Raw genomic sequence first — 113,957 nt, forward strand, 5'->3', positions numbered from 1 at the left:
GTCGAGTTCGTGGACGCCTCCCACCAGCGCGGGATGCGCGTCATCATCGACTTCGTCATGAACCACACCAGCGACCAGCACCCGTGGTTCCAGGAGTCCAGAAAGGACCCCGAGGGGCCCTACGGCGACTACTACGTCTGGGCCGACGACGACAAGCAGTACCCGGAAGCCCGGATCATCTTCGTCGACACCGAGGCCTCCAACTGGACCTTCGACCCGGTCCGCAAGCAGTACTTCTGGCACCGCTTCTTCTCCCACCAGCCGGACCTCAACTACGAGAACCCGGCCGTGCAGGAGGAGATGATCTCCGCGCTGCGGTTCTGGCTGGATCTGGGCATCGACGGCTTCCGCCTCGACGCCGTGCCCTACCTGTACCAACAGGAGGGCACCAACTGCGAAAACCTTCCGGCAACCCACGAGTTCCTCAAGCGGGTCCGCAAGGAGATCGACGCCCACTACCCGGACACGGTGGTCCTGGCCGAGGCGAACCAGTGGCCCGAGGACGTCGTCGACTACTTCGGCGACTACGACGACGGCGGCGACGAATGCCACATGGCCTTCCACTTCCCGGTCATGCCCCGCATCTTCATGGCGGTGCGCAGGGAATCGCGCTACCCGGTCTCCGAGATCCTCGCGAAGACCCCGGCCATCCCCAAGAACTGCCAGTGGGGCATCTTCCTGCGCAACCACGACGAGCTGACCCTGGAGATGGTCACCGACGAAGAGCGCGACTACATGTGGGCGGAGTACGCGAAGGACCCCCGCATGCGCGCCAACATCGGCATCCGCCGCCGGCTCGCGCCCCTCCTGGACAACGACCGCAACCAGATCGAGCTGTTCACGGCTCTCCTGCTGTCCCTCCCGGGCTCGCCGATCCTCTACTACGGCGACGAGATCGGCATGGGCGACAACATCTGGCTCGGCGACCGCGACGCGGTCCGCACGCCGATGCAGTGGACACCCGACCGCAACGCAGGGTTTTCCTCCTGCGACCCCGGCAGACTCTTCCTGCCGACCATCATGGACCCCGTCCACGGTTACCAGGTCACCAACGTCGAGGCGTCGATGTCGTCGCCCTCATCGCTGCTGCACTGGACCCGCCGGATGATCGAGATCCGCAAGCAGAACCACGCCTTCGGCCTCGGCACCTACACGGAACTGCCGTCGTCGAACCCGGCGGTGATCGCCTTCCTGCGGGAGCACGAGGACGATCTGGTGCTGTGCGTGAACAACTTCTCGCGGTTCGCGCAGCCGACGGAACTCGACCTGCGGGCCTTCAGCGGACGGCATCCGGTGGAGCTGTTCGGCGGGGTGCGATTCCCGGCCATCGGCGAGCTGCCGTACTTGCTGACCCTCGGCGGGCACGGCTTCTACTGGTTCCGGCTCCGCAAGGACGCCGCATAGAACCCCAGGGTGGGGCGGTTTCCACTGTCCCACCCGGGGCACGCATCAGTAACACCCCGACCCCCCGGGGAAAGGACATGAGGCTCATGTCGGACACGGTCACCCGCTTCGACGCGACAAGTACCGGCCTCCTCGCGTCACTGGACCCACTGCTGCGGGAATGGCTGCCCAGGCAGCGCTGGTTCGCGGGCAAGGGGCGTCCCGTCACCGGGTTCACGCTGGTCGCGGCCACCGAGCTGCTGCCGGCCGGCTCCCGGCTCGGCCTCTACCACCTGCTGGTCGTCGCCGAGCAGCCGCAGTCCTCAGGGGACTGCTACCAGCTCCTCATAGGCGTGCGCGAGGCGCTGCCACCACGGCTGGCGCCCGCGCTGATCGGACACGCGGAGGAGGGCGCGCTCGCCGGACGGACGGTGTACGACGCCCTGTACGACACCCGGCCCGCCGAGGTGCTCCTGGAGGCGCTGCGCACCCAGGCACGCATCGGCGGGCTTCGCTTCGAGCGGGACCCGGGCCAGGAGATCGACGAGGACCTGGTGCCCCGCCTGATGACCGCCGAGCAGTCGAATTCGTCGGTCGTATACGGCGATACGTTCATCCTGAAGCTGCTGCGCCGGATCGTGCCCGGCGTCAACCCCGACCTGGAGCTCCCGCTCGCGCTCGCCCGCGAGGGCTCCCCCCGGGTGCCCGCGCCGACGGCGTGGCTGCGCTCCGAGCTGGACGGGAAGTCGTACGTGCTGGGCGTGCTCCAGCCCTTCGTGCGGGGTGCGACGGACGGCTGGGAGCTGGCCCTGCGGGAGCTGGCCAAGGGCGAGGACTTCACCGGCGAGGCGCGGGCGCTGGGGCGGGCCACCGCCGAGGTGCACACCGCGCTCGCCCGCGCGCTGCCGACCGTCACGCTGGGCCACGCCCAGCTGCGGCCGCTGGTCGACGGCATGGTCGAGCGGCTGGACGCGGCGGCACAGGCGGTGCCCGCGCTGCGGCCGTACGTGCTCGGACTGCACTCCGCGTTCGAGGCGCTGGCGGACCTGGCGGCCGACGGCCACACCTGGACCGCGCAGCGCATCCACGGCGACCTCCACCTGGGACAGTGTCTGCGCTCGGCCGACGGGGAGTGGTCGCTGATCGACTTCGAGGGCGAGCCTTCGAAGCCGCTCGCCGAGCGCCGGCTGCCGCAGCCGGTGGCGCGGGACGTCGCGGGCATGCTCCGCTCCTTCGACTACGCGGCCCACTCGGCGGGCCCGCCCGCCCCCGACTGGGCCGCCGCCTGCCGGGCCGCGTACTGCTCCGGGTACGCGGAGGCCGCGGGCCGCGACCCGCGCACCGATCCCGTACTGCTGCGCGCGTACGAGACCGACAAGGCCATATACGAGGTCGTGTACGAGGCCCGGCACCGCCCCGACTGGCTCCCCGTACCCATGGCGGCGATCGAGCGTTACGCCACGTCCGACCTGATCTGAGTTCCCAGCTTTCGCCTAGGAGGCGCCGCCCGTGACCCCCCGCCCCTCGTCCAGCGGTTCGCACGCGAAGAAGACGGCCGACGCGCAGGCCCCGAAGAAGCCTGCGAAGAAGGCCACGGAACAAGCCGCTGAGAAGTCCGCCGAGAAGACTGTCCCGGCGGAGAAGGCGGCGGCCAAGAAGGGCACGACAAAGAAGGCTGCCTCCAAGAAAGCCGCGGCCAAGAAAGAGGTGAGCAAGAAGGCCCCGTCGAAGAAGGCCAAGTCGAAGACGATCTCGGTGAAGGCGATCTCGGCGGAGGAGACGCCCGCACAGAAGCTCACCGAGTCGATCCCCGCCCCACCGCCGGAGGCACCGGCACCCGTCACGCCCGTCTCCCCGGTCATGCCCTCCGCCGACCGCGACCGTCTCGTCGCCGGCACCCATCACGACCCGCACGGCGTGCTCGGCGCGCACCCGGTGCCGGGCGGCGTCGCGTTCCGGGCGTTCAGGCCGTACGCGCAGGCCGTCACCGTCGTCGCCGGGGATCTGCGCGTCGAGCTGGAGGACGACGGGGGAGGGTTCTTCTCGGGTCTGGCACCACTGTCCGAGGTACCGGAATACCGCCTGCTCGTGGCGTACGAGGGGTCGGTGCAGGAGGTCGAGGACGCGTACCGTCTGCTGCCCACGCTGGGCGAGCTGGACCTGCATCTGATCGGGGAGGGCCGGCACGAGGAGCTGTGGCACGTGCTCGGCGCGCACCCGATGACGCACCAGGGCGTGACCGGCACCCGCTTCTCGGTGTGGGCACCGAACGCGCGCGGCGCGTGCGTGGCCGGCACCTTCAACTTCTGGGACGGCAGCGGGTATCCGATGCGCTCCCTCGGCTCCTCCGGGGTGTGGGAGCTGTTCGTGCCGGGCATCGGCGAGGGCGAGCTGTACAAGTTCGAGCTGACCCGGCAGGACGGTTCGAAGACCCAGCGCGCCGACCCGCTGGCCCGTCGCACAGAGGTCCCGCCGAACACCTCGTCCGTGGTGACCGCCTCGCACTACGAGTGGCACGACGAGGAGTGGCTGGCCCGCCGGGCCGACACCCCCGTGCACGAGGCGCCGTTCTCGGTCTACGAGATCCATCTCCCGTCCTGGCGACCGGGGTTGACATACCGTCAGCTAGCCGAGCAGCTCCCCGCGTACGTCAAGGACCTCGGTTTCACGCACGTCGAACTGATGCCGATCGCCGAGCACCCCTTCGGCGGCTCCTGGGGCTACCAGGTCACCGGCTTCTACGCGCCGACGGCCCGCCTGGGCACGCCCGACGACTTCCGGTTCCTGGTGGACGCGCTGCACCAGGCAGGGATCGGCGTACTGATGGACTGGGTGCCGGCCCACTTCCCGCGCGACGACTGGGCGTTGGCGGAGTTCGACGGGCGGCCCCTGTACGAGCACGAGAACCCGCTGCGGTCGGCGCATCCCGACTGGGGCACGCTGGAGTTCGACTACGGCCGGCGCGAGGTGCGCAACTTCCTGGTGGCGAACGCCGTGTACTGGTGCCAGGAGTTCCACATCGACGGACTGCGGGTCGACGCGGTCGCCTCCATGCTCTACCTCGACTACTCGCGCGAGCCCGGCCAGTGGCTGCCGAACGAGTTCGGCGGCCGGGAGAACCTGGACGCGGTGGCCTTCCTCCAGGAGATGAACGCGACCGTGTACCGGCGGGTGCCGGGCGTGGTGACCATCGCCGAGGAGTCCACGGCGTGGGACGGCGTCACGCGGGCCACCCATCACGTCGGTCCGGGCGGCTTCGGCGGTCTGGGCTTCGGGCTGAAGTGGAACATGGGCTGGATGCACGACTCGCTGGACTACATGAGCCACGATCCCGTGCACCGCAAGTTCCACCACAACGAGATGACGTTCTCGATGGTGTACGCCTACAGCGAGAACTACGTCCTGCCCATCTCGCACGACGAAGTCGTGCACGGCAAGGGCTCGTTGGTCTCCAAGATGCCCGGCGACTGGTGGCAGCAGCGCGCCAACCTCCGCGCCTACCTCGCCTTCATGTGGGCCCACCCCGGCAAACAACTCCTCTTCATGGGCCAGGAGTTCGCCCAGGGCGCCGAATGGTCCGAGGCCCACGGCCCCGACTGGTGGCTCCTGGACCCGGGTTATGGCGCCGAGCCCGACCACCGGGGCGTCCGCGACCTCGTCCGGGACATCAACATCGTCTACCGCCACACTCCGGCCCTGTGGCAGCAGGACATCAAACCGGCCGGCTTCCAGTGGATCGTCGGTGACGCGGCCGAGGACAACGTCTTCGCGTTCCTGCGCTACGACGCCGAAGGGGGCCCGCTCCTCGCGGTCTCCAACCTCGCCCCCGTGGTCCGCCACGACTACCGCCTCGGCGTCCCCGACTCCATCCCCGCCTGGGCCGAGACCCTCAACACCGACCTCGGCAAGTACGGCGGCAGCGACGTCACCAACCCGGACGACATCAAGCCGGAACCGCAGGCCTGGCACGGCCGTCCGGCCAGCATCCGGCTGACGCTGCCGCCGTTGGCGACGGTCTGGCTGCGGCCCGCCTGAGACGGGTGGGGCGTTCTATAGTTGCCCGGGTCAACGTCGGTGCGCCCACGGGGGGTTGTCGCGCGTGCGATCCAACAGGTCAGTGGTGGCCGCGCTGTGCGCGCTCGCCGTACTGCTGCTCGCCGGGTGCGGGACCGAGGTGGCCGGCCGGGGCTCGGCGACGGCGACCGCAACCGCGACGGGACCGATCCCGTGGACGCTCGCCCAACCCGCCCGGGTCACCGCGGCCCGGCTCGCCGGTGACCACCGCACGCTGAGCGTCGACGCGGACGTACCGCACGGTAGGAACCCGTGCGTACGGGACTTCAAGGCGAAGGTCACCGGCTCCGACGCCCGGACCGTGTGGGTGCAGCTCACCTTCGACTCACCGTCGGGCGACCGGCGCTCCGGATGCACCGAGGAGACCAGGGCCACCGCACAGGTCCGGCTGCCGCAGGCACTCGGCGACCGGCATCTGTCCGTCGACAACGACACGGTGTTCACCATCGAGGGCGCCAAGTTGCCCGCCCTGCGCCTGTGCGGCGAGTTGGGCTGCGACCCGCCGGCCACCGGGTGCTCCCCCGGCTCCTACGACCAGGCTCTGCTGGCCGTCGGCGCGCCCGCGCACACCTACCGCGATTCCGAGCACTGCGACGGCAAGTGGCTGGTGCTGGACTTCTCCTGGCCCACCGGACCAGCGTGCGGCGACGACACGAAGAACTCCGCCTGTACGTCCCGGCTCGGTGACCGCTTCTTCTTCCGGGCGACCGAGGCCGGCTGGAAGACGATCGCCCGGAGCTCGGCGGGCGGCTGCACGGACGTGCTGAAGGTCGAGCCCGCCTTCCCGACCGCCCTGTGCGCGTCGCTCGCCCCGCTCGACCCCGCCCTGCACCCCAGCTATCCGCCGGCCTCCGCCTCCCCCACGGCCACCGCTACGACCCGCTGACGGCGTCGGCCAGCGCCTTCGGCAGCCGCCCGGTGTGCAGCACCCCGAGCCGCTGGGTGGCCCGGGTCAGCGCCACGTACAGGTCGCTCGTCCCGTACCGCCCCGGCTCCACCACCAGCACCGAGTCGAACTCCAGGCCCTTGGCCTGCCGCGGATCGAGGAGTACGACGGTCTGCGTCAGGTCGGGTTCGGCGCCCGCCGTCACTCCGTCGAGCCGCGCGGCCAGCCTGCGGTGCAGGTTGCGCGGGGCGATGACGGCGAGCCGGCCCTCGGTGGGCGTCAGCTCCCCGACCGCCTTTGCGACGGCGCCCGGCAGGTCGTCGGTGGCGCGCACCCAGGGCCGTACGCCCGTGGACCGCACCGAACTCGGCGGTTCGAAGCCGGGGTGCTCGGCGCGGACCACGGCCGCCGCGAGGTCCATGATCTCGGCGGGGGTGCGGTAGTTGACGCCGAGGCGGGTGTGCGTCCAGCGGTCGGCGACGTACGGGTCGAGGATCTTCTCCCAGGAGCCGACGCCAGCCGCCTCCGCGGTCTGCGCGGGGTCGCCGACCAGGGTCATCGAGCGGGTCGGGCTGCGCCGCATGAGCAACCGCCAGGCCATCGGGGAGAGTTCCTGGGCCTCGTCGACGATGATGTGCCCGAACGCCCAGGTGCGGTCGGCCGCCGCGCGCTCGGCGGCGCTGCGGTGGTCGTCCTCCTCCTGCCGCTCGGCGAACCGCTCCGCGTCGATGATGTCGTGCGCCGACAGGACCTCGGAGTCCTCCTCGTCCTTGTCGTCGAACTCGTAGGTGCGCGAGGCGTAGGAGACGTCCAGCACGCCCTGCGCGTAGGCGACCTGCGTCTCCCGCTCGCGGTCGGCCCGCGCCCGCGCCAACCGCTCGTCCACGCCGAGGAGTTCGGCCGCCTCGTCGAGCAGCGGCACGTCCGCGACCGTCCACTCCCGGGTCGCCGGGCGGCGGATGGCGGCGGCGTCCTCGTCGGGGAGGTAGCCCACGGGGTCGGCGAGGAAGTCCGCGACCAGCCGCTGCGGGGTCAGCCGCGGCCACAACTGGTCGATGGCGGCCCACACTTCGGGGTTCTCGGCGAGATCGTCGCGGATCTGGGTGATGTCGCTCGGGTCGAGCAGGTTGCCGCCGTCGAACGGGTCCGTGCCGATGCGTTCGGCGACCATGTCGGTGAGCGTGTTGAGGATGTGCCCCTCGAAGTGCTCACGGGCCACGTTGTGCGGCAGCCGGGCGGCCCGGGTGCGCTCGCGGGCGACGCTCACCAGGCCGTCGTCGAGCATCAGGATCTCGCGGTCGTGCTCGATCGCGATCACCGGATCGGGCAGCGACTGCCAGTCGCGTACGGCATCGGCGAGCACGTCCGCCATGTCGGCGCGGCCCTTGACCGCGGCCGCCTCACGCGTGTCGGCGGCCTTCGCCCTGACGCCGGGGAAGAGTTCGCCGACGGTCGCGAGCAGCACGCCCGTCTCGCCGAGCGAGGGCAGCACCTCGGCGATGTAGCCGAGGAAGGCGGGGTTGGGTCCGACGATCAGGACGGCGCGCTTGGCGAGCAGTTCGCGGTGCTCGTAGAGCAGATACGCGGCCCGGTGCAGGGCGACCGCGGTCTTGCCGGTGCCGGGGCCGCCCTCGACGACCAGGACCCCGCGATGGGGCGCGCGGATGATCTCGTCCTGCTCGGCCTGGATGGTCTGCACGATGTCGTTCATGCGGCCGGTGCGCGCGGAGTTCAGCGCGGCGAGCAGCACGGCGTCGCCGGTCGGGTCCTCGTGGCCGGTGCGCTCCTGGTCGCCCAGGTCGAGGATCTCGTCGTGCAGCGCGGTCACCGCGCGCTCGCTGGTGGTGATGTGCCGGCGCCTGCGCAGGCCCATCGGGGTGTGGCCGGTGGCCAGGTAGAAGGGGCGGGCGACGGCGGCCCGCCAGTCGATCAGGATCGGCGTGCGCTCGGCGTCGTCGGTGCGCAGCCCGATCCGGCCGATGTGGTGGTTGCCGCCCGCGGTGAGGTCGATGCGGCCGAAGCAGAGCGAGCCGTCCACCGCGTTCAGCGCGGCGAGCAGCCCGGACCGCTCGGCGACCAGGATGTCCCGCTCCAGCCGGGCCTGCATCGGCGTGTTGCCCTGCCCGAGCGCGTCCGTGACACCGCTCTCGGTGTCCCCGCGCAGGGCGTCGACCCGCGCGTACAGTCCGTCGATGAATTCCTGCTCACCGCGAATTTCATCGCTGTTTGACAATTCCACTCCCGAGCAGATATAGTATGCTCACTAAGCCTCTTCGCGTCTTCACGCCCTGAAGTCGCGAACCATTGAATATACGCAAAGAAATCCCCCGAGCGCAATTGCTCGGGGGATTTCTTTCGTACCGGGGCTCAGATCACGTCGGCCAGTTCCTCAAGCAGCCGCCGCTTGGGCCGGGCCCCGACCATCGCCTTCACCGGCTCACCGCCCCGGAAGACCATGAAGGTCGGCATCGACAGCACCCGGTAGGCGTTGGTGGTCTCCGGGTTGGTGTCCACGTCCAGTTGGACCACCTTCAGGTGCTCGCCCTCCTCCGCGGCCAGCGCGCTGAGCACCGGCCCCATCTGCCGGCACGGCGGACACCAGTCGGCCGTGAACTCCACCAGCACCGGCAGCTCGGCCCCGATCACCTCCGCCGCGAAATCCGCGTCCGTCACTTCCGTCACGCCTGCCGCCTTGATCACAGGTCCTGCCCTCCGAGTTCGCACAACGGTGAGTCGCCCTCGGCGGAGGCCAGCCGCACCCCGATCGTCGCCCGCACGGCCTGCAACTCCCCGATCAGGGAGTCCAGTTCGGCCAGCTTGCGCCGGTAGACCGCGAGCGAGGCGGGACAGGTGTCGCCCTCCGGATGCCCGGCCCGCAGGCACTCCACGAACGGCCGCGTCTCCTCCAGGTCGAACCCGAAGTCCTGGAGCGTCCTGATCTGCCCAAGCAGCTTCAGGTCGCTCTCGTCGTACGTCCGGTAGCCGTTCCCGGAGCGCCGCGCGGGCAGCAGCCCGCGCGACTCGTAGTACCTGAGCGTCCGCGTCGTGGTCCCGGCCCGTGCGGCCAGCTCGCCGATTCGCATGTCCATGAACGTAATCCTTGACGTCGGCGTCAGGGCAAGGGCTCGATCCCCGGACCCTCGTCGTCCTTGGTGTCCGGGGGCCACTCGTCCTCGCTCCCGTCCCGCGCCCCGAGCAGGCGGCGGGTCAACCGGTCGCGGTCGGAGAGGAGTTCGTCGAGGGCCGCGCGGACGTCGGCCGCTTCGGTGGTGTCCGACTCGCGCTCGGCGGCGATCAGTACGGAGCGCCGGACCAGTTCCTTGGTGAAGGAGGCCGTCGTGCCCTCCGTGCGGGTCACGACCTCCTCGGTGATGTCCGTGCCGAGGCCCAGGCCGCTGCCGTAGAGGGCGAGCAGGGCGGCGCGGCCCGACTCGTCCGGCAGTGGGACCTCGACCGCGAGGTCGACGCGGCCGGGGCGCTGGACGAGGGCCGGCTCCAACAGGTCGGCGCGGTTGGTGGTGAGCAGGAACGCCACGTCGGCGTCGTCGCCGAGACCGTCCATCTCGTTCAGCACCTGGAAGAGCAGGGGCTGTTCGCCGGCGCCGTGGTCGCGGGCCTCCGCGATCAGGTCGCAGTCCTCCAGGACGACCAGCGCGGGCTGGAGCATGCGGGCCAGGGCGCACGCGGGGCCGATGGCGTCGATGCTCTCGCCGGACAGGATCACCACGGTGAACTCGGGGAGGTGGGAGAGGAGATAGCGGATCGTGTGGGTCTTGCCGGTGCCGGGCGGGCCGTACAAGAGCAGTCCGCGGCGCAGGTGCTGGCCGGCGGCGCGCAGCTGCTCGCGGCGCCGGGCCACGCCGACGACCTGGCGCTCCACGCGCTCCAGGAGTCCCTCGGGGAGCACGATGTCCTCGCGGGTCAGTCCGGGGCGCCGGTGGAAGCTGAACGGGCCGAGGCCGTGCCGGAACTGGGAGCCCTCGAAGGAGAGCACCTGGCCCCGGAAGATGTTGAGTTCGTGCACGAGGGCGTCGATCTCGGCGAGCAGCCGGTCCGCGAACTCCTTGTCCTGGGCGAGGACTTCGATCTCGACCTTGTTGCGCCCGTACTCGTCGGCCGGGCCGCGCAGCAGCACCGCGAAGCGGTTGTCGCCCTCCACGCCGAGGTAGAACCCGCAGGAGACGCAGGCGAGTTCCTCGTCGGGCGCGATCGGCAGGTGCGCGTAGTCCACGGCGCCGATGGTGAACCGGTCGTAGCGGTCGGCGGCTTCGAGGATGTCGCCGAGGGTGAGGTCGCCGTGGTGCTGCGCGCCGCGCATCCCGACCAGCTCGTAGGAACGGCCGTCCGGGGTGAACCAGTTCTCCAGCGCGAGATGCACGTTGGGCAGGTCGTACGGCGGGTACGCGGCCTTGACCACGGGCCGGTCGGCGGGCGCGCCGCCGAGGTGTTCGCGCAGCCGCCTGGTCAGGTTGCGGGCCGCGTCCTGTTCCTTGTCCTTGGGCCGCGCGACCGCGGCGAGGAACTCGTAGAAGAGTTCGTTGATCCGCTCCAGTGACAGCGGCGAGGGGTCCCGTCCCGCGCCGTACCTGCGCTCGTACTCCTCCGAGCTGACGAGCTCTACTCCGCCCGTTTCCCCCATGCTGGCCTCCGCCTTGGTCCGACCGGTCGTGTCAGGCCTCCCAGCGTGCGGCCGTACGCGGGGGCGGGTCAAAGCATTTGCGGCGATTGTCCCCGATCGGCCCCCGCCGTTCTCGGGCCGGCATCCCGGCTGTGTTCAGACCAGCACTCCGGCGGACGTCTCCACCTCCAGCAGGGACGCGCTCTCCCGCTCCTCGTCGAAGGCCTTGCGTCCGCCGCGCAGCCCGAACAGCCGCTTGGCGAGGGCGATGTAGAGCACGGCGAGGATGTTGAGGACCAGGGTGGCGATCTTCAACCAGCTGATGTGCTCGGTGAGTTCGTAGATCTCCAGCGGGAGGAAGGCGGCGGTGGCGACCACCGTCAGATACTCCGCCCAGCGCTTGGCGTACCAGAGCCCGACGGCCTCGACGAGCTCGATCAGCGCGTACACCACCAGCAGGGCGGCGACCAGGACGAGCGTGGAGTGCTTGTAGCCGAACGTCTTCTGGATGGTGCCGACGACGGGTGAGTGGTCGAGGTCGTAGTGGAAGTGCTTGAAGACGGGGCGCAGGACGTCGAGGTACTCGTCGAAGAGCCTGCGCACCGCGTCCTGGCTGTTGCTGAACTTCCACACCGCCGCCGCGACCAGCACGATGAACACCCCGCGCACGGCCCGCTCGATCGCCAGGAAGCGCAGGATGAACAGGTCGCGCAGCACCTTGCCGCGCGGCACCAGCGGCGCCTCGTCGGCCGGTCCCGAACCGTGCGGCTCGCCGAGCGCGAAGTCGCCGCAGCGCAGACAGCGCCAGACGTCCCCGAGGGCGGTCTGCGCGTGCAGGCGCACCCGCAGCCCGGGGTCGTCCGGCGCGTAGGTGACGTGCCCCTTGCGCGCACACGTCCGCCGGTCCCAGTCGATCTTCATCCCCCGTGCCTCCAAAGAGAAGTGGCCTGCCGCGCCGGTAGTGGACCGGCGCGGCAGGCTAGTGGACGAGGGTAAGAGGTCGGTGAGGATCCGCCCGGCCGAAGTAGTTACACACCCTTGTGCAAATAACGTGGGCGAGGGCACACTGGCGTCCATGACCACGGGTAGCAGCAGCCGCGCCGAAGCCAACCGGCGTCGCATCCTGGACGTCGCGCTCGCCGAGCTGCTGCGCGATCCCGACGCGTCCATGGACCAGATCGCGCGCGCCGCGGGCGTCGTACGACGGACGGTGTACGGGCATTTCCCGAACCGTGAGGCACTGATCGCGACCCTCGTCGACGGCGCCGTGGTGGCGGTGGCCGAGGCACGCGTCGCGGGACTGAAGGCGACCGAGGGACCGGTGGAGGCGCTGGCCGGCGGCACGCTCGCGGTGTGGGAGGTCGCCGACCGCTACCGCATCCTGGTCGCGCTGGCCCAGCGCAGTGTCACCGTGCAGGGCATCCGGGCCCGGCTGGCACCCGTGCGCGAGGGCTTCACCGAGGTGATCCAAGCGGGCCTGGACTCGGGCGAGTTCACCTCGCCCCTGCCGGCCGCCGCACTGGCGTGCGTGCACGAGCAGATGCTGTTCGCCGTGGTGGACGCGGTCAACGACGGGCTGCTGACAGCGCGGGAGGCGGGTCGCGCCGCCGCGGTCACCGTGCTGACCGCGGCGGGCGTACCCGCCTCCGACGCCACCGAACTCGTGGCGAAGCTGAGCGTCGCAGGAAGTGGGCCGGGCGGCTGAGCGACGGGGGGAACACCCAGCCACCCGGCGTCCTGCGGGCCGTTCCTCAGGCCTTGGCGAGTTCCTTCTCGCCACCCTGCTCCGGGAGTTCGACCGGGGCGTCGTCCCCCTCGTCCAGCAGGGTCGTCTCGTCGAAGGGCAGCTCGCCGGCGAGCACCTGACGGACGCGCTCGTTGTCGATCTCCTTGGTCCAGGTGCCGATCAGGACGGTGGCGACCGCGTTGCCCGCGAAGTTGGTCAGGGCGCGGGCCTCGCTCATGAAGCGGTCGATGCCGACGATCAGACCGACGCCGTCCACCAGGGCGGGCTTGTGCGACTGCAGACCACCGGCCAGCGTGGCCAGACCGGCGCCGCTGACGCCCGCCGCGCCCTTGGAGGCGAGCAGCAGGAAGAGCAGCAGCGGGATCTGCTCGCCGATGGACATCGGGGTGCCCAGGGCGTCGGCGATGTAGAGGGACGCCATGGTCATGTAGATCATGGTGCCGTCGAGGTTGAAGGAGTAGCCGGTCGGGACGGTGATACCGACGACGGGCTTGCTGACGCCCAGGTGCTCCATCTTCGCGATGAGCCGCGGCAGCGCGGACTCGGAGGAGGAGGTCGACAGGATGAGCAGGAACTCCCGGGCCAGGTACTTGAACAGCACGAGGATGTTCAGCCCCGCGATGAGCCGCAGCATCAGGCCGAGCACGATGAAGACGAACAGCACACAGGTCACGTAGAAGCCGAGCATCAGGACCGCGAGGCTCTTGAGCGCGTCGACACCGGCGGAGCCGACGACCGCGGCGATCGCGCCGAAGGCGCCGATCGGGGCGGCCCACATGACCATGGCGAGGATGCGGAAGACGAGCCGCTGGATGTGCTCGACACCGCGCAGGATCGGCTGGCCGGTCGAACCCATCGCCTGGAGCGCGAAGCCGGCGAGGAGGGCGATCAGCAGGGTCTGCAGGACCTGGCCCTCGGTGAAGGCGGAGACGAAGGTCAGCGGGATGATCGACAGGACGAAGTCGACGGGCGGCAGCGCGTCGGCCGACACCTGGTCGTGTCCGGACGCCTTGATCGCGTCGGTGATGTGCAGTCCGTCGCCCGGGTGCAGGATGTTGCCGACGACCAGGCCGATGCCCAGGGCGACCAGCGACATCACCAGGAAGTAGCCGAGCGCGATACCGCCGACGGCGCCGACCTTGGCGGCCTTCCGTACGGATCCGATGCCGAGCACGATCGTGCAGAAGATGATCGGCGAGATCATCATCTTGATCAGGTTGACGAAGCCCGTACCGAGCGGCTTGAGCTCGATCCCGGCGTCGGGCCAGATCAGACCCACGGCGATGCCGAGCGCCACCGCGATGATGACGGCGATGTACAGGTAGTGGGTGCGGTCCCGCTTCGCGGCGGGCGCGGCAGGTGCCGTAGGCGTCGTCGTCACGGCTGCCTCCTTGACGTCTTCGTCGGTAGGACCGGCGTGCGGCTCACGTCCGGGTCGGGCGAAGTGGGGGGTGGGGTGGAGCGGGGGAGAATGGGGGGACGAACGGCTGGAAACGGACGCCGGAACCGGCCATATTGCTTCCGTATTGCGGTGACTATCTCCCGCCCTGTGAGCCCGGTCACCCTTCCGTTCATTTAGTTCACACTTAGCGTGCGAGGCACACTGACGTCATGCGCATCCCCGTCCCGAGCCCCCGCAGCCTGGCCGGCCAGCTGTTCGCCATGCAGGCCGTGCTGATAGCGGTGCTCGTGGCCGGTTACGCGGTGTTCACGTACGTCAACGACGAGCGGCAGGCCGAGGACGCCGCCGGGCGGCAGGCGACGGCGGTGGCCCGCTCGGTCGCGGACTCGCCCTCGGTGCACGAGGCGATCGGCACCGCCCGCCCCAGCGTCGAGCTCCAGCCCTACGCGATGAAGGTGATGGCGGACACCGAGGTCGACTTCGTCACGATCATGGATCCGCGGGGGATCCGCTGGACCCACCCGAGCCCCGACCAGATCGGCCGGCCCTTCCTCGGTCACATCGACCGCGCGCTCAAGGGCGAGACCATCACCGAGACCTACACCGGCACCCTCGGCGCCTCGGTCCGCGCGGTCACACCCATCGAGAACGACGACCACGTGATCATCGGCCTGGTCAGCGCCGGCATCAAGGTCGAGGCGATCAGCGAACGGGTCCGGGCCCAGCTGGCCACCATGCTCGGCGTCGCGGCCGGCGCCCTCGCGCTCGGCGGCCTCGGCACCTACGTCATCAACGCCCGGCTGCGCCGCCACACCCACGGCATGAACGCGGCCGAGCTCAGCCACATGCACGACTATCACGAGGCGGCACTGCATGCCGTACGCGAGGGGCTGTTGATGCTCGACGGGCAGTACCGTGTGGCGCTGATCAACGACGGTGGACGGGAGTTGCTGGGTGTGGCCGGTGACGTGGTGGGCCGATCGGTGGCCGAGCTGGGCCTGCCCGCACAGCTGACCGGCGCGCTGCTGGCGTCGGAGCCGCGGGTGGACGAGGTGCATCTGGCGGCGGACCGGGTGCTGGTGGTCAACACCTCGCCGGTGTCGGGCGGTGAGCGCCGCGGCACGGTCGTCACACTCCGGGACGTGACCGAACTCCAGTCCGTGATGGGCGAGTTGGACTCGGAGCGCGGCTTCACGCAGGCGCTGCGCTCGCAGGCCCACGAGGCGGCGAACCGGCTGCACACGGTCGTCTCGCTCATCGAACTGGGCCGCGCCGAGGAGGCCGTCGACTTCGCCACCGCCGAACTGGAGCTGGCCCAGGCGCTGACCGACCAGGTGGTGGCCGCGGTGGGCGAACCGGTACTGGCCGCTCTGCTGCTCGGCAAGACGGCGCAGGCGAACGAGCGGGGTGTGGAGCTGGTGGTGTCGGAGGACAGCCGTCTCGACGACGGCCTGCTGCCGCCCTCGCTCCCGCCCCGGGACCTGGTCACGATCCTCGGCAACCTAATCGACAACGCGGTGGACGCGGCCCAGGGCAGCGTCCGGGCCCGGGTGACGGTGACGGCGTACACCGCGCCCGCGGACGGCTCCGCCGGACCGGCCGAGCTGGTGCTCAAGGTCTCCGACACGGGCACCGGGGTGGACCCGGCCCACGCCGAGATGGTCTTCCAGCGCGGCTTCTCCACGAAACCGTCGGGCCCGGGCGGCCGAGGCCTCGGACTGGCCCTGGCCCGGCAGGCGGTGCAGCGACACGGCGGAGTACTGACGGTGACCGAGGCAGACGGCGGCGGAGCGGAGTTCGACGTACGGATGCCGTTGCGGACGGCGATGCGGGCGGGGGGCTCGGACGCGGCACCTCAGGAGCCGGCGCCTCGCGAGCGAGCATCCCGCGAGCCTGCGCCTGGGGAGACCACGCTCCGGAAAGCCGCTGCCCCGGAGACCGGGGCGCGGGAGACCGCGAGCCGGGAGACCGTGACGCGGGAGACCGCACGCCCGGAGACCGCGGCGCAGAAGACCGCACGCCCGGAGACCGCGACGCAGAAGACCGCACGCACGCAGGCCAGGGCGCAGGAGACCGCAAGCACGGAGACCACGGCGCGGGACACCGCGAGCCCGGAGACCACGGCGTCGGAGACCGTGGCACGGGAGACCTCGACCCCGGAGACCGTGGCCCCGAAGGCCGAGGCGCCGGAGACCGTGGGCCGGAAAGCCCCAGCCCAGGAGATCACGGGACCGACCACGCCTCGGAAACACACAGACCCGGAAACTGCGGCCTCCGAGGCCACAGCGTGGAAACCCGCAGCCACGAAGACCACAGACCCTCACCCCGCTGCCCCGCAGACCGGGCCCGAGGAGACCGCACCTCAGGAAGCCCCCGTCCGAGGAGCCCCCGTCCGAGGAGCCGCCGACCGGGCGATCGTGACCCCGGCGACCGCGCCCCGAGAAGGTACGCCCTCGGCATCCCCGTCGGTGCGGGCCTCGCGTGGGCCGGGAGGCGTGGCATGACGGGCGCCGCCGCCGACCCGATCCGCGTGCTGGTCGTCGAGGACGACCCGGTGGCCGCGGACGCGCATGTCATGTACGTCGGGCGGGTGCCGGGCTTCGCGGCGGTCGGCAAGGCGCACACCGGCGCGGAGGCGCGGCGCCTGCTGGACCGTACGCCGGTGGATCTGCTCCTGCTCGACCTGCACCTGCCCGATGTGCACGGGCTCCAGTTCGCGCGGTCGCTGCGGGCCGCCGGCCATCACGCGGACGTGATAGCGGTGACCTCGGCACGGGACCTGACCGTGGTGCGGGAGGGGGTCTCGCTGGGGGTCGTGCAGTACGTGCTGAAACCGTTCACCTTCGCGACCCTGCGGGACCGGCTCGTGCGGTACGCGGAGTTCCGGGGGGCCGCGGGCGAGGCGAGCGGACAGGACGAGGTGGACCGGGCGCTGGCGACCCTGCGGGCGCCCTCACCGGCCGCGCTGCCGAAGGGGCTGAGCGGGCCGACCCTGGAGCGGGTGACCGGGGCGCTGCGGGAGGCCGAGGAGGGGCTCACCGCGGCGGGCGTCGCCGTGGCGGTGGGGATCTCGCGGATCACCGCCAGACGGTACCTGGAGCACCTGGTGGAGGCCGGGCGGGCAGGCCGCAGTCCGTTGTATGGCCAGGTGGGAAGGCCCGAGCTGGTTTATCGGTGGGTTCGTACGCGTTAGAACCCTCGTCGACCAAGACGTGACCCGCACGGTCATTGACCTGACTAGACCATTCCTCTTACGTTCGCGGGCAACCAACTCGGCCGACAACGTAGTCATGCCCGTAGGAGGTCGTCCCGTGCGCCCCACCGCCGTCCGCCCCCAGCTCACCGTTCTTCTCACGCTCGCCGTCGCCGCCACCGGCCTCACCGCCTGTGGCAGCGGGTCCGGGAGCGACCCGGACACCGTGAAGATCTCCTTCAAACAGTCCACCGACAACTCGATCCATGTGATGGACGACTTCCTCGGGGACATCAAGAAGCAGTTCGAGAAGGAGAACCCCGGCAAGAAGGTCGAACTCGTCCCGATCAAGGCCCCGGACTCGGAGTACTACACCAAGCTCCAGCAGATGCTCCGCTCCCCCAAGACCGCCCCCGACCTGGTCTACGAGGACACCTTCCTCATCAACTCGGACATCACCAGCGGATACCTGAAGCCGCTCGACAGCTACCTCGCCAAGTGGCCGGACTGGAACCAGTTCATCGACACCGCGAAGGCCGCCGCGCAGGGCGAGGACGGCAAGACGTACGGCGTCCCGGACGGCACCGACACCCGGGGCCTCTGGTACGACAAGGCCATCTTCAAGAAGGCGGGCCTGCCCGCGACCTGGCAGCCCAAGACGTGGGACGACGTGCTCGCCGCGGCCCGCACGATCAAGGAGAAGGTCCCCGGGGTCACCCCGCTCAACGTCTACACCGGCAAGCCGGCCGGCGAGGCGTCCACCATGCAGACCTTCGAGATGCTGCTGTACGGCACGAACGACGGCAAGACGGACCCGCTGTACGACAAGGCGACGAAGAAGTGGGTGGCCGGCAGCCAGGGGTTCAAGGACTCCCTTCAGTTCGTCGAGACGGTCTTCAAGGAGAAGCTGGGCCCGGACGTCTCCGACGCCCTCGACCCCAACTTCGGCACCCAGGTCCGCGGTGAACTGCTGCCCAAGGGCAAGCTCGGCATCGACCTCGACGGCTCGTGGCTGCCGCAGGACTGGCTGCCGGGCAGCGGGCACGAATGGCCCGAGTGGTCCGAGAAGCTGGGCCTCGCCGCGATGCCCACCCAGCACGGCCAGGCGCCCGGCAAGGTGAGCATGTCCGGCGGCTGGACCTGGTCGGTCCCGGCCAAGGCCGGGAACCCCGACCTCGCCTTCGACTTCGTCAAGACCATGCAGACCAAGGCGAACGCGCAGAAGTGGTACATCGCCAACTCCGGTATCGCGGTCCGCAAGGACGTCGCGAGCGACCCCTCGTACGCCACCGCGCAGCCCGGCATCAAGTTCTTCACGGACCTGGTGGCGAGCACGCACTACCGCCCGGCGTACCCCGCGTACCCGAAGGTCTCCACGGCGGTCCAGGAGGCGATGGAGGCCGTGACGACGGGTGACTCGTCGGTGGAGAAGGCGGCGAGTTCGTACGACGACGATCTCAAGTCGGCCACCGACAACCAGGTGATCGAGAAGTGAGCGGCGACCGCCGATGACCACCGCACCGCAGCAGGCGGGCCCGGGCGTGACGAAAGTCCCCCCGGGCCCGGCGCCCCGCACACCCGACCCGCAGCGCCGCCCGCGCACGCGCACCCTGGCCCGCTTCCTCCCCCTCTCCCCCGCCGTGATCCTCCTGCTGCTCTTCCTCGCGGGACCGATCGGCTACTGCGCCTACATCGCCTTCACCGACCTCCAGTTGACCGGCCAGGCCCACTCCTCCTTCGTCGGCCTCGCGAACTTCCGCGCGGCCTTCCAGGACGAGGAGTTCCTCAACGCCGTATGGCTGACGCTGGTGTTCACGGTCCTGTCCTCGCTGATCGGGCAGAACACGCTCGGCCTGGCGCTCGCCACCCTCATGCAGCGCGCGTCGAAGCCGATCCGCACGCTCGTCGGCGGGATCGTGATCACGGCGTGGGTCCTGCCCGAAGTCGTGGCGGGCTTCCTCCTTTACGCCTTCTTCCGGCGCGAGGGCACTCTGAACGCCATCCTGGACTGGCTCCATCTCCCGTCCCAGAACTGGCTGTTCACCCTCCCGATCCTCGCGGTGTCCTTCGCCAACGTCTGGCGCGGCACGGCCTTCTCGATGCTGGTCTACACGGCCGCGCTCAACGAGATCCCGAAGGAGATCACCGAGGCGGCCGAGGTCGACGGCGCGGGCGGCTGGCGCCGCATGTGGCACATCACGCTCCCGATGATCCGCCGCTCCATCGGCACGAACCTGATGCTCAACACCCTCCAGACCCTGTCGGTCTTCGGACTGATCTGGGTGATGACGAGGGGCGGCCCGGGCGACAAGAGCCAGACGCTCCCCCTGTTCATGTACGAACAGGCCTTCCAGAACAGCATGATCGGCTACGGCACGGCGGTGGCGTTGCTGCTGCTGGTGGTCGGCGCGCTGTTCTCGCTCGTCTACGTACGACTGCTGCGGACGGAGGTCTGACATCCATGGCACTCTCAAGGACACTCCCCCGCTCCTCCCGCCTGGCCGACCGCAGGACAACCCGGCGGCTGGCCGCGGACGTGGGGCTCCTGGTGGCCGCCGCCGCGTTCGCGCTGCCGCTGATCTGGGTCGTCCTGTCCTCGGTCGACCCGCACGCGAACCTCAGGGTGAAGGCCCCCGACGGCCTCACCTTCGGCAACTTCGACGCGATCCTCACGCAGGACATCACCTTCACGCCGCTGCTCAACAGCCTCATCCTGTGCGGCGGCGCGACCCTGCTGACGGTGGTCTGCGCGGCCCTGGCCGCCTACCCCCTGTCCCGCTTCAAGTCCCGCCTGAACCGCCCGTTCCTGCTGACGATCCTGTTCACCACGAGCCTGCCGATCACGGCGATCATGGTCCCGGTCTACGCGCTCTTCGTGCAGGTGAACCTGATCGACACCATGCAGGGCACGATCCTCTTCTTCGCCGCCTCCCAACTCCCGTTCGCCATCTGGCTGATGAAGAACTTCATGGACGGCGTCCCGAAGGAGTTGGAGGAGGCGGCCTGGACGGACGGCGCCTCCGCCTTCCAGTCCCTGATCCGCATCGTCCTGCCCCTCATGGGCCCCGGCGTGGCGGTCGTGACGATCTTCTCCTTCGTCATGATGTGGGGAAACTTCTTCGTCCCCTTCATGCTCCTGCTCACCCCGGACCAGATGCCGGCGAGCGTGAGCATCAACGAGTTCTTCGGCAACCGCGGAATGGTGGCGTACGGGCAGCTGGCCGCGTTCTCGGTCGTCTACTCGACGCCGGTGATCCTGCTGTACGTGCTGATCGCCCGACGGCTGGGCGGCGGCTTCGCGCTGGGGGGTGCCGTCAAGGGCTGAGCGAACCCGCCCGGCCTGGGGCAGGATGGCGCCATGGAACGTGTACTCGGAATCGGCGGCTACTTCCTGCGGGCCACGGACCCGGAGGCTCTGACCGCCTGGTATCGCGACTGCCTCGGCCTGGACACCGACGAACACGGCCTCTGGCACCAGGACCCCGGCCCGACGGTCTTCGCGGCCTTCGAGCCCAAGACCGACTACTTCGGCTCCCCCACCCAGCAGACCATGCTCAACTTCCGGGTCCGCGACCTGGACGCGATGCTCACGCAGCTGCGTGCCAAGGGCGCGGACGTCTCCGACGAGACACAGGACATGGAGGGCGTGGGCCGCTTCGGCTGGGTCACGGATCCCGAGGGCAACCGACTGGAGCTGTGGCAGCCGGCCGATTGACCGGGGGGGCAGGGGCCCTACTGCGGTGCCAAGGCAGCGAGTACGCCCCGCGCCGGCGTCCCGTCCGGCCAGTTCCACCCGGCGACGAGCCGCCCGGACGAGCCCTGCGGGGCCTCGGCCGAGCGCAGTACGCGGTTGACCCGAACATCGAGCGGGTCACCGGGCCCGGCACCGATCCCGTCGACGACAACGGTCGGATCAGGAGCATGACTCCGGCTCTGCTGCTGCGGCACCGCCTCACCGCGCAGCAGGGCCCCCAACTGCGCCATCACGACCGGATCGTGCACACCGTCGTAGATCCACCGCGTGCCGAGCACCCCGTGCTCGGAGGTCCCGATGAACGCCTCACCCGGGGCACCCTCAAGTGCCGTGCCGCGATAGCCCATCGGCACGAGGTAGGCCACCGGCTCCTGCCCGGCCGAGTCGACGACGACCATGAACTCGATCCCGACGGCCCCCTCCGGATCGTCCAACCGAAACCCACCGGCCTTGACCAACTCGGGTGCCTCCGCGCCACCCACATACCAACTCTGCCTGGGCAGCCAGTCGGTCAGCAGCTCCAGTTTGGTCGGCACCATGGTGGTCTGGTGGATCACGGCCATACGAACTCCCTCGCACGCGGTTCCGGGCCCCGTCCTCCGACGGAACGTGGTCGAATAGGCTGCGTCTCAGCGGTTGATTCGTCAACCACCCGTCTGGATTGCGCCGCCCCCGCAGCACCCCCAAACCCCCACACGTCAGCTCTGTCTTGACGCACACGCCTTCGAATCCGACCCCGCCCCGCACGGCCGTCAAACGCAAAAGGCAAGGTAGATCGGCATATTCATCGCCGCCCGCCCTGAGCCGCCACTGCCCGGCCCGACCCCTCTCTGGCCGGATCCGTACGTTCCTACAATCCGTATTCCTGGCCGAACGGACCGTAGTCACCGCACCCAGGGACCCCTATTTTGTGCCCCGTGCACCAACCCCCGGCCCACCCGAACCCGCCGAATCAGCCAAGCTCCTCGGCCCCACCCTTCAACGCCCCCGCCGCCCGCCGGCTGCGGTCCGCGCTGAACATGGGGCCCGAGCATGTCGCCTACGGGCTGCGTACCTCGTACGGGCTGCCCTACGTCACCCCGGATCTCGTCGTCGCCTGGGAGCGGGGGCTGACCGCGCCCAGCAGTCCCGAACTCACCGCTCTCTCGGGCGTGTTGTGGTGTTCCCTCGGTGAACTCATCGGGAGACCACGGACGTTGGGCGAGCACCGGATCGCCCGGGCGCTCGCCCCGGAGGACGTGGCGCGGGCCGTCGGGCTCGAACTGCGGGCGTATCTCCAGATGGAGGAGGAGAACACCTGGCGCGGCGGCGACCGTCAGTCCGCCGCGCTCGCCGAGGTGCTCGACCTCTCGATCCCGGACTTCGTCGCGGTCACCGGCCGTGAGACCAGGCTCGCCGAGCTGCTCCGCAGTGCCGCGACCACCCGCTGGCAGGCGTACGTCCGGCAGGTGACCAAGCTGGTGCCGCTGGACCGGCGCCTCCTGGAGGACGTCCTCCAGGAGCTCCACCAGGACTACCAGGGGCAGATGGTCGCCTCGCTGAACTGGGGAGAGGGCGCTTCGGCCGGCACGGCACTCGACTCCGGCCGCGCCTACCTGGACCGGATCGTCGACCACTTCTGGGCCGCGGTCCAGGACAACAGTTCCTAGAACACCGACTCCGCCTCGTCCATCCGATCCTTCGGCACCGTCTTCAGCTCGGTCACCGCCTCCGCGAGCGGCACCATCTCGATGTCCGTCCCGCGCAGTGCCGTCATCTTGCCGAAGTCGCCCCGGTGCGCCGCCTCCACGGCGTGCCAGCCGAAGCGGGTGGCGAGGACGCGGTCGTAGGCCGTGGGGACGCCGCCGCGCTGCACATGGCCCAGGATGACCGGCTTGGCCTCCTTGCCGAGGCGGCGCTCCAGCTCGTACGCGAGCGCCGTACCGATGCCCTGGAAGCGCTCGTGGCCGAACTGGTCGATGTCGCCCTTGCCGTAGTCCATGGAGCCCTCGGCAGGGTGCGCGCCCTCGGCCACGCAGACCACCGCGAACTTCTTGCCGCGGGCGAAGCGCTCCTCGACCATCTTGACCAGGTCGGCCGGGTCGAAGGGGCGCTCGGGCAGGCAGATGCCGTGGGCGCCGGCCGCCATGCCGGACTCCAGGGCGATCCAGCCGGCGTGCCGGCCCATGACCTCGACGACCATCACGCGCTGATGGGACTCGGCGGTCGTCTTGAGGCGGTCCATCGCCTCCGTGGCGACGCCGACCGCGGTGTCGAAGCCGAAGGTGCGGTCCGTCGCCGAGATGTCGTTGTCGATCGTCTTGGGGACACCGACCACCGGCAGGCCCGCGTCGCTCAGCATGCGGGCCGCGGTCAGCGTGCCCTCGCCGCCGATCGGGATCAGTGCGTCGATACCGAACTGGCGCGCGATGTCGGGCACGTTCTCGCAGGCCTCGCGGAGCCGGTCGCGCTCCAGTCGGGAGGAGCCGAGGATCGTGCCGCCGCGGGCCAGGATGCCGCTGACCGCGTCGAGATCGAGCGGGCGGTAGCGCCCGTCGAGGAGACCGCCGAAACCGTCCTCGAAGCCGATGACCTCGTCGCCGTAGTTGTCGACCGCTCGGTGCACGACCGACCGGATCACGGCGTTCAGGCCGGGGCAGTCGCCGCCTGCGGTGAGAACTCCGATGCGCATCGTGCTGTGTCTCCTGCTCGGTGTCGTCGATACCGGTGAGCCGGTCCGATTCTTTCATGCCCGGCAGGACGATGTCGCTTCTGGTATGTATGACCCGATTGGCCCTATCGGGTTGTCCGGACGGGCCCGGAGGTCCGACGGGCGCCTTATCCCCCGTTACGGGTACCGTCAAGAAGGTTCTGCTCACCTCGGTGGGCGATTTTTGTGCCCCACGAAAGACCGAACGGAGAGCACGCGTGACCCGCAGCGTGTACGTGACCGGGATCGACCGCGGCGACGGCCGCCAGGTCGTCGAGCTGGGAGTGATGGAGCTCCTGACCCGGCAGGTCGACCGGGTCGGGGTGTTCCGGCCGCTCGTCCACCACATCCCGGACCGCCTGTTCGAGCTACTGCGCGCCCGCTACCGGCTCTCCCAGGACCCGACCACGGTCTACGGCATGGACTACCACGAGGCGTCCGCCCGCCAGGCCGAGCAGGGCACCGACGAACTGGTGTCGACCCTCGTCGACCGGTTCCACGCCGTCGCCCGCGACTACGACGTCGTCCTCGTCCTCGGCACCGACTTCGCCGACACGCAGCTCCCGGACGAGCTCTCCCTCAACGCCCGCCTCGCCAACGAGTTCGGGGCGTCCGTGATCCCCGTGGTGGGCGGCCGCAAGCAGAACGCCGAGTCCGTGCTCGCCGAGACGCGCAACGCCTACCGGGCCTACGCGAGCCTGGGCTGCGACGTCCTGGCCATGGTGACCAACCGGGTGGCCAGACAGGACCGGGACGAGATCGCCGCGAGCCTGGACTCCCGGCTGCCGGTGCCGTGTTACGTCCTGCCCGACGAACCCGCGCTCGCCGCCCCGACGGTCTCCCAGATCGGCCAGGCCCTCGGCGCGAAGGTGCTGCTCGGCGACGAGTCGGGGCTCGCCCGGGACGTACTGGACTTCGTCTTCGGCGGCGCGATGCTGCCGAACTTCCTGGGCGCCCTGACCCCGGGCTGTCTGGTCGTCACCCCGGGCGACCGCGCCGACCTGGTCGTCGGCTCGCTCGCCGCGCACAGCGCCGGCACCCCGCCGATAGCCGGCGTCCTGCTCACCCTGAACGAGGTGCCGACCGACGAGGTCCTCACCCTCGCCGCCCGCCTCGCCCCGGGCACCCCGGTGCTCTCGGTGGCCGGCAACAGCTTCACCACGGCCACCGAACTCTTCTCCCTGGAGGGGAAGTTGAACGCGGCCACGCCCAGGAAGGCGGAGACCGCGCTCGGCCTCTTCGAGCGGTACGTCGACAACACCGACCTCACCCGCCGCGTCTCCGCCCCGAGCAGCGACCGGGTCACGCCGATGATGTTCGAGCACAAGCTGCTCGACCAGGCCCGCTCCGACCTGCGCCGGGTCGTGCTGCCCGAGGGCACCGAGCCGCGCGTCCTGCACGCGGCCGAGGTGCTGCTGCGCCGCGGGGTCTGCGACCTCACGCTGCTCGGCCCGCTCGACCAGATCCGCAAGCGCGCCGCCGACCTCGGCATCGACCTGGGCGACACCCAGTTGATCGACCCGGCCACCAGCGAGCTGCGCGACTCCTTCGCCGAGAAGTACGCCCGCTTCCGCGCCCACCGGGGCGTCACCGTCGAGCTCGCCTACGACGTCGTCTCGGACGTGAACTACTTCGGCACCCTGATGGTCCAGGAGGGCTACGCGGACGGCATGGTCTCGGGATCCGTGCACTCCACGGCCGCGACCATCCGCCCCGCCTTCGAGATCATCAAGACCAAGCCGGACGCGGACATCGTCTCGTCGGTCTTCTTCATGTGCCTCGCCGACAAGGTGCTGGTGTACGGCGACTGCGCCGTGAACCCGGACCCGAACGCCGAGCAGTTGGCCGACATCGCCATCCAGTCGGCGGCCACCGCCGAGCAGTTCGGGGTGGAGCCGAGGATCGCGATGCTGTCGTACTCGACCGGTACGTCCGGCTCGGGCGCCGACGTCGACAAGGTGCGGGAGGCCACCGAGCTGGTGCGCGAGCGGCGCCCGGATCTGCGGATCGAGGGACCGATCCAGTACGACGCCGCCGTCGAGCCGACCGTCGCCGCGACCAAGCTGCCGGAATCCGAAGTCGCCGGTCAGGCAAGCGTGTTGATCTTCCCTGACCTCAACACCGGCAACAACACCTACAAGGCCGTGCAGCGTTCGGCCGGCGCGATCGCCGTCGGACCGGTGCTCCAGGGGCTGCGCAAGCCGGTCAACGACCTGTCCCGGGGCGCGCTCGTCCAGGACATCGTCAACACCGTCGCCATCACGGCGATCCAGGCCCAGAACCCGAACGAGAAGGCAACCGCCCAGTGAGCCCGTCCCGCGTCCTCGTCCTCAACTCCGGCTCCTCGTCGGTGAAGTACCAGCTGCTCGACATGGGCGACGGCGACCGGCTGGCCGCGGGGCTGGTCGAGCGGATCGGCGAGGAGAACGCGCGGCTGAAGCACACGCACCTCGCCGGCGGCGCCGAACGGGAGTGGACCGGGCCGATCGCCGATCACGAGGCCGCCCTGAAGGCCGTGTCGGAGGAACTGGCGAGGGACGGATTCGGGCTGGACTCACCGGAGTTGGTCGCCATCGGGCACCGGGTGGTGCACGGCGGCCGGACCTTCACCGAGCCGACGGTCATCGACGCGACCGTGCTCGCCGAGATCGAGCGGCTGATCCCCCTCGCGCCGCTGCACAACCCCGCCAACCTCATCGGCATCCGCACGGCGACGGCACTGCGCCCCGACCTGCCCCAGGTCGCCGTCTTCGACACCGCGTTCCACACCACGATGCCGGAGTCGGCCGCGCGCTACGCGATCGACGCGGCGACCGCCGACGCGTACCGCGTCCGGCGCTACGGCTTCCACGGCACCTCGCACGCGTACGTCTCCCGGGCGACGGCGAAACTGCTCGGCAAGGCGCCCGAGGACGTCAACGTGATCGTGCTGCACCTCGGCAACGGCGCGTCCGCGTCCGCCGTGCGGGGCGGGAAGTGCGTGGACACCTCCATGGGGCTGACGCCTTTGGAGGGACTCGTGATGGGGACGCGCTCGGGGGACATCGATCCGGCCGTCATCTTCCATTTGGCGCGTGTTGGCGGAATGTCCATCGATGAAATCGACACTCTTCTCAACAAGAAGAGCGGGCTCGTCGGCCTGTGCGGCGACAACGACATGCGGGAGATACGCCGCCGGATCGACGAGGGCGACGAGCGGGCACAGCTCGCCTTCGACATCTACATTCACCGCCTCAAGAAGTACATAGGCGCCTATTGCGCCGTGCTCGGTACGGTGGACGCGATCGCGTTCACGGCCGGAGTCGGCGAGAACGCGGCGCCGGTGCGCGAGGCGGCCGTCGCGGGCCTGGAGACCCTGGGCCCGGCGGTGGACAGCGCGCTGAACGCCGTACGCAGTGACCAGCCGCGGCTGATCTCGCCCGAGGACGCACGGGTGAAGGTCGCCGTGGTGCCGACCGACGAAGAACTGGAAATCGCGACGCAGACCTACGCACTGGTGAGACAGGGCGACTGAGCGGTAACCGGCAATTGAGCCCGACCTCGCAATTGAGCAAGGCCCCGCCCATTTGTTTCTTCCGCCAGACGGAATATTCCGTAGCGAAACAAACCGATAGGATCGTCCCATGCGCCGTTCGAAAATCGTCTGTACTCTCGGCCCCGCGGTCGACTCCCACGAAATGCTGGTCTCGATGATCGAGGCCGGAATGAACGTGGCCCGGTTCAACTTCAGCCACGGCACCCACGCCGAGCACCAGGGCCGGTACGACCGGGTCCGTGCCGCCGCCAAGGAGACCGGCCGGGCCATCGGTGTCCTCGCCGACCTCCAGGGCCCCAAGATCCGCCTGGAGACCTTCGCCGAGGGCCCGGTGGAGCTGGAGCGCGGCGACGAGTTCGTCATCACGACCGAGGACGTGCCGGGCGACAAGCACATCTGCGGCACGACCTACAAGGGCCTGCCGGGCGACGTCTCGCGCGGCGACCAGATCCTCATCAACGACGGCAACGTCGAGCTGAAGGTCCTCGACGTCGAGGGCTCGCGGGTCAAGACGATCGTCATCGAGGGCGGCGTCGTCTCCGACCACAAGGGCATCAACCTCCCGGGCACGGCCGTGAACGTGCCGGCGCTGTCCGAGAAGGACGTCGATGACCTGCGCTTCGCACTGCGCATGGGCTGCGACATGGTCGCGCTGTCCTTCGTCCGGGACGCCAAGGACGTCGCCGACGTCCACAAGGTCATGGACGAGGAGGGCCGTCGCGTCCCCGTCATCGCCAAGGTGGAGAAGCCGCAGGCGGTCGACAACATGGAGGACGTCGTGATGGCGTTCGACGGCGTGATGGTCGCCCGTGGCGACCTGGCCGTCGAGTACCCGCTCGAGAAGGTCCCGATGGTGCAGAAGCGGCTCATCGAGCTGTGCCGCCGCAACGCCAAGCCGGTGATCGTGGCGACCCAGATGATGGAGTCGATGATCACCAACTCCCGCCCCACCCGCGCCGAGGCCTCCGACGTGGCCAACGCGATCCTGGACGGCGCGGACGCGGTCATGCTGTCCGCCGAGTCGAGCGTGGGCGCGTACCCGATCGAGACGGTCAAGACGATGTCGAAGATCGTCGTGGCGGCCGAGCAGGAGCTGATGAGCAAGGGCCTGCAGCCCCTGGTCCCCGGCAAGAAGCCCCGCACGCAGAGCGGTTCGGTCGCGCGTGCCGCGTGCGAGATCGCGGACTTCCTGGGCGGCCGGGGCCTGGTGGCCTTCACGCAGTCCGGCGACACCGCGCGCCGCCTCTCCCGCTACCGCGCCGCGCAGCCGATCATCGCCTTCACCACCGACGAGAACACCCGCAACCAGCTGACGCTCAGCTGGGGCGTCGAGTCGCACGTCGTGCCGTTCGTGAACAGCACCGACGAGATGGTCGACATGGTCGACCAGGAGATCGCCAAGATCAACCGCTTCAGCCCCGGCGAGATCGTCATCATCACCGCCGGCTCGCCCCCCGGCGTCCCCGGCACCACCAACATGCTCCGCGTCCACCACATCGGCGGCGCCACCAACTGACACCCCCGAAAAGGCTCTTGAAGCCTCCTGTACGACGCTGAGGGCGCCCCCTGGAGAAGGGGGCGCCCTCAGTGTTGTGCGGCTCCCGGACGGGCTCGTGGCGATGTTCAGCTGGTGTAGACGTGCATCCCGGGGACGTGCAGCGTGCCGCCGAACTGCGCGGCCTGGACGACCTTCACGTTGGTGAAGTAGATCAGCGGGATGTTCAGCGGCGGCGGGTTGTCGGGGCTGAACGTGATCGGGATCAGACCGAACAGGTTCCCGGAGATGCTCTCCGTGTACATCGTGGTGTCGCCGCCGGTGATCGTGGACGTCGAGCCCTTGGCCGCCTGCACGTGGTAGGTCTTGCCGGACTGTTCGTCGTTGACCGTCTGGTGCAGGTCGCCGATGTCGGTGCCGCTGGAGATGACGTACTTCAGCACCTTCTTCTTGGTGCCGTTGGCCGTCTTCACCTCGACCACGCCCTGGTAGTCGGCGCCCTTGAGGAGCAGCGAGCTGGCGTTCAGGTACCAGGGGTCGTCCGCCACCGGCACCTTGTTGTCGACGCCGCTCTCGTCGTCCGTGGCGGTCGGGCAGTCGTCCGCGTCCGTGGAGGAACTCGGCGACGGGCTCGGGCTCGCGGACGAAGTGGCCTCGTCGGCCGCCTCCTTGGCGGCGTCGGTGGTGTCCTTCGCCGCCTCGGACGCCTTGTCGGTCGTGTCCTTCACGGTGTCGTCCACCGTGTCGGTGAGCTTGTCCGTCGTGTCCTTGACCGTGCCCGCGGCGTCGGACGAGGTGTCCTTGCTCGCGCTCTCGGACGGGGACGCGGACGCCGACGGGGTGGCGCTCGGCGTGGCGCTGTCGTCGGAGCCGCCGCCGGTGAGGATGTCACCGATCGTGTCGCCGATGGTGTCCAGCAGGCCACCACCGCTGCTCTCGGACGCCGAGGGCGACGGAGTGGCGGTGTCGCCGCCGGAGTCGCCGGAACCGTCACTCGTGCTCTTGGACGGGGACGGCGCGGGCGTGGCCTTGTCGTCGGAACCCGAATCCGACGAAGGGGTCTTGCCCGGGTCGGAGTCCGAGCCCGAACCGGAGTCCGAGGAAGACGTCTCCGAGGGGCTCGGCGTCGCCGTGTCGGTCGACTCGCTCGCGGACGGCGACGGCGATCCCGAAGCGTCCTCGTCCTCAAGGGCCGCGAGGCAGTCCTTGTACTCGTCGGCGGTCAGGCTCTTGGCGGTCGGCGACGGCGAGGAGCCGTTGCTGTCGGCGAGCGCGAGGCTCGACGTGAACCCCATCCCCACGATGACCGCCGTGGGCATCGCCGCCATGGCTATCGCCTTGCCGGCCGGCATGTGGAACCTGGTGAACAGCGGCTTCTTGGGTGCCGCATGCCGCGGCCCGGTTCTCACACGGGACTCCTCCACGTCAGTCCCGTGGGTCACCTCGTCAGCCGGCACTGTGCCTCCCGTTCGCCCCGTTGGCCGGGCTCGTTCCTGACAGATCGTTCGGCTCGCCCACCACGGGCTTGAGGAGCGTGGTGTCCGGGTCGTTCCCCTGGGGAGCGTCGTCGTTCCCTTCGGGAGCGTCTCCGGTTCCCCGGGGGGCTTCGTACGCCCGCTCATCGGCGGGCGGTGCGCCCGGCGCCCACGACACGGCCATCGCGCCGCCGACGAGGGCGAACAGGAAGCCGATCAGGAAGCCGCCGAGGTTGGACACGGGGATGGACACCAGCCCCAGCAGGATCGAGGCGACGCCCGCGAAGGTGCGGACGTGCTTCTGGAACCAGAGGCTGAAACCCAGGACGACAAGCAGCACACCGATGATCAGGGACCCGGCACCAGCAGTGGTGGCCATCGCCAACGTGAGGTGACCGATCTGCAGATTCGCGTACGGGAAGTACGCGATGGGGACTCCGGCGATCATGACGAACAGGCCGGCCCAGAACGGCCGGTTGCCTCGCCAGGCGCGGAACTGCGACCTCCGGCGGCTGAACTGGCCGTCGGACACGGCAGGAGTCTCGGCGCTCATGGAAAACAGCTCCCTGGTGCGGCTTTTCTGTGGTGTGGTGCTGGTGGTGTTGGCGTGGTGGTGGAGAGTTGTGCAGGCGGTGAAGAAGACCCGCGAAGAGTGGACGGGCGGGGGCGCCATCGGCTCCCCCGCCCGTCAGTGAGTGCTTAGAAGCACTCCTTGACACCCTGTGACACCGACATGTGCAGACCGCTGAGCTTGAAGGTTCCGGCGGTGGTGGCCCACGCCGTCTGCTTCACACCGGTCAGCGAGGCCTTGTCGGCCTGCTGCGCGAATCCGTACGGGTTCGCGGTGTCGCCCTTCTGAATGCCAGGACCCTTGCTGGCGTCCTTGGCCGCAACACCGATGTCGATGTTGGTGAAGGTCGCGTCGGCACTCAGGTCGTCGAGGTCGATGTAGAGGTTCTCGGCCTCGACCGGCTTGTCACCGCCGCCCGCCTTCAGGATCAGGCTGACGCTGCCCAGCAGCGGGATGTCCGGGGTGACCACGGACTGGCACAGGCCCTTGATGCTCGCGGACTTGAACGCCGAGACCGCGACCGGGTGGGCCGTCTTCTTGCCGTCGAGGGTGTACCCCGAGTCAATGGCTCCGTACTGCGAGAAGCCGGTGCCGGTCAGCGAGTCGGCCGACACCTTGAACTGCTGGCCGGACACGCTGAATGACGCGGCGAGAGCACCCTGGGCAAGGGCGACACCTATCGCGGCCGTAGCGGCGACGCTGGGCACCATGACCACAGCGAACCGCTTCCATCTCGTCCCGCCACGCACCTGGGACTCCATATTTCCTCCTTCTCGGACGTACATCTCCTGGCCCTGACTGCCCCATAGGTCGGCTCAGCCGGGCAGGGATGGGAGAAGTGCTACGTCCTCGGGAAGGGGAGCGCCCGCGCTCGGAGGCGCTGAACAGCGCACCGATCACCGGCGATCACCCCCGAGCGACAACCACTGGTCGCGCCTGACACGCATCACGCACAACCCTGCTGGACAGGCTCCACCCGTCGGGCGAAGACCCCCCTGTCCAAGAGCCGGCACCCGGGGCGCCTGCTCTGCTCGGTGGGGACCCAGGAACTCCCGCGATCCGACCGGCTGTCGGAGTACGGGAATGGACCGAGCGTCGCCGATCGTGGTGCATTCTCGCCGCCCGCACAAGGGGGTTCGTTACTGGCTAGTAACGGCCGGATAACCGAACAACGACCCACAGGTCTCGACCGACGACGCTGGGTGCTCCAAGGCGCCGGGACAAACCAGTTGACAGACGGACAGAATCCGACAGACCGACGCCCATTACTTACTCGCAGTAACAGCGGCCGCGATTACCAAGTTTTGGTAAAGCGCGGCCACTCTGACGTGCTGTCGGCAAATCTTTCACTCGGGCAACACAAGGCGTCGCGTTTAGCGACTGGTCAGAACCGGCCCGCCGCCCCGCTCAGAACAGCGCGCGTGCCAACGCCCGCCGCGCCGCGCCCACCCGCGGGTCCTCGGCCCCCACGACCTCGAAGAGCTCCAACAGCCGCAGTCGTACGGTGTCCCGGTCGTCGCCGGCCGTGCGCTGCACGGTCTCGATCAGCCGCCCGAAGGCGTCCTCGACGTGCCCGCCCACCAGATCCAGATCGGCGGCGGCGATCTGCGCCCCGGCATCGGCCGGCTTCTCCGCCGCGTCCTTGCGCACCTGCTGCGGATCGAGACCCTGCACCCGCTGGAGCAACTCGGCCTGGACCAGCCCCAGTTTGGCCTCGGGGTTGCCCGGGTCGTCGCTCAGCACGTTCTTGTACGCCTGGATCGCACCGCCGAAGTCCCCCGCGTCCAGGGCCTGTACGGCCGCTTCGAGCAGCGCGTCGTAGGGGCCGACCGGGATCTCGGGAGCCGACGGGGCCGTGCCCGGCTCGGCGTCCGGGTCGACGGCGAGACCGGTCAGGCCGAAGCGCTCCTCGGCGACCTGTACCAACTGGTCCAGGGTCTGCCGGATCTGGGCCTCGCCCGCGGCCCCCTGGAAGAGCGGCAGCGCCTGTCCGGCGACCACCGCGAATACGGCCGGGATGCCCTGGATCCCGAACTGCTGCATCAGCATCTGGTTGGCGTCGACGTCGATCTTGGCGAGCACGAAGCGCCCGGCGTACTCGACGGCGAGCCGCTCCAGGACGGGGCTGAGCTGCTTGCAGGGCTCGCACCACTCGGCCCAGAAGTCGATGACGACGGGCACCTCGGTGGACCGCTGCAGGATGTCGCGCTCGAAGGAGGCCTCGTCGACGTCGATCACCAGGTCGGCGGGCGAGACGGCACCGGTGCCGGTGCCCTGCCGGGCGGCTTCGGCGCGGGCCTGCTCCGCCTTCGCCTTGGCCTCCTGGGCCGCCTTCACCGCGGCGAGGTCGACGACTCCGCTCATGGACATGTTCCGTGGCTGCATGCGTCTATCCTCCCCCGTTCCCGCGTGTACGTGAAAAGCCTTGTGAAAGCCGGTCCCGCTACGTGCCGTTCGGCGCGGGGTCCCCACCCCGCGCCCGTGGTTTCGCTACGAGTCGTAGCGTAATGGCATGGGGGGCCATCGGTACACCACACCCCGGTGATCTCCCTCACGGCCGCACATGAAACGCCGGTTATGGTCTGGGGATGCAGAGCCGCACTCCCGCCCCACGCGCCACCGGTCGCCCCCGCAGCGCCGCGGCGGACGCCGCGATCCTCGCGGCCACCCGGGAGGCGCTGGTCGAGCTGGGCTGGTCGAAGCTCTCCCTCGGAGACGTGGCCACGCGCGCGGGGGTTGCGAAGACGACCCTTTATCGCCGCTGGGCCGGCAAGAACGAACTGGTCGTCGACGCCGTGGCGGAACTCTTCGACGAACTCCACCTCCCCGACCGCGGCAACCTGGCCGCCGACATCGAGGGCGTGGTCCTCCAGTTCGCGGCGATCCTGGCCCGCCCGGAGACCAAGAGCGGCCTGATGGCGGTCGTCGCGGAGTCGATCCACGACGAGGCGCTGCGCGAGCGCATCCGGGCGTCCATCGTCGACCGCCAGAAATGCCTGGTCCTGGAGGGCCGGGCCCGAGCCCAGGCCCGAGGCGAACTCCCCCCGGAAACGGACCCGTCAGAGTCCTCCCGCACGGTGGACCTCATCTTCGACATGGTCGCCGGCGCGGTAGTCCACCGCACCCTGGTAAGCGCAGAACCAGCAGACGAGGAATGGGTCCACAACTTCACCCAGGTCCTACTGACGGGCTTGGCCGGCTCTCCATAGCCAGCGCCGTCTGCGGGCAGTCGTGCCGCAGGGCGGCGCCCGTCCCAAAGAGAGGCGGCACCCCGTCGCGCCGGGCTGCGCAACGCCCCGCTCTTCGCCCACCGCAACCGACGCTCAGAACCCAGCGGGCTCCGTGTACACCCCCCACTCATCCCGCAGCACCCCACAAATCTCCCCCAGCGTCGCCTCCGCCCGCGCAGCGTCCAGCATCGGACCGATCATGTTCGACCCATCCCGAGCAGCCGCCAGCATCGCGTCCAACGCAGCCCGCACAGCCCCCTCGTCCCGACCAGCCCGCCGCCCACCAAGCGCACGCACCTGATCCCGCTCCACCTCATGGCTGACCCGCAGGATCTCCAAGTCACCCGTGACGGACCCCGTGTGGACGTTCACACCCACGACCCGCTTGTCCCCCTTCTCGAGGGACTTCTGGTACTGGAAGGCCGACTCGGCGATCTCGCCCGTGAACCACCCGTCCTCGATCCCGCGAAGGATCCCGGACGTGACCGGCCCGATCGGGTGCCGCCCGTCCGGATGCGCCCGCAGCCCCCGCTCCTTGATCTGCTCGAAGATCTTCTCCGCGTCCGCCTCGATCCGGTCCGTCAGTTGCTCGACGAACCACGAACCACCCAGCGGATCCGCCACGTTGGCGACCCCGGTCTCCTCCATGAGCACCTGCTGGGTCCGCAACGCGATCTCCGCGGCCTGCTCACTCGGAAGCGCGAGCGTCTCGTCCAGCGCGTTGGTGTGCAGCGAGTTGGTCCCACCGAGCACCGCCGCCAGCGCCTCGACCGCCGTACGCACCACGTTGTTGTACGGCTGCTGAGCCGTCAGCGAGACCCCCGCGGTCTGCGTGTGGAACCGCAGCCACTGCGCCTTGTCGGTCTTCGCCCCGTACACGTCCCGCATCCACCGCGCCCAAATCCGCCGCGCCGCACGGAACTTGGCGATCTCCTCGAAGAAGTCGAGGTGCGCGTCGAAGAAGAAGGACAGGCCGGGCGCGAACACGTCCACGTCCATCCCGCGGCTGAGCCCCAGCTCCACGTACCCGAACCCGTCCGCCAGCGTGTACGCCAGCTCCTGCGCGGCCGTCGCCCCGGCCTCGCGGATGTGGTACCCGGAGACGGACAGCGGCTTGTAGGCGGGGATCCCGGTCGCGCAGTACTCCATCAGGTCGCCGATCAGCCGCAGATGGGGCTCCGGCTGGAAGAGCCACTCCTTCTGCGCGATGTACTCCTTGAAGATGTCCGTCTGGAGCGTGCCGTTGAGGACGGCCGGGTCGACGCCCTGCCGCTCGGCGGCGACGAGGTACATGCAGAAGACCGGGACGGCCGGCCCGCTGATGGTCATGGACGTCGTCACATCGCCCAGCGGGATGTCCTTGAACAGGACCTCCATGTCGGCGGCCGAGTCGATGGCGACCCCGCAGTGCCCGACCTCACCCAGCGAGCGCGGATCGTCGGAGTCGCGCCCCATCAGCGTGGGCATGTCGAACGCCACGGACAGACCCCCGCCGCCGTTGGCGAGAATCATCTTGTACCGCTCGTTGGTCTGCTCGGCGTTCCCGAACCCGGCGAACTGCCGAATGGTCCACGTCCGCCCCCGGTAGCCGGTCGGATGCAGCCCGCGTGTGAAGGGGTACTCCCCCGGCCAGCCGATCCGCTCGAACCCCTCGTACGCGTCACCCGCCCGCGGCCCGTACACAGGCTCCACGGAGTCTCCGGAGAGCGTCGTGAAATCGGCCTCACGCGTACGTGCGGCGTCGTACCGGGCCTGCCAGCGTCGGCGGCCCTCTTCGATGGCGTCAGCGTCCATGCCTTCGAATTTACTAGGACGTCCTAGTAAATGTCGATGGCTGACCGCCGTACGCATGTCGCACGGCGGTGTGGGTTACGCCTTGACGGGCGCCGGAGCGGGCTCGGCGACCTTGCCCTCCAGCTCGTGGCTGATCCTGCGCTCCACGAAGAAGGCGGCCGTCGGGATGGTCCCCGCGAGCAGGACCCACAGCTGCTTGCCGACCGGCCACTTGGCCTTGGAGCCCAGGTCGAAGGCGAAGACCAGGTAGACCACGTAGAGCCAGCCGTGCGCGATGGCGACGACGCGGGTGAAGTCCGCGGCCCCGTCGACGTCCAGGCCGTACTTGGCGATCATGCTCAGGCACAGCAGGACCAGCAGCACACCGGTGACGTAGGCCATGACGCGGTAGCGGGTCAGCACGCTCTTTTTCATGGCTACGAGCGTAACCACCCGTTTCGAGCGATCTTCCGGCGCCCCTGGGGGCCGTCACAAAAGCCCTACGCCTCGTCGAAGTCGCTCGCCGCGATCCGCAGCGGGCGCAGCATCGCGAAGATCTCCGCGCACTCCTCGGAGTCGTAGGCACCGAGTCCGAAGTCCATCGCCATCAGGTCGCGGGTGGCCGACTCGACCACCTCGCGCCCCTTGTCGGTGATGGTGGCGAGCGTGCCGCGCCCGTCGTTGGGGTTGGGCCGCTTGTCGACCAGTCCGGAGCGCACCAGGCGGTCGACGGTGTTGGTGACGGAGGTGGGGTGCACCATCAGGCGCTCACCGATCTTCGACATCGGCAGCTCGCCGGCCTTGGAGAAGGTGAGCAGCACCAGTGCCTCGTACCGCGCGAACGTCAGTCCGTAGGGCTTCACCACCGCGTCGACCTCGGCGAGCAGGATCTGCTGGGCGCGCATGATCGACGTGATGGCGACCATGGACGGCACGTTTCCCCAGCGCTGCTTCCAGAGTTCGTCGGCGCGGGCGATGGGGTCGAAGGGAAGGCTGAGCGGCTTCGGCACGGCAACGACCTTACCGGCCGGTCATATGGTGGTCAGCCCCGTCTCGCCTTTCGGTCGGGTGCGTACCACCTCCCTCGCCAACAGGGCGCAGCACACCGCTCCGACCAGCCCGGCACCGGCCACGGTCGCCCGTACTCCGGCGAACTCCGCGACCACTCCGGCGAGGGCCATCCCCACCCCCTGGATCGTCATCAGCCCGGCGGTGAGCAGAGTCATCGCGCGCCCCCGCAGTTCGTCGGGCACGGCCCGCACGAACCACTGGTCGAGTCCCAGCGTGTACGCCGATCCCGCGCCGGAGACCACTAGGAGCAGGAGCGAGACCGCGAGGCCCGGGTGGAACAGGTAGCCGGCGTACGGCAGCAGCGCGCAGCACACCAGCGGGAGGGTGATCCGCTCCCGGGCGGTCGGGCGCAACCGGGCGCCGGCGTACAGCTCACCGGCGATGGTGCCGACCGGCAGCGCGCACATCAGCAGGCCGAGACCGACGGAACCGGCCGTCAGTTCGGCGGCGTAGGGAGCGGCCAGCGCCTCCGGGGCGACCGAGAACATCGGCGGGATCCAGAAGAGAAGGAGCAGGGCGCGTATGCGGCGATGGGCGAGCACCTGCCGGGCGCCCTTGAGACCGTCCCGCACCAGGGCGTTGCCGACGCCCGCCCGCGCCGGCCGGCGGCGGGTGCCGAAGCGGAGCAGCAGCGCGGAGGCGCAGAAGGTGCCGACGGTGATCAGCAGCGCGTGCCGCGGCGACACGACGATCAGGAGCAGGCCGCCGAGGCCGTAGCCGAGGAGCAGCGCGCTCTGCGAGACGATCCGCAGCAGCGAGCGGCCGAGCACGAACAGGTCGCCGTCGCCGAGGATGTCGGCGAGCGTCGCCATACGGGTCCCCTGGAACACCGGCGAGACGACGGCCACGCAGCAGCGCAGCGCGAGCAGGACGCCGATGTGTGCGCCGGGCAGCACCATCGGCGCGACGCACACCGCGCACACCAGGTCGCACACCACCAGTACCCGCCGGGCCGGGAAGCGGTCGGCGACGCCCGCGAGCAGGGTCCCGCCGACGACGTACGGCAGGAAGCCGAGGGCGAAGGTGAGGGCGCTGAGCAGGGGGGAGCCGGTGAGGTCGTAGACGAGGACGGAGAGCGAGATCTCGCTGACGACGACCCCGAGCAGGGAGAGGGCGTGCGCGGCGAAGACGGCACGGAACTCGGGGACGGCGAAGACACGGGCGTATCCCGTGGGGGCCTGGGGTGCGGGCCGGGTGGTGGTGCCTGCGGACTGGTCTGGCATGGGCAGCAGCGTGCTCGGCCAGGGCGGGGCAGGATAGAGATTCGGTACCCGGCGAATGTTGTGGAGGGAGCGAGCATGCCGTCGCGTCTGCACTTCGGGGAGGACGACTTCCTGCGCTGCCGCTTCGCGGTGTCCCCGCTGTGGGAGACGCAGGAGGTGGTGCGCATGCTCAAGCGGCCCGAGCGGCAGGGGTATCACGCGCACTGGCTGCGGCGGATGGAGAAGGTGGCGGCCGGGCTCGACCTCACGGATCTGTGGCTGCTGATGCCGCGCCGCGGGCACTGTCCGGACTGGTTGTGTCCGCCGCCGATCGGCCCCGCGGCCACCTTCGAGGAGGAGATCGCGGCGGTACGGGCCACCGACCCGGCCATCGCCCGCGCCGACACCGCCAAGTCGCTGGCCGACACTCCGGGCGCGCTCGACTCGCCGCAGGCCAGGAGGTGGCTGCGGGATCCGGTGGGCATGGTGCGGGAACTGGCGGACGCGATGGAGGAGGCCTGGCGCGCGCTGATCGCCCCGGACTGGCCCCGCCTGCGCACCCTGCTGGAGGCCGATGTCGCCTTCCACTCACGCCGGTTGGCCGAGGTCGGGCTCGGCGGGCTGCTGCCCGAGATCAACCGGCGGTTCGGCTGGCAGGCCGGCACGCTGACCGTCGACATGAACCTGGAGCACGAGCGGCGGCTGGGCGGGCAGGGCCTGATGCTGATGCCGAGCGTCTTCATCTGGCCGAACATCGTCTCCACCTTCGACCCGCCCTGGCAGCCGACCCTCGCCTACCCGGCCCGCGGCATCGGCGGCCTGTGGGCCGAGCCGGCCGGCCGCACCCCCGACACCCTGCTCCGCCTGCTCGGCCGCGGTCGCGCCACGGTCCTGGCCGCCCTCGACGAACCCGCCTCGACCGCCGCCCTCGCCCACCGTCTCGGCCTCGCCCCGTCGTCGGTCTCTGCGCATCTGACCCTGCTGCGGGACGCCGGGCTGCTGACCGCGCGGCGGTACGGCCATCAGGTGCTGTACGAGCGGACGCCGCTGGGGATCGCGCTGGTGTCGGGGGATGGCTGACGGCGACGGCGCATGGCGGCCATGTCGGTTCCGTACCCTTAGATACCTTTATGCGACGATTGCTGACGTTCCGTCACCTCGCCCCAGGGAGCGGCATGTCCCGGCTGATCCACACCCTCGCGGCTCTCGCGGTCCTCGGGCTCGCGGCGGGCTGTTCGTCGTCCGGCGTCGACGAGGCCTCCGTCGCCGGCGCCGCCTCCGGCAAGGCGCGCGCCAAGACGTCCACCGCCTTCTGGGTCGACCCCGAGAGCCCGGCCGCGCAGCAGATCGCGATGTGGCAGCGCCAGGGCCGCAAGCAGGACGCCGAACTGCTCGGCCGGATCGCCGACGAGCCCGTCGCGCTGTGGCCGGCCGGCGAACTCGACCCGGGCCCGGCCGTGCGCACGGCGACCGCGTCCGCGAGCTCGGAGGACCGGACGGCGCTCTTCGTGGCGTACGACATCCCGCACCGCGACTGCGGTCAGCACTCGGCGGGCGGGGCGGCGGACGCGGACGCCTACCGGGCCTGGATCGGGCAGTTCGCGGAGGCGCTCGGGGACAGCAAGGCGCTCGTGGTGCTCGAACCGGACGCGGTCGCGCACATCGTGGACGGCTGCACGCCGGGTGAATACCACGAGGAGCGCGAGCAGTTGCTGAGCGAGGCCATCGACCGGCTGAAGCAGCAGCCGAACACCAAGGTGTACCTGGACGCGGGCAACCCGTCCTGGATCCGCGAGCCGTGGAAGCTGGTCGACCCGCTCAAGCGCGCCGGCATCGACCGGGCCGACGGCTTCTCGCTGAACGTCTCCAACTTCCAGACCGACAACCGCACCACCAAGTACGGCCTCCAGCTCTCGCGCGACCTGGGCGGCAAGCACTTCGTCGTCGACACCAGCCGCAACGGCAACGGTCCGATGCCGGGCGCCTGGTGCAACCCGCCGGGCCGCGCGCTCGGCACCCGCCCGACGACCGACACCGGCCAGGAGGCGGTGGACGCCTACCTCTGGGTCAAGCGGCCCGGTGAGTCGGACGGGACGTGCGAGGGCGGTCCGGACGCGGGGCAGTGGTGGCCGGAGTACGCCCTGGAGCTGGCACGCAACTCCAAGGCGTAGCACCGGCGTTCACCGCCGTACCTCACTCAAGCGTCACTTCACCTGGATCCACTTGGCCTCGGACGGCGTGCCCTGCGCGTCCGTCACGAAGAGCATGTACCAGCCGGGCGGCACCAGGGCCGGGTCGTTCGGCACGTCGACCGTGACCGCGTGCGCGTCCTTGGTCAGGCCGAGCTCGATGGAGCGCTGCTCGACGTCGGTCGTGTGGGTGACCGCGCTGGGCCGCATCAGCCGGGCCTTGACGACCCGCTCCGGGTGATCGGTCCGGTAGGTGGCCCGGTGGTGCCGGTCGAGTTCCTGCGGACCGTCCTCCAGTACCGGCCGGACTGCGGCGCGCCGGTGCACGACGGGCGGGGTGAAGATCTCCATGCGCTGCTCGAAGTGGCCCAGTTTCGTGTTCTGTTGGTCGTCGAAGAGCGGGTCCGAGCCGAAGGTGACGACCCGGCCGTCGGGCAACAGGAGCGCCTCGGAGTGGTAGTTGCGGCCCACCGCGGGGTCGGCCGCCTTGTGGAAGGCGTTGGCCTTGGGGTCGTAGAACTGCGCCTTGAGGATGTTGCTGGCGCCGCGTCCGCGGTAGTCCTCGGAGCCGTTGGTGGTGAACACCGAGTCGTCCGGCATGATCACGCTGTTCAAGTACCGCGTGCCCTGGGGGAGGTTGGGGCCGTCCTCGAAGACGGGGTTGTCCTTCTTCAGGTCGACGACCGCCGTGCGGGGCGTCGAGCGCTTGGACTCGCCGACCCCTCCGCCGCCCATGATCATCACCTTCTGGTCCTGCGCGGGCGGCAGCAGCAGGGAGGACGAGGTCTCGGTCTCGTCGGGGTCGCGCAGCCCGGGCACCTTGGTGAAGGTGTTGGTCTTCAGGTCCCACAGCCCCGGTTCGCGCCCCTTCTCCGCGGGCCCGTAACCGGCGTTGGAGGCCGGGTAGAAGAGCTTGCCGCCCTTGGTGAGGAAGAGCGCCGGATACGTCGGGAAGTACCGCTTCGGCCCCGGCGACCACTTCTTCGTCTTGGGGTCGTAGTACTCGTTGTCGCCGGGGTCGATGACGCCGACGTCGTCGAGACCGGAGACCGCGAGGACCCGTCCGTCGTCGAGGCCGACGAGGGTCGGGTACCAACGGGCCTTCTGCATTGGGTCGACGGGGATGTACCGCTCGGCCTTCGGGTCGAACTCGTAGGCGGCGCGGATGCCTTGGAAGTCCTGCTTGTCGAGCGTGATCTGCTCGCTGAGCCCGTACGTGTTGTTCGCGTCCTTGCCGGTCAGGCCCTCGATGTCGTACTGGGCCTGCTTGTCCGTGGCGGACAGCGGACCCGTCTCGACGGCCTCGACGAAGACACGGACCTCGCTCGCGGTCACGCTGGTGCGCCAGGGCTGCATCACACCGCGGGCGTTGTACGTCACCTTGAAGGCCCGCTTGGCCTTGGGCACGGTGACGTCGAAGCGGCTGACGTACTCGACGCCGGCGGGCGATCTGAACCGGGTGCCCTTCTTGAGGAACATGGCCTTGTCGGGGTTCTCGTTCTTGACCCGCATCCCGCCGCCGGCCCGCTGCACCTCGCCGTCCAGCCGCTCGTAGCGGGCGGTGCCGCCGGCCACCAGGAGTCTGCCGTCGGGGAGTTGGGCGTGACCGGAGCAGAAGAAGTCGTCGGGGGTGGGGATCTTCTTGAAGGTGTTGGCCTTCGGATCCCACAGGACCGTGTCGAAGGACCCCTTGTCGAACTTCTTCTGCTCGTTGCCCGATCCGGCCACGATGAGCACCTTGCCGGTGTGCAGGAGCGCCGCGTGGATGGCGTTGGTGCGGTACTGCTCCGGGATGTCGATCTGACTCCAGGAGCCGTACTTCGCCTTGTACTCGGGCCGCGAGATCTCGTACTCGTGGTACTTCTCGCTCGCGAAGTCCAGTGCGGCCGGGGCGTTCAGGCCCGCCAGGAGGGCGATGCCCCCGATCCCCAGCACGGTCTTCTTGGTCTTCTGGGACGGCTGGTAGGCCATGGCCTAGTTGCCTCCTGTCGCGGAGCCGGAGACGGAGGGACCGGCGGCGCTGGTCGCGAGCGCCGGTTCGGCGCCCTCGACACTGAGCGCGGACCGGTGCGGCGACTGCCGCGCGCGCCGCTCCTTGAGCAGCGTGGAGCACCACACCACGACCGGCGCCAGCGCTATCGCCATGGCCAGGACGGCCCAGGTGCGCATGGCCGCGTGGGTGTGGTTGAGGACGACCGAGGCGGCCAGCGAGGTGCCGAGGAAGATCGCCCAGAAGAGATGGATACGGAAGGTAGCCAGCCGGTCCGCGCTGGCGTCGCCGCCCTTGGGGGTGACGACGAAGCGGGAGGGCCGCCGGATGATGGCCTCGCCGAAGGACTTGAGGTAGATCGGCGCGGACAGGGCGGACATCGCCATGCCGGCCAGTCCGCCCGAGCCCTCCGGTTCGTGCGGGGAGACGTTGTGGCGGCGGTTCCAGAGGTAGAGCCCGATCTGGAGCGCGGCCGCGTCGCTGTAGAGCATCAGCCACACGGAGGCGGAGACCTGGGTGCCGGAGGCCCCGAACCACAGGAACAGGAAGCAACTCATGATGCCCAGCAGCCAGTTGACGGCCGTCATCGGGTAGTACACGAGCATGAGCGTGTAGGAGAACAGCCGGCCGGGAGGCATCGTGAACGGCGCCTTCCAGTACTGCTTGAAGAGCGTCTCGTACGTCCCCCGCGACCACCGCATCTGCTGCGTGAAGAAGTCGGTCCAGGAGGCCGGGCCCTCGCCGGTGGCCAGGACGTCGGGCGTGTAGACGGACCGCCAGTGCTTGCGCGAGATCGGATTCCGGTGCCGGTGGATCTCGAACCCGGTGGCCATGTCCTCGGTGATGGAGTCGAACAGCCCGCCGATCTGCTTGACGGCCGCGATCCGTACGACGTTGTTCGTACCGACGAACATGGGCGCGCGGTATCGATTGCCTGCCCGCTGGATCAGCGCGTGGAAGAGGAACTGCTGGGACTCGGCGGCCTTGGTGACGGGGTTGTGGTAGTTCCCGTACACCTGGGGCCCGACGACGAAGGCGACGTCCGGGTCGCGGAAGTACCCCATCATCCGCAGCAGGAAGTCGGGGTGCGGGACGTGGTCGGTGTCCACGGAGGCGAAGAACTCGTACTCGTCGCCGTGCATCGCGATCCACGCGTTGTAGTTCCCGTGCTTGGTACGGGCCTTGTGCACGCCCTTGGGCCGGTTCCACTCGGGCACGCCGTGCCGGGTGAAGTGCCGCACGCCGAGCTCGGCGCACAGCGCCTTGGCCTGCGCGTCGTCCCCTTCATCGAGCAGCCAGACGTCCAGCGGCCCGGTGTGCGTGATCCTCACCGCCCCTTCGAGCGTGGCGCGGACCATCGAAAGAGGTTCCTTGCCCGGCACGTAGGTCGTCAGGAAGGCGACCCGGGTGCCGGCTTCCGGAACCACCGGGACCGGGTCGCGGGCGACGAGGGTGGCGTGGGCGACGGAGGCGACATTGACGACCATGAACAGCTCGATGAGCCCGATGGCGACGAGCATCGCGATGTCGAGCCCGACCATCCACTCCTCTCCGCCCTCGCGCTCCACCCAGTGGGTGGGCCACACGAGGTACACGAGCAGGGCCGCGGTGAGCAGCGGCGCGAGGCTCATCAGCAGGAAGGCACGTATTCGGTGGGGCTCGCGCGAGAGGAGCGAGGTGTACTGCACCCGATAGGCCCCGGCGGACGGCTCCGTGAGCGGTCCGGCCAGTCGGCTGTGGGTGTCGTAGTCGTAGCCCTCCGGCCGCACAGCGCCCTCCAGTGAGTGAGGAATGATCGGCGATCTTGTCCGATATCCATACAAAAGAGGACATTTGTGGGCGTGTCGAACTGAGGACGGCCAGGTGGGCGTATGGGGTATCGGGTGGCGGTATCCCACCCACCGGAGGCTGCGCCTCTTGAACGCCGGTCCGCACAATCCAGCCCCTCCGGCGTTTGAGGAGCGGGGGTCCGGGGGCTGGCCCCCGGAGACGGGGGTCGAAGGGGGCAGCGCCCCTTGGGGATGGGACGGGTAGGGGCGGCGGGACGAAAAACGCCCCGTCAGCGACGAGCCGTCCGCCGCAACCGATGCCGAACCGCCCGCTGAGCCACCGGCCCGAGCTCCTCCAACGCCGAGACCAGCAGCCCCAGTTGGTCCAGCGCATCCAACGCCGAGCTCGCCCCCACCGCATCCACCCCCTCGTACAACTCCATCCCCACGAACGACGCAGCAACCGCCCGAGCCAACCCCGCCGGATCCACGAACTCCCCCACCGGCGACCCGCCCAACACCCTCACCAGGACCCGCTCGATCTCGACGATCCACAGATCGAGCCCCGCCGCCGTCGCCGGCCCGAGCGCCTCATGCGTCTGCGCCCCGGCAAGCAACTGACCGAGGAGCGCGACATGCCCCCCGGCTCGCTCCGCCTCATGCATCTCCCGCCCCACGGCAAGGAGTTCGGACAGCGACGCCACCGCGTCGAACCGCTCCCGATACCGCCCCACCGCCTGTTCCGCCCCGTACCGACAGGCCGCCGCCAACAACTCGTCGACGGACCCGAAGTGGTAGAAGACCAGCGCCTGGTTCACCCCCGCCGCCGCCGCGACGGTCCGCGCCGACGTCTTCGCGATCCCCTGCTCGGTGAGCGTCCGCAACGCCCCTTCCAGCAACTTCGCCTTGGTCTCAAGGGACTTCACCGTCTCGGGACTCACGCGCGCGACTCCTCCCGGACAGGACGCAGACCGGGCCGCACGCCACAGCTCCGGATGTCCGAGTACGTCGCCCGGAAGGACCCCTCGTAACCGAAGAGCGGGCCGAAGTACCGGTTGACCACCCGCACTTGGATCCGGAACCGGTCGGCCGCGTCGTCGTACGACTCGCGGACCTCCGCCGTCGCCCCGATCAACTCGGGCACCCGCACATCCACCGCCCCCTCCCGGAACCGGTGTTCCCCGGACCGGATCAGCAGCGACCCGTCCGGCTCGGCACGGAAGTACAGGTCGCTGGCGAGGTGCTGATGGGTGCCGAGGTAGTCGAGGACGCGGTCGCCCTTCGGGCTCAGCACCATCTGGGCGTCGAATCGGCGGGGTCCCGCGGGAAGGTCGAAGGTGCGCACGAAGGTCACCGTCTCACGGCCGTAGGTGTCGACGTAGGGGACGTTCTCGATCACGAAGGGCACGTCACGCCCCTCCCGCGGAACCAGGATGTTGCGCGTGGCCCCGAGCGCGAGGAACGGCTTCACGAACGCCCCGCCGTGCCAGATCCGGTCCATGACACCCCGCCCGACACACGCCTCACCGCTCGCCAGACCGACCGAGAAACGGCGCCGGAGCCGAGGGTGCAGGCGGTCGAAGTCCGCGCCCATGACCGTACGGAAGATCGACGGGTCCGTCATCGGGTGCCCTCCAGGTTGTCCAGGCCGTCCAGGGCGCCCAAGCCGCCCAACGTGCCGAGCAGTCGAGGCGCACGCGTGCGTGCCGGTGGCGTGCGCAGGCAGCGGCGGGCCGCCGGGGTGGTCGGCAGCGGCGGCGCGAGGAGCGCCAGGGACAGCAGCACCAGCGTCAGCAGCGGCGTCGCGTAGAAGAAGAGCGGCGCGAAGGGACCGGTCAGCCGCAGCAGCCCCCCGTACCCGAAGCCCGTGCACGCGACGACGATCGCCAGGGCCCGCACCGCCAGTTCCACCAGCCAGTTCCGGCGTGCGCGCTCCGGTGCGATCCCCCGTTCCAGCCACAGCCGGAGCCGGTCGAAGGACCATGCCGTCGCCCACCCCATCAGCGGGCGGAAGAGAACCCGGTCGGCGACCGCGCCGAAGACGCCCCAACGCGGGCGGTAGTCGTAGCCGGTGAGGAACCGGACCTCACCTCGGGCCCCGTCCCGGACCCCGTCGCCGTCCGGGACGTAACGCCAGTACCCGCTCCCCTCCGCCAGCAGCGAGAGCCGGCTGGGCGAGGAGAAGCGGAGTGCCGACGTACGCGTGCCGTCCGGGCGTTCCCTCTCGCCGGCCGAGACTCCGGTGCCGGCGACGGCGAGGAAGGGCAGCACGCGCGTGGCGTAGCGGAAACGCTGGGGCTCGCCCTCCGCGCGCGGGAGGTAGGTGATCTCGGTGAAGCGCAGGTCCCAGCGCTGATGGAGGGAGGGGTCCTGCGTGCGGGCCCAGAGGTCGTCGAGGGAGGCGTGGATCCGCGCCTCTATGTAGAGCCCCGTTTTCCGCATGCGCATCCCCCGCGTGTCGTCCGGCATTTGAGCGATCGCTCAAACTCACTGGACAGGAAATTACACCTCTTTGAGCGATCGCTCAATCACGCCGTCGCAAGAAAGCCCCTGCCCGGGTGGGCAGGGGCTCGTCGCGTCGACTCGCGTGGCTACTCGGCCAGGTGTCGCTCCACCGTCGCCACCTTGGACGTGAGTCCGTCGGTCACGCCGGGGCGGATGTCCGCCTTGAGGACCAGGGAGACGCGGGGCGCCCGCGCCTCGACGGCGGCGACCGCGCGCTTGACGACGTCCATGACCTCGTCCCACTCGCCCTCGATGGACGTGAACATCGCGTCGGTGCGGTTGGGCAGGCCCGACTCGCGGACGACGCGGACGGCGTCGGCGACGTACTCGCCCACGTCCTCGCCGACGCCGAGCGGGGAGACGGAGAAGGCGACGATCATGCGTTCACGATTCCTTCCTGGCGCGCGCGGGAGGCGATGACCTCGGCCTCGGCCGCGTGCTTGAGCTTGCGCTCGGCGAAGAAGCCGCCGGTGGGCAGGACCGAGAGGATGAAGTAGAAGGCGGCGGTGCGGGGCCCCCACTTGGTGCGGTTCCAGGCGTCGGCCCAGAAGAGCACGTACAGGATGAAGAGGACGCCGTGGACCATGCCCATCACCGGCACCGCGTTGAAGTCCGTGGTCCGCTTCAGGACCGAGCAGACCAGCAGGAGCAGGAAGGAGACGGCCTCGGGGGCCGAGACGAGGCGCAGGCGGCGCAGGGCGGAGGCGGTCTTGAGGTCCACGGGTCACCTTCGGTGGGAGGCAGGTCGCTCTTTGTGAACGTGAGCACAAGCGTTCGCCCATTCTGACAAACACTCCCCCTAGGGGTGCGGTCAGGGTGCCTCTCCACCTCCGGGCCCTGTTCGGCGGGCCGATCCGGCGGCTACCGTCGCTGCGTGGCGATGTTCCGACTTCAAGGCAGCAAGGTGCTCGCCGTCGACATGACCGGGGATGCCGTCAAGGCGAAGAACGGCTCGATGGTCGCGTACGACGGGCAGATGGCCTTCAAGAAACTGAGCGGCGGCGGTGAGGGCCTGCGGGGGATGGTGACCCGCAGGATCACCGGTGAGCAGATGACCGTGATGGAGGTGCGGGGGCAGGGGACGTGCTGGTTCGCGGACCGGGCCTCGGAGATCAATCTCGTGGAGCTCCGGGGGGACAAGCTGTACGTGGAGTCGAGCAACCTGCTCGCGACGGACGCGGGGCTCAGGACGGGCACGACGTTCACGGGGATGCGCGGCGCCTCGCAGGGCAACGGGCTGTTCACGACGACCGTGGAGGGCTCCGGCCAGGCGGCGATCACGTCCGACGGTCCTGCGGTCGTGCTGCGGGTCAGTCAGCAGTACCCGCTGATCGTGGACCCGGGGGCGTACATCGCCCATCAGGGCAACGTCCGGCAGTCCTTCCAGTCCGGCGTGACCTTCCGCACGCTGTTCGGGGAGGGCGGCGGCGAGGCCTTCCAGATCCGGTTCGAGGGGGACGGGCTGGTGTACGTACAGCCGAGCGAGCGGAACACGATCGCGGGGGACGTGTGACATGACCTTCCGCGAGATCAACTCCAAGATGGTCGAGGCGACCGTGCTGCCCGGGCAGCGGCTGTTCAGTCAGCGCGGCGCGATGCTCGCCTACAAGGGCGAGGTGTCCTTCACGCCCAACGTGCAGGGCGGCCAGGGCGGGATCATGTCGATGATCGGGCGCCGGGTGGCCAACGAGGCGACCCCGTTGATGACAGTCGAGGGCAGCGGGACCGTGCTGTTCGGGCACGGCGGGCACCACGTCCAGGTCATCGGCCTCACGGGCGACACGCTCTACGTCGAGGCGGACCGGCTGCTCGCCTTCGAGGGCACGCTGCGCCAGGGGACGATGTTCATGGGCTCGCAGGGCGGCGTGATGGGCATGGTGCGCGGGCAGGTCACCGGCCAGGGGCTGTTCACCACGACCCTTCAGGGGCAGGGTGCCGTCGCCGTGATGGCGCACGGCGGTGTCTTCGAGATCCCGATCACCCCGCAGCGGCCGGTGCACGTCGACCCCCAGGCCTACGTCGCCCACCACGGCGACGTCCGCAACAAGCTGTCCACCGCGCTCGGTTGGCGCGACATGGTGGGGCGCGGCTCGGGCGAGGCCTTCCAGCTGGAGCTCAGCGGCAGCGGTGCGGTGTACGTCCAGGCGTCGGAGGAGAAGCTGTGACCACCTACCCGGGGGCGGGGCCCACGATCTACGACCCGATGACGCTGCCGGTCGACGACAGCGTCAACAAGTACACCTTCTGCGTGGAACTCAAAGGCAGCCAGTGGTTCCTGCAGAAGGGGAAGATGATCGCCTACTACGGCTCGATCGAGTTCAACGGCGTCGGACACGGCCGTCTGGACCGCCTTGTCCGTACGTCCTTTCATTCGCCTCTGCACGCCAGCGACTGGGTCGTGGCGGAGGGTTCGGGCAAGATGCTCCTCGCCGACCGGGCCTTCGACGTGAACTCGTACGACCTCGAAGACGGCAACCTGACCATTCGCTCGGGCAACCTTCTCGCTTTTCAGCCAACTCTCGCGCTGAAGCAATCGATCGTGCCCGGTTTTCTGACCCTCATCGGAACCGGAAAGTTCGTGGCCGCCTCGAACGGTCCGGTGGTGTTCATGGAACCCCCGATCCGGGTGGACCCGCAGGCGCTGGTCGGCTGGGCCGACTGCCCCTCGCCCTGCCATCACTACGACCACTCCTACATGACAGGTGTAATGGGCGGTCTACGTGCACTGACGGGCATCGGAGGGGCCTCCGGGGAGGAGCACCAGTTCGAGTTCGTGGGGGCCGGCACGGTCCTGCTCCAGTCCACCGAGATCCTCATGGCCGAGCAGGCCACGGGGGCGGTTCCGCAGCAGGCCGGGGTGCCGGGACACGGCGGACCCACAGGCCCCGGACAGCAAGCCGGCGCACCGCGCCTTCCCGGACAGCTGGGAGACCTCCAACGTCGCTTCGGGCTGTGAGCGGTAGTCTGCGGAGTGTGACGTCGAACGCGTGCGCACCGTCACACCGCCCTCACTAGTTCGCATTTCAACATTTTAGGTAGACTTCATTCATGGAGACCGAGACGGCCACGCGCTGGCTGACCGATGCGGAGCAGTGCGCCTGGCGCACCCACCTGGAGGTCAACAGGCTGTTGACGTATCAGCTCGAGAAGGACCTTCAGCCGTTCGGCCTGACGATGAACGACTACGAGATCCTGGTGAACCTCTCCGAGGCGCCGGACCGGCGGCTGCGGATGAGCGACCTAGCCTCCGCCACCCTCCAGTCCAAGAGCCGCCTCTCCCACCAGATCACCCGCATGGAGAACGCGGACCTGGTCCGCCGCGAGAACTGCGAGTCGGACCGCCGCGGCCTCTACGCGGTCCTCACCGAGCAGGGCCTGGAGACGATGCGGAAGGTCGCGCCCCATCATGTGGCGTCCGTGCGCAGGCACTTCATCGACCTGCTCTCCCCCGAGGCCCTGGCGGAACTCGACAAGGGCCTGAAGCCCATCGCGGATCATCTGCGGGGGCAGCGAGGGCGGCCCTGACGGGCTCACTTCTCCGAAGAATCGGCGACCGGCAGGCGGAGTTCGAACAGGGCTCCGCCTGTCGGCGCGTCGCGGACCGTGAGGGTGCCGCCGTGGCGCAGGGCCACGTCCCGGGCGATGGCGAGCCCGAGCCCGGCCCCGCCCTCGTCCCGGCTGCGGGCGTCGTCGAGCCGTACGAACCGCTCGAAGACCCGCTCCCGGTCCCCCGCCGGCACCCCGTCCCCGTCGTCGGCGACGGACAGCACCGCCCAACTCCCCTCCCGCCGCACGGACATGGTGACCGCCGACCGGGCATGCCGCCGCGCGTTGTCGAGCAGGTTGCCCAGCACCCGCTCCACCTGCCCACGCGATCCACCCACCTCGACCGACTCCGCCGCCACCCGCACCCCCGCCCGCCGGGCCGCCTCCTCCCCCGCGAGCGCCCCCAGGTCGAACCGCCCCTTGCCCGGCCGCTCCCCCGCGTCCAGCCGAGCGAGCAACAGCAGATCGGCGGCCAGGGACTGCAGTCGTACGGTGTCCTCGACCGCGCCCGGCACGTCCAGCAACTCCGGGTGGGCGGCGCCCACTTCGAGCTGGGTGCGCAGGGACGCGATCGGGCTGCGCAGTTCGTGGGAGGCGTCGGCGACGAACCGGCGCTGCCGCTCCACGGAGGTCTCCAGCGCGGCCAGCGTCTCGTTCGTCGTCCGGGCGAGGCGGGCGACCTCGTCGTGCGTGTCGGGCACCGGCACCCGGCGGGCCAGGTCCGCGGAGGCGGTGATCGCGGCCATCTCGCGCCGGATGCCCTCGACGGGCCGCAGGGCACGCCGGGTGACCAGCCAGGTCACGCCCGCGACGACGGCGAGCAGCAGCGGGAACCCGATCAGCAGCGCGGTGAGCGCGGTGCTCACGGCGCTCTGCTCGGCGGCGAGTTGGGCGCCGGCGTGCACGGTGAGCAGCCCCTTGCCGGGGACCTCGACGCGGACGGCGGCGAAGCGGTAGTCGGCGCTGTCGCCGTCGACGGTGGCGGAGCCGACCGTGTAGGAGACCTCGTCGTCGATCTCGCCGGGTTCTAGCGCGGAGTCGTCGTCGCGTCCGTCGCCGCCGTGGTCGTCGCCCTCGTCGTCGTCACCCGGGGTGGCGGTGGCCGTGGGCTGCGGCCGCACCGCGACCGTGCCGGTGCCGCCGATCCGCTCCAGCCCCTCCGTGGCCGCCACGAGCCGCCCGGTGGCGTCGACGACCTGGACCGGCTCCTCGTCGTCGTCCAGGGACAGTTGGGCGTACGGCGTCCCGGCGGCGAGGTCGGCCGCCACGTTCCGCGCGGTGCGCTCGGCCTGGGTGTCGGCCTGGTCGGTGAGGTTGGAGCGCAGGGACAGCAGTACGGCGACACCGGCCGCGACCAGGGCCACGGCGACGACGAGGGTGGCGCCCAGGGTGGCCCGGGCCCGCACGGAGCCGAAGAGGCGTCTCATCGCGGGTTCTCCAGGCGGTAACCGGCGCCGCGCACCGTGGAGATGAGCCCGGGGCGCAGCTTGCGGCGCAGGGCGCTGACGTACACCTCGACGATGTTGGGATCGCCCTCGTACGCGAAGTCCCAGACGTGCTCCAGGATCTCGGCCTTGGACACCACCGCGCCGGCCCGCACGACGAGCTGCTCCAGGACGGCGAACTCCTTTGTCGTCAGCGTCACTTCGTCGTCGGCGAGGTGGACGCGCCGGGCGGAGGTGTCGACCTTCAACTCACCGAGAACGTGGACGGGCGAGGCCCCGGGCCCCTGACTCCGGCGCCGCAGCAGGGCCTTCACGCGGGCGACGAGGACGACGTACGAGAACGGCTTGGTGAGGTAGTCGTCGGCGCCGGTGTCCAGCCCCTCCGCCTCGTCGTACTCGCCGTCCTTGGCGGTCAGCATCAGGATCGGCACGTCGTGGCCCGCGGCGCGCAGGGCGGCGCAGACGCGGTAGCCGTTGAGGCCGGGCAGCATGATGTCGAGGATCACGAGGTCGTACGCGCCCTCACCGGCCCGGTGCAGTCCCTCGCGGCCGTCGTGCACGACGTCCACGGCGTATCCCTCGGCGGTCAGTCCCTTGGCGAGCGACAGGGCCAGCCGCTTCTCGTCCTCGACGATCAACAGGCGCATGTCGTACAGGGTCGCAAAACGAACCTGAAGATCCCTTCAGGCGGCTTCAGCATCTCCTCAGCATCGATTCGCGAAGGTGAGGGTGTCGAAAGCGACGCGACTCAGGAGGAAACACCATGAAGCGCAACATCGTGATCGCCGCCGTGACGGCCGCCGCGCTGCTCGGAGGCGGCACGGCCACGGCCCTCGCGGTGACGGGGGACGACGGAGGCCGGGAGACGGCGGCGCGAGGGAGCGGGGACGACGGGGTCGGCACGGACGACAGGGACGACGACGGCGACCGGGACGACGACGGTGGCGATGCCGCGACCCTGGTCGTGCGGTCCGGCGACGTGACGGCCGCCGACGCGATCGCCGCGGCGCTGCGGGACACCCGGGGCACGGCCGTCTCCGCCGAACTCGACGACGACGACCGTCGTGGCGGGGCGACCGTGTGGGACGTGGACGTCCTCGCCGGGAACGGGACCTGGCACAGCGTGCGGATCGACGCCGGCAGCGGCGCGGTCCTCGGCTCGCACACCGAGGACGAGGACGACGCCGCCCAGGTGCGGGCCGCGCTGAAGGGCACGTCCGTGACGGCGGCCGAGGCCGCGCGAGCCGCGTCCGCCAAGGGCACGGTGACGTCGGTGGACCTGGACGACGACGCCCGCTCCCAGGGCTGGGAGGTCGAGACCCGCACCTCCACCGCCAAGGCCGACCAGGACTGGCTGGTCGACGCCCGCACGGGCAACGTCACGGCGGACCGGTCGGACGACTGACGCGGCCGGGGCTTCTCAACGCCGATTCACGGCTGATTGGCGGCGGGTCCGCCCGGGTGCGGGCGGGCTCGACGTCGGTTGGAGGAGGGTGAGGACGGTCGGGGCCAGTACCGCCACCCCTGCCACCACGAAGCACGCCCCGAGCGGTAGGCGGCCCACCAGCAGCCCCGCCGCCATCGCCCCGCCCGAACTCCCGGCGTTCACGCCCGTGTTGATCCAGGCTCCGGCCCGTGTCCGCGCCCCGGGTGCCGCCGTCTCGTCGGCCAGCAGGTACGCGGTCGTCAGCGCGGGCGCGACGAAGACGCCGGCACAGGCCACAGCCGCCGCGAGCGTCCACAGCCCGGGGGCGAGGCCGGCCGCGGCGAGGGTCAGGCCCAACCCCGCCGCCAGCCTGGGCAGTCGTACGCGAGCGGGCGTACGCCAGTCGACCGCGCCGTTGAGCAGGCCGCCCACCGCGCTGCCCGCCGAGAGCGCGGCGAGCACCCACGCGGCGGAGTCGGCGCCCAGGTGACGCTGTTCGGCGAAGGCGACGACGAGGAGTTCGACGACGCTGAGCGAGAGGCCGACGCCGGTCGCGACGACGACGGGTTGCAGGAGCGCCCGCCCGGACAGCGGCGAACTCTCCTTGGCCGACGGCGACTTCGGCCGGGACCCGGCATCCGCGGGCCGCGCCCCGCCCACCGCCGGTGACGTCACGAAGGCCAGCGTGCCGACCGCCATCAGCACCGCGCTCAGCAGCACACCGGCGGCCGGCGAGGCGAACCCCACCACCACGCCGACCACCAAGGGACCGGTGACGAACAGGAGTTCCTCCGCGACCCCGTCCAGGCCGTACGCGCGCTGCAACATCCCGCGCTCGACGACGAGTTCGGCCCACACGGCACGCATCGTGGGTCCCAGCGGAGGCGCACACGCGCCGGTGACGGCCGCGATCACGCCGAGCGCCGGCGCGGGCGTGCCGGGGCGCCAGGTGGCCGCCGCCAGCACACAGAGCAGCCCCGCGTACAGCAGCGCCATGGGTGTCAGCGCACGGCGCGGCCCGTACCGGTCGACCAGGGCCGCCCGATACGGCATCAGGAAGACGCCGGTGGCGCCGAACAGGGCCATGACCGTGCCGGCCACGGCGTACGACCCGGTCGCCCGGGTCACGGAGAGCATCACGGCGACGGAGACGACCCCGTAGCACAACCGCCCCACGAGGGCGGCGAGAAAGGTACGGCGGGCGTGCGGGACGCGCAGAACGGCGGCATACGAAGGCCGCGGAGAAGACGACGCGGACATGCGAAGGGTTCCTCAACTGAAGGCGGTGAAGGGGACGCCGAGGGACCGCGACGGCGACATCCGTACGCGCCGATCGCGGGCCGGGGCGAGCCCTATGCCAAGAGGAGGAACACGGGGGCAAGTTAGCAGCGGAGGGCGGGGGTTGACCACGTCTTTTCTCACCGGACGTCATCAACGCCGGACCAGATCACCCACCCAAGGGGCGCGGGACTGTATCGATGTGCGGCTCCGCCGCGTGGGCGCGACCAGCCACGAACAGCCCGTACTCGCCGTAGAAGCGCACCCGGCACACGAAAGGGCGCCCCCACGTCACCCCCGCGTGAGCCCGGCAACCAACTCGTCCGCGGCCCGGTACGGATCCAGCTCCCCGGCGACGATCCGCTCCGCGAGAGCGCCGAGGCGCCGGTCTCCGCGCAGATCCTCGATGCGTTCCCGCAAGGCCGTCACCGCGATGGTCTCCACCTCACGAGCCGCGCGCCCGCGCCGCCGCTCCGTGAGAACCCCCCGCTCCTCCATCCACGCCCGGTGCTTCTCCAGCGCCTCGACCACCTCGTCGATGCCCTCGGACCGCGCGGCGACCGTCTTGACGATCGGCGGACGCCAGTCGCCGGGACCGCGGGACTCCCCGAGGCCCAGCATGTGGTTCAGCTCGCGGGCGGTCGCGTCCGCGCCGTCGCGGTCGGCCTTGTTGACGACGTAGACGTCGCCGATCTCCAGGATTCCGGCCTTCGCGGCCTGGATGCCGTCGCCCATGCCGGGGGCGAGCAGGACCACGCTCGTGTCCGCCTGGGAGGCGATCTCCACCTCCGACTGCCCTACGCCGACCGTCTCCACCAGGACCACGTCGCAGCCCGCCGCGTCCAGGACGCGGATCGCCTGCGGGGCCGCCCACGCGAGCCCGCCGAGGTGGCCGCGCGTGGCCATGGAGCGGATGTAGACGCCGGGGTCGGAGGCGTGGTCCGACATGCGGACGCGGTCGCCGAGGAGGGCGCCGCCGGAGAAGGGCGAGGACGGGTCGACGGCCAGGACGCCGACCCGCTTGCCCTGCTTGCGGTACGCGGTCACCAGGGCCGCGGTGGACGTGGACTTGCCGACGCCCGGCGATCCCGTCAGACCGACCACGTACGCGTTGCCCGTCAGCGGTGCCAGGGCCGCCATGACCTCCCTGAGCTGCGGGGACGCCCCCTCCACGAGGGAGATCAGCCGGGCCACGGCCCGCGGCCGGCCTTCCCTGGCCTGGGCCACCAGAGAGGAGACGTCCTGCATCACAGCTCCGTTCGCATAAGAGGCATCTTGGCGATACCGCTACAGGTACCGCTCAGGCCTTGGCTACCCGCACGATCAGCGCGTCACCCTGCCCGCCGCCACCGCACAGCGCCGCCGCGCCGACCCCGCCGCCCCGCCGCTTCAGCTCGAGCGCCAGGTGCAGGACGAGCCGGGCGCCCGACATGCCGATCGGGTGGCCCAGGGCAATGGCACCACCGTTGACGTTCACCCTTTCCGGGGACACCCCGAGGTCCTTCATCGACTGGACCGCGACGGCCGCGAACGCCTCGTTGATCTCGATCAGGTCGAGGTCGGAGACGTCCAGGCCCTCCTTCTTCAGGGCGTGCAGGATGGCGTTGGAGGGCTGGGACTGGAGGGAGTTGTCCGGCCCCGCCACGTTCCCGTGGGCGCCGATCTCCGCGATCCACTCCAGGCCCAGCTCCTGCGCCTTGGTCTTGCTCATGACGACCACGGCCGCCGCACCGTCCGAGATCTGCGAGGCGGAGCCCGCGGTGATCGTGCCGTCCTTGGTGAACGCCGGACGCAGCTTGCCGAGCGACTCGGCGGTCGTGTCGCCGCGGATGCCCTCGTCCTTGCTGAAGAGGACCGGGTCGCCCTTGCGCTGCGGGATCTCCACCGGGGTGATCTCGGCCTCGAAGACGCCGTTCTTCTGCGCGGCGGCGGCCCGCTGGTGGGACTGGGCGGCGATCTCGTCCTGCTCGGGGCGCGCGATGCCGAGCCGCGTGTTGTGCTTCTCCGTCGACTCGCCCATGGCGATGTTCTCGAAGGCGTCGGTGAGACCGTCGTACGCCATGGCGTCGAGCATCTCGATCGCCCCGTACTTGTAGCCCTCACGGGACTTGGGGAGCAGGTGGGGCGCGTTGGTCATGGACTCCTGGCCGCCCGCGACGACGATCTCGAACTCACCTGCACGGATGAGCTGATCGGCGAGGGCGATCGCGTCGAGGCCCGACAGACACACCTTGTTGACGGTGAGCGCCGGGACGCTCATCGGGATGCCCGCCTTGACCGCGGCCTGGCGTGCCGGGATCTGCCCTGCCCCGGCCTGGAGCACCTGGCCCATGATCACGTACTGCACCTGGTCGCCGCCGATACCCGCACGGTCGAGGGCGGCCTTGATCGCGAAGCCGCCGAGGTCGGCTCCGGAGAAGGACTTGAGCGAGCCGAGCAATCGTCCCATCGGGGTGCGGGCCCCCGCGACGATCACGGAGGTAGTGCTGTTCGTTCCAGACATGAGGTGCGATCCCCTTCCAGCTGCACAGCTGAAGAAGTGAACGAGGGTTTACTTCGAATGTACTGAGCGGTAGTGCACCCCGTCATCGGGCCGTCGGTGTGATCGCGCGCACGTTGCGTAACCACGGCGGTCGCGCTGCACTGACTCCATGCTGACGCGAATCGACCACATCGGGATCGCCTGCTTCGACCTCGACCGGACCGTCGAGTTCTACCGGGCCACGTACGGCTTCGAAGTGTTCCACTCCGAGGTCAACGAGGAGCAGGGCGTCCGCGAGGCCATGCTCAAGATCAACGACACCTCCGACGGCGGCGCCTCCTACCTGCAGCTCCTGGAGCCGACCCGCCCGGACTCGACCGTCGCCAAGTGGCTCGACAAGAACGGCGAGGGTGTCCACCACATCGCTTTCGGTACGGCGGACGTCGACACGGACTCGACGGACATCCGCGACAAGGGCGTACGGGTTCTGTACGAAGAGCCGCGACGCGGCTCCATGGGGTCACGAATCACGTTCCTGCATCCAAAGGATTGCCACGGTGTACTGACAGAACTGGTCACTTCGGCGCCTGTTGAGTCACCTGAGCACTGACCCTCGTACATAAGGGCCGGTAGGGTTGGGGGCGGTCGTCGCCGGAACGTGGGCGGCCGGGTCCTGCCGTCGTCGGCGGGACGGAGCCGGGGTCCGGGTTTCGGGGGGCGAGCGTCGGGCAGCAGCCCGTGCTCCGCCGTTGATCTGACACCATTCCCCGGGGGCCCCGTTCGGCGGATGAACGGAGTTCTTGGAGACAGACGCGACCAGGGGACGGATGGGACCGCGCAGTGCGGGGCTACGAACGCCAGGAGCGAGAGCCGGCGGCTGACGTCGACCACCTCTCTCGGTTCGAGGCCGAGATGGAGCGGCTGAAGACCGAGCGGGAAAAGGCGATTCAGCACGCCGAGGACCTCGGCTACCAGGTCGAGGTGCTGCGCGCCAAGCTGCACGAGGCGCGCCGCACCCTCATGTCCCGGCCGGCATACGACGGCGGGGACATCGGCTATCAGGCCGAGCAGATGCTCCGTAATGCCCAGATGCAGGCCGACCAGCTGCGCCAGGACGCGGAGCGGGAGCTGAGCCAGGCCCGGGCGCAGACCCAGCGCATCCTCCAGGAGCACGCGGAGAACGCGGCCCGGCTCCAGGCGGAGCTGCATCAGGAGGCGGTCACCCGTCGCCAGCAGCTGGACCAGGAACTGTCGGAGCGCCGCCAGACCGTCGAGTCGCACGTCAACGAGAACGTGGCGTGGGCCGAGAACCTGCGCACCCGCTCCGAGTCCCAGGCCCGCCGGCTGCTCGACGAGTCGCGCGCCGAGGCCGACCAGGCCCTGGCCGCCGCCCGCGCCGAGGCCGAGCGGGTCGCCACCGAGGCCCGGCAGCGTCTTGAGATGGACGCCGAGGCGGCCCGCGCGGAGGCCGAGCAGCTGCTGCGCCGCGCCCGCACGGACGCCGAGCGCCTGCTGAACGCGGCCTCCACCCAGGCCCAGGAGGCCACCGACCACGCCGAGCAGCTGCGCAGCTCGACGGCGAACGAGTCGGACTCCGCCCGCCGTCAGGCGACCGAGCTGAGCCGGGCCGCCGAGTCCCGGATCGCCGAGGCCGAGACCTCGTTGCGCGAGGCGCGCCTGGAGGCCGAGAAGGTCCTGACGGAGGCCAAGGAGGCCGCCGCCAAGGCGCTCGCCAGTGCCGAGTCGACCAACGAGCAGCGCACGCGTACGGCGAAGGAGCAGGTCGCCCGGCTGGTCACGGAGGCCACGAAAGAGGCCGAGACCACCAAGGCGGACGCCGAGCAGGTCGTCGCCGACGCCCGCGCCGAGGCCGAGAAGATCATCGCCGAGGCCGACGAGCGCGCTCGCACCCTCACCGCCGAGGAGACCGCCTCCCAGCTCGGCAAGGCGGCCAAGACCGCCGAGGACGTCCTCAACCGCGCCTCCGAGGAGGCCAAGAACACCACCAAGGCGGCCACCGAGGAGGCCGAGCGCATCCGCGCCGAGGCCGAGGCGGAGGCGGACCGGCTGCGCGCCGAGGCGCACGACATCGCCGAGCAGCTCAAGGGCACGGCGAAGGACGACACCAAGGAGTACCGCGCCAAGACGGTCGAGCTGCAGGAGGAGGCCCGCCGGCTGCGCGGCGAGGCCGAGCAGCTGCGCGCCGACGCGGTCGCCGAGGGCGAGAAGATCCGCGCGGCGGCCCGCAAGGAGGCCGTCCAGCAGATCGAGGAGGCGGCCAAGACCGCCGAGGAGCTGCTGTCCAAGGCGAAGCAGGACGCGGACGAGCTGCGCGCGAAGGCCACCACGGACAGCGAGAAGGTCCGCACCGAGGCCATCGAGCGCGCCACGACGCTGCGCCGGCAGGCCGAGGAGACCCTGCAGCGCACCCGGCAGGAGGCGGAGCGGCACCGCGAGGAGGTCGTCGAGCAGGCCGAGGGCATCATGGCCGACGCCGAGCGGGCCTCGCGCGAGCTGCGCGAGGAGACCGAGCGGGGTGTCGAGGCCAGGCGCCAGGAGGCTGCCGGCGAGCTGACGCGGCTGCACACCGAGGCGGAGGAGCGGATCGCCGCCGCCGAGCAGGCGCTGACGGACGCCCGCGAGGAGGCCAACCGGATCCGCCGTGAGGCGGCCGACGAGGCCGAGCGCCTGCGGACCGAGGCCGCCGAACGGATCCGCACCCTGCAGCAGCAGGCGGAGGCGGAGGCCGAGCGGCTGCGTGACGAGGCCGCCGGCGACGCGTCCGCGTCCCGGGCCGAGGGCGAGGCCGTCGCCGTACGCCTGCGGTCGGACGCGGCGGCCGAGGCCGAGCGGCTCAAGACCGAGGCGCAGGACACCGCCGACCGGGTGCGGGCGGAGGCGCTGGCCGCCGCCGAGCGGCTGGGCACGGAGGCGTCCGAGACGCTGGCCGCCGCGCAGGAGGAGGCCAACCGGCGCCGCCGCGAGGCCGAGGAGCTGCTCGGTGCCGCGCGCACCGAGGCCGACCAGGAGCGCGAGCGGGCCCGCGAGCAGAGCGAGGAACTGCTGGCCTCGGCGCGCAACCGCGTCGAGGAGGCGCAGGCCGAGGCGGTCCGGCTGGTCGAGGAGGCCGACCGGCGCGCGAACGAGATGGTGTCGGCGGCCGAGCAGCACGCGCAGCAGGTACGGGACTCCGTGGCCGGGCTGCACGAGCAGGCGCAGGACGAGATCGTCGGGCTGCGTTCGGCCGCCGAGCACGCGGCGGACCGCACCCGGCGCGAGGCGGAGGAGGAGTCGGACCGGGTCCGCGCCGACGCCTACGCCGAGCGGGAGCGGGCCACCGAGGACGCCAACCGGGTCCGGCGCGAGGCACGCAGCGAGACGGACGCGGCCAAGGCACTGGCCGAGCGCACGGTCGGCGAGGCGATCGCGGAGGCGGAGCAGCTGCGCTCGGAGGCCTCGGAGTACGCCCAGCGGGTGCGTACGGAGGCGTCGGACTCGATCGCGGAGGCCGACCAGGCCGCCGCGCGCACCCGGGCGGAGGCCCGCGAGGACGCCAACCGGATCCGTTCGGACGCGGCGAACCAGGCGGACACCCTCATCACCGAGTCGCGCAACGAGGCGGAGCGGCTCACCGCGGAGACGATCACCGAGGCGGACCGGGTGCGGTCCGAGGCCATCTCCAAGGCGGAGCGGCTCATCGCGGACGCCACCGGGGACGCGGAGCGGCTGCGCGCCGAGGCCGCGGACACGGTCGGGGCGGCCCAGCTGCACGCCGAGCGGACCCGCGCCGAGTCCGAGCGCGTCAAGTCCAACGCCCGCGAGGAGGCCGAGCGGGTCACCGCGGCGGCGCGCGAGGAGGCCGAGCGCACCCTCGACGAGGCCCGCAGGGACGCCAACAAACGGCGCTCGGACGTCGCCGAGCAGGTCGACACCCTCATCACGGAGACCACGGCCGAAGCGGACAAGCTGCTCACCGAGGCCCAGCAGCAGGCGCACCAGACCACCGCCGACGCGGAGGGGCAGGCCGACTCGATGGTGGGCGCGGCCCGTACGGAGGCCGAGCGGCTGGTGTCGACGGCGACGGTCGAGGGCAACTCGCTGGTGGAGAAGGCCCGTACGGACGCGGACGAGCTGCTCGTCGGTGCCCGCCGGGACGCCACCTCGATCCGGGAGCGCGCGGAGGAGCTGCGCGACCGGATCACCGGCGAGATCGAGTCGTTGCACGAGCGGGCCCGGCGCGAGTCGGCGGAGACGATGCGGTCGACGGGCGACCGCTGCGACGCACTCATCAAGGCGTCCGAGGAGCAGCTGGCCAAGGCGCAGGCGAAGGCCAAGGAGCTGGTCTCGGAGGCCAACTCGGAGGCGGGCAAGGTCCGGATCGCCGCGGTGAAGAAGGCCGAGGGGCTCCTGAAGGAGGCCGAGCAGAAGAAATCGGCCCTCGTGAAGGAAGCCGAGGAGCTCAAGGCGGAGGCGATCCGCGAGGCCAAGCACACGGTCGAGGAAGGAAAGCGCGAGCTGGAGATCCTTGTGCGCCGGCGCGAGAACATCAATGCCGAGATCTCCCGTGTCCAGGACGTCCTGGAAGCGTTGGAGTCTTTTGAGACTCCGTCGGCCGGCAAGGACGGCGGAGTCAAGACGGGCGCTACGGTGGGGGCCCCTCGATCGAGTGGCAAGTCGTCAGACGGCTAGCCCGGCAAGCGAGTTCGGTTCAGGTACCTTCTGGGGCCTTTGGCCGGATCTTTGGCAAGTCGTCCACAGGTTAGCCACTCAAAAGGGGTGTCATTCTCCAGATCAAACACGTATCCGCTCGATGACACACCGCTTCGGCCCCTAGGATTCCCCCTATCACCTCACCGGTCTCATTTGACAGGAACCCCATGAGCGACACTTCCCCCTACGGCTTCGAGCTAGTGCGGCGTGGGTACGACCGCGCTCAGGTGGACGAACGGATCTCCAAGCTCGTCTCCGACCGTGACAGCGCTCTCGCCCGTATCACCGCCCTGGAAAAGCGCATCGAGGAGCTCCATCTCGAAACGCAGAACGCCGCGGCCCAGGTAAGCGACGCGGAGCCGTCGTACGCCGGTCTCGGCGCGCGGGTCGAGAAGATCCTCCGCCTCGCCGAGGAAGAGGCAAAGGATCTGCGCGAGGAGGCCCGGCGCGCGGCCGAGCAGCACCGCGAACTCGCGGAGTCCGCTGCTCAGCAGGTCCGCAACGACGCAGAATCGTTCGCTGCGGAGCGCAAGGCGAAGGCCGAGGACGAGGGCGTCCGGATCGTCGAGAAGGCGAAGAGCGACTCCGCCCAGCTGCGCGGCGAGGCCCAGAAGGACGCACAGCAGAAGCGTGAGGAGGCCGACGCTCTCTTCGAGGAGACCCGCGCCAAGGCCGCCCAGGCCGCCGCGGACTTCGAGACGAACCTCGCCAAGCGCCGCGAGCAGTCGGAGCGCGACCTGGCGTCCCGTCAGCAGAAGGCCGAGAAGCGTCTCGCGGAGATCGAGCACCGCGCGGAGCAGCTCCGGCTCGAGGCGGAGAAGCTGCGCACGGACGCCGAGCGTCGCGCCCGCCAGACGGTGGAGACGGCTCAGCGTCAGGCCGAGGACATCGTCGCCGACGCGAACGCGAAGGCCGACCGGATCCGTTCGGAGTCCGAGCGCGAGCTGGCCGCCCTCACCAACCGCCGCGACAGCATCAACGCCCAGCTGACGAACGTCCGCGAGATGCTCGCGACGCTCACGGGTGCCGCGGTGGCCGCCGCCGGTTCGCCGGTCGAGGACGAGCCCATCTCCCGTGGGGTTCCGGCGCAGCAGTCCCGGTAAGCACCGGCTTCGCTGACGAACAGCGCGATCAGAGGCCCGTACCGTCTCCCCCGGAGGTACGGGCCTCTGGCGTGTCCGGCCGTCCGGCCAGGGGCAGGAAGACGTCGTCGACGATCCCGACGAGGACGTGGTCCTCGATCGGGGTCCGGCTGAGCAGCATCTCGTAGCGCAGCAGGGCGGCCGGCACCGAGACGACCCGGGCGGGCAGGTCGGCGGTGGCGATCTCGCCGCGCTCGGCGGCCCGCTCCAGCAGGGTGCGCATGATGTCCGGCATGATCCCGAAGGTCGTGGGGTCCAGATCGGGCGCCTCGCCCAGGAGTCCGACCACGACGTCCGACCCCATGTCCCGTTGCCGTTCCGCCATCAGCCGCAGGACGGTCAGGACGTCCGCGCGCAGCTCGCCGGTGTCCGGGACGTGGTCCGTGATCGTCCCGAAGCGGTGCGGCAGGGCCGCCTTGACCAGCTGGGCGCGGTTGGGCCAGCGCCGGTAGAGGACCTGCTTGCCGGTCCGGGCCCGGGCGGCGACGCCCTCCATGGTGAGCCCGGCGTAGCCGACGGCCGCCAGCTCCGCCCAGACGGCGTCCAGGATGTCGGCCTCCAGGGCCGCACCCCGGCGCCGCGTGGTGCTCCCGCTGTCGGCGGTCATCGGCCATCCCTTCGAGGGACCTCGTGTCCCGAGCGATCGCGCGTCCCGAGGGACCCTGCCCTTTAAGAGACCTTGCGTCTCCTACGAGACTAACCTACAGTCGATTAGAGACGCACCGTCTCTAAAAGAGCGACCCGTGCCCGAGGAGCCCGCCGTGCCCGCCACCACCGCGCCCCGCCCCGCCCCCGAACGCCTCGATCCCGCCGTCCTCCGGCTCGCCGGGATCCTGGTGCTCGGCGCCCTCGCGGCCCTGCTGGACAGCACGATCGTGTCCATCGCCATCGACACCCTCGGCCGCGAGCTGCACACCACGACGGCGACCGTGCAGTGGGTGAGCACCGGCTATCTGCTGGCCCTGGCCACGGTCGTGCCGGTCTCCGGCTGGGCGGTGGAGCGGTTCGGCGCCCGGCGCGTCTGGCTCGGCGCCCTGCTGCTGTTCCTGGCCGGGTCGGCGCTGTGCGGACTGGCCTGGAACATCGGCGCGCTCATCGTCTTCCGGGTGGTCCAGGGCATCGGCGGCGGACTGCTGCTCCCGGTCCTGCAGACCCTGGTCGTCCGGGCCTCGGGCGGCCGCAACCTCGGCCGCCTGATGGCCCTGATCACCCTGCCCGTCGTGGTCGTACCGATCCTCGGCCCGGTCCTCGGCGGCCTGATCGTCGGCCACCTCAGCTGGCGCTGGATCTTCTACGTCAATCTGCCGATCTGCCTCGTCGCCCTGGCCCTCGCCCGGCGCGGGGTCCCCAAGGACGAACCGGGCCCGGCACCGCGTATCGACGTCCTGGGCCTGCTGCTCCTCTCCCCCGGGCTCGCGACCCTGATCTACGGCCTCTCCGAGAACGGCCTCGCCCGCGCGGTCGCGCTCCCGGTGGGCGCGGTCCTCGTCGCCGGCTTCGTGGTCCACGCCCTGCGCTCCAAGGCACCGCTCGTCGACGTCCGGCTGTTCCGCGACCGCGCCTTCGCCGTCTCCTCGGCGCTGATGTTCCTGAACGGCCTGACACTCTTCGGCGGGATGTTCCTGCTCCCCCTCTACTACCAGCAGTCCCGCGGCGAGAGCGTGATCGCGGCCGGCCTGCTGCTGGCCCCGCAGGGCCTGGGCAGTCTGCTGGCCCGCGTCACCGGCCCGCTCACCGACCGGGTCGGCCCGCGCCCGGTCGTCGTGGCCGGCCTGCTCCTGACCGCCCTCGGCACCCTCCCCTTCGCCTTCCGGCACCCCGTCCCCGCCCTGCTCCCCGCCGCCCTGGTCGTCCGGGGCCTGGGCATGAGCGCCGCCAACATGGCCGTGATGGTCGGCGCGTACGAGGGCCTGGACCGCCGCCGGATCCCCGACGCCGGCACGGCGATCCGCGTCCTCCAGCAACTCGGCGGCTCCTTCGGCACGGCCGTCCTCGCGGCGCTCCTGACCCGCGGCACGGGAGCGACCGCGTTCCCGCACACCTTCGCGTGGACGACCGTGTTCACGGTTGTTGCCTGTGCCGTCGGACTTTGTTTGCCCGTCCGGGTGGCATCGGCCGAACCGTCCCTTTAGCGTGGCCGCATGATCGAGCTCGAGGGGCTGACCAAGCGGTACGGCGAGAAAATGGCGGTCGACAACCTCACCTTCGCGGTGAGACCAGGGATCGTGACCGGTTTCCTCGGGCCGAACGGCGCCGGCAAGTCGACGACGATGCGCATGATGCTCGGGCTCGACCGGCCGACGGCGGGTGACGTCCGTATCGACGGCGAGCACTACGACCACCTCAAGGACCCGCTCAAGTACATCGGCGCGCTGCTCGACGCGAAGGCCATGCACGGCGGGCGCAGCGCGTTCAACCACCTGCTCTGCCTCGCGCAGAGCAACGGCATCCCCAAGAGCCGGGTCTCCGAGGTACTGGACACCGTGGGGCTCACCTCGGTGGCCAAGAAGAAGGCCAAAGGGTTCTCGCTGGGCATGGGGCAGCGGCTCGGGATCGCGGGCGCGCTGCTCGGGGATCCGCGGATCCTGATGTTCGACGAGCCGGTCAACGGGCTCGACCCCGAGGGCATCCACTGGATCCGCAACCTGATGAAGTCCCTTGCGGGGCAAGGGCGGACGGTGTTCGTGTCCAGCCACCTCATGAGCGAGATGGCGCTGACGGCCGATCACCTCGTCGTCATCGGACAGGGCCGGCTGCTCGCCGACACCTCCATGGCCGACTTCATCCAGCAGAACTCCCGTTCCTTCGTCCGGATCCGCTCCCCGCAGCGCGAGCGCCTGCTCGACGTGCTGCACGAGGCCGGCGTCACCGTCGTCGAGTCCGGCAGCGGCGCGCTGGAGGTGGACGGCGGCAAGGCCGAGCGGATCGGCGAGCTGGCCGCGCAGCACCAGATCGTGCTGCACGAGCTGAGCCCCCAACAGGCCTCCCTGGAGGAGGCGTTCATGCAGCTGACCGCGGAGTCGGTGGAGTACCACGCGCACTCCGACGACCCCTCCGCCGCGACGCCGGGAACCCCGGCGACCCCGCGGCAGCCGTGGGGCGACGACTGGAAGAGGAGCTGACCATGGCGGCGACCCAGGTCGTACGGTCCGAGTGGACCAAGATCAGGTCGGTGGCCTCGACGGTGTGGACGCTCTCCCTCGCCGTGGTCGTCACCATCGGTCTCGGCATGCTGATCTCCGCGCTGTCGGCGAACGACTTCGACAACCTGAGCCGGAACGACAAGCTCTCCTTCGACCCGACGTTCATCAGCTTCGCCGGGATGAGCCTCGGCCAGCTCGCGATGATCGTGTTCGGGGTGCTGGTCGTCTCGAACGAGTACAGCACCGGCATGATCCGCACCTCGCTGGCCGCCGTACCGCAGCGCGCCACCTTCCTGTTCAGCAAGATCGCCGTCGCGTCCGGTCTCGTCCTGGTCGTGGGCCTGGTCACCAGCTTCGTCACCTTCTTCCTCGGACAGGCGATGCTCGGCTCGCACAAGGCGTCCATCGGCGACTCGGGCGTGCTGCGGGCGGTGATCGGCGGCGGGCTGTACATGACCCTGATCGCGCTGTTCTCGATGGGCGTGGCCACGATGCTGCGCTCGCCGATGCTCTCGCTGGGCATCCTGATGCCGTTCTTCTTCCTGATCTCCAACATCCTGGGGAACGTCTCGGCGACGAAGAAGATCGGCCAGTTCCTGCCCGACCAGGCCGGCAGCAAGATCATGCAGGTGGTCACCCCGATCGACGACGACACCCCGTACGGCCCCTGGGGCGGCCTCGGAATCATGGCCCTGTGGGTACTCGCGTCGATCATCGGCGCCTACGTGCTGCTGAAGAGGCGTGACGCCTAGTATCGAAGGCGGACGGCAACCTTTTACTTGCCCTTGAGCGGAACCGTCAGCGCCTCGGTATCCTCCTAACCCTTACGGGGGGCGTGTGCCCCGCTGTCCTGAACCTTTCGATGGGTGCGGAGCATGATCGAGGCAGTCGGCCTGACCAAGCGCTACGGCGACAAGACCGCTGTGTACAACCTCTCCTTCCAGGTGCGGCCCGGCGCCGTCACCGGGTTCCTGGGGCCCAACGGCTCGGGCAAGTCGACGACCATGCGCATGATCCTGGGCCTCGACAACCCCACCGCGGGCCAGGTGACGATCGGCGGCCACCCCTACCGCAACCTGCCCAACGCGCCCCGCCAGGTGGGCGCCCTGCTCGACGCCAAGGCCGTGCACGGCGGCCGGTCCGCCCGCAACCACCTGCTCTGCCTGGCCCAGCTGTCGGGCATCCCGGCCCGCCGGGTCGACGAGGTGCTCGGCGTGGTCGGTCTGCACGAGGTGGCCAGGCGGCGCTCGAAGGGCTTCTCGCTCGGTATGGGACAACGGCTCGGCATCGCCGCCGCGCTCCTCGGCGACCCCCAGGTGCTGCTCTTCGACGAGCCGGTCAACGGCCTCGACCCCGAGGGCATCCTCTGGGTGCGCAACCTGATGAAGGCGCTCGCGGCGGAGGGCCGTACGGTCTTCGTCTCCTCGCACCTGATGAGCGAGATGGCGCTGACCGCCGACCACCTCATCGTGATCGGACGCGGTCAGCTGCTGGCCGACATGGGCGTCCGGGACTTCATCGCGGCGAACTCCGCCGGCTTCGCGCGCGTGCGCACCCCTGACACCGAGCCGCAGCTGCGCGAGAAGCTGACCTCCGCGCTGACCGAGGCGGGCGGGCACGTGATGTCCGAGCAGGACGGCGCGCTGCGGGTGACCGGGCTGCCGCTGCCGAGCATCAGCGACATCGCGCACGACACCGACGTACGCCTGTGGGAGCTGTCGCCGCACCAGGCCTCGCTGGAGGAGGCGTACATGCGGATGACGCAGGGCGCGGTCGACTACCGCTCGACGGTCGACCAGAAGGCGGGCCTGATGCAGCCGCTGCCGCCCGGCGCGCAGCCGCCGATGCCGGTGCCGGGACAGGGCCAGCCGGACTGGTACGCCCCGCCGTCGCCGCAGCAGGGCGGCCAGCCGTTCGCGATGCAGCAGGGACAGCCGGGCCCGTACGGCGCGGGACAGCCCCCGGCGGGCGCGTACGGCGCCCCGGGCGCCCCCGCCGCGGACGCACCCAACCCGTACGCCCAGCAGACGCCGCAGGCACCCCAGGCGCCCGCCTCGGCCCCGTCCGCCACGCCCGCGCAGCCCGCGGCCGTCCCGACAACGTCCGCCGACCCGCGGTCGGCCACGCCGGGCACGGCACCGGCCGCCGCTCCGGCGCTCCCGACGGCACCCACCGCCACGCCCGCCCCGCCGGCTCCCGTCGCCGCGTCCGCTCAGCCCGCGCAGCAGCCCGCCGACCTGACCAAGCCCGAGGACGCCCGATGAGCACGCCCCAGACCCCGATGCCGCAGGTCGCCGGAGCCGAGTGGCAGGCGGTGCCCGGTTCGCCGTATCCCAGCTACACCTCGCCGATCCCCGTGACCCCGACGCACCTCGGGAACGCGATCGCCTCGGAGTGGACCAAGATCCGGTCGGTGCGCTCCACGATGTGGACGCTCGGTGTGTTCGTGCTGCTCGTCGTCGGCATCGGGATGCTGGTGGCGACGCTGGTGGCCGCCAACTCGGGCGACGCGGACCTGTCCGGCGAGAACCCGCTGTCGTTCGGGGTCTTCGGGCTGCTCCTCGGCACCATGTGCATCATCACGCTCGGCGTGCTGACCACGGCCTCGGAGTACGGCACGGGCATGATCCGGACCACGATGACCGCGTGCCCGACCCGGGGCCGGGTGCTCGCGGCGAAGGCGATCGTCTTCTTCGTCGTGGCGTTCAGCGTCACGTTCGTGTCGGTGCTGCTGGTCGCGCTGGCGGACGTGGCCCTGCTGGACGGCGCCCGGACACCGAGCAGCACGGAGTGGCTGAAGGGCACCCTCGGCATCTCGCTCTACATCGCGCTGCTCGGCCTGCTCTCGCTGATCATCGGCTCGATCATCCGGCACTCCGCGGGCGCGATCACCATCATGATCGGCCTGGTGCTGGCCCCGCTGGTGATCGCGCTGTTCATGTTCTCCTCGGCCCTGGAGGGCCTGCGCCAGGCGCTGTTCGACTACTCGATCCCGAACCAGCTCAGCGTCTTCTACACCGACGCCCTGAGCGATTCCGGGCCTTCGGGCTGGGAGCCGCTGTGGATCGCGGTGGGCGTGACGGCCGTGGCCTTCGCGGGCGCGGTCGTGCTGCTCCAGAAGCGGGACGTCTGAGCCGTAGAAGAGGCCCGGCGGCCGCGCGACGGGCCTAGAACCTCGGGCTGTTCCTGGACCGCTGCACCCTTGTGGTGCGGCGGTCCTTCGCGTTCCAGCACGCCTTGTGCCAGTGGCGGCGGTCGTCCACGCCCGAGTACTCCGGCCAGGCCACCACGTGCGGGACGCCGGAGGGGATCAGCTGGTCGCAGCCGGGACAGCGGTACGTCTTCCCCTGGGCACTCGCGCCCGCGACATGGCGCACGCTCCACTCCTCGCCCTGCCAGGTCTCCGTCGACTGCCAGCCGCCGTACCGGCCGGACCGCTCGTCGTCGGCGCCGCCGCCGGACGAATTCGACGGATCGGCTCCCTTGGGTCGGTTGCGACGCGGGGACACGGAACACCTCACGGGGCTATACAGGAAGCATGTGTCCGCTCCAGCCTACGGGGCGCGAGCAGGGGTACGCGTAGGGCACCAATCATCTCAAGTCCCCCTCGCCGTGACGCATTCTGCAGACAATCCGCAAATCTCTTCGCCAGGCCGTGTCCTCGGCACGTGTCGTCCGGTTATGCCCGGTGGGGGAGCTCCATGTCGGAGCCAAGGAAGCAGGAAAGAGCGATGCACGTAGGAAGTTTCGTGTTGGCGGCCCAGTTCCCGGGGCAGGGCCAGGGGGAGGCCCTGCACCGCGCGGTCCGCTCGGCGGAGATCGCGGAAGAGGTCGGGCTCGACTCGGTCTGGCTGGCCGAGCACCACTTCGTGCCGTACGGCACCTGCCCGTCGGCGATCACCCTGGCCGCGCTGCTGCTCGGCCGCACCAGCCGCATCCGCGTCGGTACGGCGGTCAGCGTGCTGCCCACCGTCCACCCCGTGGCCCTCGGCGAGCAGGCCGCGCTGCTGCACGTCACGTCCGGCGGACGCTTCTCGCTGGGCGTGGGGCGCGGCGGGCCGTGGGTCGACCTGGAGGTGTTCGGCACGGGCCTGGCCGCGTACGAGCAGGGGTTCCCGGAGTCACTCGATCTGCTGCTGCGCTGGCTGCGCGAGCCCTCGGTGGCGGGCCCCGGCGGGCGGTTCGCCTTCCGTGAGGTGCCGGTCGTGCCGCGGCCCTCGGAGTCCCTGTCGGAGGCGGCGGGACCCGAGGTCGTCGTGGCGTGCACGTCCCCGGCGAGTGTGCGGCTGGCCGCCGAGCGCGGGCTGCCGATGCTGCTCGGGATGCATGTCGGGGACGAGGAGAAGGCCGAGATGATCGCCCTGTGGCGGCAGTACGCGCGCGCGGCCGACCGTCCCGCCGACGAGATCCTCGGCGCGGCCCATGTCTCGGCCGGCGTCTGCCAGATCGCGGACCGGCGCACGGACGCGGTGGAGGCGCTCACCAAGGCGATGCCGGGCTGGCTGAAGCAGGGGCTCGACGCGCATGTCACGGTGGACGGCCGGGCCCGGCAGATGCGCGACCCGCTGGCCTACACGGAGTTGCTCTGCGGACTGCATCCGGTGGGCACGCCCCGGCTGTGCGCGGACCGGCTCGCGGCGACCAGCGAGCGGACCGGCATCACCCGCTTCGCCCTGCTCGTCGAGGGCTCGGGCGATCTGGCGGCCACCGAGGAGAACGTACGGCGACTGGGCACCGAAGTGCTCCCGCAGCTCGACTGACCGTGGACGGATCCCAACTGCCCCGCCCGGCGTGGAACTTGCCGCTCCGTACTGAAATGCACCTCCCGCGTACGGAGCGGCAAGTCGGTGGTGCGGCTCAGCAGTCCCTGAACTCCGGGGACTGGTTGAGCAACTGACTGCGCACCGAGGTGAAGCGGGCCAGCGTCTCGTCGACCGAGGCGTCCAGCGGGAACACCGCCACCCGGTGGCAGTTCTGGAAGGCCAGCCGTACACCGAAGTGGCGTTGCAGCGCGCTGCGTATCGCGTCACTCGCGAGCGCACGCAGCAGCTGACCGCGTGCCTGCTCGTCCGGCGGCGGCGTCTGGTTGTCGGCGAAGTTACCGCCGTCCACCTTCAGCTGGGCCACCAGGGAGCTGATCATCTCCCACGCGTAGGGCAGGGAGGTCCGGACGCAGTCGACGAATTCCGCTTCGTCGACCTCGCCTCGCTCGGCCTGTTCGAGTAGGGCCGGTGAGACGTCGAGCGACATGGGTTCTCCTCTCAGACCCCTGTGGTCCACAGGGGTTCCCGGACAGGTAAGGGAGTTCGCGATACCGAACACGCTGCGTACACGTTTCGCGACCTCCCGTTTACTACGGTAAGCAACCGACCGTGACGGCACCAGGCGAATGCGTACATGCGGAGACCTCGTTAGACCCACAATCGGCCATATATGAACAGGGGTTGTCTCGGGTCTTCCGGGGCGAATCGCGTGGACCACTGCCCGTCGAGTAGCGTTGCCGACCATGCGTCTCGTCATTGCCCGTTGCTCCGTCGACTACGCGGGCCGGCTCACCGCCCACCTCCCCGCGGCACCCCGCCTGATCCTGGTGAAGGCGGACGGCAGCGTCTCCATCCACGCGGACGACCGCGCCTACAAGCCCCTGAACTGGATGTCGCCGCCCTGCACCCTCAAGGAGGGCACGGGCGACGAGGAAGGCGTCTGGACGGTCGTCAACAAGGCCGGCGAGAAGCTGATCATCACGATGGAGGAGATCCTCCACGATTCCTCGCACGAACTCGGCGTGGACCCGGGCCTGATCAAGGACGGCGTGGAAGCACACCTTCAGGAACTGCTCGCCGACCGCATCGACACCCTCGGCGAGGGCTACACGCTCATCCGCCGTGAGTACATGACGGCCATCGGCCCGGTCGACATCCTGTGCCGGGACGCCGAGGGGCAGACCGTCGCGATCGAGATCAAGCGGCGCGGCGAGATCGACGGCGTGGAGCAACTCACGCGCTATCTGGAGCTGTTGAACCGCGATCCCCATCTCGCCCCGGTCCGCGGCATCTTCGCGGCCCAGGAGATCAAGCCCCAGGCCCGCGTCCTCGCCACCGACCGCGGCATCGGCTGCACGGTCCTGGACTACAACGCCCTGCGCGGCATCGAGGACGACAAACTCCGGCTGTTCTGAGGCCTGTTCCGACGCCTCTCCGACCCCGGCGCAGCGAGTTCTTCTACGACAGTGAGGGCCGGGTCCGTCGACACGGACCCGGCCCTCACGCGTCGCGGGTACCTCAGATCACGTCGGCCGAGCCGCTCGCGGTGCCGGTCTCCGGCGCGCTCGCCGAACTGGTGGTCTCCGCGGGGGCACTTGAGGCCGGGCCACTGGCCGTGTCGGTAGTGCCCGGCTCGGTCGGTGGAGTCGTTTCCGTGGGCGGCGTGGTCTCCGTCGGACTCGGCGTCGAGGTGTCGCTCGGCGAAGTCGACGGCGAGGTGGACGGCGTCGTCGAGGGAGTGTTCGACGGCGGCTTCGACGAGGACGAGTGCGACGGCGAGTGCGACGCACCCCCGCCCTGCGTCCCGCTCGGGTCGTCGGACGGCTTGGACGTGTCCGAGGGCGGAGTCGGGTCGTCGGACGTGCCGAAGGTGCCGTCGGGGCCCGGGTCGGTCGGCCGGCTGGTGGCCGTACCGGTGTCGCCCTTGCCGTCGCCGTTCGTCGGCAGGTCGGCGCCCAGGCTGCCGTCCTCGAGGCCCTGGCTCGCGGACGGGTTGGGGCCGACCTGGTTCGACGGATTGTCGGCGTCGTTGTTGGACGTGGCGCCGAGCGTCACCACCGTGCCGAGCACCGCCGCGAGCAGGGCGCCCGCGCCGGCCGCCACGAGGTTGCGCCGGGCCAGGCCCCGCAGGCCGCCGCGGCGGGCCCTGGAGGGGCCGGGGGCCCCGGAGCGGTGGGTGACCAGCGTCGTGTCGCCGCCCGGCGGCAGCGCCAGGACGACCGCGGGGACACCGCCGGGCGGCGACTGCGACTCCTCGGAGCGCGCGTCCGGCACCTCCTCGGCCGCGGTCGAACCGAAGCCCGGCGTGGTGCCGGTCCGGTCGGCGACCAAGGCCAGGGCCCGGCGGCCTGCGACGGTGCCGCGCTTGTCGGCCACCGCGCCGCGCAGGCCCACGGCGGCCTCCAACTCGGCGCGCGCCTGGTCGAACTCTCCGCCGCAGAGCGCGAGAATTCCCAACTCGTGGTGGAAATAGGCCTGTTCCGACACCTCGCCGGACAGCCCGGCGGCCTGGACACCGGACCGCAGGGCCCGCTCCCAGGCGCTCCAGTGCAGCCCCGCGGCGAACGCGGGCGCCGCCGTGCGGGCCAGCTGGACGGTGACGCTCTCCTCGTCCTCGGCGGGCGCCGTGGTGCCCGGCACCAGGAGGTCCAGGGCGGTGAGCAGGGCGTCGGCCTCGGCGCACACCCGCTCCGGGGTGACCGAGGGGTGCCCGGCCCACCAGGCGTAGTGCCGGGCGGCGGCCAGGGCCTGCGTCTCGGCGTCGTCGCCGTATCCCGCGGCCACCAGCTGGGCCGCCACTCCGGCGGCGAGCCGGTAGCGGGTGCCGACCGGGGTGACCAGGCCGCAGCCCGCGAGTTCACCGAGGGCGGCGTCCGCGTGGGTGTCGCCGACCAGCGCCGGCAGATGGGCCTGGTGCGGCACCTCGCCGCCGAGCGCGACGGCGAACCGCAGGGTGGCGCGGGCCGAGGCGCTGAGCCGGGCCGCGAGCAGCGGGGCGGGCGCGGCGGCCTCGCCGAGGGACGGCAGGGGCACCTCGTCGCCGGGCTCGGTCTCGAAGGGCGCGTCCACCGGGAGGGCGTCCGCGAAGACGCCGAACTCGTCGACCGCGCCGGTGCCGTTGCGGATCCGGTCGCGCTGGCGCAGCAGCGCGCCGGCCTGGACGAAGCGCAGCGGCAGGCCCTCGGACTCGAACCAGACGTCGCCGGCCCAGTTGGCCTCCTCCTCGGTGAGGACCCGGCCGACGGCGCGCTCCAGGATCTCCACGCTGCCCGCGCGGTCGAGGCCGGCCAGGAAGACCTCCTCGACGGCGGAGTCGACGGAGGGCGCCGGTACGTCGGGTGTCGCGGCGATCAGGAAGGCGCACTCGGGTGTCGCGTCCAGCAGTTCGTCGAGCGCGGCGCCGCCGAACTCGAGGTCGTCGAGGACGACGACCGCGCCGATCTCCCGGACCAGGGCGCGCATCTCGTCGGGGGCCGGCCGGTACAGGGGCGCGTTGTAGACGGCGTAGAAGAGGTCGTGGAGCAGGTCGTCGGCGGTGCGGTGGAAGCCGTCGAGGCGGACGACGCCGTCGGGGGCGAGGTCCTCGCAGTCCTCGGCGACCAGGTCGAGCAGGCTGGTGCGGCCCGAGCCGGCGGGGCCGGTCAGCAGCACCGAGCGGCCGCGCGCGAGCAGCCGCACCAGGCGCTCACGGTCGTCCTGGCGCTCCAGCAGGGGCAGGGCCGGTCGGGTCTGTCCCGGTGGGACGGGCGGCCGGGCGGCGCGGTCCGTCTCGACGCGCTCGTCGGCCGTGAGCTTCGCCGGTCGCCCCGGGCGCTCGCTGGGCGGGCACGCTTCTATCTCGCTGCCGTCCACGGGATTGACGGTGAGCAGGTAGTCGCCGGTGACGAGCTGCACCGTGCGCGCGAGCGCGGGTGCGGGCTGTCCGAAGTCGGTGGTGAGGGGTTCCCTGGGCGGGCGCTGACGCGGCGGGCTGCCGTCGGCGTCATGGCCGTACTCCTCGGGTCCCCGGTCGTTCGGGTCCATAGGTTTCAAGCCCCCCAAAAGCGCTCGTGTGCTCTTCAAGCCCCTCCCGGCCTTGCCGCACACCACGCTGTCGCTTCTGGTCCGGTGCCCACACGAGGGATCAAGGTGGCGGGCAGGCGAACCCTAAACCTTCGCACAGTATGTCCGACAGCCCGGGGTACCGCGCCGCCCGAGACGTCACAGTCTCGTGAGGATTGCGCGCGCCCGGTGTTTCGCGCCCCGCCCGTCCGCCCGCGCCGGACGTCACACGCGGGGCAGTGACTCCACGCCGATGCCGCCCTCGATCGCCAGGATCCGGTGCAGCCGGGTGGCCACCAGCAGGCGCTGCATCTGCGGCGGTACGTCGCGCAGCACCAGACGCCGGCCGCAGCGGCCGGCCCGCCGGTGGACGCCCATGATCACGCCGAGTCCGGTGGCGTCCCAGGAGTCCAGCTCGGACAGGTCCAGCACCAGATCGCCGACTCCGTCGTCGACGGCCGAGTGCAGGACCGTACGGGCGTCCGCCGCGCTGCGGACGTCGAGGCGGCCCCCGACGACCAGCTCGGCGTGGTCGCCCCTGATGTGCATATGCGCTCCCCGTGAGTGCGGTGGTGTGTCCTCGTACTCCGTGACGGTGGCTGTGCAACGTCTGACTGCTTCAGCGGCGGACAGGTTGCCGTCTGTAAGCGAACCGATACCGAATTCACCCCAGAGGGTGATGCCTCTGGGGACTGTGCGGTTTCAGTGGCGGTACGTACGGGTGTCTCAGTACGTGTAGAAGCCCTGCCCGCTCTTGCGCCCGATGTCACCGGCGTCAACCATCCGGCGCATCAGCTCCGGCGGCGCGAACTTCTCGTCCTGCGTCTCGGTGTAGATGTTGCCGGTGGCGTGCAGCAGGATGTCGACGCCGGTCAGGTCGGCCGTGGCCAGCGGACCCATGGCGTGGCCGAAGCCCAGCTTGCAGGCGAGGTCGATGTCCTCGGCGCTCGCCACGCCCGACTCGTAGAGCTTGGTCGCCTCGACGACGAGCGCCGAGATGAGACGGGTCGTCACGAAGCCGGCGACATCGCGGTTGACGACGACGCAGGTCTTGCCGACGGACTCGGCGAACTCCCGCGCGGTGGCGAGGGTTTCGTCGCTCGTCTTGTACCCGCGGACCAGTTCGACGAGCTGCATCATCGGCACCGGCGAGAAGAAGTGCACGCCGACCACCCGCTCGGGGTGCTCGGTGGCCGCCGCGATCTTGGTGATCGGGATGGCGGAGGTGTTGGACGCCAGCACGGCATCCGGGCGCACGATCTTGTCGAGCGCGCGGAAGATCTCGTGCTTGACCTCCAGCTTCTCGAAGACGGCCTCGACGACGAGGTCGGCGTCCGCGGCGGCGTCCAGATCGGTGGTCGCGGTGATCCGGCCGAGGGCGGCGTCGGCGTCGTGCGCCTCCAGCCTGCCCTTGCTGACGAACTTGTCGTACGACGCCTTGATGCCGTCGGTGCCACGCTTCAGCGCCTCGTCGGTGACGTCCCGGAGGACCACCTCCCAGCCCGCCTGCGCGGCGACCTGGGCGATACCGGAACCCATCAGACCGGCGCCGATGACGGCCAGCTTCCGTGCCACTGTGCGACTCCCCTTTTGAACGCCTTACACGCTGTTTAGTTGCCTCTTCGGCGGACCTTAGCGCTCGTGAAGCGCTGTGTGACCGGTAAGTAACGCGCGTCACGTCTCATCTGACGGACATCACACCGGCACGGGTCACGGGGCGCCACGGACGGCGTAGTTGAGCACCTTCTCGCCCAACAGCTCCTCGATCTCGTCGAGGAGGACGAGCACTTCTCGTGACACTACGTCCGGATTGCGCCCGGCGAGCATCGCGCGGCCGACGCTCACCATGACCATCTGCTGGACCCAGCAGATCTGACCGGCGATCAGGCCGGGCAGGGGGTCGTCCGCGGCGGCGCCCACCTCTTCGCGCAGGGTGGCTTCGAGGTGGTCGAGGATCTCCTGCTGGAGCGTCCACAGGCGCGAACGCAGGGGCGGCGCCTCGTGGATGACGCGCATGAAGCGGCCGTAGCCCGCCATGAGACCGACCCGCGGCGAGACCACCTCGACCTCGGCACGGAGTTCGCGCAGGACGGCCCGGGCGGCCGACTCCCCCGCGTCCCGGCCGCGCACCCACCGGGAGGTCCGCTCCACCACCTCGACGGAACGGTCGAGGAAGAGGTCCTCCTTGGCGGGGAAGTAGTTGTAGACGGTGTTGACCGAGACGTCGGCCGCCTCCGCGATCTCCGCGATGGTCACCTCCATGAACCCGCGCTCCAGGAACAGCCCGGTAGCCATGTCCGAGATGCGCTGCCGCGTCTCGCGCTTCTTCCGCTCCCTGAGCCCTTCCGCCATGGTCCACATCCTAACTTCGATGGACCCTCTGAAACTTTGGGGTCATCGCAAACTTTCAGAGGCTCTGTTTTTCTAGGGCCATGCCCATCATCAGTACGGCCTCACTGGCCCGTACCTTCCAGACCAGGCTCGGCCCGGTGGCGGCCGTGCGCGGTATCGACCTCGCCGTCCGGGAGGGCGAGATCCTCGGCCTCCTGGGCCCGAACGGCGCCGGGAAGACGACCACCCTCCGCATGCTCACGACCCTCCTCGAGCCCACCGGCGGCGCCGCCACCATCGCCGGCCTCGACCTCGCCGGCGCCCCGACCGGAGTGCGCCGGGTCTGCGGGTACGTGGCCCAGTCCGGCGGCGTCGACCCGCAGATCTCCGTACGGGAGGAACTCGTCACGCAGGGGCGCCTGTACCGGCTGTCGAAGGATCAAGCGGCGGCGCGGGCCAGGGAGTTGGCCGACTCCCTCGGCCTCGCCGATCTCCTCGACCGCAGGTGCGGCACGCTCTCCGGCGGTCAGCGGCGGCGCCTGGACATCGCGCTGGCGCTCGCCCACCGCCCGAAGGTCCTGTTCCTCGACGAGCCCACGACCGGCCTCGACCCCGGCAGCCGCGCCGACCTGTGGGACCTGATCCGCGCACTGCGCGACGAGCACGGAACGACGGTCTTCCTGACGACCCACTACCTCGACGAGGCCGACGCCCTCGCGCACCGGCTGGTGATCGTCGACAAGGGCGTCGTCGTGGCCGAAGGCACGCCGAGCGCCCTGAAGCTGCGGTACGGCGGCTCGATCGACGCCACCCTCCAGGACACCTTCCTCGCGATCACCGGCCGCGGCCCCGCCCCGGCCGACGCCGCCCCCGTAGCCGTATAACCGACCCGAACCGCCTTACAGGAGACCGATGTTCGTCCACGACACCGCGCTGATCTACGGCCGCTATCTGCGCCAGTCCCTGCGCTCACGGTTCGCGCTGCTCTTCGGGTTGTTGATGCCGTTGCTGTATCTGCTGTTCTTCGGTCCGCTGCTCACCGGGCTGCCGCTCGGCGGGCGAGGGAGTTCCTGGCAGGTGCTCGTGCCGGGGCTGCTGCTTCAACTCGGGCTGTTCGGGGCCGCGTTCGCGGGGTTCTCGGTCATTGTCGAGAAGGGGCAGGGGGTGGTCGAGCGGATGCGGGTGACGCCGGTCAGCCGGCTCGCGCTGCTGCTCGGCCGGGTCCTGCGGGACGCCACCGTCCTGATCGTCCAGGCGGTCCTGCTCGTGCTGGCGGCGGTGGTGATGGGACTGCGCGCACCGCTGGCCGGCGTACTGATCGGGTTCGCGTTCGTGGGTCTGCTCACGGTCTCGCTGGGCTCGCTGTCGTGCGCCCTGGCGATGCGGGTCCCGACCCCGCAGGAGTTCGGCCCGCTCGTCAACGCCGTGACCCTGCCGTCGATGCTGCTGTCCGGTCTGATGCTCCCGATGACCCTGGCCCCGGGCTGGCTGGACCTGCTCTCGCGCGTCATGCCGCTGCGCTATCTGGTGGACGCGGTGCGGGACGCGTACGTCGGCTGGTACACGAGCGCCCCCATGCTCTACGGGGTCCTGGTGGCCGTCACCTTCGCGACACTGACCGTGACGGTGGGCACACGCGTGTTCCGGACCGCCGGGGCGTAACTACGCTGGCCCCATGGTCAATCTGACGCGCATCTACACCAGGACCGGCGACCAGGGCACCACCGCCCTCGGCGACATGAGCCGGGTCGCCAAGACCGATCTGCGGATCTCCGCGTACGCCGACGCCAACGAGGCCAACGCGGTGATCGGCACGGCGATCGCGCTGGGCGGCCTGGACGAGAAGATCGTCAAGGTCCTCGTCCGCGTCCAGAACGACCTCTTCGACGTGGGCGCGGACCTGTCGACGCCGGTGGTGGAGAACCCGGAGTTCCCGCCGCTGCGCGTCGAGCAGTTCTACGTCGACAAGCTGGAGGCCGACTGCGACCGCTTCAACGAGGAACTGGAGAAGCTGCGCTCCTTCATCCTCCCCGGCGGCACGCCCGGCGCGGCCCTGCTCCACCAGGCCTGCACGGTCGTACGGCGGGCCGAGCGGTCGACATGGGCCGCGCTGGAGGTCCACGGCGAGGTCATGAACCCCCTCACCGCGACCTACCTCAACCGGCTATCGGACCTGCTCTTCATCCTTGCGCGCACGGCGAACGCGAGTGTCGGGGATGTCCTGTGGGTCCCCGGCGGGGAGCGCTGACCCGGTCTCGGATTCCTTGTCCGGGCGCTGCTTGGGCCAGATCACATACGTCAGCGCGATCAGGCCGTGGATGCCGGCGGCCCTGAGCGCCACCCACTGGAAGCTGCGCAGGGAGGACGTGTCGCCGTCGCCGACGTACCAGATGGCGGCCTGGAGCAGGGCGCAGGCGACGGCGGCCATCAGGACCGTGCGCAGCCACAGCCGGCCCTCGTGCAGGGCCCGGGCCGCCCCGTAGCGGGGCGGCCTGGGCGGGCGCGGGGCACCGGCCAGGCGGTGCGCGGCGTGGCCGTCCAGCCAGTGGATCGTGTAGTGGCCGTAGGCGACGGTGAAGCCGATGTAGAGGGCGGCGAGGCCGTGCTCCCAGCTCGGTTCGGCGCCGTTCCTGAGGTCCACGGCCGTCACGACGAACAGGACCAGTTCGAGGACCGGCTCGCACAGCAGCAGCGCCACGCTCGTGCGGCGCATCCTGAGCAGGTAGCGGACGGCCAGCCCGGCGGCCAGCAGCACCCAGAACCCGACCTCGCAGGCGATGATCAGCGCGACGATCACGATGTGCTCCCTTCCTTCCCTTCCAGGCTCCCGGCAGCCGGTGGACGGTTCGTCGTCGCCAGTGACGAAGTCGCGGTACATCGAACGATGCAGTTCGAGACCCTTCCCGGGGAGCAGGCGGGCGGCGCGTGCGCCGTGTTGGATGGAGTCATGGCCGTGACGCTCCCCCGCCCGCACCGCGACGACGTACGCATCGCCGTCGGGGGCCTGCTCGGCGGACTGCTCGTCTGGTCGGTGAGCGTCGGCATCCGGACGCACGACGACTCCATCGTCCGCTGGCACGGCCACTGGCCGATCCTGGTGCCGCTGGTGGTGATGGCCGGCTGCGAGCTGCTGCGCCGGACCCGCCCCCGTACGGGCCTGCTGATCGGCGTGGCCGCGCTGACCGTCGACACGATCACCCAGGGCAACCTGGCCACCCTCGTGATGTTCACGGACCTCGTCTACGCCGGGGTCCTGTACACCCCGCCCGCCACCGCCCGCCGGGTGCTGTGGATCAGCGGGCTGACGACGGTGGTCGCCACCGTGCTGCCCGTCGCCACCCTGCGCAAGCCCGAGGCGCTGCTGATCGGGGTCGCCGTCGGTCTTGTGGCGTTCACGCCCGCGGCCACCGGCTGGATCGTCCGCAACCACCGTGACGCCGCCGACAGCGCCCGGCTGCGCGCCGAACAGACCGCGCTGCTGGCCGAGATGGACCGCGTCCAGGCGGTGACCGCCGAACGCGCCCGGATGGCACGGGAGTTGCACGACATGGTCGCCAACCACCTGTCGGCGATCGCCATCCACTCCACGGCGGCGCTCTCGCTCGACGACCCGAAGACGTCCAGGGACGCGCTGGCCGTCATCCGGGAGAACAGCGTCGAGGGCCTGGCCGAGATGCGCCGGCTGATCGGCATCCTGCGGACCGGGGACGGCACGCCCACCGCGACCCCCACCCTGGACGGCGTCGGCGCCCTCGTCGACACCGCCCGCGCCAACGGCCTCGACGTCGTCCTCGACACCGACCACGACCAGGTCCCGGCCCCCGTCGAACTCGCCGCCTACCGGATCGTCCAGGAGTCCCTGACCAACGCGCTCAAGCACGCCCCGCCCGGCCGGGTCACCGTGGGGCTGGCCCAGCGGGACGGCGTCCTCGACGTCCGTGTCACCAGTCCGTACGGCGACCGGGAGGGTCCGCGCGCCCCGGGTTCCGGCGCCGGTCTGGTGGGGATGCGGGAGCGGGCCGCGCTCCTCGGCGGCACCTTCGAGGCGGGCCCCACCGGCGCGCGGTGGGCCGTGCACGCCACCCTCCCCCTGTCCGAAGGAACCTCCGCATGATCCCCGAAGGGACCGCCGCATGATCCGTGTCCTGGTCGCCGAGGACCAGTCCGCCGTGCGTGCCGGGCTGGTCCTCATCCTGCGCAGCGCACCCGACATCGAGGTGGTCGGCCAGGCGGCGGACGGGGAGCAGGCGGTGTCCCTGGCCCGGGAGTTGCGCCCTGACCTGGTGCTGATGGACGTTCAGATGCCGCGCCTGGACGGGGTGTCGGCGACCCGGCAGGTGGTCGAGGAACACCTCGCGGACGTCCTCGTGCTGACCACGTTCGACCTGGACGAGTACGTCTTCGGGGCGCTGCGCGCGGGCGCCGCGGGTTTCCTGCTGAAGAACACCGATGCCAAGGACCTGTTGGAGGCGGTGCGTACGGTCGCGCGCGGCGAGGGTCTGATCGCCCCGGCCGTCACCCGGCGGCTCATCGCCGAGTTCGCCGCGGGACCGGCGCGACGGCCGGAAGCCGACCTGACCGTCCTCGACGCCCTGACCCGGCGCGAGCGGGAGGTGTTGTCCTGCCTCGGCGAGGGAATGTCCAACGCGGAGATCGCGACCCGGCTGGACATGGCGGAGGCGACGGTGAAGACGCACGTCAGCCGACTGCTGGGGAAGCTGGAGCTGCGCAGCCGGGTGCAAGCGGCCGTACTGGCGCAGGAGTTGGGGATCTGATCCCGTATACGAGTAGTGGTCCAGACCTCTTGACCTGTGGTCCAGACCTTTCTATTCTCGCGGCACCGTGGGTGCGAAGGCTCAGTCGCACCCCCACCCCCGCTCTTTGAGCTCTTTGAAAAGAGGAGGCGCACGATGCGCTTCAGACACAGAGCCGCCGCAGGGTTCGCATCCCTGTTGCTCCCGTTGGCCGGTCTCGTCGGCCTCGCGAGCCCCGCCCAGGCCGCGACCACCGCGACCGCCACCTTCACCAAGACCAGCGACTGGGGCACCGGTTTCGGCGGTCAGTGGACCGTCAAGAACACCGGCACCACGGCCATCAGCACCTGGACCGTCGAGTGGGACTTCCCCTCCGGCACGTCCGTCACCTCCGCCTGGGACGCCGACGTCACGTCCTCCGGCACCCACTGGACCGCGAAGAACAAGTCCTACAACGGCACCATCGCCGCGGGCGCCTCCGTCTCCTTCGGCTTCAACGGCGCCGGCTCCGGCTCGCCCTCCAACTGCAAGCTGAACGGCGGCAGTTGTGACGGCGGCCCCACCGTCCCGGGTGACACGGCACCCTCCGCGCCCGGCACCCCGACCGCCTCGGGCATCACCGACACCTCGGTGAACCTGTCCTGGTCGGCCGCGACGGACGACAAGGGCATCAAGAACTACGACGTCCTGCGCGACGGCACCAAGGTCGCCACGGTGACGACGACGTCGTACACCAACACCGGCCTCACCGCCGGCACCGACTACTCCTACACCGTGCAGGCCCGTGACACCGCGGACCAGACCGGCCCGGTCAGCGGCGCGGTCGCCGTGCATACCACGGGCGGCACCACGACCCCGCCCACGGGCAACAAGGTCAAGCTGGGCTACCTCACCGAGTGGGGCACCTACGACCGCAACTTCCAGGTCAAGAACCTGGTGACGTCGGGCTCGGCCTCGAAGATCACGCACATCAACTACGCCTTCGGCAACGTGACCAACGGGCAGTGCGCGATCGGCGACGCCTACGCCGACTACCAGAAGACGTTCACCGCCGACCAGTCGGTCAGCGGCGTCGCCGACACCTGGGACCAGCCGATCGCGGGCAACTTCAACCAGCTTCGCCAGCTGAAGGCCAAGTACCCCAACATCAAGATCCTGTGGTCCTTCGGCGGCTGGACCTGGTCCGGCGGCTTCGGACAGGCCGCGGCCAACCCGACCGCGTTCGCCAACTCCTGCTACAACCTGGTCGAGGACCCGCGCTGGGCCGATGTCTTCGACGGCATCGACATCGACTGGGAGTACCCCAACGCCTGCGGTCTGTCCTGTGACAGCAGCGGCTCGGCGGCCTACAAGAACCTGATGCAGGCCCTGCGCGCCAAGTTCGGCGCCAACTACCTGGTCACCGCCGCCACCACGGCGGACGGCACCTCCGGCGGCAAGATCGACGCCGCCGACTACGCGGGCGCGGCCCAGTACGTCAACTGGTACAACGTGATGACGTACGACTTCTTCGGCGCCTTCGACGCGGACGGCCCGACCGCCCCGCACTCCCCGCTCACCACCTACAGCGGCATCCCGCAGGCCGGGTTCACCACGGCCGACGCGATCGCCAAGTTCAAGTCGAAGGGCGTCCCCGCGGACAAGCTGCTCATCGGCATCGGCTTCTACGGCCGCGGCTGGACCGGCGTGACCCAGGCCGCACCCGGCGGCTCGGCCACCGGACCGGCGGCGGGCACCTACGAACAGGGCATCGAGGACTACAAGGTGCTCAAGACCAAGTGCCCCGCCACCGGCACGATCGCCGGCACGGCGTACGCCTACTGCGGCAACAACTGGTGGTCGTACGACACCCCGAGCACGATCGCCGGAAAGATGAGCTGGGCCAAGACCCAGGGTCTGGGCGGCGCGTTCTTCTGGGACTTCAGCGGCGACACCAGCAACGGTGAGCTGGTGACCGCCATCAACAACGGGCTCGCGTAAGCGAGTTGACCCTAAGGGTCATCCGTAGGAACTAAGCGACATTGACGCGCTGACCGGGCGGGGCTGCTTCGAGCCACGCGAGGAATCCGGTCAGCGCGTCATCGCTCATGGCGAGTTCGAGACGCGTGCCCCGGTGCAGACAGGTGAGGACCACGGCGTCGGACAGCAGCGCCAACTCCTCCTCGCCCTCGGGCAGTCGGCGGCCGGCCACCTCGATCGCGGCGCGCTCAAGCACCCGGCGCGGACGGTAGGCGTAGGAGAAGACGCGGTACCACTCGATGCGGTCGCCGTTGTAGCGGGCGACGCCGTAACTCCAGCCTTTGCCACTGGTGTCGGATTTCTCCGGGACGTCCCAGCGCAGGGAACAGTCGAAGGTGCCGCCGGAGCGCTGGATGAGTCTGCGGCGCAGACCGAAGACGAACAGCCCCAGTACCACCAGGGCCACCAAGATTCCGCACACAGTCAGAGCGAGGACCATCGACACCGACCTCCTCGTCTCCTAGGTACCGAAAACAGATAACGGAACGGAAAAAACATCCAGATCTGCCTCAGCCGCGACCGGCTCCGGATTGCTCCGGTGCCGATCGCGGCTGAGTGACGTCATCGCAGCTGCGCTGGGATCAAGCTCAGCTCCCAGCCGCCGTACGCAGTCGTACGTCCGCGCGACGCTCGGCGGACGCGTCCCCTTCCGCCTTGGCGCGCTCCAGCTCCCGCTCCGCGCGCTGGACGTCGATCTCGTCCGACAGCTCGGCGATCTCGGCCAGCAGGGACAGCTTGTTGTCCGCGAACGAGATGAAACCGCCGTGGACAGCCGCCACGACCGTTCCCCCGTCGCTCGTACGGATGGTCACCGGGCCCGACTCCAGCACACCGAGCAGCGGCTGGTGACCGGGCATGACGCCGATGTCGCCGGACGTGGTGCGCGCGACGACCAGGGTGGCCTCGCCGGACCAGACCTCTCGGTCGGCCGCGACCAACGCGACGTGCAGCTCAGCAGCCAAGGTTGGCTCCTCGGGTCACCACCCGGCGGTTGTGCCGGGTGTTGGTTACAAGTCTAGTGGGCGTGAATGAGGGGGCGGGACGTGCCCCGCCCCCTCACCTGTGAGTCATAGGACTCACGTCGAGCTCAGGGCTCAGGAGACGCCCAGTTCCTTGGCGTTGGCCTTCAGGTCCTCGATGCCACCGCAGAGGAAGAACGCCTGCTCCGGGAAGTGGTCGTACTCACCGTCGATGATCGCGTTGAACGCGGTGATCGACTCCTCCAGCGGGACGTCCGACCCGTCGACGCCGGTGAACTGCTTGGCGACGTGGGTGTTCTGGGACAGGAAGCGCTCCACGCGACGGGCGCGGTGGACGGTGAGCTTGTCCTCCTCGCCGAGCTCGTCGATACCGAGGATGGCGATGATGTCCTGGAGGTCCTTGTACTTCTGCAGCACCGTCTTGACGCGCATGGCGGTGTTGTAGTGGTCCGCCGCGATGTACCGCGGGTCCAGGATGCGGGACGTGGAGTCCAGCGGGTCCACGGCCGGGTAGATGCCCTTCTCGGAGATCGGACGGGAGAGAACCGTCGTCGCGTCGAGGTGGGCGAAGGTGGTGGCCGGGGCCGGGTCGGTCAGGTCGTCCGCGGGGACGTAGATCGCCTGCATCGAGGTGATCGAGTGACCGCGGGTCGAGGTGATGCGCTCCTGGAGGAGACCCATCTCGTCGGCCAGGTTCGGCTGGTAGCCCACCGCGGAGGGCATACGGCCGAGCAGGGTCGAGACCTCGGAACCGGCCTGTGTGAAGCGGAAGATGTTGTCGATGAAGAACAGCACGTCCTGCTTCTGCACATCGCGGAAGTACTCCGCCATGGTCAGACCGGCCAGGGCCACGCGCAGACGGGTGCCCGGGGGCTCGTCCATCTGACCGAAGACCAGGGCGGTCTTGTCGATGACGCCCGAGTCGGCCATCTCCTCGATGAGGTCGTTGCCCTCACGGGTGCGCTCGCCGACACCGGCGAACACGGAGACACCGTCGTGGTTGTTGGCGACGCGGTAGATCATCTCCTGGATGAGCACCGTCTTGCCGACGCCGGCACCGCCGAACAGGCCGATCTTGCCACCCTTGACGTACGGGGTGAGCAGGTCGATGACCTTGACGCCGGTCTCGAACATCTCGGTCTTCGACTCGAGCTCGTCGAAGTTGGGGGCCTTGCGGTGGATGGACCAGCGCTCGCCCTCGTACTTCTCGTCGCTGTTCAGGACCTCGCCGAGGGTGTTGAACACCTTGCCCTTGGTGAAGTCGCCGACCGGGACGGTGATGCCCGTGCCCGTGTCGGTGACGGCGGCCTGGCGGACCAGACCGTCGGTGGGCTGCATCGAGATGGTGCGGACCAGGCCGTCACCCAGGTGCTGGGCGACCTCCAGGGTCAGCGTCTTCTTCTCGCCGGCGAGGGCCGGGTCGGCCACCTCGACGTGAAGGGCGTTGTAGATCTCCGGCATGGCGTCGACGGGGAATTCCACGTCGACGACCGGGCCGATGACCCGGGCGACGCGGCCCGTGGCAACGGCCGTCTCAACTGTCGTCGTCATTACCTGTCACTCCCCGCGGTCGCGTCGGCCAGGGCTGCGGAGCCACCGACGATCTCGCTGATTTCCTGGGTGATTTCGGCCTGGCGGGCCGCGTTGGCAAGGCGGGAGAGCGTGGTGATCAGGTCTCCCGCGTTGTCGGTGGCCGACTTCATCGCGCGGCGCGTGGCAGCGTGCTTGGAAGCAGCCGACTGGAGCAGCGCGTTGTAGATACGGCTCTCGACGTACCGCGGCAGCAGGGCGTCCAGGACGTCCTCCGCCGACGGTTCGAAGTCGTACAGCGGAAGGATCTCGCCCTTGGGCGCCTCTTCCGCCACCTCTTCGAGGCTGAGCGGAAGCAGCCGGCTGTCGATCGCCGTCTGCGTCATCATCGAGACGAACTCGGTGTAGACGATGTGGAGTTCGTCCACGCCGCCCTCGGCCGTGTCCAGCTCGATGGCCTCGATGAGCGGACCCGCGACCTTCTTCGCGTCCGCGTACGTGGGCTCGTCGGTGAAGCCCGACCACGACTCCACGACCTTGCGCTCGCGGAAGTTGTAGTGGGCCAGACCGCGGCGGCCGACGATGTACGTGTCGACCTCCTTGCCCTCGGCCTCAAGACGCGCGGTCAGCTGCTCCGCGGCCTTGATGGCGTTGGCGTTGAAGGCGCCGGCCAGACCGCGGTCGCTCGTGAGGAGCAGGACCGCGGAACGGGTCGGCGACTCGGCCTCGGTGGTCAGCGGGTGCTTGGTGTTCGAGCCGGTGCCGACCGCCGTGACCGCGCGGGTGAGCTCGGTCGCGTACGGCGTGGAGGCCCTCACCTTGCGCTGCGCCTTGACGACGCGCGAGGCGGCGATCATCTCCATCGCCTTGGTGATCTTCTTGGTCGCGGTGACGGATCGGATGCGACGCTTGTAGACCCGGAGCTGGGCTCCCATGAGTCAGGTCCCTTCCTACGTCACTTGGCCGCGGCCGGGGCGTCCTCGCCGAGGAGCTTGCCGTCCGAGGTCTCGAACTGCTTCTTGAACTCGGTGATCGCGTCCGCGGCGGCGGTGAGAGTGTCGTCCGACATCTTGCCGCCCTCCTTGATGGAGGTCATGAGGCCCTGCTGCTTGCGGTGCAGGTACTCCAGGAGCTCCTTCTCGAAGCGCCGGATGTCGTCGACCGGTACGTCGTCCATCTTGCCGGTGGTCGCGGACCACACCGAGATGACCTGGTCCTCGGTCGGCATCGGCTGGTACTGCGGCTGCTTGAGCAGCTCGACCAGCCGCTGACCGCGCTCCAGCTGCGACTTCGACGCGGCGTCCAGGTCGGAACCGAAGGCGGCGAACGCCTCCAGCTCGCGGTACTGGGCGAGGTCGAGGCGCAGTCGGCCGGAGACCTGCTTCATCGCCTTGTGCTGCGCGGAACCACCGACTCGGGAGACGGAGATACCGACGTTCAGCGCGGGGCGCTGACCGGCGTTGAAGAGGTCCGACTCCAGGAAGCACTGGCCGTCGGTGATGGAGATGACGTTGGTCGGGATGAACGCCGAGACGTCGTTGGCCTTGGTCTCGACGATCGGCAGACCGGTCATCGAGCCCTTACCCATGTCGTCGGAGAGCTTCGCGCAGCGCTCCAGCAGACGGGAGTGCAGGTAGAAGACGTCACCCGGGTAGGCCTCACGGCCCGGCGGACGGCGCAGCAGCAGGGACACGGCGCGGTAGGCGTCGGCCTGCTTCGAGAGGTCGTCGAAGATGATGAGGACGTGCTTGCCGTCGTACATCCAGTGCTGGCCGATGGCCGAACCGGTGTACGGCGCCAGGTACTTGAAGCCGGCCGGGTCGGACGCCGGGGCGGCGACGATGGTCGTGTACTCCAGGGCGCCGGCCTCTTCGAGCGCACCACGCACGGAGGCGATGGTGGAGCCCTTCTGACCGATGGCGACGTAGATGCAGCGGACCTGCTTGTTCACGTCGCCCGAGCGCCAGTTGTCGCGCTGGTTGATGATCGTGTCGACGGCCAGGGCGGTCTTGCCCGTCTGGCGGTCGCCGATGATCAGCTGACGCTGGCCACGGCCGATCGGGGTCATCGCGTCGACGGCCTTGTAGCCGGTCTCCATCGGCTCGTGCACCGACTTGCGGACCATGACGCCCGGCGCCTGCAGCTCCAGGGCGCGGCGGCCGGTGGTCTCGATCTCGCCGAGGCCGTCGATCGGGTTGCCGAGCGGGTCGACGACACGGCCGAGGTAGCCCTCGCCGACGGCGACGGACAGGACCTCTCCGGTGCGGGTGACCGGCTGGCCCTCCTCGACACCGCTGAACTCGCCGAGGATGACGGTACCGATCTCACGCTCTTCGAGGTTGAGCGCGAGACCGAGGGTGCCGTCCTCGAACTTCAGCAGTTCGTTGGCCATGGCCGAGGGGAGGCCCTCGACCTTCGCGATGCCGTCGCCGGCAAGGGTGACCGTACCGACCTCCTCGCGCGAGGCCGCGTCCGGCTTGTACGACTGGACGAAGTTCTCCAGCGCGTCCCGGATCTCCTCCGGCCGGATCGTGAGCTCCGCCATCTGGGTTCCCTGCTCTCCTTGTTGGGCCCGAAGTTTCACTTTGGGGGGATGGGGACTCCCCCCTGAAAGAGGTGAATCCTCTGCACGGCCCAACCGGGCCGTAGGTACGTACTGCTCTGTCACTGCTACTGCGGTACTGCGGTACTGCTCTGCTGCTTTGAAGGTGCTGCTAGCTCGCCAGGCGGCGGGCGGCGTCCTCGATGCGGTCCGCGACCGAACCGTTGATGACCTCGTCACCGACCTGCACCCGCAGCCCGCCGACGACCTCGGGGTCGACGTCGAGGTTCAGGTGCATCGGGCGGCCGTAGAGCTTCGCGAGGGCGGCGCCCAGGCGCTGCTTCTGCGAGTCGCTCAGCGGCTCGGCCGAGGTGACCACGGCCACCATGCGGTCCCGGCGCTCGGCGGCGAGCTTGGACAGGGATTCCAGTCCCGTCTCCAGGCTACGTCCCCGGGGCGCGGTGACCAGTCGCGTCACCAGACGCTCGGTGGTCGGGTTGGCCCGCCCGCCGAGCAGCCGGTGCAGCAGCTCGGTCTTGGCGGTGCCGACGTCCTTGCGGCCGGTCAGCGCGGCGCGCAGCTCGGTGCTCGAGGAGACGATCCGGCCGAACCGGAACAGCTCGTCCTCCACGTCGTCGAGCGCGCCGGCCTGCTGGGCCGCGGTGAGGTCGGCGACGTTGGCCAGCTCCTCCAGCGCGTCCGCCAGGTCACGCGACTGCGACCAGCGCGAGCGGACCATGCCGGACACCAGGTCCACGGTGGTCCCGCCGACCTGACCGCCGAACAGGCGCTCGGCCAGCTGGGCCTTGCCCGCACCGTCCTGCGCCGGGTCGGTGAGGACCCGACGCAGGGACACCTCGCGGTCGAGCAGCGCGGTGACGGCGGCCAGCTCGTCGGCGAGCGAGCCGGCGTCCACGGACGTGCTGTCCGTCAGGGCGTCGAGACGCTCGCGTGCGGCTGCCAGGGCCTCGCGGCTCGCTCCGTTCATCGAGCCGCCTCGGCCTTCTCCTCAAGGTCATCGAGGAAACGGTCGATCACGCGGCTCTGCCGGGCGTGGTCCTCGAGGGACTCGCCGACCAGCTTGCCTGCCAGGTCGGTGGCGAGCTTGCCGACGTCCTGGCGCAGCGCGGACGCGGCGGCCTTGCGGTCGGCCTCGATCTGGGCGTGACCGGCGGCGACGATCTCCTCGCGCTGACGCTGGCCCTCGGCCCGCATCTCGGCGATGAGCGTGGCGCCCTGCTCCTGCGCCTCCTGGCGCAGTCGCGCGGCCTCGTGCCGGGCCTCGGCGAGCTGGGCCTTGTACTGCTCAAGGACGCTCTGGGCCTCGGTCTGCGCGGCCTCGGCCTTCTCGATACCGCCCTCGATGGCCTCGCGACGCTCTTCCAGGACCTTGTTGATGGTCGGAAGGAGCTTCTTGGCGAGGAAGCCGAAGACGATGACGAAGGCGATCAGGCCGATGACGAGCTCCGGCCACGGCGGAACGAGGGGATTCTCCTTCTCCGCCTCGGCCGCCAGCTGAACCAGTGCGTGGTTCACATCAGTGCCTTTCGTCGAATGGGGCTGTCGTCGTCGTTCGTCTTAGTAGACGAACGGCATGACGAGGCCGATGAGGGCCAGCGCCTCACAGAACGCGAAGCCGAGGATCTGGTTGGCGCGGATGAGGCCGGCCGCCTCGGGCTGACGGGCGAGGGCCTGGGTGCCGTTGCCGAAGATGATGCCGACGCCGACGCCCGGGCCGATCGCGGCGAGGCCGTAACCGATGGAGCCGAGGTTGCCGTCGACCGCAGCGAGGGTCTGGAGAGCGGACATGCCGGTTCTTCCTTCTCTTTCAGTGACCGGTGGGGGTTGGCCACCGGTGGGTCTGTCGGTTGGGTCAGGGGGTCGCTCAGTGGTTCTCGGCGAGCGCGCCCTGGATGAAGGTGCAGGTCAGGAGCACGAAGACGTACGCCTGAACCGCTTGGATGAAGAGCTCGAAGGCGGTCATCACGATGACCATCACGAACGAGACAGCGGAGTAGGCGATGCCGATGCCGTTCAGCATGTACCAGCTGGCGATCGTGAAGAGCAGCAGCAGGGTGTGACCGGCGAACATGTTCGCGAAGAGTCGCACCGCGTGCGTGAACGGGCGGACCAGCAGGTTCGAGAAGAACTCGATGGTCATGGAGAGCGGCAGGACGGCGCCGAGCGACTTGTCGTAGCCGGTGACGTTCTTGAAGAAGCCGACGAAGCCGTGCCGCTTGAAGGTGAGCGAGACCCAGGTGATGTAGACGATCGCCGCCAGCACCATCGGGTAGGCGATGATCGACGTCACCGGGAAGGACGCGAGCGGGACGATCGACCAGAGGTTCATCATCCAGATGAAGAAGAACAGCGAGACGGCGAGCGGTACGTACTTCTCGCCCTCGCGCTTGCCGATCGTCTGGTAGACGATGCCGGTCCGGACGAAGTCGTAGCCGGCCTCGGCGACCATCTGGAGCTTGCCCGGCACGATCTGGGGCTTGCGGAACGCGGCCCAGAAGAATCCCACCACGAGGATCGAACCGAGCAGGGCGAGCAGCATCGGCTTGTTGAAGTACAGGCCGTCGGTGTCGCCGGCGATCGGCTCGAACAGGAACGAGTGCAGGCCCGGAGCCGGGAAGCCGCACCCGTCGAACAGGTGGCAGCTTGCGTCGAAAGCGAGCGTCTGCGTCGGATCAGCACTCACCGCGGGCTCCTTCATCGTGGCGCATGGGTACGACAACCTCGTTGTGTCGGCGCGGCGCGAGGCCGCGGTTCGGCACGGGACTGGTGTGACGGATGTGGGGGCGGCTGGGGGGCATCTCGCCTCGCGATTGAGCAGGCGTCAGCTCAGATGCCCGCGCCCGCGATGCCGCAGTTGGCACCGGACGATAGCAGGGTCCCGCGTGCGCTTTTATCCCGGCCCTACCTCTCACGACGAGTGCCCCGTCTTTTCGGGCTCGACGTAGAGGATCTTGGCTTTCATGTGGGCTCGCGTCTGCGCGGCGATCCAGGCGAGAGTGCCGGCGACGAGCGTGAGCGCGAAGGCCCGGGGGTTGAACAACGTCGTGTTCTTGAAGATCGCGAGGAACATGAACAGCAGAAGAATCTGTGCCGCGTAGAGCATCAGACCCATCATCTGGAACAGGTGCGGAAGCGATTTGGCAGTGCGCTGCAGAACGTAGAGCCCGATTCCCATGAAGAGGATGACGATCAGCGTCGCGACAGCCGCCCCGATCGCACCCTTGCCACCCGCGACCACGCCGCTGACGACGGCGGCGATCGCGCCGACGGCAGCCGTGGGCACGGCGGCCTGGGCCAGGATCCGGACGTCATTGGACGGCATGGCGGCAACTCCGCTTTCGCAGGGGGGCTGGGGGTGTCGTCATGGACGAGCGTAGCCCCGGGGCGATGAGGAGTCTCACGCCAATGGACCGTCGCACTACGGTCCTTCGGCTCTGTCCGGGGTTCTCGTGAACCGTATCACAAACTATTTGATGCGGTCTTTACCAAGTAGGTGTGCTCGCTGTCACACATGAGAGTGACAGTGCGCGTCTGTGCGGATTCACGGGCAACTTGTCTGGTATTGGGAAGCTTTGCTCCCCCACGAGTTGGCAATGCTCTAGTCAGATTCTTACCTACGGCGTCGGGCACCGAGGGCGGTCGCCCCGTTGACTCCCGATACCCCGACGGCAACCGGAGTGCGAGATTCCGCACATTCCTCCGCCAACGCGGCGGCCACCGGCTCCAGTTCCTCGGTGTGCTCCGCCGCGGCGGCCCGCCGGCGGCGCCGGTAGCGCGGCGGCACGAACGCCTCGGCCCAGCGCGGGGCACGCGGGGTGAAGCGCGGCAGCAGAAGCAGCGCGAGACCGATCGCGCTGAGGAACACGATCCCCAACACGATCCACATGGAAGCCGAGTTGACCGAGTAGGCGAGCGCGCCGAACGCGATCAGCGCCGACCAGAAGTACATGATCAGCACCGCCCGGCTGTGCGAGTGGCCGATCTCCAGCAGCCGGTGGTGCAGATGCCCGCGGTCGGCGGCGAACGGCGACTGACCCTTCCAGGTGCGGCGCACGATGGCGAGGACCAGGTCGGCGGCGGGGATCGCGATGATCGTCAGCGGCAGCAGCAGCGGGATGTAGACCGGCACCATCTGGTGCACCGCCTGGCGCTCGGAGCCGCCGAACAGGCTGTCGGGGTCGACCTGGCCCGTGATGGAGATCGCGCCGGCGGCCAGCACCAGCCCGATCAGCATCGAACCGGAGTCGCCCATGAAGATGCGCGCCGGATGCATGTTGTGCGGCAGGAAGCCCAGGCACATGCCCATCAGGACGGCCGCGAACAGGGTGGCGGGAGCGGCGGCCTCGATGCCGTACGAGTACCAGATGCGGTACGAGTACATGAAGAACGCGGCGGCGGCGATGCAGACCATGCCCGAGGCGAGGCCGTCGAGGCCGTCCACGAAATTGACCGCGTTGATGGTGATCACGACGAGCGCGACCGTCAGCAGCGTGCCCTGCCACTGGGTCAGCGCGACCGTGCCGACCTTCGGGATGGGCAGCCACAGGATCGTCAGACCCTGCATGACCATCACGCCCGCGGCGATCATCTGGCCGCCCAGCTTGATCAGGGCGTCGATCTCGAACTTGTCGTCCAGGACACCGATCAGCCAGATCACGGCCGCGCCGGAGAGCAGCGCCCGTGGCTCGTTCGACTTGTCGAAGACCTCGCTGAGATTGGTCAGATGGTCCGCGACCAGCAGACCGGCGCACAGCCCGAAGAACATCGCGATACCGCCGAGCCGCGGAGTGGGTTCCCGGTGCACGTCACGGGCCCTGATCTGCGGCATCGCTCCGGCCACGATCGCGAACTTCCGCACCGGCCCTGTCAGCAGATACGTCACCGCGGCCGTGATGCAGAGCGTCAGCAGGTATTCACGCACAGGCTTCCCCACAGGTCTCGCTGGCCATCTCAGCCCCACACCCTAGCGAGGGACGCATATGAGTGGGGACTTCCGGGTAGCGACGATGGTTGCACGCGTGCCTGTGCACGCGGATTGCACCCAGGTGTACGCAGGTGCGTGTACCCCCGCTCAGCCGCTGTACGGAGGAAATCTACCCGCCAGCTCACGTACCTCGTCACGCGCCTTCTGGCTCTCGGTCTCCCCGCGCAGCACCCGCGCCGCCAGCGCCGCCACGTACGCCATCTCCTCCTCCCCCATTCCCTGCGTGGTCAGGGCCGCCGTGCCCAGGCGCAGTCCCCGCCCGTCCCCGTGCGGCAGCGCGCAACAGTCCAGGACCAGACCGGCCGCGGCGAGCCGGCCGCGGGCGGCACGCCCCTCGATGCCCAGGGGCGCGGGGTCGGCGGTGATCAGGTGGGTGTCCGTCCCGCCGGTCGTGACGACAAGACCCTCCGCCGCGAGCCCGGCCGCGAGAACCCTCGCATTGGCGACCACCTGATGGGCGTACGCGGTGAACGCCGGTGTTGCCGCCTCCCCGAACGCGACCGCCTTCGCGGCGATGGTGTGCATCTGCGCCCCGCCCTGCGTGAAGGGGAACACGGCCCGGTCCACCCGCCCCGCGAGCTCCGCGCCGCACAGCAGCATCCCGCCGCGCGGCCCGCGCAGCACCTTGTGGGTGGTGGCACAGACGACATCGGCGTACGGCACCGGATTGGGCGCCGCTCCCCCGGCGACGAGCCCGATGGGGTGGGCCGCGTCGGCGATGAGATAGGCGCCCACCTCGTCGGCGACCTCGCGGAACAGGGCGTAGTCGACGTGCCGCGGGTAGGCGATCGAGCCGCACACGATCGCCTTGGGGCGGTGGGTACGGGCCAGGGCGCGGACCTGGTCGTAGTCGATGAGGCCGGTCTCCGCGTCCACCCCGTAGCCGACGAAGTCGAACCAGCGGCCGGAGAAGTTGGCCGGTGAGCCGTGCGTGAGGTGGCCGCCGTAGGGCAGGCCGAGGGCGAGGACGGTGTCGCCGGGGCGCAGCAGGGCGGCGTACGCGGCCAGGACGGCCGAGGAGCCCGAGTGGGACTGGACGTTGGCGTGCTCGGCACCGAACAGGGCCTTGGCGCGGTCGACGGCGACGCGTTCGGCGACGTCGACGATCTCGCAGCCGCCGTGGTGGCGGGCGCCGGGGTAGCCCTCGGCGTACTTGTTGGCCAGCGGGGAGCCGAGTGCGGCGAGCACGGCGGGCGAGGTGAAGTTCTCGGCGGCGATCAGCTGGAGCGTCGTCGACTGCCGCTCCTGTTCCCCGAGCAGGATCTCGGCGAGTTCCGGGTCCTGGCGACGCAGGACGTCCGTGGCCTCAAGGGTGTGGATGACCGCCATGATGGGCTCCGGGGGCGTCGAGGATGACGTACGTCCAATGTAGGCCCGGGGCCGACGGGGTGCGCGGCCGTTACGTGCGTGCGGAGACGCCGGTGAGTGCCGTGACGACCGGATCCACGGCCTGGTGTATCTCGTCCCCGATGGAGCGGAAGAACGTCAGCGGGGCGCCGTAGGGGTCGTAGACCTCGTCCGCCTCGGCGGTCGGGGCCAGGAGCCAGCCGCGCAGGGCGGCGGCGGCGCGGACCAGGGCACGCGCGCGGACGACCACGCCGTCCTCCAGGGGCGGCAGGGTCGCGGTGTCTATCGCCCGCACCAGGCGGGTGAACTCCTTCAGCGTGAAGGTGCGCAGGCCCGCGGAGTGGCCCATGGAGATGACCTGCTGGCGGTGGTCGCGGGTCGCGGTCAGCACCAGGTCGGCCCTGATGACGTGCTCGTCCAGCAGCTCGCGGCCGACGAAGCCGGAGGCGTCCGCGCCGAAGTCGGCCAGCACCGCCTCCGCGTTGGCCTCCATGGGCGCGCCCTCGTGACCCCAGGTGCCCGCGCTCTCCACGATCAGCCCGCCGCCCAGGATGCCGAGCCGCTGCTTCACGTAATGCCGGGTCAGCCGCTCGGTGATGGGTGAGCGGCATACGTTTCCGGTGCTGACGTGGAGGATGCGGAAGCTGTCGCGCGGGAGCCCGACGAACGTCGTCGTGATCTCCGTGGCGCGTTCCCCGTTGCCTATGCCACGCCCCGCTTCAGGGGCCGTCAATTCGCCACCTCGAGGTCGGGTACGACCTTCCTCAGCTCCTCGGCCGACAGCGCGCCCGCGCGCAGCAGCACCGGCACCGGGCCGGTCACGTCGACGATGGAGGACGGCACGTTGCCCGGGGTCGGGCCGCCGTCGAGGTAGACGGAGACGGAGTCGCCGAGCATCTCCTGCGCGGCGTCGCAGTCCTCCGGCGCCGGGTGGCCGGTCAGGTTGGCGGAGGAGACGGCCATCGGGCCGACCTCGGTGAGCAGTTCGATGGCGACGGGGTGCAGCGGCATACGGATGGCGACCGTGCCCCGGGTGTCCCCCAGGTCCCACTGGAGGGACGGCTGGTGCTTGGCGACCAGCGTGAGGGCGCCCGGCCAGAAGGCGTCGACCAGCTCCCAGGCCAGCTCGGAGAAGTCCGTGACGAGGCCGTGCAGGGTGTTCGGGGAGCCGATGAGGACGGGCGTGGGCATGTTGCGGCCCCGGCCCTTGGCCTCCAGCAGGTCGGCGACGGCCTCCGAGGTGAAGGCGTCCGCGCCGATGCCGTACACCGTGTCGGTCGGGAGGACCACGAGCTCGCCACGGCGGACGGCGGACGCGGCCTCGCGCAGACCGGTCGTGCGGTCGGTCGCGTCGTTGGTGTCGTATCGCCGTGCCATATCTAGCGGGCCTCCTCGTACACGTACTGCTGCGGGTCGAAAGTCGGGGCGGAGCTCACGGCATCGCCTTGCGGGCGGTGGCGAAGCGCGGGCGGTTGTTGAGGTCGGGGTGGTCGGCCGCGTCGGCCCAGCCCCGCTCCTCGGTGAAGATCCACGGCACCTGGCCGCCCTGGGTGTCGGCGTGCTCGATGACGACGACACCTCCCGGGCGCAGCAGCCGGTGCGCGGTGCGCTCGATGCCGCGGATCAGGTCGAGGCCGTCCTCGCCGGAGAACAGGGCGAGTTCGGGATCGTAGTCCCGTGCCTCGATGGCTACGTACTCCCACTCGGTGAGCGGGATGTAGGGCGGGTTGGAGATGACCAGGTCGACATGGCCGTCGAGGTCGGGGAAGGCGTCCAGGGCGTTGCCCTGGCGCAGGTCGACCCGGGAGCCCTCGACGTTCTTGCGGGTCCATGCCAGGGCGTCCTCGGACAGCTCCACGGCGTGCACGCGCGAGCGCGGGACCTCCTGGGCCAGGGCGAGCGCGATGGCGCCGGAGCCGGTGCACAGGTCGACGATGCGGGGCTCCACGACGTCCATGGCGCGCACGGCGTCTATGGCCCAGCCGACCACCGACTCGGTCTCGGGCCGGGGCACGAACACGCCCGGCCCGACCTGGAGTTCCAGATAGCGGAAGTAGGCCCGGCCGGTGATGTGCTGCAGCGGCTCGCGCTGCTCACGCCGGGCGATGACCTCCCAGTAGCGGGCGTCGAAGTCCGAGTCCTTGACGGAATGCAGCTCGCCCCGCTTCACACCGTGCACGAACGCGGCCAGCTCCTCCGCGTCGTTGCGCGGCGAGGGCACGCCGGCGTCGGCCAGCCGCTGGGTGGCCTGTGCCACCTCTGCGAGCAGCAGGTTCACGCATTCCTCCGTGTCGTACTCGTACGCGCCGACGTGTCTTACGCGGCTGCCAGCTTCGCCGCGGAGTCCGCGTCGACGCAGGCCTGGATCACCGCGTCGAGGTCGCCGTCCAGGACCTGGTCCAGGTTGTACGACTTGAAGCCGACGCGGTGGTCGGAGATGCGGTTCTCCGGGAAGTTGTACGTGCGGATCTTCTCGGAGCGGTCGACGGTGCGGACCTGACTGCGGCGGGCGTCGGCGGCTTCCTTCTCCGCCTCCTCCTGCGCCGCGGCGAGCAGCCTGGAGCGCAGGATACGCATCGCCTGCTCCTTGTTCTGCAGCTGGCTCTTCTCGTTCTGGCAGGAGGCGACGACTCCGGTGGGAATGTGCGTGATGCGCACCGCGGAGTCGGTCGTGTTGACGGACTGCCCGCCGGGTCCCGAGGAGCGGTAGACGTCGATGCGGAGGTCGTTCGGATTGATCTCGACGTCGACCTCCTCCGCTTCGGGGGTGACGAGGACACCGGCCGCGCTGGTGTGGATGCGCCCCTGCGACTCGGTCGCCGGCACCCGCTGCACGCGGTGCACGCCACCCTCGTACTTCAGCCGGGCCCACACGCCCTGGCCGGGCTCGGTGGCGCCGTTGCCGCCCTTGGTCTTCACGGCGACCTGGACGTCCTTGTAGCCGCCCAGCTCGGACTCGGTGGCGTCGATGATCTCGGTCTTCCACCCCACGCGCTCGGCGTAGCGCAGGTACATGCGCAGCAGATCACCGGCGAACAGCGCGGACTCGTCACCGCCGGCCCCCGCCTTGACCTCAAGGATCACGTCCTTGTCGTCGTTGGGGTCACGCGGCACGAGCAGCAGGCGCAGCTTCTCGGTGAGTTCGTCGCGCTGCTTGTCCAGCTCCTTGACCTCGGCCGCGAAGTCCGGGTCGTCGGCGGCCAGTTCGCGCGCGGTCTCCATGTCGTCGCCGGTCTGCTTCCAGGAGCGGTACGTGGCGACGATCGGGGTGAGCTCGGCGTAGCGCTTGTTCAGCTTGCGCGCGTTGGCCTGGTCGGCGTGGACCGACGGATCGGCGAGCTTCGTCTCCAGGTTGGCGTGCTCGGCGACGAGTTCCTCGACGGCCTCGAACATCTTGGGCTCCTGAACTACGTAAGAAGAGGGAAGGCGGGCGACCAAAAACGCCGGTCCCGGCGCGCCTGTGGAGGGCGCGGCCGTGGACCGGCGGAATGGAGCTCGCTACTTCTTGGAGCCGGCCGCAGCCTTGCCGAAGCGGGCCTCGAAGCGGGCCACGCGGCCACCGGTGTCGAGGATCTTCTGCTTGCCCGTGTAGAACGGGTGGCACTCGGAGCAGACCTCGGCGCGGATGTTGCCGCTCGTGATCGTGCTGCGGGTGGTGAACGACGCGCCACAGGTGCAGCTGACCTGGGTCTCGACGTACTCGGGGTGGATCTCGCGCTTCAAGGTGTCTCCTAGTTTCGGGAGGGCACCGGGTCGCTCCGCGGGTTTGCGGGGCGTGAACCGGGGCCGACTGTCCAGTCTGCCAGGACTGGGGCCATCCCCCAAAACCGGGGGTTGCGGTGGTCTATTCCCTGCGGACCCGGTGGGGGCTGAGCGCGCAGTTCCCCGCGCCCCTTACGGGGCGCTGACCACGCCCTTGGCCTCGCCTGTTGCCGTACCTGCCGTGGCCGACTTCGGGATCGCCTGGTCGTTCTTCAGGGCCGTCCAGACCTGTTGGGCCTTGGACTTCTCGACGATGACGCGGTTGGGGTTGGCCGGGTCGTACTGGACCGGCATCGTGACCATGGTCATGTTCTTGGAGCTGATGGTCTTGAGGCCGTTGGCGAAGGACATCAGGGAGTTGACCGAGCCGAGGTCGGAGTCGGTCGTCACGGCGCTGGTGGCGGTGTCGGCGAGGTCGTAGAGCTTCTTCGGGCTGGTGAAGACGCCGATGTGCTTGACCTGGTTGACCAGCGCCTTGATGAAGGCCTGCTGGAGCTGGATGCGGCCGAGGTCGGAGCCGTCGCCGACGCCGTGCCGGGTGCGGACCAGGCCCAGGGCCTGCTCGCCGTTGAGCGTGTGCGTGCCGGCCTTCAGGTTCAGGTGGCTGTCGGGGTCGCTGATGTTCTTGGTCGTGGTGACCGGGACCCCGCCGAGCTCGTCGATGAGCTTCTCGAAGCCGCTGAAGTCGACTTCCAGGTAGTGGTCCATGCGGATACCGGTGAGGGACTCGACGGTCTTCACCGCGCAGGCCGCGCCACCCGTGGTGTACGCGGAGTTGAACATGACGCCGGACGCCGCGTCGTGCGTACCGCCCTTGGTGTCGGTGCACTCGGGCCGGTCGATGAGGGTGTCGCGGGGTATGGAGACCACGCTGGCCTTCTTGTGGCCCTTGTAGACGTGCACGATCATCGCGGTGTCCGAACGGGCACTGCCGTCGTCCGTGCCGCCGCCGAGCTTCTTGTTGGTGCCGGAGCGGGAGTCGGAGCCCAGCACGAGGATGTTCTCGGAGCCGTTGTCGACCTTCGTCGGCCGGGCGCTGCCCAGGGCCTGGTCGATGTTGACGCTCTTGATGTTGCCGTTGAGCTTGAAGTACAGGTAGCCGGCCCCGGTACCGCCGAGCACGACGATGCCCGCGGCGACCCAGGCCGTCACGACCAGACCCTTACGACGCTTGTCGCGGGTCTTGCGGTGACGCGGTCCTGTGGCGTCGGTCTCGGTCGTGTCGTCGGCGGACATGTGCTCCTCGAATCTCGGCTACAGCTCCATCGTCGCTCCCGTCCGGTCAGACGGCGAAACTCGACAAAGAGTTGCACAACGCCCTGTGCCCAATATGAACAAACTTAGACACACTGCGTAACGATCACAGGTGCGCGTACGCCCCTGACCTGCGCTTTCAACGAAGAACGCCGTACAGCCGAAGACTCGCACCACCCGAGCCTTCTGTGGCAAAGGTCTCGCATACAAAAGGTCGACCCCCGTCACAGATGGACGAGGGCCGACCGAGACGCCCCTAGGGGCGCGGGGAACTGCGCGACCAGCCACATACGGCCGGCAGCCGACGAACTACCTAGTCACCGTTACCAGGAGTAGGCGTCGTCTTCTGAATCTGCAGCAAGAACTCGGCGTTCGACTTCGTCTGCCTCATCTTGTCCAGCAGCAGCTCGATCGCCTGCTGCTGATCGAGCGCGTGCAGCACCCGACGAAGCTTCCAGGTGATCGCCAACTCGTCGCTGCCGAGCAGGATCTCTTCCTTACGAGTACCGGACGCGTCGACATCGACGGCCGGGAAGATCCTCTTGTCGGCGAGCTTCCGGTCGAGCTTCAGCTCGGCGTTACCCGTGCCCTTGAACTCCTCGAAGATGACCTCGTCCATGCGCGACCCGGTGTCGACGAGCGCCGTGGCCAGGATCGTCAGCGAACCGCCGTCCTCGATGTTCCGCGCCGCACCGAAGAAGCGCTTCGGCGGGTACAGCGCGGTCGAGTCGACACCACCGGACAGAATGCGGCCGGAGGCGGGCGCGGCGAGGTTGTACGCACGGCCCAGACGCGTGATCGAGTCGAGCAGGACGACGACGTCGTGGCCCAGCTCCACCAGCCGCTTCGCGCGCTCGATGGCGAGCTCGGCAACCGTGGTGTGGTCCTCGGCGGGACGGTCGAAGGTCGAGGAGATGACCTCGCCCTTCACCGACCGCTGCATGTCGGTGACCTCTTCCGGACGCTCGTCGACCAGGACGACCATCAGGTGGCACTCGGGGTTGTTGTGCGTGATCGCGTTGGCGATCGCCTGCATGATCATGGTCTTGCCGGTCTTCGGCGGGGCCACGATCAGACCGCGCTGACCCTTACCGATCGGCGACACCAGGTCGATGATGCGCGTGGTGAGGACACCCGGGTCCGTCTCCAGGCGGAGGCGGTCCTGCGGGTAGAGCGGCGTGAGCTTGTTGAACTCCGGGCGGCCGCGGCCGTGTTCGGGCGCCATGCCGTTGACGGAGTCGAGGCGGACCAGCGCGTTGAACTTCTCGCGGCGCTCGCCTTCCTTGGGCTGACGGACCGCGCCGGTGACGTGGTCGCCCTTGCGCAGGCCGTTCTTGCGGACCTGGGCGAGCGAGACGTACACGTCGTTCGGGCCCGGCAGGTAGCCGGAGGTCCGGATGAACGCGTAGTTGTCGAGGATGTCGAGGATGCCCGCGACGGGGATCAGGACGTCGTCGTCGGAGACCTGCGGCTCGCTCGTGCCACCGATCTCGTCACGGCCGCGGCGACCGCGCCGGTCCCGGTAGCGACCGCGCCGCCCGCGCCGGCCGCCCTCGAAGTCGTCGTCGTCCTGGGGGCCGTTGTCCCGCTGCTGGCGGTCCTGGCGTGCGCCGCCGCCCTGCTGCTGACGGTCCCCGCGGTCCTGGCGCGGCTGGCCCTGGCCGGCGCCCTGGCCGCCCTGCTGCTCGTCGCCCTTGTTGCCACGACGGTCGCGGTCGCGTCCGCCGCGGTCACGGTCGGTGCGGTCACCGCGCTCACCGCGCTCACCGCGGTCGCGACGGTCACGGCGGCCCTGACGGCCGTCCGCGTCGGCGTCGCCCTTGGCCTCGCCCTGCGACTGCGCCTGGACGGGCGTCTCGGCCTTCGACTCGCTCTTCGCCTCGGCGACGACGGTCTCCGGGCTGCCGGCTTCGGCCGTGGCACGGCGACGACGGCGCTCAGCGGGGGCGTCGTCGGAGGCGGGCTGACCGGGAATCTCGATCTGCTGCTGGGCCACGGCCTTCTCGGCGGGAGCCTCGGCGACCGCCTTCTCGGCGGCGGGCGCGGCCTCGTCGCCCGTACGGGCCTTGGAGGTGGCGCGGCGCTTGGGCTTGGTCTCGGCGGTCTCCCCGGCGGGGGAAGAGGCAGCCTTCGCCGGGGCGCCCCCGGCCTGCGCCTCCTTGATGACCTCGATCAGCTGGCTCTTGCGCATACGCGCGGTGCCCCTGATGCCGAGGCCCGAGGCGACCTGCTGCAGCTCGGCCAGCACCATGCCGTCGAGGCCGGTACCGCGGCGCCGCCGGGAGCCGGCACCGGTGGCAGGCGCGGAGGCGTCCGTGGCGGGCGCGGCAGCGGTCTCCTCGACACGTGCGCCCATCAGATCGGTGGTGTCGCTCACGAAGGGTCCTTCCCTGGAGCGGACGTCGGCCTTCTGGCTCGGCGACCGGTTGTGCTGTCCGGCAGTGGTCCTTGCTGTGTGGACCGTGCCGGGGCGGTGGTCCGCCAATGCAGGCGGAGGGAATTTCTGGGATGGCACTTGCCTGAGCCTGGGCGTGGCACCGGGTGTTTCAGTGTCACGTGGCTCGGTAGCACCGATTCCGGAGCGTGCCCGGCAAGTCGCTCAGCGCCCGCGTACGAGGTACTGCCCACGTACGTCGTACGGAACACAGTGCGGCTTGGGAGGCTCCCGGAAGAATGTCTGTCCCTGACGGGGACAACAAGCACCTCGCCATGGTGGGGTCGGGTGCAGACTTGAGATTAACACTACCGGATCCAACAAACATTCCCCCTCTCGAAATCCGGCAACCGTGCACTCCTAGATGTCTCCGGAGGCCGCGAGCGGCAGTACGCACGCGCCCTGGGCGTCGAGGTCGAGCCGGTTGGCGGCCCACCCCTCGCCCGCCAGATGGGCCACCTTGTCCGCGCTGTCCCCGTCGACGAGCGCGAGCACGGTGGGTCCTGCTCCGGAGATGACTGCCGGGACTCCGTCGGCCCGCAGCCGCTCCACCAGAGCGGCGCTCTCCGGCATGGCCGGAGCGCGATATTCCTGGTGGAGCCGGTCTTCGGTGGCGGCCAGCAGCAGCTCGGGGCGCCTGGTGAGGGCCTCGACGAGCAGCGCGGCACGGCCCGCGTTGGCGGCGGCGTCGACGTGCGGCACGGTGCGCGGAAGCAGACCGCGCGCGGTCTCCGTGAGCACCGGCTTTCCGGGCACGAAAACCACCGGAACGATGGAATGGGCGGGCTCCATGGAAATGGCGCGGGCGGCGCCGGACTCCATCCAGGAGAGCGTGAATCCGCCGAGCAGACACGCCGCCACATTGTCGGGATGGCCCTCGATCTCGGTCGCGAGCTCCAACAGCGCGATGTCGTCGAGCCGCGCTTCGCCGCCTATGGTCACGGCGCGCGCGGCGACAATGCCGGCGCAGATGGCGGCGGAGGAGGAACCGAGGCCGCGGCCGTGCGGAATGCGGTTGGCGCACACGATCTCCAGGCCGCGCGGCTGTCCGCCGAGCAGGTCGAAGGCAGTGCGCAGCGCGCGTACCAGAAGGTGGTTCTCGTCGCGGGGCAGCGTCTCGCTGCCCTCGCCCGCGATGTCGATGTGCAGCCCGGAGTCGGCCACCCGGACGACCACGTCGTCGTAGAGCCCCAGCGCGAGGCCCAGGGCGTCGAAGCCCGGGCCGAGGTTGGCGCTGGTGGCGGGGACGCGCACCCTGACGGCGGCGGCGCGGAAGGCTGGACCGGCCATCGCTCGATGACTCTCCTTGAGCTGCGTGACTGTCGAAGACATTCGATGGAGTTCGATGCGTACGGGGAACCCACGGGGAATCCCCTGGGGCCGTCTCCGGGCCGCGGAGACGGCGCGGCACCGCCCACATGCTCCATGCGTGGAGGCATATGCATCGGGCGGGTTCGGTACAGCCTATCGAAGGAAGGTTCTGTGGCGACATAGGGCGCACAGGAGGCGCACGATGCGTGTCGTAAGCCCCCTGTGCACCCCCACGCGGGAAACCCCCTGGCGCCCGCCGGTTGTACGGAGTGACGGGCGGTCGTACGGAGTTACGCGAGTCCGAGGCGCTCGGCCGCCGTCGCCGCGTCGACCGGGACGGTGACCGGCTGCGGGGCGCCGGCGACGGCCCAGTCGGGGTCCTTGAGGCCATTGCCGGTGACGGTGCACACGATGGTCTGGCCCGGGTCGACCTTGCCCTGCTCGGCCGCCTTCAGCAGACCGGCGACCGAAGCGGCCGACGCGGGCTCGACGAAAACGCCCTCCTGCGCGGCCAACAGCCGGTAGGCGCGCAGGATCTCACGGTCCGTCACCTCGTCGATGGCGCCGCCGGACTCGTCCCGCGCGGCCAACGCGTACTGCCAGGAGGCCGGGTTGCCGATACGGATCGCGGTGGCGATGGTCGACGGGTCCTTGACGATCTCGCCGCGCACGATGGGCGCCGACCCGGACGCCTGGAAGCCCCACATGCGGGGCGACTTGGCGGCGATGCCGTCGGCGGCGTACTCCTTGTACCCCTTCCAGTACGCGGTGATGTTGCCCGCGTTGCCGACCGGCAGGACGTGGATGTCGGGCGCGTCGCCGAGCATGTCGACGATCTCGAAGGCGGCCGTCTTCTGCCCCTCGATGCGCACCGGGTTGACCGAATTGACCAGCGCCACCGGGTAGTTGTCGCTCAACTCGCGCGCGAGGGTGAGGCAGTCGTCGAAGTTGCCGTCGACCTGGAGGATCTTCGCGCCGTGCACGAGGGCCTGGCCCATCTTGCCGAGCGCGATCTTTCCCTGCGGGACCAGGACGGCACAGACCATCCCGGCGCGCACCGCGTAGGCGGCGGCGGACGCGGACGTGTTGCCGGTGGAGGCGCAGATGACGGCCTGCGCGCCCTCCTCCTTGGCCCGCGTGATGGCCATGGTCATACCGCGGTCCTTGAAGGACCCGGTGGGGTTGGCACCCTCCACCTTGAGGTGGACCTCGCAGCCGGTGCGCTCGGAGAGCACCTGCGCGGGCACGAGGGGCGTACCGCCCTCGCGGAGGGAGACGACCTCCGTGCTGTCGGACACCGGAAGCCGGTCCCGGTACTCCTCGATGATTCCGCGCCACTGGTGGGTCATTGCTGGTTACTCTCCTTCAACCCGCATGATGCTGGCGACACCCCGCACGGTGTCGAGCTTGCGCAACGCCTCGACGGTCCCGGTGAGGGAGGCGTCGGACGCGCGATGGGTGACGACGACGAGAGAGGCCTCGCCGTCTCCGTCTTGTCGACCGTGCTGGCGCACGGTGTCGATCGAGACACCGTGCTCGGCGAACACGGTCGCCACCTGCGCCAGGACGCCCGGTTTGTCGGCGACGTCGAGGCTGATGTGGTAGCGCGTGACGACATCGCCCATGGGCGACACGGTCAGGGCCGCGTACGCCGACTCCCCTGGCCCCGTAGTGCCGTTGAGCCGGTTGCGGCACACGGCGACGAGGTCGCCGAGCACGGCCGAGGCGGTCGGGGAACCGCCCGCGCCGGGACCGTAGAACATGAGCTGCCCGGCCGCGTCGGACTCGACGAACACGGCGTTGTAGGCGCCGCGCACGGAGGCGAGGGGGTGGCTCAGCGGAATCATCGCGGGGTGCACGCGCGCGGTGACGGACCCGCCGTCCTGCGCACGCTCGCAGATGGCGAGCAGTTTGATGGTGCAGCCCATGTTCTTGGCGGAGGCGAAGTCGGCCGAGGTCACCTCGGTCATGCCCTCGCGGTAGACGTCGTCGAGACGCACGCGCGTGTGGAAGGCGATGCCGGCGAGGATGGCGGCCTTGGCGGCGGCGTCGAAGCCCTCGACATCGGCGGTGGGATCGGCCTCGGCGTACCCGAGCGCGGTCGCCTCATCAAGGGCTTCCTGGTAGCCCGCCCCCGTGGAGTCCATCTTGTCGAGGATGAAGTTGGTCGTCCCGTTGACGATCCCGAGCACCCGGTTGACCTTGTCACCGGCGAGGGACTCGCGCAGCGGCCGGATCAGCGGAATGGCACCGGCGACGGCGGCCTCGTAATAGAGGTCCTTGTCGGCCTCCTGGGCCGCCGCGTGCAGAGCGGCACCGTCCTGGGCGAGCAGCGCCTTGTTGGCGGAGACGACGGAGGCACCGTGCGCGAAGGCGGTGGTGATGAGGGACCGGGCGGGCTCGATCCCCCCGATCACCTCCACCACGACATCAATGTCCCCACGCTTGACGAGGGCGGTGGCGTCCGTGGTGACAAGGCTCGGGTCGATCCCGTCCCGAACCTTCGAGGGCCGCCGTACAGCGACCCCCGCCAGCTCCAGCGGAGCACCGATCCTCTGAGCCAGGTCGTCGGCGTGCGTCGTCATGATGCGCGCCACCTCTGAGCCGACCACTCCACAGCCCAGCAGCGCCACCTTCAGCGGACGCGTACGCATCATCCGACCTCGTTTCCTCATACCGTCTACGGTGGGAACAGTCTCACGCACCGGACGGGAGTTTCTGTCCTTTGTCCGGATCGTGAGACATTGATTTCATTTCCGCGACCCCGGAAAACCGAAGATCTTCCGCCCCCGGATCTCCCCTGGACCACTGGGCCTCTGGGCCTCTGGGCCTCTGGGCCCTCCCTGCTCATCCGACGTCGAGCCGCAGCAGGTCCTCCTCCGTCTCGCGCCGCACGATGACCCGCGCCTCGCCTTCGTTGACGGCGACGACCGGCGGGCGCAGCACATGGTTGTAGTTGCTGGCCATGGACCGGCAGTACGCACCGGTGGCGGGTACGGCGATGAGGTCACCCGGCGCCAGGTCGACCGGCAGGAACGCGTCCTTGACCACGATGTCCCCGCTCTCGCAGTGCTTGCCGACGACCCGGGCGAGCATGGGCCCGGCGTCGGAGGTGCGGGAGACGAGAGCGACGCTGTACTCGGCGTCGTAGAGCGCGGTCCGGATGTTGTCGGACATGCCACCGTCGACCGACACGTACGTCCGCAGCCCGTCGAGGGGCTTGATGGTGCCGACCTCGTAGAGCGTGAAGGCGGTGGGCCCGACGATGGCGCGCCCGGGCTCGACGGAAATCCGAGGAGTCCGCAACTTGGCGGAGTCGCACTCGCGGGTGACGATCTCGGTGAGCGCCTTGGCGATCTCGTGCGGCTCGCGGGGGTCGTCGTCGCTGGTGTAGGCGATGCCGAGCCCACCCCCGAGGTCGATCTCGGGAAGCTCGACCCCGTGCTCGTCGCGAATGTCCTTGAGCAGCCCGACAACGCGATGGGCGGCGACTTCGAATCCGGACATGTCGAAGATCTGCGACCCGATGTGGGAGTGGATCCCGATCAGCTCAAGCCCGTCCAACTGAAGAGCGCGCCGCACGGCTTCGGCGGCCTGCCCGCCCGCGAGCGGAATCCCGAACTTCTGGTCCTCGTGGGCGGTGGCGATGAACTCGTGCGTGTGCGCCTCCACCCCCACGGTGATACGGATCTGCACGCGCTGCCGCTTGCCGAGGGACTGCGCGATGTGGGCGACGCGGACGATCTCCTGGAAGGAGTCGAGGACGATCCGCCCGACACCGGAGCGGATGGCCCGCTCGATCTCCTCGGTGGACTTGTTGTTGCCGTGGAAGGCGATGCGGTCGGCGGGCATGCCGGCGGAGAGGGCGGTGGCGAGCTCGCCGCCGGAGCAGACGTCGAGGTTGAGCCCCTCCTCGTCGAGCCACCGGACGACGGCACGGGACAGGAACGCCTTGCCGGCGTAGAAGACGTCGGCGTCATGCCCGAAGGCGCTGCGCCAGGCCCGCGCCCGGGCCCGGAAGTCGGCCTCGTCGACGACGTAGGCCGGAGTACCGAACTCCTCGGCCAACGACTTGACGTCCCTGCCGCCGACGGTGACGACACCGTCCTCGTCCCGGGTGACCGTCTGCGCCCAGACCTTGGAGTCGAGGGCGTTGAGGTCGGTGGGCGGGGCGGCGTAGTGGCCCTCGGGCAGGACGTCGGCGTGGCGGGGCCCGGCGGGGTGTGCGGAACGGCTCATGGCTGTGTGGCTCTCTCGTGGCTCTCTCAGAGGTGATCAGGTGCGTCGATGCCGAGCAGGGACAGGCCACCGGCAAGCACCGCCCCGGCGGCTTCGGCGAGCGCGAGCCGGGCGCGATGGGCGGCCGAGGGTTTCTCGTCACCGAACGGCAGCACGGTGGGGAGAAAAGCGAGCGTGGCATCGGCGACGGTGACGAGATGCCGGGCGAGACGATCGGGGGCGCGGTGGGTGGCGGCGCGGGTGAGGGTGGGGGGGTGGGCGGCGAGGGCGGTGAGGAGGGGGGCGAGGAGGGAGGGGGTTGGGGGGAGGAGGGGGGTTGGGGGGAGGAGGGGGGCGAGGGAGGGAGGGGTGGAGGGGTGGGGGGTGACGGGGGTGGAGCGAAGGGTGCCGGGGGCGGCGGTGATGGCGCCGGGGGTGAGGGGAAGCGGCGCGCCGTCGGCGGGGGTGGGCGCGGCGGCGGAGGTGGGGGCCTCTGGCTCAGGGGCGGCGGCGATGGCGCCGGGGGCGAAGGGAAGCGGCGCACCGTCGGCGGGGGGCCGCGCGGCGGCGGAGGTGGCGGCCTCTGGCTCAGGGGCAGCGGCGGGGGCGAAGGGAAGCGGCACGCCATCGGCGGGGGCGGGTGCGGCGGCGAAGGTGGGGGCGTCTGCCTCAGGGGCAGCGGCGATCGAGTGGGCGGTGAGAGAAGGAGGCGCCTCGCCGTAAAAGGGGGCGCTGCCAGGTGCCTCGGCGTCGACGTCGAGGGCGGTGGAGATGGCGGCGGGGTCGGCCGTGAAGCCGAGGGCCGCGGCGTTGCGGGTGAGGGCGCGGGTGCGGGCGTAGGCGTAACGGACCCGGAAGAGGGGGTTGCTCGCGCGCTGGACCAGGTGGTCGGCGGTGATGCGGGGCCGGTCGTGGGCGGCGGGGTGGAGGAGGGCCCAACGGGCGGCGTCGGGGCCGAGCGGGGCGGGGTCCTCGGGCGCGGGAACGGGCCGGAGATTGACGGGTTCCCCATGGTCGACCTCGACTCGGCCGCCCTGCGCGGCAACGATCCGCACGATCGCGTCGGCGACGACCTCGGCACGGACCTCGTACGGAATGCGCAACTCGACGACCTGGCCGGCGAGGGCGTCACCGTGCCCGTACCGCGGGCCCGCCCGCAGAATCTCCTCGACGAGGGCGGCCGCGCCGTCCGCCGCGTCCCGCAGGCTGATGTTGATGAAGCCGGGCCCGGTGACGACGACGTCGGCGACGCCGGCCACCTCGACGAGGTGCGGCCGCAGGATCTCGGCCACGCGCCGGGGCGGCTGCCCTGCGGGGCGGGCGAGCTGCAGGGCGATGTTCGTGGCGTAGTCGCCACAGCCCCCGGGACCGGGAACGGTCACCACGGCCCGCTCCGGCACCGCCACCTCCAGTTCCCCCTCATCAACAGCACGACGCACCGCGCGCAGCACGGTACGGGAGAGCTCGACGGGGGTCACGGGACAAGCGTATGGGAGGAGGGGGGTGGGTAGGCGAGCCGGATTGGGTGGGGTCCCGGGATGTGGACGGGGGTGGGTCGCGCGAGCGGGAGGCCTGCGGCGGCTCGGGCATCGACGGACTCACCGCTGAACCGACAACGGCAACGCCAACGCACCCAGCACATCACGCCACTCAACCGCTAACCACTGGCGAAAGCTGAACTACTAACTACGTGACTGGAGCACACGGCCTCTAGCTACTCGCGCGCTCGGCCTCGCCGACGGCCCCGAAGGTGCTCCCCAGCCCGCCACCCCCACCGACCGGGTCTCCCCCGTCCGACTCGCTCGACCCGTCCCACCCACTCCGCCCACTCCGCTTCCGCTCGATCAACTCTTGTACGAGGCGGACGAGTTCGGCGGGTTCGAAGGGCTTGGCGAGAAAGGCGTCGACGCCGACGTCGAGGCCACTCTCGACCTCATATTGGGTACAGGCGCTGACGATGGCGAGCGGCAACTCACGGGTCCGGGGGTCGGAACGCAGCCGGGCGGCAGTCCTCAGTCCGTCCAACCGGGGCATGACCACATCCAGGGTGACCACATCGGGCCGCACTTGATGAATGACATCCAGACACTCGGCACCATCGGCCGCGGTCACGACCTCGAAACCCTCAAGCTCGAGATTGACCCTGATCAACTGCCGGATGACCTTGTTGTCGTCCACAACAAGAACCCGGCCCGACGCGCCTGGCACAACTCGAGAGTAGGTCCGGACCGGCCACCGCGTCCGGGTTTTCCCCACTTCCACCCCGTGCGAGCGACGCGGGCCACCCGGTGCGACGGATACGGGTCCACTCCGTTCGATCGACGCAGGTCCACCCTGTTCGACCGACGTGGGCCGGCGCCTCGACCCCGAGAAACCCGTTCATGAACACCCCGGGGGAGCTGGTAGTGTTCAACCCGTCGCAGCGCACACCACGCCGCCGACACGCCCCCGTAGCTCAGGGGATAGAGCAACGGCCTCCGGAGCCGTGTGCGCAGGTTCGAATCCTGCCGGGGGCACTTCGCATGAAGTGCCTAAAGACCCCGCCATCAGCGCGTTAGCTGAGTGCGGGGTCTTCGCGTGTGTGCAGGCGGATGCCGCCGGAAGCAGCTGTTTGTCAGTGATCACGTAATGACGACGTAATGGTCTTGGCGGTACTTCTGCAGGCCACGGACCGATCCCAACCTTCCGGATGAGCACAGATTTTGGCTCACCCATGCGGACTCCCTCAGTATCGTCCAGCCATGGACATAGGCGACGTTCCAGGTTGGTCGGGCCTGGTGGTATCGATCGGGTCAGTGGCGATCAGCTACCGACTCGGCGTCCGTTCCGCTCGGGCTTCCGAGAAGTCAGCCGAAGTGTCACGGGTAGCCGCGCTGGAGGCGCAACGTTCCTCGGATGCCGCAGAGCGGTCGGCGAACGCCGCGGAGGGGTCACTCACCCTTCAGCAGCAGGAAGCAGAGGAACGGCGCAGAGCAGCAGAACCACAGGTCGAGTTACGGATTGAGCGCACCGGGGGCGGCAGTCGCTTGCGTCTTCGCAACGTCGGCGGGGCCGAAGCACGAGGGCTGCGAATACATGACACACCGGGCATCACCACCCAAGATCGAGAATTCAGTTTCCGTAACCGAGTCAACAACGTGGACCTTGCTCCTGGAGCAGCACGTGAGTTCTTGATCTACCGAACAGGCACAACGCGGATGCCGACGCATCTTTGGGTCACGTGGGAAGGACAAGCGGAACGAATCGCCATTGCGGTTCCTAGCTGATTGCGAGCCGGCCCACCCTGCCAGGGGGCTCATACGCCCTGGTGCGGCGTTCGAAGACAACGAAAGGCCCCGGATCTCTCCGGGGCTCTCGTGGGACGGTCACATCCGCCGCTTCACTCTTCGAGAGCATCCCCCTCCCCCAGACCCTTCAAGATCCGCTCGTTCATCTCCTGCTCCTGGCCGTCGATGCACTTGGCGTAGATCTTCAGCAGCACGTCGACCGAGTGACCGGCACGGGCCGCCACCTCTGGTGCGGGTACACCGGAGTTGGGCCACTGGGAGACGCCTGCGTGACGGAGGTCGTACGGTCGGAAGGCCAGGACCGATGACACCTGCTGCGGCACGAGCGCCAGTTCCCGAGCCGCCGCTCCAAAGCCGAGTTCACCGGATCAACCACGTCAGGATCGTCGTCACGAGGAACAGGGCCGCCGCCGTGAGCCAGACCGCGAGGTGGGTCAGGCTTGAGGGAGAGGGAGGCGTCGTCGCCCGCTCCTTGCCCGCCTGGCTCAGCAAGGCGTCCGCGAAAGCCTGTGCGGTGGGCGGGCGGGTCTCGGGGTCCGCGGACAGTGCGGCGTGAAGAAGTGTCTCGATGGTGTCCGGGACGTCCAGCTCCCGCGGGATCGTCGGCGACGGGGTCGGTTGTGACTGCGTCATCACCAGGGTCGCGCGACCGCCCGGGCCGAACGGCTTGCGTCCGGTCAGTAGTTCGTAGGCGACGACACCGAGGGCGTACACGTCGGCTCGGCCGTCGAACCCGCCGGTCTGGAAGGCCTGTTCGGGCGCCATGTACGCGGGAGTGCCCGTGGTCACGGTCAGGCCCGACGCGTCGGCGAGTTGTTTCGCGCTACCGAGGTCCGCGACGAGTACGGCGGGGGGTGTGCGGCCGACGTCCAGGAGAAGGTTCGACGGCTTGATGTCCCGGTGGACGACGCCCGCGTCATGGAGGACCTGCACGGCGTATCCTGCCTCGGCCGCCAGGTGGAGGGCCTCCGCGGGCCGGCACTGCCCGACCCTCTCGGCCAGCGTGCCGCCTCGGACGTAGTCCATGACGAAGTACGGTCGGTCATCCTGGACACCGACGTCGTGGACGCGTACGACACGTGGGTCGGAGATCCTGCGGAGCAGCCTCGCCTCCGCCAGGAATCGTTGGCGCACGTCGGCGTTGGACGCCCAGTTGTCGGCCAGCACCTTGACCGCGACATCCGTGTCGAGTTCGGGATCGTATGCTCTCCAGACGGTCGCGAACGAACCGGCTCCCAGTCTGTCCTCAAGGACGTAACGACCTAGCTTCTGCATGCGGCAGCATTCTGCCCGAGCCGGATGGAATCCAAGGTCGTAGGGGCATGGGTTCCGAGGTCATACGGGAACGGGGGACGGCAGGATGATCGAAGAGGATGAGCTCAGACGGCTCGTGGCGTCCGCCCAGGCCGGTGACCGGGCGTCCCTGGAGCGTCTGCTCGTCAGGCTTCGCCCCACGGTCATGCGCCGCTGCTCCAGGTTCCTTCCGCACCACGCCGACGCCGAAGAGGCCGCGCAGGACGCGCTGTTGTCCATCAGCACCCATTTGCACGACTACAGCGGGCGGGGCTCGTTCCTCGGGTGGGTGACAGTGATCGCGTCGAACGCCGCCAGGTCCACGTACCGCTCGATGCGCCGGCGCGCGGAGGAGAGCCATGCGTTCCTCCCCGAGGGGGCCGACCCTCGGACGACCAGCGTCATCGCGGGGACCCGTCTGGACCTGATGGACTCGCTGGCCGCGCTTGAGGAGCGGCATCCGGCCCTGGTGGAATCCTTCGTGCTCCGCGATCTGGGAGACCTGACCTATGTACAGGTCGCTGAGATCACCGACGCTCCCCTGGGCACGGTCAAGGACCGTATCCATCAGGCCCGTCGTTTCATGCGGGACCGCCTCGGCGGTGGCTGCTGAGGCGTGCCGGTCCTTCGCTCCCCATCCTGATCAACTGGCCGTGAGCCGGGAGGTGTTGACGTGCGTACGCGGACGATCGCCGTCATCCTGACGGCGGCTGTCGGACTCGGTCTGCTGACCGGCAGGTTCGTCCTGCCCGGTCGTTCCGCTTCGGCTGCCTCGTCGCTCGCGCCGGGCGCCGCGGTGTCCTCGCCGGGTGGCCGCGCTCACGTGGCGAAACCCGTCGGCGGACCTGTGACGGACCGAAGCCTGGTGACGGCGGCCGAGTTCGGGACAGTCGGGGTCTCGCGGCACATCCATGTGCGGGATCGGTTCGGGGACGGCAGATACGCCAACGTGGCCTGTACCGGGGAGAAGACCCTCGGCGAGACCCTGGGCGGGCCCGGCGCGCACTTCCGCGGGTTGGTGACGACCGAGAAGACGGACGACAGCGACCCCACCCTGGCGTCGGACATCGAGGATCAGGTCGCGCGTGAGGTCGCCGCCGACGCCGGGAGCCCGACGCTGGCGGAGAACTTCGCCGAGCGCCTGCTGCTGGAGGAGGTGCCGTGCCAGACAGCACCGGCCGGCCACTGGGTCTACGGGCCGACGCACACGATCGATGTCGCGCCGGGTATCACCGCGCGCTGGATGGGTTCCTACGACGGTGACCTGAACACCACGGGATCCGCGCCGCGCGGCAAGGAGCCGTGCGGCGGGATCGCCGTGCTCCGAAGCGGCTCTCACTACGGGGTACTTGAGGTGGACGCC

Annotated in this window: 103 protein-coding genes, 1 tRNA gene and 2 pseudogenes (1 of these 106 running past the window's edge); 43 read left to right on the forward strand and 63 right to left on the reverse strand. The window is 70.0% G+C overall.

Annotated features, from left to right (window positions below; genetic code table 11):
* The 4 genes from treS to ACIP6U_RS44225 form a co-directional block, all read left to right on the forward strand.
* Positions 1-1,404: maltose alpha-D-glucosyltransferase (treS, locus tag ACIP6U_RS44210; RefSeq protein ID WP_401728744.1), on the forward strand; the 1,404-nt coding region annotated here is incomplete at its 5' end.
* 86 nt (positions 1,405-1,490) lie between these two features.
* Positions 1,491-2,861: a maltokinase gene (locus ACIP6U_RS44215; RefSeq protein ID WP_401728746.1), complete on the forward strand. Its 1,371-nt coding sequence runs from the start codon at positions 1,491-1,493 to the stop codon at positions 2,859-2,861.
* 31 nt (positions 2,862-2,892) lie between these two features.
* Positions 2,893-5,418: a 1,4-alpha-glucan branching enzyme gene (gene glgB, locus ACIP6U_RS44220; RefSeq protein WP_401728748.1), complete on the forward strand. Its 2,526-nt coding sequence runs from the start codon at positions 2,893-2,895 to the stop codon at positions 5,416-5,418.
* A 64-nt stretch (positions 5,419-5,482) separates the two neighbouring features.
* Positions 5,483-6,343, forward strand: coding sequence for a hypothetical protein (locus tag ACIP6U_RS44225; RefSeq protein WP_401728749.1), 861 nt, complete (start codon positions 5,483-5,485; stop codon positions 6,341-6,343).
* Here ACIP6U_RS44225 and ACIP6U_RS44230 read toward each other — a convergent pair.
* The 5 genes from ACIP6U_RS44230 to ACIP6U_RS44250 form a co-directional block, all read right to left on the reverse strand.
* Positions 6,330-8,558 (reverse strand): HelD family protein, encoded by a 2,229-nt coding sequence (locus ACIP6U_RS44230; RefSeq protein WP_401728923.1) that lies wholly within the window; start codon positions 8,556-8,558, stop codon positions 6,330-6,332. The genes ACIP6U_RS44225 and ACIP6U_RS44230 overlap by 14 nt on opposite strands.
* A 152-nt stretch (positions 8,559-8,710) precedes the next feature.
* Positions 8,711-9,025, reverse strand: coding sequence for a thioredoxin family protein (locus tag ACIP6U_RS44235; RefSeq protein ID WP_401728750.1), 315 nt, complete (start codon positions 9,023-9,025; stop codon positions 8,711-8,713).
* 14 nt (positions 9,026-9,039) lie between these two features.
* Positions 9,040-9,426, reverse strand: coding sequence for a MerR family transcriptional regulator (locus ACIP6U_RS44240; protein ID WP_401728925.1), 387 nt, complete (start codon positions 9,424-9,426; stop codon positions 9,040-9,042).
* Between the two features lie 29 nt (positions 9,427-9,455).
* Positions 9,456-10,982, reverse strand: a complete 1,527-nt coding sequence (locus ACIP6U_RS44245; protein ID WP_401728752.1) for an AAA family ATPase — start codon at positions 10,980-10,982, stop codon at positions 9,456-9,458.
* A gap of 135 nt (positions 10,983-11,117) precedes the next feature.
* On the reverse strand, positions 11,118-11,882 hold the full coding sequence (locus ACIP6U_RS44250; protein ID WP_401728753.1) for a DUF2127 domain-containing protein: 765 nt from the start codon (positions 11,880-11,882) through the stop codon (positions 11,118-11,120).
* 154 nt (positions 11,883-12,036) lie between these two features.
* On the opposite strand from ACIP6U_RS44250, the gene ACIP6U_RS44255 reads away from it, so the two are divergent.
* On the forward strand, positions 12,037-12,666 hold the full coding sequence (locus ACIP6U_RS44255; RefSeq protein ID WP_401728755.1) for a TetR/AcrR family transcriptional regulator: 630 nt from the start codon (positions 12,037-12,039) through the stop codon (positions 12,664-12,666).
* A 46-nt stretch (positions 12,667-12,712) separates the two neighbouring features.
* Here the strand turns inward: ACIP6U_RS44255 and ACIP6U_RS44260 are convergent, their stop codons facing one another.
* On the reverse strand, positions 12,713-14,089 hold the full coding sequence (locus tag ACIP6U_RS44260) for a cation:dicarboxylate symporter family transporter (RefSeq protein WP_401728757.1): 1,377 nt from the start codon (positions 14,087-14,089) through the stop codon (positions 12,713-12,715).
* Positions 14,090-14,319: 230 nt separating this feature from the next.
* Between ACIP6U_RS44260 and ACIP6U_RS44265 the strand changes: the two are divergent.
* The 6 genes and pseudogenes from ACIP6U_RS44265 to ACIP6U_RS44290 form a co-directional block, all read left to right on the forward strand.
* Positions 14,320-15,984, forward strand: a pseudogene (locus ACIP6U_RS44265) (ATP-binding protein); the annotation flags it as partial.
* Positions 15,985-16,610: 626 nt separating this feature from the next.
* A complete protein-coding gene (locus ACIP6U_RS44270) occupies positions 16,611-17,303 on the forward strand; it encodes a response regulator (protein ID WP_401728759.1) in 693 nt (230 codons plus the stop codon).
* Positions 17,304-17,400: 97 nt separating this feature from the next.
* On the forward strand, positions 17,401-18,798 hold the full coding sequence (locus ACIP6U_RS44275; protein WP_401728760.1) for an extracellular solute-binding protein: 1,398 nt from the start codon (positions 17,401-17,403) through the stop codon (positions 18,796-18,798).
* 13 nt (positions 18,799-18,811) lie between these two features.
* Entirely contained in the window at positions 18,812-19,759 is a 948-nt protein-coding gene (locus ACIP6U_RS44280; protein ID WP_401728762.1) for a carbohydrate ABC transporter permease, read from the forward strand.
* A gap of 5 nt (positions 19,760-19,764) precedes the next feature.
* Positions 19,765-20,628 (forward strand): carbohydrate ABC transporter permease, encoded by an 864-nt coding sequence (locus ACIP6U_RS44285; protein WP_401728764.1) that lies wholly within the window; start codon positions 19,765-19,767, stop codon positions 20,626-20,628.
* Positions 20,629-20,661: 33 nt separating this feature from the next.
* A complete protein-coding gene (locus ACIP6U_RS44290; protein ID WP_401728765.1) occupies positions 20,662-21,018 on the forward strand; it encodes a VOC family protein in 357 nt (118 codons plus the stop codon).
* 17 nt (positions 21,019-21,035) lie between these two features.
* On the opposite strand, the gene ACIP6U_RS44295 is transcribed toward ACIP6U_RS44290, so the two are convergent.
* Positions 21,036-21,620, reverse strand: coding sequence for a 1,4-alpha-glucan branching protein (locus ACIP6U_RS44295; RefSeq protein ID WP_401728767.1), 585 nt, complete (start codon positions 21,618-21,620; stop codon positions 21,036-21,038).
* A 354-nt stretch (positions 21,621-21,974) separates the two neighbouring features.
* Here ACIP6U_RS44295 and ACIP6U_RS44300 point away from each other — a divergent pair, with 354 nt between their 5' ends.
* Positions 21,975-22,706: an XRE family transcriptional regulator gene (locus ACIP6U_RS44300; RefSeq protein ID WP_401728769.1), complete on the forward strand. Its 732-nt coding sequence runs from the start codon at positions 21,975-21,977 to the stop codon at positions 22,704-22,706.
* Here ACIP6U_RS44300 and ACIP6U_RS44305 read toward each other — a convergent pair.
* Positions 22,703-23,728, reverse strand: a complete 1,026-nt coding sequence (locus ACIP6U_RS44305; protein ID WP_401728771.1) for an ATP-dependent 6-phosphofructokinase — start codon at positions 23,726-23,728, stop codon at positions 22,703-22,705. The genes ACIP6U_RS44300 and ACIP6U_RS44305 overlap by 4 nt on opposite strands.
* A gap of 236 nt (positions 23,729-23,964) precedes the next feature.
* On the opposite strand from ACIP6U_RS44305, the gene pta reads away from it, so the two are divergent.
* From pta to pyk, 3 genes are all read left to right on the forward strand, one after another.
* Positions 23,965-26,055, forward strand: a complete 2,091-nt coding sequence (gene pta, locus ACIP6U_RS44310; RefSeq protein WP_401728773.1) for a phosphate acetyltransferase — start codon at positions 23,965-23,967, stop codon at positions 26,053-26,055.
* A complete protein-coding gene (locus tag ACIP6U_RS44315; RefSeq protein WP_401728775.1) occupies positions 26,052-27,260 on the forward strand; it encodes an acetate kinase in 1,209 nt (402 codons plus the stop codon). Before pta ends, ACIP6U_RS44315 begins: the two co-directional genes overlap by 4 nt.
* 109 nt (positions 27,261-27,369) lie before the next feature.
* Positions 27,370-28,797: a pyruvate kinase gene (gene pyk, locus ACIP6U_RS44320; RefSeq protein WP_401728777.1), complete on the forward strand. Its 1,428-nt coding sequence runs from the start codon at positions 27,370-27,372 to the stop codon at positions 28,795-28,797.
* Positions 28,798-28,904: 107 nt separating this feature from the next.
* Here the strand turns inward: pyk and ACIP6U_RS44325 are convergent, their stop codons facing one another.
* Entirely contained in the window at positions 28,905-30,233 is a 1,329-nt protein-coding gene (locus ACIP6U_RS44325) for a hypothetical protein (RefSeq protein ID WP_401728779.1), read from the reverse strand.
* Positions 30,223-30,804: a DUF6114 domain-containing protein gene (locus tag ACIP6U_RS44330; RefSeq protein WP_401728780.1), complete on the reverse strand. Its 582-nt coding sequence runs from the start codon at positions 30,802-30,804 to the stop codon at positions 30,223-30,225. Before ACIP6U_RS44330 ends, ACIP6U_RS44325 begins: the two co-directional genes overlap by 11 nt.
* Between ACIP6U_RS44330 and ACIP6U_RS44335 the strand changes: the two genes are divergently transcribed.
* A complete protein-coding gene (locus tag ACIP6U_RS44335; protein ID WP_401728782.1) occupies positions 30,803-30,946 on the forward strand; it encodes a hypothetical protein in 144 nt (47 codons plus the stop codon). The two genes, ACIP6U_RS44330 and ACIP6U_RS44335, sit on opposite strands and share 2 nt — an antisense overlap.
* A gap of 4 nt (positions 30,947-30,950) precedes the next feature.
* On the opposite strand, the gene ACIP6U_RS44340 is transcribed toward ACIP6U_RS44335, so the two are convergent.
* Both ACIP6U_RS44340 and ACIP6U_RS44345 read right to left on the reverse strand, forming a co-directional pair.
* Positions 30,951-31,583, reverse strand: coding sequence for a DUF6230 family protein (locus tag ACIP6U_RS44340; protein ID WP_401728784.1), 633 nt, complete (start codon positions 31,581-31,583; stop codon positions 30,951-30,953).
* A 646-nt stretch (positions 31,584-32,229) separates the two neighbouring features.
* Positions 32,230-33,207: a tetratricopeptide repeat protein gene (locus ACIP6U_RS44345; protein ID WP_401728786.1), complete on the reverse strand. Its 978-nt coding sequence runs from the start codon at positions 33,205-33,207 to the stop codon at positions 32,230-32,232.
* A 203-nt stretch (positions 33,208-33,410) separates the two neighbouring features.
* Here ACIP6U_RS44345 and ACIP6U_RS44350 point away from each other — a divergent pair, with 203 nt between their 5' ends.
* Positions 33,411-34,031, forward strand: coding sequence for a TetR/AcrR family transcriptional regulator (locus ACIP6U_RS44350; RefSeq protein WP_401728788.1), 621 nt, complete (start codon positions 33,411-33,413; stop codon positions 34,029-34,031).
* 114 nt (positions 34,032-34,145) lie between these two features.
* On the opposite strand, the gene ACIP6U_RS44355 is transcribed toward ACIP6U_RS44350, so the two are convergent.
* The 4 genes from ACIP6U_RS44355 to ACIP6U_RS44370 form a co-directional block, all read right to left on the reverse strand.
* Positions 34,146-35,846 (reverse strand): methylmalonyl-CoA mutase, encoded by a 1,701-nt coding sequence (locus ACIP6U_RS44355; protein WP_401728790.1) that lies wholly within the window; start codon positions 35,844-35,846, stop codon positions 34,146-34,148.
* Between the two features lie 75 nt (positions 35,847-35,921).
* Positions 35,922-36,260, reverse strand: a complete 339-nt coding sequence (locus ACIP6U_RS44360) for a DUF3817 domain-containing protein (protein WP_401728792.1) — start codon at positions 36,258-36,260, stop codon at positions 35,922-35,924.
* Positions 36,261-36,325: 65 nt separating this feature from the next.
* Complete coding sequence (locus ACIP6U_RS44365) at positions 36,326-36,835, reverse strand: MarR family winged helix-turn-helix transcriptional regulator (RefSeq protein WP_401728794.1); 510 nt, start codon at positions 36,833-36,835, stop codon at positions 36,326-36,328.
* Positions 36,836-36,856: 21 nt separating this feature from the next.
* Positions 36,857-38,119 (reverse strand): MFS transporter, encoded by a 1,263-nt coding sequence (locus ACIP6U_RS44370; RefSeq protein ID WP_401728795.1) that lies wholly within the window; start codon positions 38,117-38,119, stop codon positions 36,857-36,859.
* A 75-nt stretch (positions 38,120-38,194) separates the two neighbouring features.
* Here ACIP6U_RS44370 and ACIP6U_RS44375 point away from each other — a divergent pair, with 75 nt between their 5' ends.
* Positions 38,195-39,178, forward strand: a complete 984-nt coding sequence (locus ACIP6U_RS44375; RefSeq protein ID WP_401728796.1) for a DUF5937 family protein — start codon at positions 38,195-38,197, stop codon at positions 39,176-39,178.
* A gap of 95 nt (positions 39,179-39,273) precedes the next feature.
* Entirely contained in the window at positions 39,274-40,269 is a 996-nt protein-coding gene (locus ACIP6U_RS44380; protein ID WP_401728797.1) for a glycoside hydrolase family 6 protein, read from the forward strand.
* 33 nt (positions 40,270-40,302) lie between these two features.
* On the opposite strand, the gene ACIP6U_RS44385 is transcribed toward ACIP6U_RS44380, so the two are convergent.
* The 7 genes from ACIP6U_RS44385 to ACIP6U_RS44415 form a co-directional block, all read right to left on the reverse strand.
* Positions 40,303-42,258: a galactose oxidase-like domain-containing protein gene (locus ACIP6U_RS44385; protein ID WP_401728798.1), complete on the reverse strand. Its 1,956-nt coding sequence runs from the start codon at positions 42,256-42,258 to the stop codon at positions 40,303-40,305.
* 3 nt (positions 42,259-42,261) lie between these two features.
* Positions 42,262-44,046, reverse strand: coding sequence for a glycosyltransferase family 2 protein (locus tag ACIP6U_RS44390; protein WP_401728800.1), 1,785 nt, complete (start codon positions 44,044-44,046; stop codon positions 42,262-42,264).
* A 290-nt stretch (positions 44,047-44,336) separates the two neighbouring features.
* A complete protein-coding gene (locus ACIP6U_RS44395) occupies positions 44,337-44,987 on the reverse strand; it encodes a TetR/AcrR family transcriptional regulator (protein WP_401728802.1) in 651 nt (216 codons plus the stop codon).
* Positions 44,984-45,670: a DUF4166 domain-containing protein gene (locus ACIP6U_RS44400; protein WP_401728804.1), complete on the reverse strand. Its 687-nt coding sequence runs from the start codon at positions 45,668-45,670 to the stop codon at positions 44,984-44,986. The genes ACIP6U_RS44395 and ACIP6U_RS44400 overlap by 4 nt, the downstream gene beginning before the upstream one ends.
* A complete protein-coding gene (locus tag ACIP6U_RS44405; RefSeq protein ID WP_401728805.1) occupies positions 45,667-46,515 on the reverse strand; it encodes a hypothetical protein in 849 nt (282 codons plus the stop codon). The genes ACIP6U_RS44400 and ACIP6U_RS44405 overlap by 4 nt, the downstream gene beginning before the upstream one ends.
* A 122-nt stretch (positions 46,516-46,637) precedes the next feature.
* Positions 46,638-46,931 (reverse strand): MTH1187 family thiamine-binding protein, encoded by a 294-nt coding sequence (locus tag ACIP6U_RS44410; RefSeq protein ID WP_280880636.1) that lies wholly within the window; start codon positions 46,929-46,931, stop codon positions 46,638-46,640.
* Complete coding sequence (locus tag ACIP6U_RS44415) at positions 46,928-47,272, reverse strand: DUF3817 domain-containing protein (RefSeq protein WP_401728806.1); 345 nt, start codon at positions 47,270-47,272, stop codon at positions 46,928-46,930. The genes ACIP6U_RS44410 and ACIP6U_RS44415 overlap by 4 nt, the downstream gene beginning before the upstream one ends.
* A 159-nt stretch (positions 47,273-47,431) precedes the next feature.
* Between ACIP6U_RS44415 and ACIP6U_RS44420 the strand changes: the two genes are divergently transcribed.
* The 4 genes from ACIP6U_RS44420 (at position 47,432) to ACIP6U_RS44435 (ending at position 50,076) form a co-directional block, all read left to right on the forward strand.
* Entirely contained in the window at positions 47,432-48,064 is a 633-nt protein-coding gene (locus ACIP6U_RS44420; protein ID WP_123999261.1) for an AIM24 family protein, read from the forward strand.
* Position 48,065: 1 nt separating this feature from the next.
* Positions 48,066-48,716 (forward strand): AIM24 family protein, encoded by a 651-nt coding sequence (locus tag ACIP6U_RS44425; RefSeq protein WP_401728807.1) that lies wholly within the window; start codon positions 48,066-48,068, stop codon positions 48,714-48,716.
* Entirely contained in the window at positions 48,713-49,507 is a 795-nt protein-coding gene (locus ACIP6U_RS44430; RefSeq protein WP_401728808.1) for an AIM24 family protein, read from the forward strand. Before ACIP6U_RS44425 ends, ACIP6U_RS44430 begins: the two co-directional genes overlap by 4 nt.
* 92 nt (positions 49,508-49,599) lie before the next feature.
* Positions 49,600-50,076, forward strand: coding sequence for a MarR family winged helix-turn-helix transcriptional regulator (locus ACIP6U_RS44435; protein WP_401728809.1), 477 nt, complete (start codon positions 49,600-49,602; stop codon positions 50,074-50,076).
* A gap of 5 nt (positions 50,077-50,081) precedes the next feature.
* Here the strand turns inward: ACIP6U_RS44435 and ACIP6U_RS44440 are convergent, their stop codons facing one another.
* Positions 50,082-51,524, reverse strand: a complete 1,443-nt coding sequence (locus ACIP6U_RS44440) for a sensor histidine kinase (protein WP_401728810.1) — start codon at positions 51,522-51,524, stop codon at positions 50,082-50,084.
* On the reverse strand, positions 51,521-52,189 hold the full coding sequence (locus ACIP6U_RS44445; RefSeq protein ID WP_401728811.1) for a response regulator transcription factor: 669 nt from the start codon (positions 52,187-52,189) through the stop codon (positions 51,521-51,523). Before ACIP6U_RS44445 ends, ACIP6U_RS44440 begins: the two co-directional genes overlap by 4 nt.
* Before the next feature lie 116 nt (positions 52,190-52,305).
* On the opposite strand from ACIP6U_RS44445, the gene ACIP6U_RS44450 reads away from it, so the two are divergent.
* Complete coding sequence (locus tag ACIP6U_RS44450; protein ID WP_401728812.1) at positions 52,306-52,947, forward strand: PepSY domain-containing protein; 642 nt, start codon at positions 52,306-52,308, stop codon at positions 52,945-52,947.
* Positions 52,948-52,962: 15 nt separating this feature from the next.
* On the opposite strand, the gene ACIP6U_RS44455 is transcribed toward ACIP6U_RS44450, so the two are convergent.
* From ACIP6U_RS44455 to ACIP6U_RS44465, 3 genes are all read right to left on the reverse strand, one after another.
* Complete coding sequence (locus tag ACIP6U_RS44455; protein ID WP_401728814.1) at positions 52,963-54,228, reverse strand: MFS transporter; 1,266 nt, start codon at positions 54,226-54,228, stop codon at positions 52,963-52,965.
* 309 nt (positions 54,229-54,537) lie between these two features.
* On the reverse strand, positions 54,538-55,494 hold the full coding sequence (meaB, locus tag ACIP6U_RS44460) for a methylmalonyl Co-A mutase-associated GTPase MeaB (protein WP_401728815.1): 957 nt from the start codon (positions 55,492-55,494) through the stop codon (positions 54,538-54,540).
* 52 nt (positions 55,495-55,546) lie between these two features.
* Positions 55,547-56,749, reverse strand: coding sequence for an acetyl-CoA C-acetyltransferase (locus ACIP6U_RS44465; protein ID WP_401728816.1), 1,203 nt, complete (start codon positions 56,747-56,749; stop codon positions 55,547-55,549).
* A 148-nt stretch (positions 56,750-56,897) separates the two neighbouring features.
* Between ACIP6U_RS44465 and mce the strand changes: the two genes are divergently transcribed.
* The 3 genes from mce to ACIP6U_RS44480 all read left to right on the forward strand — a co-directional run bounded on the left by mce (position 56,898) and on the right by ACIP6U_RS44480 (position 62,541).
* Positions 56,898-57,338: a methylmalonyl-CoA epimerase gene (mce, locus tag ACIP6U_RS44470; protein ID WP_123997701.1), complete on the forward strand. Its 441-nt coding sequence runs from the start codon at positions 56,898-56,900 to the stop codon at positions 57,336-57,338.
* A 230-nt stretch (positions 57,339-57,568) separates the two neighbouring features.
* A complete protein-coding gene (gene scy, locus ACIP6U_RS44475) occupies positions 57,569-61,417 on the forward strand; it encodes a polarized growth protein Scy (RefSeq protein ID WP_401728818.1) in 3,849 nt (1,282 codons plus the stop codon).
* Between the two features lie 188 nt (positions 61,418-61,605).
* Positions 61,606-62,541, forward strand: a complete 936-nt coding sequence (locus ACIP6U_RS44480; RefSeq protein ID WP_401728820.1) for a cellulose-binding protein — start codon at positions 61,606-61,608, stop codon at positions 62,539-62,541.
* Positions 62,542-62,569: 28 nt separating this feature from the next.
* On the opposite strand, the gene ACIP6U_RS44485 is transcribed toward ACIP6U_RS44480, so the two are convergent.
* Positions 62,570-63,187, reverse strand: a complete 618-nt coding sequence (locus ACIP6U_RS44485) for a TetR/AcrR family transcriptional regulator (protein WP_401728822.1) — start codon at positions 63,185-63,187, stop codon at positions 62,570-62,572.
* A gap of 136 nt (positions 63,188-63,323) precedes the next feature.
* Between ACIP6U_RS44485 and ACIP6U_RS44490 the strand changes: the two genes are divergently transcribed.
* The 5 genes from ACIP6U_RS44490 to ACIP6U_RS44510 all read left to right on the forward strand — a co-directional run bounded on the left by ACIP6U_RS44490 (position 63,324) and on the right by ACIP6U_RS44510 (position 68,856).
* On the forward strand, positions 63,324-64,712 hold the full coding sequence (locus ACIP6U_RS44490; RefSeq protein ID WP_401728823.1) for an MDR family MFS transporter: 1,389 nt from the start codon (positions 63,324-63,326) through the stop codon (positions 64,710-64,712).
* Between the two features lie 9 nt (positions 64,713-64,721).
* Entirely contained in the window at positions 64,722-65,702 is a 981-nt protein-coding gene (locus tag ACIP6U_RS44495) for an ABC transporter ATP-binding protein (protein WP_401728825.1), read from the forward strand.
* A gap of 2 nt (positions 65,703-65,704) precedes the next feature.
* Complete coding sequence (locus ACIP6U_RS44500; protein WP_401728826.1) at positions 65,705-66,475, forward strand: ABC transporter permease; 771 nt, start codon at positions 65,705-65,707, stop codon at positions 66,473-66,475.
* Positions 66,476-66,598: 123 nt separating this feature from the next.
* Complete coding sequence (locus tag ACIP6U_RS44505; protein ID WP_401728828.1) at positions 66,599-67,987, forward strand: ATP-binding cassette domain-containing protein; 1,389 nt, start codon at positions 66,599-66,601, stop codon at positions 67,985-67,987.
* Positions 67,984-68,856 (forward strand): ABC transporter permease, encoded by an 873-nt coding sequence (locus ACIP6U_RS44510; RefSeq protein WP_401728829.1) that lies wholly within the window; start codon positions 67,984-67,986, stop codon positions 68,854-68,856. Before ACIP6U_RS44505 ends, ACIP6U_RS44510 begins: the two co-directional genes overlap by 4 nt.
* A gap of 34 nt (positions 68,857-68,890) precedes the next feature.
* Here ACIP6U_RS44510 and ACIP6U_RS44515 read toward each other — a convergent pair whose 3' ends face one another.
* The gene (locus ACIP6U_RS44515; protein ID WP_401728830.1) at positions 68,891-69,232 is read right to left on the reverse strand and encodes an ATP/GTP-binding protein; all 342 of its coding nucleotides are present in this window, start codon (positions 69,230-69,232) and stop codon (positions 68,891-68,893) included.
* 222 nt (positions 69,233-69,454) lie between these two features.
* On the opposite strand from ACIP6U_RS44515, the gene ACIP6U_RS44520 reads away from it, so the two are divergent.
* Positions 69,455-70,483, forward strand: a complete 1,029-nt coding sequence (locus ACIP6U_RS44520; RefSeq protein WP_401728831.1) for an LLM class flavin-dependent oxidoreductase — start codon at positions 69,455-69,457, stop codon at positions 70,481-70,483.
* A 97-nt stretch (positions 70,484-70,580) separates the two neighbouring features.
* Here the strand turns inward: ACIP6U_RS44520 and ACIP6U_RS44525 are convergent, their stop codons facing one another.
* Positions 70,581-70,973, reverse strand: coding sequence for an SCO5389 family protein (locus tag ACIP6U_RS44525; protein WP_401728832.1), 393 nt, complete (start codon positions 70,971-70,973; stop codon positions 70,581-70,583).
* A gap of 256 nt (positions 70,974-71,229) precedes the next feature.
* On the opposite strand from ACIP6U_RS44525, the gene nucS reads away from it, so the two are divergent.
* Positions 71,230-71,901: an endonuclease NucS gene (nucS, locus tag ACIP6U_RS44530; RefSeq protein ID WP_401728833.1), complete on the forward strand. Its 672-nt coding sequence runs from the start codon at positions 71,230-71,232 to the stop codon at positions 71,899-71,901.
* A 103-nt stretch (positions 71,902-72,004) separates the two neighbouring features.
* Here nucS and ACIP6U_RS44535 read toward each other — a convergent pair whose 3' ends face one another.
* The 4 genes from ACIP6U_RS44535 to ACIP6U_RS44550 form a co-directional block, all read right to left on the reverse strand.
* Complete coding sequence (locus tag ACIP6U_RS44535) at positions 72,005-74,509, reverse strand: ATP-binding protein (RefSeq protein ID WP_401728834.1); 2,505 nt, start codon at positions 74,507-74,509, stop codon at positions 72,005-72,007.
* A 243-nt stretch (positions 74,510-74,752) separates the two neighbouring features.
* Entirely contained in the window at positions 74,753-75,076 is a 324-nt protein-coding gene (locus ACIP6U_RS44540) for an STAS domain-containing protein (protein ID WP_123997713.1), read from the reverse strand.
* A 177-nt stretch (positions 75,077-75,253) separates the two neighbouring features.
* Entirely contained in the window at positions 75,254-76,102 is an 849-nt protein-coding gene (locus tag ACIP6U_RS44545) for a 3-hydroxyacyl-CoA dehydrogenase family protein (protein WP_401728835.1), read from the reverse strand.
* Positions 76,103-76,237: 135 nt separating this feature from the next.
* A complete protein-coding gene (locus ACIP6U_RS44550) occupies positions 76,238-76,879 on the reverse strand; it encodes a TetR/AcrR family transcriptional regulator (protein WP_401728836.1) in 642 nt (213 codons plus the stop codon).
* 80 nt (positions 76,880-76,959) lie between these two features.
* Here ACIP6U_RS44550 and ACIP6U_RS44555 point away from each other — a divergent pair, with 80 nt between their 5' ends.
* Genes ACIP6U_RS44555 through ACIP6U_RS44565 form a run of 3 tightly spaced genes read left to right on the forward strand, consistent with a single transcriptional unit; the run spans position 76,960 to position 79,106 of the window.
* The gene (locus ACIP6U_RS44555; RefSeq protein WP_401728838.1) at positions 76,960-77,742 is read left to right on the forward strand and encodes an ABC transporter ATP-binding protein; all 783 of its coding nucleotides are present in this window, start codon (positions 76,960-76,962) and stop codon (positions 77,740-77,742) included.
* A gap of 28 nt (positions 77,743-77,770) precedes the next feature.
* A complete protein-coding gene (locus tag ACIP6U_RS44560; RefSeq protein ID WP_401728840.1) occupies positions 77,771-78,520 on the forward strand; it encodes an ABC transporter permease in 750 nt (249 codons plus the stop codon).
* A gap of 13 nt (positions 78,521-78,533) precedes the next feature.
* Complete coding sequence (locus tag ACIP6U_RS44565) at positions 78,534-79,106, forward strand: cob(I)yrinic acid a,c-diamide adenosyltransferase (protein ID WP_401728841.1); 573 nt, start codon at positions 78,534-78,536, stop codon at positions 79,104-79,106.
* Here the strand turns inward: ACIP6U_RS44565 and ACIP6U_RS44570 are convergent.
* A complete protein-coding gene (locus tag ACIP6U_RS44570) occupies positions 79,023-79,655 on the reverse strand; it encodes a hypothetical protein (protein ID WP_401728842.1) in 633 nt (210 codons plus the stop codon). The genes ACIP6U_RS44565 and ACIP6U_RS44570 overlap by 84 nt on opposite strands.
* A 150-nt stretch (positions 79,656-79,805) precedes the next feature.
* Here ACIP6U_RS44570 and ACIP6U_RS44575 point away from each other — a divergent pair, with 150 nt between their 5' ends.
* The 3 genes from ACIP6U_RS44575 (at position 79,806) to ACIP6U_RS44585 (ending at position 83,592) form a co-directional block, all read left to right on the forward strand.
* Positions 79,806-80,972: a sensor histidine kinase gene (locus ACIP6U_RS44575; RefSeq protein WP_401728844.1), complete on the forward strand. Its 1,167-nt coding sequence runs from the start codon at positions 79,806-79,808 to the stop codon at positions 80,970-80,972.
* 19 nt (positions 80,973-80,991) lie between these two features.
* Entirely contained in the window at positions 80,992-81,633 is a 642-nt protein-coding gene (locus tag ACIP6U_RS44580; protein WP_401728845.1) for a response regulator, read from the forward strand.
* 135 nt (positions 81,634-81,768) lie between these two features.
* On the forward strand, positions 81,769-83,592 hold the full coding sequence (locus ACIP6U_RS44585; protein ID WP_401728846.1) for a glycosyl hydrolase family 18 protein: 1,824 nt from the start codon (positions 81,769-81,771) through the stop codon (positions 83,590-83,592).
* Between the two features lie 31 nt (positions 83,593-83,623).
* Here ACIP6U_RS44585 and ACIP6U_RS44590 read toward each other — a convergent pair whose 3' ends face one another.
* From ACIP6U_RS44590 to ACIP6U_RS44710, 25 genes are all read right to left on the reverse strand, one after another.
* A complete protein-coding gene (locus tag ACIP6U_RS44590; protein ID WP_401728847.1) occupies positions 83,624-84,070 on the reverse strand; it encodes a DUF2550 domain-containing protein in 447 nt (148 codons plus the stop codon).
* Between the two features lie 148 nt (positions 84,071-84,218).
* Positions 84,219-84,593, reverse strand: a complete 375-nt coding sequence (locus tag ACIP6U_RS44595) for a F0F1 ATP synthase subunit epsilon (protein WP_401728848.1) — start codon at positions 84,591-84,593, stop codon at positions 84,219-84,221.
* Between the two features lie 132 nt (positions 84,594-84,725).
* Complete coding sequence (gene atpD, locus ACIP6U_RS44600; RefSeq protein ID WP_401728849.1) at positions 84,726-86,162, reverse strand: F0F1 ATP synthase subunit beta; 1,437 nt, start codon at positions 86,160-86,162, stop codon at positions 84,726-84,728.
* The gene (locus ACIP6U_RS44605; RefSeq protein WP_401728851.1) at positions 86,162-87,076 is read right to left on the reverse strand and encodes a F0F1 ATP synthase subunit gamma; all 915 of its coding nucleotides are present in this window, start codon (positions 87,074-87,076) and stop codon (positions 86,162-86,164) included. The genes atpD and ACIP6U_RS44605 overlap by 1 nt, the downstream gene beginning before the upstream one ends.
* 20 nt (positions 87,077-87,096) lie before the next feature.
* Positions 87,097-88,686 (reverse strand): F0F1 ATP synthase subunit alpha, encoded by a 1,590-nt coding sequence (gene atpA, locus ACIP6U_RS44610; RefSeq protein WP_401728852.1) that lies wholly within the window; start codon positions 88,684-88,686, stop codon positions 87,097-87,099.
* Positions 88,687-88,855: 169 nt separating this feature from the next.
* Entirely contained in the window at positions 88,856-89,671 is an 816-nt protein-coding gene (locus ACIP6U_RS44615; RefSeq protein ID WP_401728854.1) for a F0F1 ATP synthase subunit delta, read from the reverse strand.
* On the reverse strand, positions 89,668-90,219 hold the full coding sequence (locus tag ACIP6U_RS44620; RefSeq protein ID WP_401728855.1) for a F0F1 ATP synthase subunit B: 552 nt from the start codon (positions 90,217-90,219) through the stop codon (positions 89,668-89,670). Before ACIP6U_RS44620 ends, ACIP6U_RS44615 begins: the two co-directional genes overlap by 4 nt.
* A gap of 42 nt (positions 90,220-90,261) precedes the next feature.
* Positions 90,262-90,492 (reverse strand): ATP synthase F0 subunit C, encoded by a 231-nt coding sequence (gene atpE, locus ACIP6U_RS44625; protein ID WP_103780068.1) that lies wholly within the window; start codon positions 90,490-90,492, stop codon positions 90,262-90,264.
* A gap of 76 nt (positions 90,493-90,568) precedes the next feature.
* Positions 90,569-91,402: a F0F1 ATP synthase subunit A gene (gene atpB / locus ACIP6U_RS44630; RefSeq protein ID WP_401728857.1), complete on the reverse strand. Its 834-nt coding sequence runs from the start codon at positions 91,400-91,402 to the stop codon at positions 90,569-90,571.
* Between the two features lie 210 nt (positions 91,403-91,612).
* A complete protein-coding gene (locus ACIP6U_RS44635) occupies positions 91,613-92,026 on the reverse strand; it encodes a hypothetical protein (RefSeq protein WP_123997730.1) in 414 nt (137 codons plus the stop codon).
* Positions 92,027-92,314: 288 nt separating this feature from the next.
* On the reverse strand, positions 92,315-93,625 hold the full coding sequence (locus tag ACIP6U_RS44640; RefSeq protein ID WP_401728859.1) for an MraY family glycosyltransferase: 1,311 nt from the start codon (positions 93,623-93,625) through the stop codon (positions 92,315-92,317).
* Between the two features lie 150 nt (positions 93,626-93,775).
* Entirely contained in the window at positions 93,776-95,017 is a 1,242-nt protein-coding gene (gene glyA / locus ACIP6U_RS44645; protein ID WP_401728861.1) for a serine hydroxymethyltransferase, read from the reverse strand.
* A 70-nt stretch (positions 95,018-95,087) separates the two neighbouring features.
* Positions 95,088-95,768, reverse strand: coding sequence for a protein-tyrosine-phosphatase (locus ACIP6U_RS44650; protein ID WP_123997733.1), 681 nt, complete (start codon positions 95,766-95,768; stop codon positions 95,088-95,090).
* Positions 95,765-96,412, reverse strand: a complete 648-nt coding sequence (locus ACIP6U_RS44655; protein ID WP_280880680.1) for an L-threonylcarbamoyladenylate synthase — start codon at positions 96,410-96,412, stop codon at positions 95,765-95,767. Before ACIP6U_RS44655 ends, ACIP6U_RS44650 begins: the two co-directional genes overlap by 4 nt.
* A 55-nt stretch (positions 96,413-96,467) precedes the next feature.
* Positions 96,468-97,313, reverse strand: a complete 846-nt coding sequence (gene prmC / locus ACIP6U_RS44660; RefSeq protein ID WP_401728863.1) for a peptide chain release factor N(5)-glutamine methyltransferase — start codon at positions 97,311-97,313, stop codon at positions 96,468-96,470.
* 38 nt (positions 97,314-97,351) lie between these two features.
* On the reverse strand, positions 97,352-98,428 hold the full coding sequence (gene prfA, locus ACIP6U_RS44665; RefSeq protein WP_401728865.1) for a peptide chain release factor 1: 1,077 nt from the start codon (positions 98,426-98,428) through the stop codon (positions 97,352-97,354).
* Positions 98,429-98,533: 105 nt separating this feature from the next.
* Positions 98,534-98,758, reverse strand: a complete 225-nt coding sequence (gene rpmE, locus ACIP6U_RS44670) for a 50S ribosomal protein L31 (protein WP_266772584.1) — start codon at positions 98,756-98,758, stop codon at positions 98,534-98,536.
* Between the two features lie 171 nt (positions 98,759-98,929).
* The gene (locus tag ACIP6U_RS44675) at positions 98,930-100,033 is read right to left on the reverse strand and encodes an LCP family protein (RefSeq protein ID WP_401728867.1); all 1,104 of its coding nucleotides are present in this window, start codon (positions 100,031-100,033) and stop codon (positions 98,930-98,932) included.
* A gap of 331 nt (positions 100,034-100,364) precedes the next feature.
* A complete protein-coding gene (gene rho / locus ACIP6U_RS44680) occupies positions 100,365-102,428 on the reverse strand; it encodes a transcription termination factor Rho (RefSeq protein ID WP_401728869.1) in 2,064 nt (687 codons plus the stop codon).
* A gap of 417 nt (positions 102,429-102,845) precedes the next feature.
* The gene (thrB, locus tag ACIP6U_RS44685) at positions 102,846-103,775 is read right to left on the reverse strand and encodes a homoserine kinase (protein WP_123997739.1); all 930 of its coding nucleotides are present in this window, start codon (positions 103,773-103,775) and stop codon (positions 102,846-102,848) included.
* Positions 103,776-104,086: 311 nt separating this feature from the next.
* Complete coding sequence (gene thrC / locus ACIP6U_RS44690) at positions 104,087-105,145, reverse strand: threonine synthase (protein WP_401728871.1); 1,059 nt, start codon at positions 105,143-105,145, stop codon at positions 104,087-104,089.
* Positions 105,146-105,151: 6 nt separating this feature from the next.
* Complete coding sequence (locus ACIP6U_RS44695; protein ID WP_401728926.1) at positions 105,152-106,450, reverse strand: homoserine dehydrogenase; 1,299 nt, start codon at positions 106,448-106,450, stop codon at positions 105,152-105,154.
* 193 nt (positions 106,451-106,643) lie between these two features.
* On the reverse strand, positions 106,644-108,035 hold the full coding sequence (gene lysA, locus ACIP6U_RS44700) for a diaminopimelate decarboxylase (protein WP_401728872.1): 1,392 nt from the start codon (positions 108,033-108,035) through the stop codon (positions 106,644-106,646).
* 26 nt (positions 108,036-108,061) lie between these two features.
* Positions 108,062-109,492 carry an ArgS-related anticodon-binding protein NrtL gene (nrtL, locus tag ACIP6U_RS44705; RefSeq protein WP_401728874.1) on the reverse strand — a complete coding sequence of 477 codons (1,431 nt, stop codon included), beginning with the start codon at positions 109,490-109,492 and terminating at the stop codon, positions 108,062-108,064.
* Between the two features lie 232 nt (positions 109,493-109,724).
* Positions 109,725-110,222, reverse strand: a complete 498-nt coding sequence (locus tag ACIP6U_RS44710; protein ID WP_401728875.1) for a response regulator — start codon at positions 110,220-110,222, stop codon at positions 109,725-109,727.
* A 236-nt stretch (positions 110,223-110,458) separates the two neighbouring features.
* On the opposite strand from ACIP6U_RS44710, the gene ACIP6U_RS44715 reads away from it, so the two are divergent.
* Positions 110,459-110,530, forward strand: a tRNA-Arg gene (locus ACIP6U_RS44715).
* An 863-nt stretch (positions 110,531-111,393) separates the two neighbouring features.
* Here ACIP6U_RS44715 and ACIP6U_RS44720 read toward each other — a convergent pair.
* Positions 111,394-111,642: pseudogene (locus tag ACIP6U_RS44720) on the reverse strand (site-specific integrase); the annotation flags it as partial.
* Between the two features lie 19 nt (positions 111,643-111,661).
* Positions 111,662-112,576, reverse strand: coding sequence for a serine/threonine-protein kinase (locus tag ACIP6U_RS44725; RefSeq protein WP_401728877.1), 915 nt, complete (start codon positions 112,574-112,576; stop codon positions 111,662-111,664).
* An 85-nt stretch (positions 112,577-112,661) separates the two neighbouring features.
* On the opposite strand from ACIP6U_RS44725, the gene ACIP6U_RS44730 reads away from it, so the two are divergent.
* Positions 112,662-113,207: an RNA polymerase sigma factor gene (locus ACIP6U_RS44730; RefSeq protein ID WP_401728878.1), complete on the forward strand. Its 546-nt coding sequence runs from the start codon at positions 112,662-112,664 to the stop codon at positions 113,205-113,207.
* Positions 113,208-113,267: 60 nt separating this feature from the next.
* Positions 113,268-113,957: the 5' portion of a hypothetical protein gene (locus ACIP6U_RS44735; protein ID WP_401728880.1), read on the forward strand. The gene runs 57 nt beyond the window's last position; 690 of the gene's 747 nt are visible here — the first part of the coding sequence; it begins with the start codon at positions 113,268-113,270; its stop codon lies off the right edge, out of view.

This window comes from Streptomyces sp. NPDC088794, assembly GCF_044750545.1.
Lineage (GTDB): Bacteria > Actinomycetota > Actinomycetes > Streptomycetales > Streptomycetaceae > Streptomyces.

Coding starts and splice junctions, on each gene's coding strand:
- ACIP6U_RS44560 (WP_401728840.1), top strand. CDS start 77,771: ATGTTCGTCCACGACACCGCGCTGATCTACGGCCGCTATCTGCGCCAG.
- ACIP6U_RS44510 (WP_401728829.1), top strand. CDS start 67,984: ATGAGCACGCCCCAGACCCCGATGCCGCAGGTCGCCGGAGCCGAGTGG.
- ACIP6U_RS44355 (WP_401728790.1), bottom strand. CDS start 35,846: ATGGACGCTGACGCCATCGAAGAGGGCCGCCGACGCTGGCAGGCCCGG.
- ACIP6U_RS44675 (WP_401728867.1), bottom strand. CDS start 100,033: ATGTCCGCCGACGACACGACCGAGACCGACGCCACAGGACCGCGTCAC.
- ACIP6U_RS44615 (WP_401728854.1), bottom strand. CDS start 89,671: ATGAACGGAGCGAGCCGCGAGGCCCTGGCAGCCGCACGCGAGCGTCTC.
- ACIP6U_RS44405 (WP_401728805.1), bottom strand. CDS start 46,515: ATGCCGGACGACACGCGGGGGATGCGCATGCGGAAAACGGGGCTCTAC.
- ACIP6U_RS44380 (WP_401728797.1), top strand. CDS start 39,274: ATGTCCCGGCTGATCCACACCCTCGCGGCTCTCGCGGTCCTCGGGCTC.
- ACIP6U_RS44290 (WP_401728765.1), top strand. CDS start 20,662: ATGGAACGTGTACTCGGAATCGGCGGCTACTTCCTGCGGGCCACGGAC.
- ACIP6U_RS44250 (WP_401728753.1), bottom strand. CDS start 11,882: ATGAAGATCGACTGGGACCGGCGGACGTGTGCGCGCAAGGGGCACGTC.
- ACIP6U_RS44275 (WP_401728760.1), top strand. CDS start 17,401: ATGCCCGTAGGAGGTCGTCCCGTGCGCCCCACCGCCGTCCGCCCCCAG.
- ACIP6U_RS44285 (WP_401728764.1), top strand. CDS start 19,765: ATGGCACTCTCAAGGACACTCCCCCGCTCCTCCCGCCTGGCCGACCGC.
- ACIP6U_RS44535 (WP_401728834.1), bottom strand. CDS start 74,509: ATGGACCCGAACGACCGGGGACCCGAGGAGTACGGCCATGACGCCGAC.
- ACIP6U_RS44305 (WP_401728771.1), bottom strand. CDS start 23,728: ATGCGCATCGGAGTTCTCACCGCAGGCGGCGACTGCCCCGGCCTGAAC.
- ACIP6U_RS44555 (WP_401728838.1), top strand. CDS start 76,960: ATGCCCATCATCAGTACGGCCTCACTGGCCCGTACCTTCCAGACCAGG.
- ACIP6U_RS44245 (WP_401728752.1), bottom strand. CDS start 10,982: ATGGGGGAAACGGGCGGAGTAGAGCTCGTCAGCTCGGAGGAGTACGAG.
- ACIP6U_RS44605 (WP_401728851.1), bottom strand. CDS start 87,076: ATGGGAGCCCAGCTCCGGGTCTACAAGCGTCGCATCCGATCCGTCACC.
- thrC (WP_401728871.1), bottom strand. CDS start 105,145: ATGACCCACCAGTGGCGCGGAATCATCGAGGAGTACCGGGACCGGCTT.
- meaB (WP_401728815.1), bottom strand. CDS start 55,494: ATGCAGGACGTCTCCTCTCTGGTGGCCCAGGCCAGGGAAGGCCGGCCG.
- ACIP6U_RS44385 (WP_401728798.1), bottom strand. CDS start 42,258: ATGGCCTACCAGCCGTCCCAGAAGACCAAGAAGACCGTGCTGGGGATC.
- ACIP6U_RS44215 (WP_401728746.1), top strand. CDS start 1,491: ATGTCGGACACGGTCACCCGCTTCGACGCGACAAGTACCGGCCTCCTC.
- ACIP6U_RS44580 (WP_401728845.1), top strand. CDS start 80,992: ATGATCCGTGTCCTGGTCGCCGAGGACCAGTCCGCCGTGCGTGCCGGG.
- ACIP6U_RS44255 (WP_401728755.1), top strand. CDS start 12,037: ATGACCACGGGTAGCAGCAGCCGCGCCGAAGCCAACCGGCGTCGCATC.
- ACIP6U_RS44335 (WP_401728782.1), top strand. CDS start 30,803: ATGGAAAACAGCTCCCTGGTGCGGCTTTTCTGTGGTGTGGTGCTGGTG.
- atpD (WP_401728849.1), bottom strand. CDS start 86,162: ATGACGACGACAGTTGAGACGGCCGTTGCCACGGGCCGCGTCGCCCGG.
- ACIP6U_RS44370 (WP_401728795.1), bottom strand. CDS start 38,119: ATGCCAGACCAGTCCGCAGGCACCACCACCCGGCCCGCACCCCAGGCC.
- ACIP6U_RS44730 (WP_401728878.1), top strand. CDS start 112,662: ATGATCGAAGAGGATGAGCTCAGACGGCTCGTGGCGTCCGCCCAGGCC.
- ACIP6U_RS44295 (WP_401728767.1), bottom strand. CDS start 21,620: ATGGCCGTGATCCACCAGACCACCATGGTGCCGACCAAACTGGAGCTG.
- ACIP6U_RS44520 (WP_401728831.1), top strand. CDS start 69,455: ATGCACGTAGGAAGTTTCGTGTTGGCGGCCCAGTTCCCGGGGCAGGGC.
- ACIP6U_RS44485 (WP_401728822.1), bottom strand. CDS start 63,187: ATGACCGCCGACAGCGGGAGCACCACGCGGCGCCGGGGTGCGGCCCTG.
- ACIP6U_RS44455 (WP_401728814.1), bottom strand. CDS start 54,228: ATGTCCGCGTCGTCTTCTCCGCGGCCTTCGTATGCCGCCGTTCTGCGC.
- ACIP6U_RS44695 (WP_401728926.1), bottom strand. CDS start 106,450: ATGCGTACGCGTCCGCTGAAGGTGGCGCTGCTGGGCTGTGGAGTGGTC.
- ACIP6U_RS44270 (WP_401728759.1), top strand. CDS start 16,611: ATGACGGGCGCCGCCGCCGACCCGATCCGCGTGCTGGTCGTCGAGGAC.
- ACIP6U_RS44525 (WP_401728832.1), bottom strand. CDS start 70,973: ATGTCGCTCGACGTCTCACCGGCCCTACTCGAACAGGCCGAGCGAGGC.
- ACIP6U_RS44435 (WP_401728809.1), top strand. CDS start 49,600: ATGGAGACCGAGACGGCCACGCGCTGGCTGACCGATGCGGAGCAGTGC.
- ACIP6U_RS44500 (WP_401728826.1), top strand. CDS start 65,705: ATGGCGGCGACCCAGGTCGTACGGTCCGAGTGGACCAAGATCAGGTCG.
- lysA (WP_401728872.1), bottom strand. CDS start 108,035: ATGAGCCGTTCCGCACACCCCGCCGGGCCCCGCCACGCCGACGTCCTG.
- ACIP6U_RS44540 (WP_123997713.1), bottom strand. CDS start 75,076: ATGCACATCAGGGGCGACCACGCCGAGCTGGTCGTCGGGGGCCGCCTC.
- ACIP6U_RS44440 (WP_401728810.1), bottom strand. CDS start 51,524: ATGAGACGCCTCTTCGGCTCCGTGCGGGCCCGGGCCACCCTGGGCGCC.
- ACIP6U_RS44420 (WP_123999261.1), top strand. CDS start 47,432: ATGTTCCGACTTCAAGGCAGCAAGGTGCTCGCCGTCGACATGACCGGG.
- ACIP6U_RS44465 (WP_401728816.1), bottom strand. CDS start 56,749: ATGTCTGGAACGAACAGCACTACCTCCGTGATCGTCGCGGGGGCCCGC.
- ACIP6U_RS44375 (WP_401728796.1), top strand. CDS start 38,195: ATGCCGTCGCGTCTGCACTTCGGGGAGGACGACTTCCTGCGCTGCCGC.
- atpE (WP_103780068.1), bottom strand. CDS start 90,492: ATGTCCGCTCTCCAGACCCTCGCTGCGGTCGACGGCAACCTCGGCTCC.
- ACIP6U_RS44330 (WP_401728780.1), bottom strand. CDS start 30,804: ATGAGCGCCGAGACTCCTGCCGTGTCCGACGGCCAGTTCAGCCGCCGG.
- ACIP6U_RS44565 (WP_401728841.1), top strand. CDS start 78,534: ATGGTCAATCTGACGCGCATCTACACCAGGACCGGCGACCAGGGCACC.
- ACIP6U_RS44240 (WP_401728925.1), bottom strand. CDS start 9,426: ATGCGAATCGGCGAGCTGGCCGCACGGGCCGGGACCACGACGCGGACG.
- mce (WP_123997701.1), top strand. CDS start 56,898: ATGCTGACGCGAATCGACCACATCGGGATCGCCTGCTTCGACCTCGAC.
- ACIP6U_RS44280 (WP_401728762.1), top strand. CDS start 18,812: ATGACCACCGCACCGCAGCAGGCGGGCCCGGGCGTGACGAAAGTCCCC.
- ACIP6U_RS44450 (WP_401728812.1), top strand. CDS start 52,306: ATGAAGCGCAACATCGTGATCGCCGCCGTGACGGCCGCCGCGCTGCTC.
- ACIP6U_RS44635 (WP_123997730.1), bottom strand. CDS start 92,026: ATGCCGTCCAATGACGTCCGGATCCTGGCCCAGGCCGCCGTGCCCACG.
- ACIP6U_RS44575 (WP_401728844.1), top strand. CDS start 79,806: ATGGCCGTGACGCTCCCCCGCCCGCACCGCGACGACGTACGCATCGCC.
- ACIP6U_RS44340 (WP_401728784.1), bottom strand. CDS start 31,583: ATGGAGTCCCAGGTGCGTGGCGGGACGAGATGGAAGCGGTTCGCTGTG.
- ACIP6U_RS44590 (WP_401728847.1), bottom strand. CDS start 84,070: ATGGTCCTCGCTCTGACTGTGTGCGGAATCTTGGTGGCCCTGGTGGTA.
- ACIP6U_RS44445 (WP_401728811.1), bottom strand. CDS start 52,189: ATGCGCCTGTTGATCGTCGAGGACGAGAAGCGGCTGGCCCTGTCGCTC.
- ACIP6U_RS44480 (WP_401728820.1), top strand. CDS start 61,606: ATGAGCGACACTTCCCCCTACGGCTTCGAGCTAGTGCGGCGTGGGTAC.
- ACIP6U_RS44655 (WP_280880680.1), bottom strand. CDS start 96,412: ATGGCACGGCGATACGACACCAACGACGCGACCGACCGCACGACCGGT.
- atpA (WP_401728852.1), bottom strand. CDS start 88,686: ATGGCGGAGCTCACGATCCGGCCGGAGGAGATCCGGGACGCGCTGGAG.
- ACIP6U_RS44350 (WP_401728788.1), top strand. CDS start 33,411: ATGCAGAGCCGCACTCCCGCCCCACGCGCCACCGGTCGCCCCCGCAGC.
- ACIP6U_RS44585 (WP_401728846.1), top strand. CDS start 81,769: ATGCGCTTCAGACACAGAGCCGCCGCAGGGTTCGCATCCCTGTTGCTC.
- nucS (WP_401728833.1), top strand. CDS start 71,230: ATGCGTCTCGTCATTGCCCGTTGCTCCGTCGACTACGCGGGCCGGCTC.
- ACIP6U_RS44410 (WP_280880636.1), bottom strand. CDS start 46,931: ATGATCGTCGCCTTCTCCGTCTCCCCGCTCGGCGTCGGCGAGGACGTG.
- ACIP6U_RS44360 (WP_401728792.1), bottom strand. CDS start 36,260: ATGAAAAAGAGCGTGCTGACCCGCTACCGCGTCATGGCCTACGTCACC.
- ACIP6U_RS44495 (WP_401728825.1), top strand. CDS start 64,722: ATGATCGAGCTCGAGGGGCTGACCAAGCGGTACGGCGAGAAAATGGCG.
- thrB (WP_123997739.1), bottom strand. CDS start 103,775: ATGGCCGGTCCAGCCTTCCGCGCCGCCGCCGTCAGGGTGCGCGTCCCC.
- ACIP6U_RS44550 (WP_401728836.1), bottom strand. CDS start 76,879: ATGGCGGAAGGGCTCAGGGAGCGGAAGAAGCGCGAGACGCGGCAGCGC.
- ACIP6U_RS44505 (WP_401728828.1), top strand. CDS start 66,599: ATGATCGAGGCAGTCGGCCTGACCAAGCGCTACGGCGACAAGACCGCT.
- ACIP6U_RS44400 (WP_401728804.1), bottom strand. CDS start 45,670: ATGACGGACCCGTCGATCTTCCGTACGGTCATGGGCGCGGACTTCGAC.
- glyA (WP_401728861.1), bottom strand. CDS start 95,017: ATGGCGGTCATCCACACCCTTGAGGCCACGGACGTCCTGCGTCGCCAG.
- ACIP6U_RS44425 (WP_401728807.1), top strand. CDS start 48,066: ATGACCTTCCGCGAGATCAACTCCAAGATGGTCGAGGCGACCGTGCTG.
- pyk (WP_401728777.1), top strand. CDS start 27,370: ATGCGCCGTTCGAAAATCGTCTGTACTCTCGGCCCCGCGGTCGACTCC.
- prfA (WP_401728865.1), bottom strand. CDS start 98,428: ATGTTCGAGGCCGTCGAGGAACTCGTCGCCGAGCACGCCAACCTGGAG.
- ACIP6U_RS44725 (WP_401728877.1), bottom strand. CDS start 112,576: ATGCAGAAGCTAGGTCGTTACGTCCTTGAGGACAGACTGGGAGCCGGT.
- atpB (WP_401728857.1), bottom strand. CDS start 91,402: ATGAAGGAGCCCGCGGTGAGTGCTGATCCGACGCAGACGCTCGCTTTC.
- ACIP6U_RS44345 (WP_401728786.1), bottom strand. CDS start 33,207: ATGCAGCCACGGAACATGTCCATGAGCGGAGTCGTCGACCTCGCCGCG.